Origin of the sequence: Flavobacterium sp. GSP27 (genome assembly GCF_003970395.1) — a bacterium.
Classification (GTDB): domain Bacteria; phylum Bacteroidota; class Bacteroidia; order Flavobacteriales; family Flavobacteriaceae; genus Flavobacterium.
Map to the genome: position 1 here is coordinate 1 of NZ_RYDP01000011.1, position 115,343 is coordinate 115,343.

The following is a 115,343-nucleotide window of genomic DNA, read 5'->3' on the forward strand; positions in this document are numbered from 1 at the left end:
AAAATCCTGTTATAAGCGTTTTTTTATTGTCTAAAAAAGGATGCTAATCAAAATAAGTGAAGTTTTTCAGTGCCCTCCACACTTGTTCGGCTTTTGTCGGGGTGGCAGGATTCGAACCTGCGGCCTCCTGCTCCCAAAGCAGGCGCGATAACCGAGCTACGCTACACCCCGTAAGCGGGTGCAAAGATAGCATTATTTTTTGCTTTAGCAAAACTATTACTGAAATTAAGAACTAAAATTATTTAGTTGGAAAATCAATATAAAAATCTAAATAAAAATATTTTTTCAAAGCAGAATGAATGCACAACTTCCCCTAGCCCACATTGCAACTCAAGTCCCGAACAATCGGGATTGTAGTGCACTGCTGAAATAGCTCCCATAAAATGAAATTCGTTTTCAAAACAGGAATGGTCAAATAGCGACTAATCAAGCATTAACAAATGTTAACAAAATAGATTTTTAGAAACCATAAATAATTGTATTTTTACGGTTCAAAATTTAGAAAAATAAATGGGCAAAATCATCGCGATTGCTAATCAAAAAGGAGGGGTTGGCAAAACTACTACGTCAGTTAATCTTGCTGCTTCATTGGGTGTTTTAGAAAAAAAAGTATTACTTATTGATGCTGATCCTCAGGCTAATGCGTCCTCCGGATTGGGTATTGACGTGGAATCCGTAGAAATAGGTACGTATCAAATTTTAGAACACAGTCACACACCAAAAGAGGCCATCATAAAATGTTCTGCTATAAACGTGGATGTGATTCCATCGCATATTGATCTTGTTGCTATTGAAATTGAATTAGTCGATAAGGAGAATAGAGAATATATGCTTAAACTAGCATTAGAAAGTATCAAAGACGATTACGACTATATTATCATAGATTGTGCGCCATCATTGGGATTACTTACCTTAAATGCGTTGACGGCCGCTGACTCCGTAATTATTCCTATTCAGTGTGAATATTTTGCATTAGAAGGACTAGGGAAATTACTGAATACCATAAAAAGTATCCAAAAAATTCACAATCCGGATTTAGATATCGAAGGATTATTATTGACCATGTTTGACTCCCGTTTGCGTTTGTCAAACCAAGTGGTTGAAGAGGTTCAGAAACATTTTAACGACATGGTTTTTGACACTATTATTCAAAGAAATGTCAAATTGAGTGAAGCACCCAGTTTTGGCGAAAGCATTATAAACTACGATGCAACAAGCAAAGGAGCTACCAATTACCTGCATCTAGCTCAAGAAGTTATAAAGAAAAACAGCAAATAGTTTTATGGCAAAAGCACTAAAAAAACAAGCCCTGGGAAGAGGATTATCTGCGTTATTGAAAGATCCGGAAAACGATATAAAATCCGTAAATGATAAAAATGCCGATAAAGTTGTAGGAAACATTATTGAGCTTGATATTGAAGCTATTGAAATAAATCCGTTCCAGCCCAGAAGCAATTTCAATGAGGAATCATTGCGGGAATTAGCAACTTCTATCAAGGAATTAGGTGTTATTCAACCAATCACTGTTAGAAAACTAGATTTCAATAAATACCAATTGATTTCAGGAGAACGCCGTCTTCGTGCCTCTACCCTTGTGGGATTGACTACTGTTCCTGCGTACATTCGGATTGCAAATGACAACGAATCGCTGGTGATGGCCTTAGTCGAAAATATTCAGCGCCACGATTTAGATCCTATTGAGATTGCCTTATCCTACCAACGTTTGATCGATGAGATTCAACTGACTCAGGAACAAATGAGTGAGCGAGTAGGGAAAAAACGCTCTACTATTGCTAATTATTTGAGGCTTTTGAAACTGGATCCTATAATCCAAACCGGAATTCGAGATGGTTTTATCAGTATGGGTCACGGTCGTGCGATAATCAATATTGAAGACCAGGATATTCAAACTGATATTTATCAAAAAATTGTCAGTCAAAATCTATCGGTTCGTGATACGGAAGCTTTGGTAAAAAACTATCAGGAAAGTTTAAAACCTAAAGTCGCCGGAAAACCAAAAACTGCATCCTTTGAAATTGCAGATACTCAAAAGAGCGTTTTTACAAATTATTTTGGAACTAAAGTCGATGTGAAAGTAGCCGGAAATGGTAAAGGAAAAATCACAATTCCATTTCACTCTGAAGAAGACTTCAAAAGAATCATTAAACTAATAAACGAATAGTGCATAAAATCATTTTCATAAGTCTGCTCCTTTTCACTTTAGGAAATCACACTGTTTTTTCCCAAACGGGAACAGAGGCGGTTTTGGTGGCAAAAGACACTTTGAAATCAAATGACATTGATCCGTTGACCCCAGCAAAAGCTGCTTTTTTTTCTGCAATTTTACCAGGATTAGGCCAGGCTTACAATAAAAAATACTGGAAAATACCGCTGGTTTATGGCGCCATAGGAACCAGTCTTTACTTTTACATCGACAGTAATAAAAAATACCACCAATACAGAGACGCCTATAAAAGTCGCCTAGAAGGCTACACCACTGACGATTTAGCATTCTTAGACAACAATCGATTAATTGCCGGCCAAAAATTTTACCAGCGAAATCGTGATTTGTCCGCTTTGATAACAATTGCCTTTTACGCCCTGAATATTCTTGATGCGAATGTAGATGCAGCTTTATTACAATTTAATGTTGATGAAAACTTATCCGTAAGACCCGTTCTTTATCCAGATAATGTAACATTTAAGACGAATGTAGGACTAACATTTAATTATCAGTTTTAGACACAAAACCGGAAAGCTTAAATACAAAAAAAAGAACCGCTGCTTATGTTATTAGTTACTAAAATAGGAAAGAAATATTTTTTTATCCTCACTACCGTTTTACTGCTGCTCACCTTAGTGAATTATTCAGAAATTAAAGCGTTTGATTCGATCCGAATGAATGATTTCTTTTCTGGTTTTATCGCCGGTCTTTTAATAGGATTACTACTAATAGGAATTGTACACTATTCAAAAAAAAATAAAAAATGAAAATTGCGCTTTTAGGATACGGAAAAATGGGTCAGGTAATTGAACGGATTGCACTGGAAAGAGGGCATGAAATCGTTTTGAAAAAAGAGGAAAAGAACACTTTTGATGGACTTTCAGCAGCTGATGTGGCAATTGATTTCAGTGTTCCAACTGCTGCAGTGAGCAATATTTCCAGTTGTTTCCAGGCCAATGTGCCCGTTATTTCAGGAACCACAGGATGGCTGGAACAGTATGAGGAGATGGTGGCACTTTGTAATCAAAAAAAAGGCGCTTTTATTTCCAGTTCTAACTTTAGTTTAGGAGTAAATATTTTCTTTGAACTCAATGAATATCTGGCTAAAATCATGTCGAAATTTGATACGTACAAAGTAGCGATTGAAGAAATTCATCATACCCAAAAACTGGATGCACCTAGCGGAACTGCTATTTCATTGGCCAACGGAATACTTGCAAATAGTTCTTACACCAACTGGACCTTAGAAAAACCGGAAGCAAATCACTTGAGCCCAAACGAACTGGAAAAACAAATTCCTATAAAAGCCAAAAGAATTGGTACAATACCTGGCACGCATACCGTTAATTACAATTCTGCTGTGGATGCAATCGAAATGAAGCACACCGCGCACAATCGTGAAGGATTTGCGCTTGGGGCAGTCATTGCCGCTGAATGGATTGTAGGAAAGCAAGGCGTTTTCACAATGAAAGATGTATTAGAATTAAAATAAAATTATTCACCTGTTTGAGTACATTTCTAGCGAAACAATCTTAAATCTCAAACTTAAAACAAAAAACTATGTCAGTATATCAATGGTTTGTATTTTTTCTGCTAGTCCAGATTATTCACTTTCTAGGAACTTGGAAACTGTATGAGAGCGCCGGCAGAAAACGTTGGGAAGCCGCTATTCCTGTTTACAATGCAATTGTTTTAATGAAAATAATAGGACGTCCCACTTGGTGGACTGTATTGCTATTTATTCCAATCATCAATCTCATTGTATTTCCGGTAATCTGGGTAGAAACGCTACGCAGTTTTGGAAAACGATCCGGATTAGACACTTTTCTGGGAATAATTACTTTTGGATTATATATATACTACATTAATTATACCCAAAAATTAAATTATAATGCTGACAGAAGCCTTAGTCCTGAAAACAAAACGGCAGACACTATTAGCTCCTTGCTTTTTGCTGTAATTGTAGCCACAGTTGTTCATACCTATTTCATTCAACCGTATACCATCCCTACCTCCTCCTTAGAAAAATCCTTATTAGTCGGTGATTTTCTATTTGTAAGCAAAATGAATTATGGCGCGAGAGTTCCCATGACCACAGTAGCATTCCCAATGGTACACGACTCTATTCCTTTGACAAAAAGTAAATCATACCTCATCTGGCCACAATTGCCGTACATGAGACTGCCCGGCATTCAGAATATTGATCGTACGGATATTGTTGTGTTCAACTGGCCGGTTGATACCGTTTATAGATTTTTTGATACTTCAAAAAGACGTGCCTACAAGCCCGTTGACAAGAAATCGAATTATGTAAAAAGATGCCTGGGAATACCAGGAGACAGCTTGTCCATAAAGGATGGCATGATTTATATTGATGGCAAACTCTTGCAAATGCCCGAAAGAGCTAAACCACAGTTCTCTTATAAAGTAGCTCTGGACGGAAAAACACCTATCGATTTTGAATCAATATTTAAGGATTTAGATGTGACGGATCCTGCTGGATTTATAGATCAAACAAAAAGAGACACCCTTTTTCTGAGTGCCTTGACTGAAGCAGGTGCAGAACGATTAAAAAATACACCAGGTATCACGTCTGTAATCAGACAGATAGCAAAGGATGCGGACAACACAATCTTCCCGCATATCAATAAATGGAATCGTGATAATTTTGGCCCAATTTACATTCCGGAAAAAGGAAAAACGGTTGCGTTAACCACTGAAACGCTGCCTTTCTACAAAGCAATCATTACTGATTATGAAATGAATGAGGATGGTAAAAAAAATGATCTAAAGGTTACAGGAAACGAAATCAGATTGAACGGTGCCGTTGTAAAAACATACACCTTCAAACAAAATTATTACTGGATGATGGGAGACAACCGTCATAACTCTGAAGACAGTCGTTATTGGGGATTTGTACCCGAAAATCACATTGTAGGGAAACCTATATTTATATGGCTCAGTATCGATCCTAACGGCAAAGGATTAGAAAAAGTACGCTGGGACAGGGTTTTCACAACGGTTAGCGGTGAAGGGCAACCGCAGTCGTATTTTAAATTATTCCTGTTAGGACTCGTTATTTTCTTCGTAGGAGAATATTTTTGGAAAAAAAGAAAAGAGGCGAAAAATTAGTCCAAAGTTCAAACGTCCAAAGTCATCAAGTTAGGATCTAATCTAACTTTATGACTTTGGACATTATAACTTTAAAAACTTTAGACAAATATGAATATTCTCATACACCCAACTTACTTCCCCTCGATTAGCAATTTTGCTGCCATGGTACAATCGGAGAGCATCACCTTTGAGATTGCCGATAATTTTCAAAAACAAACCAATCGCAACCGCGCTTATATTTATAGTCCCAATGGGATTCAGCTGTTGAATATTCCCGTGAAGCATTCAAAAGAAAGTCATCAAAAAACTAAAGACATCAAAATTGAAACCGACTTTGACTGGCAAAAACAGCATTTCAAATCATTGGAAGCCGCCTACAGAAGTTCTCCTTTTTTTGAATATTTTGAAGATGACATTCGTCCCATTTTTGAAAAAAAACAACTATTTTTATTGGATTTAAATTTTGAAATTGTAGCCCTTCTATCCAAATGTTTCCGAATAAAACTGGATTACACTACAACCACGGAATACTTTCACGAGGTTAATACCGAGACAACTACCGACTTAAGAGCTTTGGTCAACGGAAAAAAAGATCTTTCGATATTTGAAAACTACACACAGGTATTTGATGACAAACATGGTTTTATCAACAATTTGAGTGTTCTGGATTTGCTGTTTAATGAAGGAAAATACGCGATAGATTATTTGAGAAAACAAGAATTGATTATCAAATAAAGCACTTCTCTACTTGCTACTCATAAGACAATCGTGCCATAATAGGAAAATGATCCGAGTTAATAAATCGAGGAAAGTTTTCAAATTTCTTTACTGACATTTTCTCATCGGCAAAAATATAGTCAATTCTGGCCGGGTAATACCTGAATTTATACGTCTCTCCAAAACCGGTTCCGGCTTCTTCAAAACTGTCTTTCATGTTGCCCTTTATGTTACGGTACACGTAAGAAAACGCACTATTATTCATATCTCCGCAAATAATTGTAGGGTAAATACATTTCATTTTGTGTTCCTTAAAAATCTCTGCTTGCTGTTGCTGTTGTTTGAACGCTTTGCTGATTCTGATAAAAAGCATTTGCGATTTTTGTTGATTAATGACCTCAATATTTTCATCAATTTCATCTACATCGGGAGAAATTTTGATAGATTGTAAATGCATGTTATAGACTCTGATAATGTCCTTTCCTTTTTTTATATCAGCAAAAATCACATTATTACTGGAGTTAGGAAACGTTATTTTCCCTTGATTAAGGATTGGAAATTTTGAAAATATTGCTTGTCCTGTTTTAATTTTATCACCATTCATAAAAATATAACGATGTGGATATACCTTTAAATCAATATTACCCGAAGATGAAAATTCCTGAATACACACTATATCTGGATTCTTATCATTTATAAAGTTTAAAATATCTGAGGGCACATCATCTCTATCGATCCACTTAAAAACATTTAGCAAGCGCACATTGTAGCTCATTATAGTAAAATCTTTTTCTTCTTTAATTACTTCCGGTGCTGAAAACTTATAGAATTTATTTATAAAAGTAATGCCAATCAATAATACTAAACCCGATACAATCAACTGTTTTTTGAATTGTATGGCCCAATACATAAAAAACAAGCCGTTTAATATAAAAAAAAGAGGCATAAAAAGTGTCAAAACTGACAAAAAAGGAAACGATTTAGGGGCTAGAAAAGGCAAAACATAGGCAGTAAAAGTCACAAGGGTAAGGACTATGTTCAAAAAAAACATTCCTTTATTAAACCATGAAAGATTTTTCATTTTTTTCTATATTTTATATTTAAACAAAAATGTTAACCACTTTAAAAAGCTTATTTACCTACTTTAAACAAGAACTCTTTCTCTTCTTTAGTCAAACTATCGTAACCGGACTGGCTGATTTTATCTAAAATCTCATCAATCTGTTGCTGTGCTTTATCTTTTTCAATTATTTTTGAAGCCGTTTTTTCAACAGGTTTACGGTAATTTTTGTGTACTTTTTTGAACGGTGTAGTAGGTTTTTTACGAAACAAATTTGTAAAAAAATCTAAACTACGAGATACAATTGTACTTAAATCCGTTCCATTTTGAAGCAATTTAATAAAAATAAAACCAAAAAGAGCTCCGGAAAGGTGAGAAATATGTCCACCCATATTTTCGGAACGCAGCTGCATCAAATCAATAATAATAATTACAGCGGTTATATGCCATAATTTGACATTTCCAATAATCAAAAGCTGTACGCTCATCAACGGATAATAAGTTGTAACAGCTACTAAAATACCCATGATAGCAGCTGAAGCCCCTACCATTGGTGCATTGATATTTAAAACATAAAACACCAGAATATAACAAATCCCCGCAAAAATGGCACTCAGAAGATACAAGCCCAACAACTGTTTGGAGGTAAAAAACGTCATAAACAATCTGCCTGAAAAATTCAAAACAATCATATTAAAAACAATATGCATGATGCCGCTGTGAAAAAAAGCATACGAAAGCAACGACCATGGTTTCCAGAGCAAATCCAACGGATTAGACGACAAACTCACATATTGAACATGATCAATATGGACACTCAACACGGATAAAAGTGCAAAAAACAACCACGGAAGCACAAACAAAGCGACATTCCAAAAGAGTAGCTGAGTCACTATTCCTCCCATTTTGTATTGTAATTTCAGGTCGTCGATAATATTCATAAGTTAATTGGGATTTAAGAGCTGCTGTTTAGGTTATATACTACTTTAAAAGCTGTTAGACTTTTAATTCCAACGGTTCTTATTGAACTGATTTTTCTTCCAGTACCACGTAATAATAAAACCAAATAAGGCGCCACCAACGTGGGCAAAATGGGCAATTCCGCCACCACCAAAAATTGATTTTCCTGAAATACCCAGGTACAAATCGATTAACACTAAACCCGGAACAAAATACTTTGCTTTTATGGGTACAGGAATAAACATCAAAGACAACTCAGCATTAGGAAACATAAAGGCAAAGGCTACTATCGTTCCATAAATAGCGCCAGAGGCTCCCACTGCAGTACCTACATAGGCACTTGTGAAATTCTGAAAATCAGAAACCGCTAAGATCTCCTGCCATCTGGTATCAATCTTACCTTCGTTCAAAATTTGCAAAATTTCTTGTTTAGAAAAACCATTAGCCATTAGCGTATTCAATCCGTCTTGAAAATAGTAATAATTGACTCCGGTATGCAACAACGCTGCACCTAATCCGCAGGAAACATAGAAAAATAAGAATTTCTTACTTCCCCACATTTGCTCTAAAGCAGATCCAAAAGAATATAACGCAAACATATTGAAAAAAATATGCATAAAACCGCCATGCATAAACATGTGCGTCACCGGTTGCCACAATTGAAAACTTGGGTTTTCCGGAAAATACAATGCTAATATTTTATAGGCGGGCTCTTTTATAATCAGTGTCCCTACAAAAAACAATACATTGATAATAATTAATTGTTTTACGGTTTCAGTAACGTTTCTCATAATGCAAATTTTTTATCTAAATCTTCCACACGCATGGTGATGAAAGTGGGTTTATAGAATGGGGAAACATTTGGGTCTTTACAGGCAAAAAGTCCGTTGACCAAATTTTCCTGTTCTTTTTCTGTCAGGTGTGTTCCTGTTTTCACGGCTAAACTTTTGGCCATCGATTTGGCAATCGTATCGTTCTGGCTGAAACTGCTTTCTGGAATTCCGTCCTGCAAATCACTTAATAATTGTTCTAAAACCAGTGAAACTTCACTCTCCGTTACATTTACCGGTATTCCTGAAATAACAATATGATCGGTGTTATTTTCTTCAAAAACAAATCCGGTATTCATTAATGATAATTGTAATTCCCCGATAAGCTCCATTTCGCTTGACGAATAAAATAGGTTCAAAGGAAATAATAACTGCTGACTTGAGGCTTGATTAACCGTCATATTGACCAAAAACTGCTCATACAAAACACGTTGGTGCGCCCGCTGCTGATCGACAATTACCATTCCGGATTTGATGGAGGAAACAATATATTTTTTATGTATTTGATACGTTTTATGAACAGAATGCTCCACTTCTTCGTCATTAAATAAAGACGAGGTAACTTCTTCATTTTCGAAAGTCAAATGCCCTATTTCATCCGTATCCTGTTTTAAGCCTACGTATAAACTTTCCCAATTAGCGGTTGGTTCTGGTTTTCTATAACTGGAAAATTGCTTACTGGGTTTTTCTTCAGAAAACGGATTGAAGTTGCCATCTACCTGAATCGTCGGTGTAGCACCTTCTAAATCTTTGTAATGATACGGCGTATCTAAATTTGAATCGCGATCAAAATCTAATACTGGAGCCACATTAAACTGGCCCAAACTATGCTTTATTGAAGATCGTAAAATAGCATATAAAGCATGTTCGTCATCAAACTTAATTTCCGTTTTAGTGGGATGAATATTGATATCAATAGTGTTGGGTGGCACTGACAAATATAAAAAATAACTGGGCTGCGCACCGTCTTTCAAGATTCCGTCATAGGCAGCCATAACCGCATGATGCAAATAACCGCTTTTTATAAAACGGTCATTGACAAAGAAAAATTGTTCTCCACGATTTTTTTTGGCAAATTCTGGTTTGCTTACAAATCCTTGAATTGTTACAATTTCAGTTTCTTCCTGAACCGGAACTAATTTTTCATTGGTTTTACCTGAAAAAATATTCACAATTCGTTGTCGTAAAGTTGATGGAGGCAAGTTGAACATTTCACTGCCGTTGTGATAAAATGTAAAATGTATTTTTGGATGAGCCAAAGCCACACGCTGAAACTCATCCACTACATGGCGGTATTCTACGGTGTCCGACTTTAAGAAATTCCGTCGTGCTGGAATATTAAAAAACAAGTTTTTCACGGCAAATGAAGTTCCTTTAGGCAAAACAGCTACCTCTTGAGATACGAATTTACTGCCTTCAACAATAATATGGGTTCCAAGTTCTTCCTGATCTTGTTTGGTTTTCATTTCCACATGGGCAATTGCCGCAATAGATGCTAATGCTTCGCCACGAAACCCTTTGGTATGCAGTGAAAATAAATCTTCGGCATGACGGATTTTGGAGGTAGCATGGCGCTCAAAACACAAACGCGCATCAGTAACACTCATCCCTAAACCATTGTCAATGACTTGAACCAATGCTTTTCCGGCATCTTTAATAATTAGTTTGATATCCGTTGCTCTGGCATCTACCGCGTTTTCGAGCAATTCTTTGACTACCGAAGCGGGTCTTTGAACGACTTCGCCAGCAGCAATTTGATTGGCAACATGATCCGGAAGTAATTGAATTATACTCGACATTAAAAAAATTAGGTTTAAAGTTTATCCCTTTGACTGTACTTCGACTTCGCTCAGTATAGACTTCTCCGGGCGACAATAGTTTATTATAAAACCAAGAAGCACAAATTTAATGAATTTCTACGGGGAATGGTAGCGTATTTAATCATAAATAAAACAAAAAACCTATACTATATATGCAATAGTATAGGTTAAAGAATTATAAATTTTTATTCTTATTCTTTTAATTCCAATGGCAAATTTTCAATTTGCAAAGCACCGGAAGACAATAACTGTTGGTTATCAAACTGATGATTCAAAGAAGCCTGCTGGCGGATATAAGCCATTTTTATAGCAGCAATAGCTGCTTCAGTCCCTTTATTTCCATGAATTCCTCCGCTTCTATCAATTGATTGTTGCATGGTATTATCTGTCAAAACACAAAAGATAACCGGAACATCCGTTTGAACATTCAAATCTTTTATTCCCTGCGTAACGCCTTCACACACAAAATCAAAATGTTTGGTTTGTCCTTGGATGACGCACCCTATAACAATAACAGCATCCACATTTTGAGTTTGCAACATTTTTTTGGCTCCATAGACAAGTTCAAAACTCCCTGGAACATTCCACCGTATGATTTGTCCGGAAGGAACTTCATTTTCTAATAATGTCTTGAATGCCCCATCAAAAAGCCCTTCGGTGATGGTGTCATTCCATTCTGCAACTACAATTCCGAAACGAAATTTTTTCGCGTCTGGAACCATATTTTTGTCATACTCGGATAAATTTTTATTTTCGGTAGCCATCTTATTTAGTTTTCAGTCACAGTCGCAGTATGCAGTTTCTGGAAACTAAAAACTGTGACTATTAACTTTTATATTATTGTGCCAATCCTATTAAAACGTCAACTGAAGCAGCTTCTGGAGCGCCCTCATAATTTTCTTTGATGTCAGTAAAATATTTCAATGCTTCTTCTTTATTTCCTAGAGCCAAAGCTGTTTTTCCGGCCTTCAATAAGAAACGTGGTGTTGTAAAATCATTTTTATTAGATCCTGCCGCTTTTACATAATTCTCTAACGCTTCTTTTGGTTGATTTTTTTGAGAATAAGCATCTCCAATTGCTCCTTTTGCCAACGCACTTAAAACAATATCATCCGATTTAAATTTACCTAAATAATCAATCGCTTCAGTATATTTTCCGGTATTCAAATAGGCAATTCCAGCATAATAATTAGCTAAATTTCCAGCATCAGTTCCAGAATATTCATCTGCAATTTTCAAGAATCCAAATTTACCTTCTGAACCATTCAAAGACAGCTTATATAAGGAGTCACTTGCTACTCCATCAGTTGCTTTTTGAAAATTTTGTTGTGCCACGAACATTTCATTAGCGGCTTCCTCTTGTTGTGGCGCAGCAATAAATCTTTGGTAGGCTAAATATCCAATAGTAAATAGGGTAGCAGCGGCAACTAATCCAATAATAATTTTTTGGTTTTTAGCTACCCAATCCTCCGTTATTGTAGCGGTTTGATCTAATTTAGAAAATACTTCTGCTGTTGTACTGTCCTTATCATCAATTACTACTGCTTCAACGCCGTCTTTTGTTTCTTTTTCTTTTGGTGCTTTATATCCTCTTTTATTGTAAGTAGCCATTTAAATTTAATTTAGTGAGTCGCAAAAATAAAATTTTTATTCAAACCCAAACAAAAAATATGCTTTTATATTTAAAAAAAATATCTTATCAGATTCTTTGTTTCCAAAGACAAAATAATTCTCATAGAAAAAACAGAAAAGACGGTTTTATCGATATTTTTCAATAATTTGCACCCACTTTGAAAAGTCTGTTCAAAAACAGCAAAGTTCTCAATACCAGCAAGCCTTACCCATGTATTTAAAAAAAATTTCACTGTTCAATTATAAGAATTTTTCTGAAGCTAATTTTGATTTTGACTCTAAAATAAATTGCTTTGTAGGTAAAAACGGTATTGGCAAAACAAATGTGCTCGATGCAATCTACCATTTATCGTACGGAAAAAGCTATTTTAATCCATTGGCGGTACAAAACATCAAACATGGAGCCGAATTTTTCGTTATAGATGCTGCATTTGAAAAAAACGAAAGAACGGAACAAATTGTCTGCAGCCTTAAAAAAGGACAGAAAAAAATATTGAAACGCAACGGCAAAGCCTACGACAAATTCTCAGATCATATTGGGTTTATTCCTTTAGTGATTATTTCTCCGGCCGATAGAGATTTGATTGTGGAAGGCAGCGAAACCCGACGGAAATTCATGGACAGTGTGATTTCGCAACTGGACTCCCACTATTTACAGCAACTTATTCAATACCAGAAAGTAATGAGTCAGCGCAATGCTTTGTTGAAATATTTTGCGTTAAATCATGTTTTCGATACTGACACGCTCTCCATATATAATGAACAACTCAATGGTTTTGGAAACTATATTTTCGAAAAAAGAAAAGCATTTATAGAACAATTCATTCCTATATTCAATACCCATCATCAAGCTATAACGGGTTCACAGGAAACCGTGCAACTCGTTTACGAAAGCCATTTATTCGAAAAAAACTTGTTGACCCTTTTACAGGAAAATATCAATAAAGACCGAGCGTTACATTATACGAGTGTAGGAATCCATAAAGACGATTTAGCCTTTGAAATTGACCAACATCCAATAAAGAAATTTGGCTCGCAAGGCCAACAAAAATCGTATTTGATCGCTTTAAAATTAGCGCAATTTGAGTTTTTAAAAAAACAAAGCGGTGTAAAACCAATTCTGTTATTTGATGATATTTTTGATAAATTAGACGAAAGTCGCGTGGCCAAAATAATCGAAATGGTCAACAGCGATACTTTTGGTCAACTTTTCATTTCAGATACCCATCCGGAACGTACGGAAGTTATTCTAAAATTGACCCATCAGAGCTATAAAATTTTCAACTTATAACTTTTATTTAGTACTTTATAAGGCCTGAAAATTGAAAAAACACCTAATTTAGCGTATTCAATTATAAATCAAATTACAATGAAATTCAGTTCAATATTCGTATTAATCATATCTTTTGCTTTTTTATCTTGTAATGGACAAGCATCAAAAGAAAGTCAAACTATCGATGCAAAAGCTTTTAGCGAAAAAATTGCGGCAACACCAAATCCACAAATTCTGGATGTACGAACGCCTGCGGAATTTTCGTCAGATCATATCGATAAAGCCGTAAATGTAGATTGGCTCGGAGACAGCTTTGTTGCAGGCACCGAAAAACTAGACAAAACAAAACCTGTTTTCGTGTACTGCAAAAGCGGCGGAAGAAGTCAAAGTGCCGTTGAAAAACTGGAAGAACTTGGCTTTACAAATGTTTACCAATTACAAGGCGGAATATTAAAATGGGACGCTGCAGGACTGTCTAAACCAAGCAACAAAATCACTGGAATGACTTTGCAGGACTACAATAAATCAGTAGACTCTGATAAAAAAATATTGGTTAGTTTTTATGCAGAATGGTGTGCGCCATGCAAAAAAATGACGCCCTACATCACAAAAATGCAAACTGAACTAGCAGATAGCGTAACCATCATACGATTGGATGCCGACAAAAACAAAACCTTAATGACCGAAATGAAAATCAGTGAACTTCCTACTCTATTATTGTATGAAAAAGCAGCAGTAAAATGGAGAAAATCCGGTTTCATTAGCGAAGAAGAATTAAGAAAACAAATACAATAGTACAAGATGCTTTCAAAAGAAACACTACAATTTCTTGATGATTTAAAAGCCAATAATAATCGGGATTGGTTTCTGGAAAACAAAAAACGCTACGAAAGGTTCAAGAAAGACTACCAACAACTAGTTGGGGATTTACTGGACGCCATGAAACCTTTGGATCCATCGCTGGAAATGCTAGAAGTTAAAAATTGTACGTTCAGAATCAATCGCGACATTCGGTTTTCTAAGGACAAAACGCCTTACAAATCGCATTTGGGAATCTGGCTTTCGTCTGGTGCGAAAGGGCTGAATCGTTCCGGCTATTACATTCATCTGGAAAAAGGCGCGAGTTTTATTGCCGGCGGATTGTACTGCCCGGAATCCCATGACTTAAAAAAAATGCGCAAAGAAATAGCATTTTTTCATGAGGATCTGGAAGCTATTCTTGAGAAGAAAGATTTCAAAAAAGAATTTAACAACTTTGATCGTAATGAAAAAAACACCCTGAAAAACCCGCCACGAGGGTACGAAAAAGAACATCCGGCTATTGAATTATTAAAACTAAAAAGTTTTGAGTCTTCACAGAAAATTGATTTTTCGGCAGCTGCCAAAAAAGATTTTGTTGCCGTAATGAGTCAAAAACTGATTGTGCTAAAACCATTGAACGATTTCATCAATCGAGCCTTAACTTCCGAGTAATTCAAATGATATCGACAAAAAAGAGAAGGATACTTTTTTTGGGGGAATCCTACAGAGCCGATGCCATCACCTGGATGAATGGACTCAAGGAATTTGGTGATTTCGAAATTATAACATGGGAATTAAAAACGCCTAGCGATAGTTTTAAGAACCGAATACTACGGATTTTCGAATTTGAACTTGCTGTTTTAAAAATCAGAAAAATAATCCAACTGCAAAAACCGGATATGGTAATTGCGGAACGAACCACCAGTTATGGTTTTCTTGCTGCATTGTCCGGAGTAAAACCAGTTGCAATCGCACAACAAGGCGGAACAGATTTGTGGCCGGAAAAATCTATTTCACTTCCATTAAAAAAAATAATTCAACATTACGCTTTCAAAAAAGCCGATTTAATTCACGCTTGGGGACCCGTGATGATTTCATCTATGCTGGAGGCTAAAGTTGACATGAGTAAAGTTTTGGTATTACCAAAGGGAATTGATTTGGTGCAATTTGGCAATCAAAAAACTGCCAATCCTGAAAAAATTTGCGCTATCGTCACCCGCTCTTTGATGCCTGAATACTGCCATGCTATTGTTTTAAAAGCGTTTGCTGTTTTAAACCAAAAAGGGATAGATTTCGTCCTTACCATTGTAGGAGACGGAACACAACTTTTTAAATTAAAAGAGTTAGTTAAAAAGTTAAACATTGAAAATAAAGTCAATTTTACCGGAAGAATTCTGAATACGGAATTGCCAAAGCTATTGCAAGAATCAAACATTTACATCAGTATGCCCGTAACGGAAGGCGTTTCGGCATCCTTATTTGAAGCAATGGCAACTAATTGTTATCCAATTGTAAGTGCTATTTCCGGAAATAAAAGCTGGATTAAACACCGCAAAAACGGGCAATTAGTCCCCGTAGATGATTACAATAAACTTGCCGAAGAATTAATTTGGGCATTTGAAAACGATAAATACCGAAACGAAGCTGTTTTTATGAATAGAAAAATTGTTGAAAAAAATGCTGATTATAGTATTAACATGAAGATTATTGCCCATAAATACCACGAATTAATCAACCAAAATCAATCCAATTAATTATGTGTGGAATTAATGGAATCTTGCATTTACAATCTCAGAAAAAAGTAAACGAACGCGTTCTTACTAATATGCGGGATTCTCTGAAACATCGCGGTCCGGATGACAAAGGATTGTTTATAGCAAACAATATTGGTTTTGGACACCGAAGACTTTCAATCTTGGATGTTTCAGTAGCCGGACACCAGCCTTTCCTATCCGAAGACGGAAGATATGTGCTCATTTATAATGGCGAAATTTATAACTACAAAGAATTTTATCCAGAGTTAAAAAGTAATGGATTTGATATCAGAACGACCTCAGACACGGAGGTTTTGATGAAATTATTTCAATTGTACGGTTTAAAAATGCTCCACCGCCTAAATGGTATGTTTGCTTTTGCTGTTTGGGATACATTAGAAAAAAAGCTGACTCTTGTTCGAGACAGAATGGGCGTTAAACCGCTATATTATTCTTTTTATAACGAAACATTTTATTTTGCATCGGAACAAAAAGCGCTTTTCACGGCTGGAGTTCCGCTTAAAATGGCGCAAGACGGACTGGAAGAATATGTTTTTAACCGATTTGTAGCTGGAGAAAACACGCTGTACCTACACGTAAAAAAGGTACTGCCTGGCAATAGCCTAATTATTGAAGAAGGCGGAAAAACCATTATGGAAAACTGGTGGAATCTAAAAAAGGAAATTCAAAACCACCCTGAAATAAAAAATCCGGTCGAATGGTTTCGGGAAACCTTTGATGATTCAGTTAAAATGCGCATGGTAAGTGACGTGCCTGTAGGTGTTTTATTGAGTGGTGGACTGGATTCCTCCTCTGTTTTAGCCTCGTTACACCATCAAAAATATAAAGACATTCAGACGTTCAATATGGGTTTCAAAGAAAAGGAACACAATGAAGCGCATTTAGCAAAAATGATGGCCGAGAAGTTCAATTATGGATTTCACACCATGCAATTAGAAGATGAGAATCTTTATGATCAGTTAATACGTTCCACTTATTTTCAGGATGAACCCATCATGCATTTAAGCGAACCACATATTTTAGCAGTGTCTCAAATGGCAAAACCTGCCGTAAAAGTATTGCTTTCCGGCGAAGGTGCTGATGAGTTAATGGGGGGTTATGTACGCTACAAAGCTTTGAAATATCCGTCTTTGTTAAATTCAATTGCAACCATCAGCAACATCGAATTATTTTCTAAAAAACCGAGGTATGAAAAGCTGCGTCGTTATGCTCAAATTAGTAAAAAATCTGATTTGGTTATTTACAATGGCTCTACTATTTATCCAAATGATATTGCGGAAACTTTTGGTATTAATACCCCTCCTGAAAACGAATACCGAAAACAAATTTACAAAGAAGCGAAATCTTTGTATCCTGACAACTTACGGAGACAAGCCCTTTATTTTGACCAACACACCTATTTATGCTCACTACTGGACAGGAACGATCGCTGTACAATGGGCGCATCCATTGAGTGTAGAGAACCATTTTTAGACCCAAGATTAATTATTGGTCTAGGATCATTGGATGACAAGTGGCTCTTCTCAGGGAAAAAATGGAAATTCATTCTAAAAAAAGCAATGGAAGAACGTTTACCAAATGAAATTCTGAATTTCAGAAAAGTAGGTTTGAGTGCGCCTTGGGGCGATTATATCACAAAGAGTCACGCCTTTAAAGATGAACTAGAGTCTTTTGCAAAAAGTGATCTGTTTCAAATCCCTTATTTTGAACATATTCACATCCAGAAACTGATAATGAATTTACAAAAAGGAGACACCAGAATGACGCCGTACTTAATGCCGTTGTTTATGATGCATATCTGGATGAAAACGTATGCAACTAAATTTTAATCCTTACTTTTGGTGCAGGATTCAACAACACAAAACGCCCTTTCTTTTATGGAAATAGTACCTAATTTCTCTTTAAAAAAATACAACACATTTGGTATTGAAGCCAAAGCAAAACAGTTTGTCGCCATTCATTCTATACAGGATTTGACAACTATTTTACAAGAAAATAAAACGCAGCAAAAATTTATTTTGGGCGGAGGTAGCAACATGCTTTTGACAAAAGACATTGATGCCCTTGTGATTCATATCGATTTGAAAGGCAAAAAAATCCTTGAAGAAAACGAAGACTTTGTGTGGGTCAGAAGTCAGGCGGGCGAAAACTGGCATGAATTTGTGCTTTGGACCATCGATCAAAATTTTGGAGGATTAGAAAACATGTCGCTAATTCCCGGAAATGTAGGGACTACGCCGGTCCAAAACATTGGTGCTTACGGAACTGAAATCAAAGATACTTTTGTTTCCTGTGAAGCAATGACGGTAGCAAATCAGGAAATAAAAATTTTCACAAAGGACGAATGTCATTTTGGTTACCGGGAAAGTGTTTTCAAAAACGAAATAAAAAACCAATACATCATTACATCAGTTGTTTTTAAATTGACTAAAAAGAACCATAAAATCAATACTTCTTACGGCGATATTTCGGCTGAATTAACCAAAAACAACATCAGCAATCCGACTTTAAAGGACGTCAGCAATGCTGTAATTACCATTCGACAAAGCAAATTACCCGATCCGGCAGCATTGGGAAACAGTGGCAGTTTCTTTAAAAATCCGATTCTGTTAAAATCCGATTTCGAAAAAATTTACAAGAAATTTCCTGAAATGAAATATTTTGATATTTCAGAAACTGAAGTAAAAGTTCCTGCTGGATGGCTGATAGAACAGGCCGGTTTCAAAGGAAAACGTTTTGGCGATGCCGGAATCCATAAAAATCAAGCGCTGGTTTTAGTGAATTATGGTCATGCAACCGGACAGGAAATTTTGAATGTTTCTAAAAATATTCAGGACACTATTTTTAAAATTTTTGGCATCCATATTGAGGCCGAAGTAAATGTGATTTAGGTGCTAGGCATTAGTCCAATAAATTTTAAAATCGTTTTACTAATCCCTATTCCTAATTCCCAAAAACCCAATCCTAAAATGTACACTCCAGAAATCTACAAAAACGAAAATCAGGAAGAAATCAAAAAATTTCTGCAAGAGAATAGTTTTGGTATTTTAATCAATCAAACCAATGGGAAATTGTGTGCCACACATATTCCTTTGGAACTGGAAACCAACAAAGAAGGCAAGGAAATTTTATGTGGGCACATTTCTAAAGAAAACCCACAATGGAATGGTTTTATAGACAACGACGAAATTTTAGCTGTATTTTCCGGACCTCACAGTTATATTTCTTCTTCTTGGTACGATCATGAAAATGTTCCAACATGGAACTATATTGCGGTTCATGTGTACGGAAAAATAAAAATTATTGAAGGAGAAGCCATCATTGAATCCTTAAAAAAACTGGTCGATAAGTACGAACAGAATTCTGAAAACCCGATTCGTATAGCAGATTTATCTAAAAAAACCATGATGCAAACTCGCGGTATTGTCGCCTTTGAAATTGAAATAACTGAAATTCAAGCCACAAAAAAATTATCTCAAAACAGAGACGAAAAAAACCATCAAAACATCATTTCTGAGTTAGAAAAAACAAAAGATTTTCAGTCAATAGCAGTTGCAAATGAGATGAAGAAATGCCCACTATAAATTCTTTTAAAAATCATAATTTATAATTTACAATTCATAATTCTATTCATACCTTTGCACTCTGCCGTCCCGAAGCTTCGGGATCGGGGATTTAAACACTCATTAAACTCAGATGCTTATACTAATTCTTTACTTTTTTATTTTTATTATTGCGGTTCAAATTTTATATTATCTAGGTGTTTTTGGAAAATTTGCTTTCGCCAAAATCCAAAAAATAACACCAAAAAGAATCCCCATTTCAGTTATTGTTTGTGCCAAAAACGAAGAAGAAAATGCAGCAAATTTCATCCCTTTACTGGCGGAACAAAACTATCCTGATTTTGAAATTGTCTTGATTGACGATGCCTCAAGTGATGCTACTCTGGCTATTTTTGAAGGTTTTGAAAAACAATATCCAAATATTCGTTTGGTAAAAGTACAAAACAACGAAGCCTTTTGGGGAAACAAAAAATATGCGTTGACATTAGGAATAAAAGCCGCAAAAAAAGAGTATTTACTATTCACTGATGCGGATTGTTATCCCACTTCAAAGGACTGGATAACAGCCATGAGTTCTCAATTTACGATGCAAAAAACTATCGTGTTGGGGTATGGGAAATATGAAAAAATTGCCAATTCTTTCCTGAATAAAATAATTCGTTTTGAAACTTTGTTAACCGCGATTCAATATTTTTCCTGGGCAAAAACAGGACATCCGTACATGGGTGTAGGAAGAAATTTAGCGTATAAAAAAGAAGAGTTTTTCAATGTAAATGGTTTTATTGATCACATGCAAATTCGTTCCGGTGACGATGATTTATTTGTAAACCAGGCGGCAAATGCTAGAAATACCACTATTGCTTTCACGCCGGAAAGCATTACGCTTTCCAGACCAAAAAAAACTTACAAAGACTGGCTGATTCAAAAAAGACGACATGTGGCTACGGCAAATTATTACAAACCTTTTGATAAATTACAATTAGGTCTGTTTTACTGTTCGCAATTGTTATTCATTTTATTGCCCATTGTATTGCTGTCTTTTCAATTCCAATGGATATTAGTGCTTAGTTTAATTGCGCTTCGGTATCTTGTAACATGGATTGTCATCGGATTTTCGGCAGGCAAATTAAAAGAAAAAGATGTTGTATATTGGTATCCAATAATTGAATTGGTATTGCTATTTACTCAAATCAATATTTTTATAACAAATACATTCTCAAAACCAGTCCATTGGAAATAAACGAACAGATAGAAAAAGCAAAACAAGGCGATCAAGTTGCCTTCACTTTTCTGTTGAATCATTACTGGAATGAAGTATATGGTTTTATGCTGAAACGCACCGAAAACGAAACCAATGCCGAAGATATCACCATTGAGACGTTCTCGAAAGCTTTTGATAAAATAGCCACTTACAATGCGGAATTCCAGTTCAACACCTGGCTTATTGCTATTGCAAAAAACGTTCACATCGATTTATTGCGGAAAAAAAAATCGAGTCTTTTTGTAGAAATTACCGATGAACACGACCAGCAAGCCTACAATATTGCCGACACTACTCCATCTGCGGAAGATGAATTGATAACGGAACAAAATCTTTCCCGATTACTGCAATTCATTAAAGAATTGAAACCCCATTATCAAGAGGTGATACAGTTGCGTTATTTTCAGGAAATGAGTTACCAGGAAATTGCTAACAAGATTGATGAGCCGCTAAGTAATGTCAAAATTAAGTTGCTTCGTGCCAAGAAATTATTGGCAGAAATCATTAAAAGTAGAAGGTAAATACCACACAAACCGTAACGCATCAATACTCGGTACAAAATAAAAAGCGATCTAAAAACAACTTTAGACCGCCTTATAAAAACCCGTGTTTATAGCATAATTATCTTATGATTCTTTCCGGATAATCCGTAATAATTCCGTTCACTTTAAGCGCTTGTAAATTATTAATATCGATAGGTTCATTCACAGTCCAAGGATAGATTTTGAAATTATTAGCTTTCATTATCGCTACATTTTCAGTTGTTAAGGTCTTATAATACGGGTTTATTGCTTGTGCGTTAAGTGTTTTTGCTGTTTTAATAATATTCGCAATGGGATCTTTATACGCCAGTAAACCAATCGTTATTTCCTTGCTTAAAGACCGCATGGTCTGCAATTCCTCTACTCGAAAACTAGAAATAAAGAAATCCTTATTACTCCACCCTTTTTTCTTGTATTCTTCAATTATTCTATACGTATCCGTTGCTGTATTTGTGCCTTTCAATTCGATATTAAGTACCACTTTTTTATCTATCGTCTCAATCACCTCTTGCAAGGTTGGGATTTGATGTTTTCCGGCAACCAGTACTTTTCTCAAATCATCAAAACTGTAGTCTTCAATTTTTCCTTTAGCATTGGTAATGCGCTCTAATTCATCATCGTGAAAAACAACCATTTCACCCGTTTTAATTTTGAAAACATCTATTTCTAACATATCCGCTTTTAATTCCATCCCTTTTTTTATGGATGCCAATGTGTTTTCGGTTTCATGCCCCATGGCTCCTCTGTGACCACAGACAACAAATTTATTTGGAGTACAATTTAAAAATAACAAGGCTACTAATGAAGCCATCAATAATTTCATGAATTTCATAATTTCTGTTTAAAATTTAGCAGTAAAAATAGCTCCTATCAAAGTTTCAACTATTAAGAAAGGATTAAGTTAAAAACATTTTACCTAAGCAAATGGTAGCTTTTAGCGATAAATCAGGTAGCAATATCTTAAAGAAAAGGATTCTTTTAACCTTATTTTTAAGTTTTAATTAACACAAAAGTACATAAGTGTTATTGTTAAAATAACAGCTAATTTTCAATTAGTCAATTCCTTTGTCGACATTAAAAAAACAAAAAAAATATTCATGAAAAAACTCCAATTATTTTTATTTACGATTGTGCTGACTATTTTTGTTAGCCATGAAAATTTTGCCCAAACCACGCAGGCCTCGATCTCGGGAAGTATTTCAGGCATAAATGCTGAACCTCTTAAAGATGCGATGGTCCAAATCAAAAATGAATCAACCGGATTCCAAACCAGTTCGTTATCAAATTTTAAAGGGATTTTTACTTTCAAAGAACTCCCGTTAGGCGGTCCTTACACAATCAGCGTTACGGCTATAGGTTATGGCCTGCAACAACGGTCCGGCTACTCTTTAAATCAGGGTGATTTAATAAATATTGAAATACTGATGCGGGACGAAATGCAAAATCTTGAAGTGGTTGAAGTAGTAGGCAGAGGTTTAAAAAACAAAACCGGGAATTTAGGCGCAGCCACCGCGGTAACTGCAACACTTATTAATGCATTACCCGTAAATGGCAGAAACTTTACGAGTTTAATGGATTTATCGCCTTTGAGCAGAGGTGGTAATATTTCCGGACAGCTTGCCTCTTCTACAAATTATACGTTGGATGGTATGAATGCTAAAAACCCAACTTCAGCAGGGGCAACAACAAGCCGAAGCGGTGCTCCCTACTCCATCTCTATTGAAGCCGTGCGAGAATTCAAGGTAGTTACTAATCAATACGATGTGAGCTATGGCCGAAGTGGCGGCGGGACGGTAAGTGCCGTAACTAAATCCGGTACAAATGATCTTACCGGAAGTATGTTTGCCTACAATCGTGCAGACTGGCTCTCTAGTCCGTATGACATTAGAGGAAACAGACGTCAGAATGATTTTTCTACCACACAATACGGTTTCACTCTGGGTGGACCAATCATTAAAGACAAATTGCACTTCTTTGTTGCTTGGGACCATCAACAAGATTTACGTCCTCTAATTATCGCTGATATTCAATCTCCAGAAGATGAATTACGCTTTAATGTCACAAGAGCAACACTTGATAATTTTGTAGCAATAGCAAGAAATAAATATGGAGTTTCCAGTTCCCCACAATATGGTTCTTTTGAGAAAAAACGAAATTCTGATGCGGCCTTTGCTCGTATTGACTGGCAAATAAACAATAATAATTTATTGACTGTTCGCAACAATTTTACGTATGACAATAATAAATTAGGACTACAGGACAATACTGCCATCAATTTATTTGAATCATCAGGTGATGACTTAAGTATTGATAATAGTATTCTGGCTTCTTTACGAACAAAAGTAAATGCAAGAGTTACAAATGAGCTGAAAGTACAACACTTGTATACTTTTCAGGACAGCAGTCCTGGCGACCAACTGCCTTCGTATAATATACCTCGCGCTATTGTAGAAAACGTTGCTTCAACAATTAACGGAGCGGTAAGAACGACTAATATCCAAATTGGCGGACATCGATTTGCACAAGAAAAATTCTCTAATAATGTGTTTCAAATTGTCGATAACTTATACTTTAACACGGATAAAGTTAAATATACTTTTGGATTTGATTTAATGCATACCAATTCAAAATCGTTATATGGCAGCGAGGTAAATGGACGTTTCCATTTCAATAGCATTGCTAATTTTGACAATCAAACGCCCTACCGTTACTACAGAGAAGTACCCTTAGTAAGCGACCCTACAGTAACCTCAAATATACTAAACGCTGGGATATATGGTCAGTTACAAACCAAAATAGCATTGGGACTAGACCTGACTTTAGGATTAAGATTTGATTATGCTAAATATCCAACAGCCACCTTTAATCAATTGGTTTTTGATGAATTGGGCATTCGTACGGACAACAAGCTCCAGTCTGCTATTCTTCAACCCAGAGTGCAATTATCTTGGGATGTAAATGAAAACCACAAGGACTATGTGCGCATAGGAGCCGGAATTTTCGCTTCTGATTTAAACAACTATGCAATTATCAATAATTTATATTTTGACGGAAATCATACGGCTACAGTAGATGTTCGATCGCCTAATGTTCCGATGCCAAATTTCATTGATTATCGAAATAATTATGCGAGCATTCCAACTTTAGATGCGTTCCAATTGCCTACTATCAATTTTACGGGATCAGATGCTAAAGTCCCTCTCGTGTATAAAGCCAATGTTTCGTATTCCCATTTTTTTACTGAGAAATTAAAAGCTGGCATAGCAGGTTATGCAACTTTGGGCCGTAATAACTATGTATATGTTGATAGAAATATGGTTGCAAATCCATTTTTCACTTTGGCTAATGAAGGAAATCGTGGTGTCTACGTTCCTGCCAGTTCAATACCTGCAAATGGAGCCGGAGACTGGACGAAAGGGCGTATCAGTAATACACTAGGACGTGTGTTAGAATTAAACAGCGAAGGTAAAGTCAATCAATTTGCATTGGTGGTGGATGCAACATACCGTTATTTTAAAGACGGTGAAATATCCGCCAGTTATACCTTGAATGATACAAAAGACAATACTTCTTTTAATGGAAATGTAGCCAATACGGCAACTTTAGTTTTACCGGTTGAAGATGATCCAAGAGATTTGAGTAAAATGAGTTATTCTGATAATCACTTCCGCCATAAAGTAGTATTTTACGGAACCTTGCCTGCTTTTTATGGCTTCAGTGTTGGCGTACGTTATTCCGGAATTGGCGGTACGCGATACAGTTTATTATCAGGAGCAAATACAAATGCTGATTTTGTGACAGCATCAAATGATTTAGCCTACATATTTGACATCAATAACTCAACTGTCCCTCAAAACATAAAAACAGGTTTACAAACCGTACTTGACAATCCTAATGCAAGCCAAAGTTTAAAAAACTATATCAACAAATACTCCGGGAAATTAGCCGAAAGAAACGGAGGAATAAATGAATTTTATGGACTAGTTGATATTCGAATTAGTAAAAAAGTTACTTTATACAAAAAACAATTTTTAGAATTTACAGCGGATATCTTTAATGTTGCCAATTTATTACATAAAGAATGGGGAGTCAATAAATCCCTTGGAAGCCAGTCCTTATATGCTTTAGGCACACCGGCATCCGGAACAACAGCAGCAGTTCCCGGGTTTGACAACAGCAGACAGCAATTTAATTACAGGGTTAATAATGCCGGACTTCCTTCGCTTTCCGGAAATCCGTTTCAAATACAAATTGGATTCAAATATGCTTTCTAAATGCAATTTATAAAGTAACAAAACCCAATCACAAAACGCATCCATAGACTTGGATGCGTTTTTAATTATGAATAAATCTATTAAAAACACTATTTATGAGTATTATTATGAGTATAAATTACCATTTAAGTTAAATAAATACATATAAACCTACTATAATAAAAAATAAATGCTAAATTTATAAATTATTATTCTTATTTTACATGTTATAAAATAAAAACATCCTTCACTTATGATTTAACTGCTACTTAACCATTAAATCTATAAATCATGTCAAAATTAAGCCTTTACCAAACCGGTTGGATCAACCTTATTTTTCAAGACAGAAACAAAGAGTATGGCGCGTATCAGTTGCGCCAGGAAAGTGCCAAAACTTCATTAACGGCACTATTTATGGGATTATTGTTTTCGGGTGCAGTTGTTGCTATTGCATTGATTATTGGTTATTTCAATCCTCAAAACAGCCTTGTAATTACCATTCCTGAATTTACAAATACCACAGTCCAATTAACTGATATTGTGCCAAACCAGCTTGTAGAAACACCGAAACAAGTGCTGCCCGAAATAAAAAAACAAATTACGGCAATACCAATTTTAAACGACCAGTTAGTACATCCAGTTATTGTACAGGCGCCACTGGCAAGTCCGAATATTCTAAAAACCACTAATTACACAACTACACCAACTCAAGGTACGGCAACTACAGCTACAAGTACATCTTTATCTTCAGACACCGGAACAGGGCCAATCAGCACTACAGATACCGGAAACACAATCATCAACAATATTTCATTAGACAAACTTCCTGAATTCCCTGGCGGAATTAATAAATTCTATCATTATGTAGGCGCTAATTTTGAAAAACAGGAAATAGGAGGCAGTGGCTCGATTCAGGTATATGTTTCTTTTGTGATAGAAAGAGATGGAAGCATGACTGACATTCAGGTAAAAAGAGATCCTGGCTATGGACTGGGAAAAGAAGCCCTTCGAGTTTTGAAATCCCTAAAAACGAAATGGTCACCGGGAATCATTGACGGAAAAGCTGTACGAACCGCTTATACCCTTCCGATTACGGTACAGATGAATTAAATAAAAAAAAGATTCCATTCATTTTGAAGATTTTTTATACCTGATTTTTTTTACGAGTGTACCTTAATCTAATTGAGCTCTGATGGTAGTGGTATCCCTTGCCGCCATTTCGAGAAACATAGCAAAAAGCATGGATTTACCGAAAATCAGAACGACTACTTCCTAAGAAAAGCGACTGTAGTACTGCCAAAGTATCCGTATCTCTTTATTCAAATAAACAACGAAACGAATCTACAAATAAACTCTATTCCTTATCTTTGTACTTTGAAAATTTAAATATGGAAATAGTTTTAGAAAATACTTTACCAACTGCAAAGCCAAAATGGTTGAAGGTAAAACTCCCAATAGGAAAAAAATACACTGAGCTTCGTGGCTTAGTGGACAAATATAGCTTAAATACAATTTGTGCCTCCGGAAGTTGCCCTAATATGGGTGAATGCTGGGGTGAAGGAACAGCAACTTTTATGATTCTGGGAAACACTTGTACGCGCTCTTGTGGTTTTTGCGGGGTAAAAACAGGAAGACCCGAAACCGTAGATTGGGATGAGCCCGAGAAGGTAGCGCGTTCTATCAAAATCATGAATATCAAACACGCCGTGATTACCAGCGTTGACAGAGATGACTTGAAAGATGGCGGCTCAATCATTTGGATAGAAACCGTAAAAGCCATTCGAAGAATGAACCCCAATATAACACTGGAAACGCTGATTCCTGATTTTCAAGGTATCGAAAGAAATATTGACCGTATCGTAGAAGCCAATCCTGAAGTAGTTTCGCATAACGTAGAAACGGTACGCCGATTAACCCGTGAAGTCCGCATTCAGGCAAAATACGACAGAAGTTTAGCCGTATTATGCTACTTGAAAGAAAAAGGAATTAAGAGAACAAAATCAGGTATTATGCTAGGTCTGGGCGAGCAGGAAGCCGAAGTTTTTCAAACCATGCGGGACTTGCGGGAAGCCAATGTGGATATTGTTACAATAGGTCAGTACTTGCAACCCAGCAAAAAACATTTGCCGGTAAAAGAATTCATAACACCCGATCAATTTGCAGTATACGAGAAATTTGGTTTAGAACTAGGGTTCCGTCATGTAGAAAGCGGACCATTAGTACGTTCCTCATATAAAGCACAAAAACATATTTTATAAATAGTTTATTCGTTTATTTGTTTAATCGGTTAACCAAATAAACGAATAAATGAATAAACGAATCCATTTGAAAACAAGAATTGCCATAAATGGTTTTGGAAGAATCGGCCGAAATTTATTCCGATTACTTTTAAACCATCCCTCAATAGAAGTTGTTGCCATAAATGATATTGCCGACAAGAAAACGATGGCCCATTTAGTGAAATATGATAGTATTCACGGGGTGTTACCCTTTACGGTCAGCGATGATGAAAAAGGAATTCTGGTAGACGGAAATCATTTTTTGTTTTTCCATGAAAAAACCATTTCCAATCTGGACTGGAAAAGTGTAGACATTGATTACGTAATCGAATCCACAGGTAAATACAAGACTTTTGAAGCGCTGAATGCCCATATCTTGGCTGGGGCCAAAAAAGTAATCCTTTCCGCACCATCAGAAGTAGACACTATCAAAACAGTCGTTTTAGGTGTCAATGACTGTATACTTGACGGAACGGAAACCATTATATCAAATGCCAGCTGTACTACCAATAATGCCGCTCCAATGATCAAAGTAATCAATGACCTTTGCGGTATAGAACAAGCCTACATTACTACGATTCACTCGTACACCACAGACCAGAGTCTGCACGACCAACCACATAAAGACTTGCGTCGCGCCAGAGGAGCAAGTCAATCTATTGTACCCACAACAACTGGCGCTGCAAAAGCGTTGACAAAAATATTTCCCGAGTTTGAAGGTAAAATTGGCGGTTGCGGCATCCGGGTACCTGTCCCTGACGGCTCCTTGACTGACATCACATTCAATGTAAAGCGCACAGTAACAATACAGGAAATAAATGCCGCCTTCAAAAATGCTGCACAAACTACTTTAAAAGGTATTTTAGATTATACCGAGGACCCAATTGTTTCAGTTGATGTCATTGGCAATAAAAATTCTTGTATATTCGATGCTCAACTCACTTCGGTTATTGATAAAATGGTAAAAGTAGTTGGATGGTATGATAATGAAATTGGTTATTCATCCAGAATAATTGACCTAATACTATTGACAGAAAATAACCACGAAAAAATTTAATTACAAATGAATTATTTTTTCGTGTTTATTATTGTTTTTTACTCCTCACTGTTTCCTCAATCTACAGAGAAAACGGACAGTATTTTATATTACACTAGTTAAGGAACTCCAGCATTCAAACTAACAATTAAAAGAGGCACTGCTACACCCTCAAAAAGCAATCCTTTATGCGACTCGAAATAAAAACATAGAAGATCAAGCACTTCAGAATTATAATCTGGATAAAATTTATTTTGATTTAAAAGAGTATGATAACAACATAGAAACGTTCTCTAAGAGCGCGACTTTATTTTCAAGTTTTAAACCCCTCTGAATGCCATCAACGGAATTACCCATTTGTTATTGGTAGAAAACCCAAATGAAATTTAATCAACAATGCGCTAAAATTTACACAAAACGGAGCCGTACACGTAATTACCAAACTGCACTCTTTGCAGAATGAAAATGCAACTTTATATTATGAAATTACTGATACCGGAATTGGAATCCCCGAAGATAAACTGGCAAGTGTTTTTGACAATTTTTCCCAAAGTTCCATAGAAGTAAATCGAAAATATGGCGTCACGGGGCTAGGATTAACTATTATAAAAAAATTAATTAAAATACTGGGTGGCCAAATTAAACTAAAAAGTACTGTAGGAGAAGGATCTACATTTTCATTCCTGCCGGACTTTAAAATAAGTGAGCAACCGTTACAAGAGGAAACCAAACCAAAAGCAAACTATGATTCTAAATTATTATATAAAAAAAAACTTTTGGTAGAGGACAATAAAATTAACCAAATGATCACTAAAAAGATGCTGATCAATAAAGGAATCATTTGTGAATTAGTTGACAATAGGGAAGATGCCATTGATTTAGTTCGGAAAAACAAATTTGACTTGGTTCTTATGGACGTTCATTTACCGGGTATCAACGGCACGATCGCTACAGAATTGATTAGAATATTTGATAAAACCACCCTCATCATAGCGTTTACGGCGATCACATTGCATGAAAACCGCAAAATGCTCTTGTCTTTTGGAATGAATGAAGTCATTACAAAACCGTTCGCCCCAGAGGAATTTTACATAACAATCGCTGAATACATCTAGTCATTAATAGTTTAAAATCAATTCTTTAATAAGACTCCTCACTTGCGGTTCAGCTTTTTTTGCTGCTTCCAATACTTCATCGTGTGAAATAGTGCCAATACTTTCTTCATTACCCATATCCGTAATTACAGAAATTCCAAAGGTCTCCAGATCCATGTGACGGGCCACAATTACTTCAGGAACGGTTGACATCCCAACACAATCTGCACCAAGAATCTTGACCATTCTATATTCAGCCAAAGTTTCAAAAGTAGGCCCTTGAAGCCCCAGATAAATTCCTTCATGAACCTCGATATGAAGTTGCTTAGCTAATTCAGTCGCTTTTGCAATCATTTTTCTCGAATACGGCTCACTCATATTTACAAAACGAGGCCCAAAACGTTCGTCATTTTTCCCACGTAAAGGGTGCTCCGGCGTCATATTGATATGATCCGTAAGCATCACAATAGAGCCTACTTTATAAGCCGGATTCACACCGCCTGATGCATTTGAAACCACTAATTTCTCAATCCCTAAAAACTTCATCACTCGCACCGGAAAAGTCACTTCAGTCATCGAATAGCCTTCGTAAAAATGAAACCGTCCCTGCATGGCCACTACTTTCTTACCGCCTATTGTTCCAAAAACCAAGGCCCCTTTATGACCTTGTACCGTCGATACAGGGAAATTTAAAATTTCATTGTAGGGCAGTGTATATTCTACCTTCATTTCATCGGTAAAACTCCCTAATCCTGATCCTAAAATCACACCATATTCTGGCGTAAAATCAATTCTTTGCTTAATGTAACTAACGGTTTCCTGTACTTGTTCCCACATAATCTGTAATTGTTTTATCAAAATTTTCACTCCCGGAAATAAAAGTACTTTTTATAGGCAGATAAAAGAGTTGTCCGCTTGGTAAACTTCCTTTCAATCGCATATAATCTTTTTCGGTAGTGATAATCATGTTGTTTTGAGCTAACTTTTTAATTTCTAAAATGTCTTTATCGGTAAAATTATGATGATCCGGAAAAGACAAACAGACCTCATTAGTATCCTTAAAATAGGCGAAAAATGGTTCCGGTTTTGCAATTCCTGCCACTAGTACCTTAGCAGCATCTTGAATTTCATTCCCCTTTATCTTTAAATTTTCACCATAAATATAACCATCGTATGCTATAAAAGTAAAGTATAATTCTTGATTTTTACCAACTTTTAGCCTCTTTTTAATGTCATCCTGCTCCTCAAATGAAAGGTTATGAGGACATTTAGTCACCATAATCACATTCGCTCTTGCCGCTCCGCTTTGGCTTTCGCGTAAATTCCCGGTTGGCAACATACAATCATCCGAATATAAATCACCATAAGAAGTCAATAAAATATAAAAACCCGCTTTTACTTTTCGATGTTGAAAAGCGTCATCAAGCAAAATCACTTCTGGTTTTATGGATTGCGAAAGCAATTGCTCTATTCCATTTTTTCTGTCGGCATCAACCGCAACTTGAATCGATGGGAATTTTTGATAAAACTGAAAAGGTTCATCTCCCAAGGTTTCTGCATTCGAAGTGGCTTCTGCCAAAATAAAACCTTTAGATTGCCTTTTATAGCCTCTACTTAGTGTAGCAATTTTATATTTATCCGAAAGCAAACGAATCAAATATTCAATTTGGGGCGTTTTTCCGGTTCCTCCAACACTAAGATTCCCAACAGCAATAATGGGCAATTCAAACGAGTATGATTTTAAAACCCCTTTATCGAAAAGAAAGTTTCGAATACACGTTACTAAACCATACAAAACGGCAAAAGGGAATAGTAATTTTCGAAGTAAATTCATTTTACGAAAGTAGAATAAATTATCTTTGATTTAAAAATCTAACACAGATTTCACAAATTTTCGCAAATTAAAAATAACTTTGAATCTGTGTATAAATATATATCTGTGTAAATCAGAGTCAAAAACATGAAAATCAAAGAAATAATAGACGTACTCGAAGAAATGGCGCCACTCGCCTATGCTGAAGATTTTGACAATGTAGGACTATTGGTTGGCGATCAGGAAACGGAGGCTACAGGTATTTTAGTTTGCCATGATGCTTTAGAAAATATAATTGACGAAGCGATTGCAAAAAAATGCAATCTGGTGGTTTGTTTTCATCCCATCTTATTTTCTGGATTGAAAAAAATAACGGGTAAAAACTACGTGGAACGCGCTGTTATCAAAGCCATAAAAAATGACATAGCTATATATGCCGTTCACACTGCGCTAGACAATCATCAAGAAGGTGTAAATAAAATATTTAGTGATGCATTAGGATTAATACATACTAAAATCCTGATTCCAAAGCAAAACTTCATTCGGAAATTAGTAACCTACACGATTCCTAAAAATGCGGAAGAAGTACGAAATACCCTCTTTGACGCAGGAGCGGGAACGATTGGGAATTATGCTAATTGCAGTTTTAATTCGAAAGGAATTGGAACCTATATGGGAAACGAGCACAGCAATCCGCAAGTTGGAGAACGATTTGAATTTGTACAAGGTGACGAAATCAAAATCGAAGTCACTTTCGAAAAACATTTAGAAAAAAAAATCCTGAAAGCCTTATTCAATAGCCACGCCTATGAGGAAGTGGCCTATGAAATTTATGAATTGCAAAACCAACACCAAAATATTGGCTTAGGCATGATAGGCGAATTAAAAAATCCCATGAATGAAAAAGAGTTTCTGCTTTTTGCAAAAGAAAAAATGGAGTGCGGCGGAATTCGGCATTCCGGTTTTACAGGTGCAACAATTAAAAAAGTAGCTGTGCTTGGCGGAGCGGGAAGTTTTGCCATAAAAAATGCAATTCAGGCCGGAGCAGACGCCTATTTGACTGCCGATTTGAAGTACCATCAATTTTATGAGGCCGAAAACAAGTTGCTTTTGGCCGATATAGGACATTTTGAAAGCGAACGTTATACAAAAAATTATATTGTTGAGTATCTTCGGAAAAAAATCCTTAATTTTGCAGTTATTTTATCAGAAGAAAATTCAAATCCAGTTAAGTACTTATAGAATATGGCGAATACGAAAGAATTAAGTGTTGAGGACAAGTTAAGAGCAATTTATGATTTACAACTTATTGACTCTAGAATTGACGAAATCAGAAACGTAAGAGGAGAACTTCCTTTAGAAGTAGACGATTTAGAAGATGAAGTTGCAGGTTTAAGCACCCGTTCAGAAAAACTGAAAGGAGAACTCGAAGTTGTTGAGGATCTAATCAAAGTAAAAAAGAATGCAATTGATGAGCACAAAGAGTCCATCAAAAAATATACTAAGCAACAAGAAACGGTTCGTAACAACCGAGAATTTAATTCGTTGACTAAAGAAATTGAATTTCAAGAATTAGAAATTCAGTTGTCTGAAAAACAAATTAAAGAAATGAAAGCTTCAATCGAACACAAGAAAGAAGTAATTTCTAGTTCTAAAGAAAGATTAGAAGCGAAGTCAAATCACTTAAAGCATAAAAAATCAGAGTTAGACGCCATTATGGCAGAAACAGCTAAAGAAGAAGCGTTCTTAACTGAGAAATCACAAGAATACCAAGCTTTAATAGAAGAACGATTGCTAAAAGCATACACTAGAATCCGAACAAGTGTTCGCAATGGTTTAGCTGTTGTTTCTATCGAAAGAGGAGCCTCTGCAGGATCTTTCTTCACGATACCCCCACAAACACAGGTAGAAATTGCTTCCAGAAAAAAAATCATTACTGATGAACACTCCGGAAGAATATTAGTCGACAGTGTATTGGCTGACGAAGAAAAAGAGAAAATGGAACAATTGTTTTCTAAATTCTAATTATAGTTAAGTCCCGATACCAATCGGGACTTTTTTTTTATGAAAAAAATACTTTATTATCTGTTTACTAAAACTATTGGATTATACGTAAATTTATTAAGCTACGTATTTCTTGACAAGGCAACCCAACTTGCTTATTCTCTTTTTAGCGAACCCCGAGAAGGCAGGCTTACTGCTGCAAAACTTCCTAAAATACTACAAGAAACAGCTGCGGAAACTTTTCAGCATAACGGACACGACATTCAAACCTATACTTGGAAAGGAAATAATACTGTAATACTCCTCGTGCATGGATGGGAAAGCAATGCCTCACGCTGGAAAAAAATGGTACCCTATTTAAAAAAATCCGGTAGTACAATCATAGCAATCGACGCTCCTGCTCATGGCTTATCAAGTGGAAAGGAATTTAATATTCCCCAATATGCTAAATCTATTGATTTTATAGTTCAAAAATTTAAACCGCAATACCTAATTGGCCATTCCTTAGGAGGAAAAACCTGCTTGTATTATCAATCTGTTTATCAAAACAACACTATTGAGAAAATGGTGATTTTAGGATCGCCGAGTGATTTCAAAATCATTCTCGATAATTATATTGCAATGTTGAGTTTAAACTCTAAAATTTCAAAAGGACTTGAAGCACATTATCTACACCATTTTAAACTAAAACTTGAAAAATTCTCAGCCAAGCATTTTGCTACTAAAATAAAAACAAAAGGATTAATCGCTCATGACACTAATGATACAGTTGTTTTATTTGAAGAAGGAAAAAAAATAGCCAGCACCTGGAAAAATTCTATTTTCATTGAAACTAATGGGTTAGGGCATAGCATGCATGACGATGGGTTGTATAAAAAAGTCTCCCGCTTTTTATTTGAAACGGAGTAGAACAAACACCATCAGAATAGTATGATCGTTATGCCATTTCTGCTTTGTCCAAATGACAAAGATTATACAAAACTCCTATAACTATTTCCAAATTCATTACTTTTGTATCATGGAAGAAAATCTAAAACGACTCAATAAATTCATAGGAGAAACCGGGTATTGCTCCCGCCGCGAAGCTGACAAAATCATTGCAGAAGGTCGTGTAACCCTCAATGGAGTCGTACCGGAATTAGGAACCAAAGTTTCTCCCCATGATGAAGTGCGTATTGACGGCAAACTAATCCGTGAGAAAAACGAAAAACCTATTTATCTTGCTTTCTACAAACCGGTAGGAATCGAATGCACTACAAATCTGGAGGTTCGCAATAATATTGTAGATTACATCAATTACCCCAAACGTATATTCCCTATAGGACGATTAGACAAAGCCAGTGAAGGATTGATTTTTATGACCAATGACGGCGATATCGTCAATAAAATACTACGTGCAAGAAACAATCACGAAAAAGAATATACCGTAACGGTCAACAAACTCATCACCGATCGTTTTATTGAAAAAATGGGAAATGGCATACCAATTTTAGACACCGTCACCCGAAAATGTAAGGTAGAAAAAATTAGTTCTACCATTTTTAAAATCGTGTTGACACAAGGTTTAAACCGTCAAATTCGTAGAATGTGTGAATACCTGGGGTATGAAGTTACGGCATTAAAACGCATCCGAATTATCAATATTTCGCTGGACATTCCTGTGGGTCGTTTCCGTGATTTGACTGATGCCGAAATCAAAGAATTAAACGAACTCATCGAACCTTCGATCAAAACCGAAGAAGCCAGTTTACCAAAAACAGAAGTACCAAAAAGAAGAACGGAATTTATCAAAAGAGATGATCCTAGATTTAAAGGACGAGGCGATTATTAAACAAAAAAAATCCCATTCACATCTGAATGGGATTTTGCTTTTACTTACTAGTTACAAATTCATAATACAACGCTTTAGACAAAAAAGAATTGGATTGCATGCGACTAATTTCCTTCTCTCTTGTAAGTTCAATGTATTGACCTTTTAAATTATTTCGTAAAAAATAGGCTCTACGTATTTCATCATTAAAATTTAATCCGGATAAAAACATAGGCTCTACCCCTTTGTTTACTGAAATGTTATAATTTGTAATTAGATTCCCCCAATTCACAAAACTGCATAAAAGAATCGTTCCGTAAAAATACCAAACCATTTGACTGAAAAGATAGGCATTCGTTTTTTGATTTATAATTTTTAAAAAGGTAAAAATTAATCCAATAATTGCCAAAATCAGAAAAGCAAATACACCCACTCTTTTATAGGTAAAACCAAAATTAGAAATATATTCGGAGTTTTTGATGAGCGTACTAATAATTAAAATTCCATTTAGAAGAATCCAAATTTTAGCTAATCGTTTCAAATTATTTGCTTTTACATCAAAATTAAATCCTCCTTTAAAATAAAACAAGACCACACCTACCGCCATAACAATAGAAAAAATGACAGCATTTACTCTTTCGTGAGTAGCTGCGCTTAATGTGGATGTTTGAATTGTTTCAAAAAACTGCTCGTAGTTGTAGGTCGCTATAAACACCAAAAGCATAACATTCAAAAGCACTAAGGTAATCTCGCCACTCTTTCTTTCGAAATCCAAATCAAGAAATGAAAATGAATTTAGATTTTGCATTTTGGCTTCATCATTAAAATCATTGTCCAGTAAATCATTCTTTTTATAACAAACCTCCGGAATCCAATAATTCCATAAAGTGAATGAAATAAAAAAACCTAAAACGGTCAGTACAAATACTTGCCAAGGATCTATATCTAAATAATAATCAGTAAAGAAAGAGGAAAAATGATCGCTTCCAAAAGAATATACAATTAAGAATAACCCAAGAAATAGGACTGGAATAACAAAATAAGCAATCAGTTTTTTAGCAAAACCGTTGTTTATTTTTGGCTTAGGAAGATATTGGCTGAACATAAATATGCGCCCTAACGAAGCGATTCCGTTGATAAACACCAAAGGAAGAGCCTGTAACAATTTAAGTTTTGGCTCCTGAGTTTTGAATTGTAAAAAAATAATCGACAAAGCCATGGCAAAAAATGATGAAAGGTCTCCATACCAGGCAAATGCAAAGCAAGACATAACCGATGTCACTACTAAAAGCAAATGCATCCTGCTGGTGAATTTCTCTTGAAAAAAATAACATATTAAGGCGGTTTGCACCATCCCGAAAATGGCCCAATTGAGACCCAAATCCTCGTTGTAAAAAAGCAGTGTAAAAACCAAACTACTGGTTAAAATAAAATGTAATTTTTTCATAATAAAATTTAAAGTACTTTGTAATTCAAAGTACAAAGTTAAAAAAACGAGTTATTTGGATTTGATTAATTTTTCAAGACTATTCAAGTGCGAAACAAAAGCAACTCTACCCCTATTGGTAACGCGATATGAGGTTTTTGGTTTTTTACCGAAAAATTCTTTTTTTATCTCTATGTATCCTGATTTTTCCAATGCCGAAGAATGACTCGCTAAATTTCCATCTGTGCTATTCAATAACGATTTCATTTCAGTAAAATCAATCCAGTCGTTTACCATCAGAACAGACATAATACCTAATCTGACTCGACTTTCGAAGCTTTTATTTAATGTGTCAATGATTCCCATTTCTATTTATATTTTTTGAACATAACTAATCCGTATAGAACATGCAAAATTCCAAATCCTATTGCCCAAAAAACAAGTCCAAATCCAAGATAAAAAAGGGAAATACATCCTAAAATAATCTCACATATACCCAAGTATCTTATATCCGAAAAAGTATATTTTCCAGCATTAACAAGTGCTAAACCATAAAATAATAAAGTAACAGGAGCAATTAAAGCAAATAATTGATGGTATAAAAGTGCTGTACAAAATACGCCTCCAACTAATAAAGGAATCGCTAGATTTAGTACCATCTTCTTTGTAGTAGTAGTCCAAACCGGCAAATCAAACTTTTTACTTTTTCTCAAAGTAAAAAACATACCGGATCCCAATGCTAAGATCAAAATCACCAAAGCAATGAAAACTAATTCGGTTATTAAATCATAGCTATACATCTTTTGACTACCATCAAAATATTCAATACCATTATTTTTAAACAATTGATACACATAAAATGATCCCGCTAATGCAAATAACCCGGCAAATACTCCTGACAGGCCACTTAATGAAATAAATCTGGAAGAGCGCTCCATCATGGAACGAATATGCGATAAATCTTCTTGATGTTTTTGGCTCATAAATAAAGTACTTTGGAATACAAAGTTAGTTATTATTTTAGATTTTAAAATATAAACCGATTTAATTTTAATACAATTTACAGAATAAATGTTTATTAAATGGAAATGTCTTCTATTTAAAGGAAAAGATTAGTGTCAAAAATTTCGTTTTCTACAAATCTATTTTGAGCCCGCATCCCAACCTCTTTTAATCGAACCAATAGTAGAATCCCAGTCGTAGATTGTTTCGGTAATAAAAAAGGTAGCAAATCCTAAGAAAAATATTTTTATATCTCTATTTGTAATTTTCATTTTTATTGTATTTAATAATTTTTCTCAACATATAAACTATTCTATCAAAGACATAGAAGAAATAAGATTATAAATATTAATGACGTTATTTTTTTATAATTTCCATTCAACATCAACTCTTCAAAATAAAAAAGGAGGTTATCAAAATTAACTTTTAATAATCTCCTTTTGTATAAGTACATTATCTATTTTACTTTTTCAGAGACTGTTCCGCCTTTGGCACTGGAAACGTTTACCGTTGCTCCTGAAGGATTTCCTTTAACGATCCATCTTACTTTTACATTACCCATCCCTTCAATAATAGGTACTGCAATGGTCTCTGGACTGAATTTTTGTTCTGTAAATAAATTCAAATCTTCGTTTTGAACTGTCATACCCGCTACAACGGTACTACCCGCTAAACTGATATAATTAGGACGCTCTATCTTGTTTTTTACATCATGTCGCGAATGGGTTGGAATGATCCTTGTATTCATAATTGTGGCAGTCACTGCAACTAAATCCCCTGAAAGCTTTTCAGTTTCAATACCTACAATTTCTAATTTTGGAGTCTGATACGCATGGTACAATGAAAACGCCATGTTTCTGTGTGCATCTTCCTGAATCATAAACCCCGGATGATTCCGAATGTAATTCTTTTTAGGACCTCCTATTTCAATATCGCCAAACTGCGGATGATTAAACGCCTTCCATTCTACATAGCCATCACCAAACAACAGGTATTTATCAAATTCATTGAATTCATCATTATCCCATCGTCCAGCAGTATTTTTTTGGTTAAATAACTTATAGGAAGTCATCAATTCATTACTAAAAGTAAATATCCCTCGAGTCAAAGACAAAAAATCAATTTCTCCACCATAAACAGTGTACAAGTCTTTGTGAATTACAAAATAATTATAACCGGGAATCATTTTTTCCCCTAACTTTCCAATATTATCGTACACTTCAATATCTTGTGGAGCAAATAACGCATCGTCTTCTGCAGCGCCAGGACCTCTTAAAAACATTCCGCCGTAATTATGGTAGCTTTGTGCTCCGGCAATATTGGGATGATTGATAATAAAGGCTTTTATAGCACGGGTTTCAGGAAGTGTACCTGGATAAAACAATGCCCCATTTTGAACATAATTAGGTTGCCAATTCCATCCCCAATCTCGGTTTGGATCATACGTCCCAATCAAATCCTCATTTACTAAACCATCTTTATCGTTATCTAAACCTTCATACCCTAACATTTCATAGTCTCCTATTTCATCTCCTTTGACCTGATACATGCGAGTAGGATATTTAGGATCTGTTTTCCATCGTCCTATTTTTGATTTTCTACGCATCATCACGATATTCCCGTCGTTATCTAAATCATCAAGCGTATCTTCATTCACCAGACCGTCACCATCATTATCAAAAGGACGCATTCCTGAACGAGAGGTATTAGAGTTGTTCGGTTTGTAAATAAAATTTTCCCGCCCGTCAGGACTGATAGTCATTACAATATAAAACACCTTTTCTTTTAATAAAGTATTTATGAATTTAATAGTTTGAAAACTCTCCGCTAAATACCATGCCGTATACATGGCAACCTCAACACCTTGCATTTCATTTGCGTGAATTCCGCCATCGATATAAAAACCAGGCTTGTTTTCAACTTTATCGGAATCGAAATCAGAGATCGTTAATACCCAAAGATCTCTTCCTTCATAGGATTTCCCTACGGATTCCATTTTAACTAAATTTGGATAGGCTTTCACCAAATCTCTTCCTAGCTGAGTCACCTGTGCATAATCATGGTACTGATCCCAAGTCATTTTTACTTTGGGATTAGCAGGGGAACCAATGGCACGGATGCCATTTAAATCTTGTGGAGCAATACCATTTTTTTGAGCATTAGTAACCCAAAAAATAAAACTGAACAAGCTGAATAGTATGTATTTTTTCATTTTTTTACTTTTTATCGGTGAGGATTCAATATCCTTTTTTATTTTTTTGAAGTCAACTTATTATTTCAAATCAGCAATTACCTCTTTAAATCCTGCAGTGGCACAACCTGTAGTGATCGTCACTTTTCCTGTACCTGAAATCAGCCATGAATATTCCTCTGATTCATCCGCTTGCATACTATTACGGATAAAATATTTCCTGCCAGAAACCATGATTTGATTTTTTTGGAGTAGAATTTCTGTTTTCATTTTAGAAACAAATCGGATTTTATCTCCTATTTCAGTATAAGTAGGCAGCAACCCTTTATTGGCCACTTTTATAGTGACGCGGTATAAGTTCTCCTTTATCTTTTCTACTTCGGGAACATTTGTTTCAATTTTTGGCATGGCTGCCAAAAGTTCTTCCACAAAAAGCACATGTTTATTCGCTGTTTCTTCTAAAAATTTCACAGGTGGATTGTTCAGAGCATAAGGGATAAAACCTCCTACTTCTACTTTTTGATTTGGAAAATCAGGATGTTTAATAACTGACCAGTCAACAAAAACATTTTTTATATTTTGGCTATCAGCCCATTTTAAAAAAGAGACTTCTGAATTCAATTCCTCTTTATCTTTTTCTGCTGGCTTTTCTAATTTAGAATACAGCGAATCTTTTTTAGCCTCTACTTTAGGAACCCACCAGCCTGGTGTTGAAAAACTGAATCTCCCTGCATGGAAATAAGCGGTTTGCGCAAAATTTCCTTTGGTCATCGGCATTTTAGGGCCGCCTTTGATTGTCGCTTTTTGGGTATATAATTTAGAAACCTGCTCTGCTGCTTTACTATCTTTTTCTAACCATCCTTTAATAATTCTAGAACTAGCTAACTTACTATCATACTTTGGAGTCTCAGATAAATTATTGTGCATCCCAAAAGTAAGTACACCATAAATATTCTGATTCAAATATAAAAAATCAAGAAGTGCCCTGGTTTCTGGCTCAGAAGCTACATAAACTCCTGCCCCTTTTTCGAAAGCAGGATAATCAAAAGTAAAATTTTTGTCGATATTGACTCCTTCTGAAAAATCTTCATTAAACATTCCGTCTTTATCGGTATCAATTCCCTCTGAAATTAAAACATACTTGCCAACCTGATTTTTTGTTGGATCTGCTTTTATTAAAACACGGGAATCCTCTGGGCTTTCAATGAAACTTCCTGTTACATCTTCAATCCGAAGTTGCGTAATTAAACCATCTTTATTTAAATCTTCAAAAGGGTCTTCGCCTATTTTACCGTCTCTGTCATCATCTGTTTTGGTATCGTTACCGCGCTTTTCCATTTTTACAGCACCAAAAGCAGCATCTATGGCATCCGGATTTACAGCAGGAACAAAATAAATCGTTTTTTCTTTTAAAATCGCAACTAACTTGTCGTTTTTCAATACGTTATCAATCATTTTTAAGGTGATCTGTGTACCAGCACGGTATTTTCCGTCAAGCCCGGCTGTGATAAGCAAAGCTGGTTTTGGAGTGGTTGATTCGGAAATTGTTACTACCCATATTTCTCTGCCTCCACTACTTTTACCAATTGATTTTACAGTGCAATATTTACTTTTGGCGTCAAGCTCTTTTAGACTTTTAGTAAGGTTTTCATAGCTCAGGTAGTCCTTTTGAGCGTGAGTGATACCAAAACAAAGTACGAATAAAAACAGTAATTTTTTTCTCATTAGATAGTAATTTATTTGAGAAATAAATGTAGTTTATAAATTTGGCCTATCCTAAATTATGCGAAAAATATTTCATAAAGCCATCATTAACAAGGCGCTTTAACTCTAAAAAAGACCATTATTTGGTGTATACAGCTATTATTTAACCCTAAACATAGTATTATACTTTTATTTCAAAATCATTATTTTGGAAAATTAAAACTTTTTGATACACTATTAAAGTAAATCCATAGTCTCAGGAATAGTGAAATTTAAAGTTGAAATCTATTTCTATCAAAACCATCTTTTTCTTTTGAACAAAAACACACCAAAAGCAGATAATAAAACAGATACAGAAATGACAATCCAGATTCCATAACGATTGTCTTCTAAATCATTAGGCACATTCATTCCGTACAAACTGGCAATCAATGTTGGAATCATCAGAATAATCGAAATCGAAGTCATCTGCTTCATAATCGCATTCATGTTATTAGAAATCACAGAAGCGTACGCATCCATAGTTCCCGTTAAGATGTCGCTATAAATATTAGTGGTTTCCTGTGCCTGACGCAATTCAATTTCAACATCCTCCAGTAAATCTAAATCAAAATATTCTTTTTGGGACTTTATATTCTTGATTCGATGCAATAGGATATCATTCCCTTTCAAGGATGTCATAAAGAATACCAAACATTTTTCTATTTGAAGCAACGCTTGTAATTCTTCATTTTTAATTGACTTTTCTAAATTGTCCTCGGCTAATCTTATTTTTTGATTGACTTGCTTTAAATATTTCAAAAACCAAACACTGGAGGAAAGTAATAATTTGAGCACTAAATCGAAGTTGTCTTTAATATTGATGTTCTTGCGTTTGGTATAGGTTACAAAATCAGTAAGCATTTCCGTTTTATGAAAACTGATGGTAATACAAACTTCTCCTTTAAAAACAACTCCAACAGGAATCGTATGAAAAGGCAACTTCACATCATTACTTTTCACAGGAATTCGCATGATAATCAAAGTCCAACCATTTTCAATTTCTATCCTTGGTCTTTCGTCAATATCTTCAATGTCGTTATAAAATGCTTCGGGAATTTGTAATTCGTCGAGTAAATATTTTTTTTCGGCTTTGGTAGGACATTCAATATTTATCCAGCAGTTTGGAGTCCATTCAGCGGTGGCAATTAATCCGTTATTGTTTTTGTAAAAAGCTTTCATTTCAAAAATTCTATAGGTTTATGTACAGCCTCTTGAAAATCGTTCAAGCGCTATATTAGTTCAACATTTCCGAATAATAATCGTCCATTTTAAAGGGTTTTTTAAGTGGTACAAAAGTATTCTTTAAATTCTATTTCTGCTTCAATTATCAGAATTTTATACATTTTTAAACTAAAAAAAGCCTTAAACTGGTGTCTAAGGCTTTCAATCAAAACTATTTTCTCTTTATTTATTTCTTTTCATTTCCCGTGCCAAAAGCGTATTTTTCAATAACATTGCAATGGTCATAGGTCCTACTCCACCCGGAACCGGAGTAATAAACGATGCTTTTTTACTTACATTTTCAAAATCAACATCACCGGTAATCACATATCCTTTTGGATGTGAACTATCTTCCACTCTGGTAATACCCACATCAATAACCACAACACCTTCTTTCACCATATCTGCTTTTAGGTAATTAGGAACTCCTAAAGCCGTAATAATGATATCGGCATTTTTAGTGTATTCTTCTATGTTTTTGGTTCTACTGTGCGTAAGAGTTACAGTTGAATCCCCTGGATAACCTTTGCGACTCATCAAAATACTCATTGGTCGACCCACAATATGGCTTCGCCCAATAACGACAGTATGCTTGCCCGCTGTTTCTACTTTGTAACGTTCTAACAATTCCATTATTCCATAAGGCGTTGCGGGCAAAAACGTTTCCATTTCTAAAGCCATTTTTCCAAAATTGGTTGGATGAAATCCATCCACATCTTTATCAGGATCAATAGCCATCAGGATTTTCTGCTCGTCGATGTGTTTGGGCAAAGGCAATTGAACAATGAAACCGTCTAATTCATCATCTTCATTGAGGTCTTTGATTTTTGCCAATAATTCAACTTCCGAGATGTCTTCCGCTAAAGAAACCAATGTAGATTCGAATCCTATTTGTTGACATGATCTTACTTTGCTGCCAACATAAGTCAAACTTGCGCCGTTTGATCCAACAAGAACCGCTGCTAAATGGGGCACTTTCTGCCCGTCAGCTTTCATTTTCTGCACTTGAATAGCAATCTCGCTTTTTATATCTTCCGCAGTTTTTTTTCCGTCTAGTAATTGCATTTTTATTTAGTTTAATGTATTAAAGCCGAAAGTCTTAAAGTCATTACAACTTTAAGACTTTCGGCTTTTGACTCATTTTATCTCATTCCTGGCATTCCACCTTTCATACCACCCATCATTTTCATAAGGTTTTTACCTCCTGGCCCTTGCATCATTTTCATCATCTTGCTCATTTGTTCGAACTGTTTCATCAATTGATTCACCTGTTCGATTTTGGTACCGGAGCCTTTAGCAATTCGGGCTTTTCTTTTCACGTCAATTAGAGCCGGCTTGCTCCTTTCAACTGGAGTCATCGAGTGAATAATGGCTTCAATATGTTTGAAAGCATCGTCTTCTATTTCCACATCTTTCATGGCTTTTGAAGCACCTGGTATCATTCCAACCAAATCTTTCATATTACCCATTTTCTTTACTTGTTGAATTTGAGAAAGGAAATCATCAAAACCGAATTCATTTTTGGCAATTTTCTTTTGTATTTTTCGTGCTTCTTCTTCATCAAATTGCTCTTGGGCTCTTTCGACCAAAGACACAACATCTCCCATTCCCAAAATTCTTTCGGCCATACGAATTGGATAGAACACATCAATGGCATCCATCTTTTCCCCTGTACCTACGAATTTAATGGGCTTATTAACAACTGATTTGATCGAAATTGCTGCTCCACCACGCGTATCTCCATCCAATTTAGTCAAAATAACTCCATCAAAATTTAATCTTTCGTTGAAGGTTTTTGCTGTATTCACAGCATCTTGTCCGGTCATTGCATCCACTACAAACAAGGTTTCTTGTGGCTCGATGGCTTTATGAACACGTTCTATTTCGTTCATCATTTCCTCATCGACAGCTAAACGACCAGCAGTATCGACAATCACGACATTGAATCCATTTGCTTTTGCATGTTTGATTGCGTTTTGAGCAATTTCAACCGGATTTTTATTTTCTGGCTCAGAATATACCTCCACTCCTATCGAATCTCCAACTACATATAATTGTTGAATTGCCGCTGGACGGTAAATATCACAGGCCACCAAAAGTGGTTTTTTGTTCTTTTTTGTAAGAAGATAATTCGCTAATTTCCCCGAGAAAGTAGTTTTCCCCGAACCTTGCAAACCAGCCATCAAAATAACCGTTGGATTCCCGGAAAGATTGATTCCGGCAACATCACCACCCATTAATTCTGTCAATTCATCTTTTACTAACTTTACTAGTAATTGTCCAGGTTGAAGCGTTGTCAATACATCCTGTCCAATTGCTTTTTCTTTTACTTTGGTGGTAAAATCTTTGGCGATTTTAAAGTTGACATCCGCATCAAGCAAGGCTCTTCGAACTTCTTTCAACGTTTCGGCTACATTTACTTCCGTGATTTTTCCGTGACCTTTAAGTATATGAAAGGCTTTATCTAGTTTATCGCTTAAATTATCGAACATACTTTTTTTTCTCTTTAATTAAGGCGCAAATTTAAGCATTTGATTTTGAAGTTTAAATAGTATTATAAATAAAAAGAGGCTATCTTCTTCAGATAGCCTCTTTTATTATACGATCAATTAACTTTAGATTAATCGTTGTCGTCTAAATCTGTTTCATTTTCTAGTAAATTTTTTATGAAGTCGCCAATATCGTTGTGACTATCTTCATTACCAGTACTAATTTCGATAACTCCGTCTCCATCGGTATCTAATAATAGGCCTTGGTCTGCCAAAGTTGTTAATTTATTCATTAAAGCATCAAGATGTATTTTAATGTTTAAAGACAAATCATTACTGTTGATAGTGAAATCTTTGTTTTGGTCTTCAAAATCCAATTCAAGTTCGGCATCCTCATCGCTCCAGATAATAAATGGTTTCCCATTTATGGTTCCTTTAATCAAATAAGTCTTACCATTCATTTCATCAAGTAAAGTAGATTTTTCGAATTTAAATTCGATTTCCTCATATCTCGCATTCGGAACATTTACAGAAGTAATAAATGGACTTAACGTTAGGTTTGGATCAAGCAAGTCTAATAAAAATGGCCCATTAAGTTTAACGTCATCATATTTAGGATCCATACTGTACATCGCATCTTCCATGTCGGTTTCAAATTCGATATTCCCAATATTAATTTTAAAATCAGTAAAAACTACTGTAGAGGCAGCAGTACGAGAATTTAGAGAAGTCTTAGCTGTTGTAGACACCGCGGAGGCTTTCAAGGTTACATTCCCTCCTGAAGCGGGATCATTTGTACAAGAACTTATTACAAGTGCAAGTAAAGCTAAGATTGAAATTTTTTTCATAATCGTATTTTTAAATTATTAAGTAATTATTAACGCAAAAAATATGCCACTATTACATTCTTTCTGGCACACTAATACCCAATAGTTTAAAGGAAGCCGCTATAGTATCTGCTACTTTTTTAGATAATTGAACTCGGAAAATTTTCTTTTCGAAATCTTCTTCGCCAAGAATAGGAACCGCCTGATAGAATGAGTTGTATTCCCGAACTATATCATAGGTAAAATTTGCAAGCAAAGCCGGACTGTGATGCTGTGCTGCATTTTGTATCACTTCAGGAAACAACGCTAACTGTTTCACCAATTCTTTCTCTTTTTCATGAAGTATTGCAACTTTTGATTTATTCGAAAAATCAAAATTCGCTTTACGAATAATAGATTGAATTCTGGCATACGTATATTGAATAAACGGACCGGTATTTCCGGCAAAATCTACCGATTCTTCGGGATTAAATAGGATTCGCTTTTTAGGATCTACTTTCAAAATATAATATTTCAAAGCACCCAAACCAATAGTTTTATATAGCTCACTTTTCTCTTCCGCAGAATAGGTGTCTAATTTCCCTAAATCTTCTGCTATTTTTTGCGCTGTATCTATCATTTCCTGCATTAAATCATCGGCATCAACAACCGTTCCTTCACGGCTTTTCATCTTTCCAGAAGGCAAATCTACCATTCCGTATGATAAATGAAATTGGTTTTTAGACCAATCAAAACCTAATTTTTTCAAGATAAGAAACAACACTTTAAAGTGATAATCCTGCTCATTTCCTACGGTATAAACCATTCCGCCTACATCTGGATAATCTTTCACACGCTGGATTGCCGTACCAATATCTTGCGTCATATAAACTGCAGTACCGTCAGAACGCAATACAATTTTACGGTCTAAACCTTCGTCCGTTAAATCAATCCACACGGAACCATCCGGATCTTTTTCGAAAACGCCTCTGTCTAAACCAATCTGAACAACATCTTTTCCTAATAAATAGGTATTACTTTCGTAATAATATTTATCGAAATCGACTCCAAGGTTTTTATACGAAATAGCAAAACCGTCATAAACCCATTGGTTCATAGTTTTCCAAAGCGTGATTACCTGTTCATCTCCTGCTTCCCATTTTAGTAACATTTCTTGCGCTTCCAAAATAATTGGTGCTTGTTTCTTTGCTTCTTCTTCTGTTTTACCTGCGCTTATTAATTGCGCTATTTCTTCTTTGTACTTTTTATCAAAAGCAACATAATAATTACCAACTAATTTATCTCCTTTTAATCCTGTTGATTCTGGAGTTTCTCCGTTTCCGAATTTTTGCCAAGCCAACATCGATTTGCAAATATGGATTCCTCTATCATTAATGATTTGGGTTTTGTACACTTTTTTACCAGAAGCTTTAATAATCTCTGCCACCGAATATCCTAAAAGATTGTTGCGTACGTGACCTAAATGCAATGGCTTATTGGTGTTTGGTGAAGAATATTCCACCATTACGGCTTTGTCTTCAGTCCCGACGCTTCGGGATGGAGTAACGAAACCAAAGCGTAAATCGTCTTTTATTTCATTAAAGAAATCCAAATAATAGTCATCAGAAATAACAATATTTAAAAATCCTGAAACAACATTAAATCGACTCACTTCTACCATGTTTTCGACCAAATAAGTTCCTATTTTATTCCCTAGCTCTACAGGATTACTTTTGACTACTTTCAATAATGGGAAAATAACCACAGTGATATCTCCTTCAAATTCTTTGCGTGTAGTTTGAAATTCTACTTTGTCAATAGCAATGCCAAATATGGCTTGAACCGCTTTTTCGATCGAAGGCGTAAGAATTTGTGATAATGTCATTTTATGTGTTTATTTTAAGGTTACAAATATAGTATTTAATTAGAAAAATCATTTAGAAAATCGATATGGAAACTCATAATAGCATTACTAAAGATTCTATTCTTCAGAAAAGAATTTTTAGTAAATTATAGGATTAAAATTACAAATATGTTTAAAAATACTATTGCATCGTATTAATTTACTTTTTATCGGTTTTTTGTATATTTGAAATATGCAATTAATTAATAATATGAAAAAAATTCAACTCCTGTTTTTATTATTATTTAATGCCGTTTGTTTTTCACAATCGGTAACAATCAATACATCTACTTACACGGCGGATCAATTGATTAATGATATCTTAATCAATTCACCTTGTGTATCCGGAACCAATGTCACTTATAAATCCGGTTCGTTTTATGGCTCAACAAATGGTATTGGTTACTTTGAAAACAGCAATGCAAATTTCCCGTTCGCAAATGGTGTCGTTTTGAGTACCGGAGATGTTAATAAAATTATCAGTCCCAATACTACTATTTTAAGTGATGGTAATTCAGCTTGGCTGGGCGATACTGATTTGGAAAGAAATTTACTTTTTCAATCAGGAATAACTATTAATTCTATAAATGCGAGTTACATTGAATTTGATTTTCAACCAAAAACACCTAATTTTAATTTCTCCTTTGTTTTTGCTTCAGAAGAGTACGGAACCTCCCAATGTAACTTCTCTGATGCATTTGCATTTCTTTTAAAAGATGTAACGGCTGGAAGTTCAAATATAAATTTAGCCGTAATTCCAAATACAACTGTTCCGGTTTCTGTGGAGACAATAAGAGATGATGCCTATAATCAGAATTGTCCTTCTGCCAATCCTAACTATTTTGGAGCTTTTAACGGCAGTGGATTTGGTCCTGCAATAAATTTTAATGGACAAACTGTTTCAATGTTAGCTTCAGCGACCGGTTTAGATATTAACCATATTTATCGCATCAAATTAGTTATTGCCGATGGAGGAAATAATACAGGTTATGATTCTGCCATTTTTTTAGAAGCAAATAGCTTTAACATCGGACAAGATGTATTAGGATTTGATTACACTGTGGCGAACAATACTGCTATTTGTCCTGGAAATACTTTACCAACATTATCTGCAATGGGTTTAAGTCCCGGAACCACTTTTGTATGGAAAAAACAAGGAATAGCATTTTTTCCGGCACAAACAGGAGAAACATTAGACCTCAACACAATTACTCCACTGGTTAGTTCCGGAATTCATACCTACAGTGTCACGTATAAAGAACCTGAATGCATCGCGGTTACCGATGAAATCATTATAGAAATTTATCCTAAGATTGGTGTATTAAATACCGTTCCTAACATTTACGCCTGTGATACCGGAGCTTCATCCTCTGATTTTGATTTAAATAAAAACAGCATAATCATTCTAGCCGGCGTTAACCAATCGTCCGGAACAGCTGGTGTTTTAGATGATTTGCCCGCAGACACTATTATTTCCTATCACCTAACTAATGGAGATGCCATTGGGAATACTGGCACAGTACCAATCCTTCAGACGATTGCGAGTATTGAAAGTGGCAAGCAAATTTTTGTCAGAATTCAAAACCCAAATACATTATGCTATGAAATCAGGTCTTTCCAATTGCTTATTGTTCCGCCACCACAAATTGCAAATACCCCGGCAGCTGCAACATTATGCTCCAGAAATTTATCTGAAAGCCCTTTAAAAGCTAATTTCAATTTGACGTCACAAATTGCATCGATCATAGGTTCTCAAAATACCTCGGACAAGATACTTACTTTTCACTCCTCATTAGTAGGAGCTAATAACAATGCAAACATCATAACTCTAAATTCGAGCAACCAATTGTTATCGCCAAGTGCAACGTTGTGGGTGCGTTTACAAAATATTACAAATCCTAATTGTTATGTTGTTACTAGTTTTCAATTATTAGTATCTCCATTACCTAAAGTCGATGTATTAAACGATGTGTTTGTTTGTACGTCTTATACCTTACCTGTATTGCTAAATGCCGGAGCACAATATTGGACTGGAACTAGTGGAACTGGAACACAACTTTTTGCCGGAAACGTGATATCTACAACGACAACTAATTTATATGTTTTCAATCAATCCGGAGTGTGTACCAACCAAGATTCTTTTAATATTACTATTGCAAATTTAAGTACTATCACACCCGCTTCTGAAACCTATTGTACAAAATATAAGCTTCCGCTTTTGCCCTATGGTAAATATTTCACTCAAAGCGGAGGCAGTAGCGCCCCAGGAAACACACAATTAGCTGCTGGATCCACAATAAATACTCCGGGAATAAACAGGATATATGTATGGTTTGAGGATACTACGGTTACCCCGTCTTGTACACAAGAAAACCCTTTTGACATCACAATAATACCCTTTACTGCATTGCCGAATTATGTAAATCAATTTGCATGTACATCCTATATCCTGCCGGCGGATCTCAATGGCGGCGTCTACTATACAGGCAGTAGCAAGAGCGGATCTCTTTTGTCTGCAGGAACAGTAATAAATACAACTACTCAAATCTACGTCTATAAAGAAACAGCTACGTCTCCAAAAAATTGTGCTGATGAAAAAACATTTAAAGTTTTTATTAATCTATTAAGCATAACGCCTCCAACAGATGTAAATTCCTGTTCTGCCTACAAACTGCCTGCATTAACAGTAGGAGAATATCGAACTGCTCCTGCGGGTGGCGGAACAGTTATTCCTGCCGGAACATTCATTAATGCCACTACAACACTTTGGTTTTATGTCACAGGTCAAACGTGTACCGATAATTTAGATTTTACCATTACGGTAAATATTACTCCTTTACCAGTATTAGCAGATACAGATCCGCATTGCGACGTCTATTATTTACCTGCAGTAGCACATTCAGGAAATTATTTCACGGGAACTTTAGGAACCGGTGCGCTTCGGCCAGTGGGCTATCCTGTAACGACAACGCAAATCATGTATTTTTATGACAAAGCTACTTCCGGACCCTGTTATGTGCAAGAAGAATTCTTAATTACCATTAATAAATCGCCTGCAATTGATGCAAAACCGGTTGAAGTTATTCGATGTGGCCAAAATTATATTTTAGATAATTTGATAAACGGAGAATATTACGAATTTGCAGGCGGACCATCGCCCACAAATCCTGTTTTACCTCCCGGTACCATTTTGAAAACCTCAAAAACAATCTATGTTTATGCTCCTGCTACCGTCACTAACAGCTGTGTATCGGAATACAGCATATATGTTTTAGTCACTTTTGTAAATGACATAGCAGATCAATATGCCTGCAATAGTTTTAATTTACCAACCATAGTAGGGATTGGAAGTTATTACACCGCTTCAAATGGTCCCTATGGAACTGGAGTGCAATTACTGCCTCCTTATTCCCCAATAACTACCACAGCAACGCTTTTTGTATATGTAGAAAACAACAATAGAGTTACCTGCATTGATGAAGACCCTTTTATTGTCACCATTTATAACACTCCAATTATAACACCTATTACTCCTGTAACCAGATGTGAATCTTTTGAACTTCCTTCGTATACAGCTCCTGTAACACGATATTTCACTAATCCAGGTGGTCCAGGAAGCAACAACACTGAAAAATTCCCAGGGGATTTCATCACTGTTTCAACCACTATTTATGGCTATGCCCAATCAGGAACATCAGCAACAGTGATTTGTCCTGCCGAAAAACCGATGGTAATTACTATCACCAAAAAACCAAAACCAGTCCTTATCGTTCCTACCATTTGTATCGATATTGATACCGGAATCACTACCGATGCCTTGATTGAAAGTGGATTTACTGCACCACAATATTCCTTTGAATGGAAAAGTGAAGATGGAACTTTAGTAGGTACAGCTGAGAATTTGTCAACAAATGAACCTGGAAACTATACGCTCACTGTTACGAACTTATCCATTTTTGGCTGTACTGCTGACAGCGTCCCTTTTACGGTTATTGAATCTTCAAAACCAGCCTCTGTAACTTATACAACCAGCGGGTGGTTCACGGACAACCAAACCATAACTGTTATTGCCGTCCCATTTGTAGGTGATGGAAGCAATTTCTTATATTCATTAGATGGAGGTTCCCCTCAAGAGCGTAATGTATTCACCAATGTGAGTTCCGGAATTCATGAAATAACGGTCAGCGATTCCAATTGCGGAACTTTCACCATTCCAGTAACAGTGAAACTTATCAACAGTCCTAAATTCTTTACTCCAAACGGAGATGGATTTAACGATACCTGGAACATCACCGGAATACCAAATCAAGAAAATTTAAAATTATATATTTTCGATCGTTATGGAAAACTATTGAAAGAACTATTGCCTAACGGTTCCGGTTGGGATGGAACTTTCAATGGATATGCACTCCCAGCGGATGATTACTGGTTTTCAATTTCCTATACTGAGGACTCTGTTTTAAAAGAATATAAATCCCATTTTTCTTTGAAACGATAAAAACTTCTCTATTATTTTATAAGGTTTTTATTAATATAAAACCTTTTTTTTTGTTATTTAAATAAAAAAAGCAAAATGCTTGTAACAAACTAGCCTTTCCTTAGTCTACTCTAAATCAAAAGAAACTCATTTTAATAGTTTGTTACAAAAAGAAAAACCCGGAGTATGCCAACTCTGGGTTTTTTGATTTATAAAGTTTTACAGGGATTCTAAATTTGCTTTTATGGCTTGGATCTCCAACTGATTTGCTAGTTCCCCTGCATCAATAATTGCGGAAGAATGATAGAAAATAGCTTTTGTTTTTTGTTTTAATGCGGTAATATTAACAGAACGCAAACCGCCGCCCGGCATAATTATAATTCGGTCAGTTGCTTTTCTAACTAAGGCTGCCAAAACATCGATACCGTCAACTACATTTGTTTCTTGTCCAGAGGTCAAAATGGTTTTAAAACCACATCCGATTAGCGATTCAAGTGCTTGAAATTTATTTTCTACTCCATCAAAAGCACGATGAAACGTACAAGGCAATGGGTTTGCCAAAGCAACTAAATCCTTATTTTGTTGTTCACTGATACTACCGTCTTCGTTTAAAATTCCAAAAACAAAACCATCAACCTGAAGTTTTTTGAATGCCAAGATTTCTGATTTCATTTGTGCCACTTCAGAATCAGAATAAACGAAATTCCCACCACGAGGCCGAATCATAACATTCAAGTCGATGGTGATTTTATCGCGAACAATTTTAGTAAGTTCTAAATCTGGCGTTGTTCCGCCCGCTGTTCTATTGACACACAATTCAACCCTGTCAGCACCACTATTTTCAGCAATTATAGCCGATTCTAAATTAAAACAGGCAATTTCCAGTTGTGCTTTTTTCATTTATTTCAAAAAATAATCGGCATCAATTAATCGGTTTCCAGATGTATCATGGACAGCATAGTTGAAACCGCCCTGAATGCAATACGAGCCATATTCTCCTTTTTTATTTAAGGCAATGAAACCAACTTGGATATCTTTTACATTTTTATTTCTTTTACGGGTCAAATTTACGATTCGGACAACCGCTTCCTCACACGCTTTTTGTGGTGATTTTCCTTGGCGCATCAGCTCAACCACTAAGTGGCAACCAGAAATCCGAATCACTTCTTCTCCATGTCCTGTGGCCGTGGCCGCACCAATTTCATTGTCTACATACAATCCAGCGCCAATAATCGGGGAATCACCCAAACGTCCGTGCATTTTAAAAGCCATTCCGCTGGTGGTGCATGCGCCAGAAAGATTACCGTCAGCATCCAATGCAATCATCCCAATGGTATCATGATTTTCAATATTGGCAATGGGTTTGTATTGGCTGGTTTTCAACCACTCTTTCCATTCTTTTTCAGATTCTTCCAACAATAAATTTTCTTTTACAAAACCTTGCGACAACGCAAACTGCAAAGCACCATCACCTACCAACATGACATGCTGTGTTTTTTCCATCACAGCGCGAGCCACCGCAATGGGATGTTTTATAAACTCCAAACATCCTACTGAGCCTATATTGGCGTTTTCATCCATGATACATGCATCAAGTGTGACGCGACCGTCTCGATCTGGTCTTCCGCCATAGCCTACGCTCCGTTCCGTAGGATCGGCTTCTGGAATTTTTACTCCGGCTTCGACAGCATCTAAAGCTCGTCCGTTATTTTTTAAAATTTCCCAAGCGGCTGCATTCGCTTGGATTCCAAAATTCCATGTCGAAAGCACAATAGGTTTACTTCCTTTTTTAGATGAAAAATCATTTTCTTCCTCTGGTTTCCCTTTGAATGAATGTAAAGCCATAGCTGCGGAAGCGAAAGCAGCTGTTTTCAAAAAATTTCTACGATTAGTCATTTTGATTGTATTACTATTGGTTGCATCAATTTTGAACTATAAATATAACGGTTCCTCTTTAAATAAAAAAAACCTGCACAATAATTTGCGCAGGCTTAGACTATTTATCAAAGAACAATTGGAATCGACATACGATTTATTGTACTACTATTTACCATTTAATAATCGCGCTTCCCCAAGTAAATCCACTTCCAAAAGCGGCTAATACAACCGTATCTCCTGATTTTATTTTGCCTTTTTCCCATGCTTCAGTCAAAGCGATTGGTATAGAAGCGGCGGTAGTATTACCGTATTTCTGAATATTATTATAGACCTGATCATCGGTCAAGTTGAATTTCTTTTGGATAAACTGTGAAATTCTCAAATTTGCCTGATGCGGAATCAACATATTAATATCCGAAACCTGCAAATTATTCGCTTGTAATCCTTCATTAATTACTTCGCTAAAACGAACCACTGCATTTTTAAATACAAATTGTCCGTTCATGTACGGGAAATAACTCTCATCATCCGGATCATTATCTGCCAAGATATCTGTTATCCAACGGCCTCCCATTCCGGGCGCTTTTACAATTAATTCTTCGGCGTGCTGCCCTTCGGAATGCAAGTGTGTGGATAAAATTCCTTTGGTCAAATCCTCTTCTCTGCTCAAAACAGCCGCTCCTGCACCATCTCCAAAAATTACTGAAACCCCTCTTCCGCGCGAGGTCATATCCAATCCGGTAGAATGAACTTCTGATCCAATTACCAATACGTTTTTATACATGCCAGTCTTGATATATTGATCTGCCACTGATAAAGCATAAACAAATCCAGAACATTGATTTCTTACATCTAATGCGCCTACGGTTCTTAACCCTAAATCCCGTTGCACTAAAACGCCTGGACCAGGGAAATAATAATCAGGGCTTAATGTGGCAAAAACCACAAAATCGATGTCTTCCTTAGCAACACCAGAACGCTCAATAGCAATTTTGGCAGCTTTCACTCCCATAGAAGTCGTCGTGTCTTCTCCTTTTATAATATGTCTTCGCTCCTGAATTCCAGTTCTTTCCTGAATCCATTCATCATTAGTGTCTATAATTTTGGACAAATCGTCATTAGTCACTACGTTTTCGGGAACATAATAACCCAATCCTGCTATTTTTGAATGATACATATATTATTGTTATTTTATTAAAATACGAGTACAAATTTAAAACATACTTGAAAATATGAGCACACAAATTACTACTTTTTTAGCAATTTACAACTTTTATGCTTTTTTGCGCAATTTCTTGTTATACTTACAAATACAATCTGTTGAAGTGCTTAAAAATAATACTATTGTGACCTCATCCGGATCTGACTCAAACGTTAAAAAAAAGTTTTTGTTTCCAAATGTAACAAGATTGATTTATTTTAGACCAATTATTGATACTGCCAATGCTAATTTAAAATCATTCAAATTATGAAGTTAAAAATTCCATTTTTTTTATTTCTTGGACTAAGCTTAACCACTTTTGCACAAGAAAACTTAACCTATCAAAAACCATCTCAGTCCATATTGGATTTAGCGGATTATGAAAGAGCACCTTCAGTATCGATGGATACTAAAAAAGAATACATGTTGCTTACGTACAGAAATACGTATAAATCACTGGACGATTTAAACCAAGAAGAACTGCGTTTGGGTGGATTGCGGATTAATCCAATTACAAATATTTCCAGTACTGTTACATACGTGAACAACCTGAAATTACGCAAAATAAAAGACAAAAATGAAGTACAGGTTACAGGTTTGCCAACGAATCCTCGTATCAGTACTATCGGTTGGTCTCCAAATGATACAAAAATCTCATTTTCGCACACCACAGCTTCCGGAGTAGAACTTTGGGTTATCGATGTTGCTTCGGCGAAAGCCACCAAATTAACGGAAGCAACAGTGAATGCTAATATTGGAAGTCCGTTCAGCTGGATGAATGACAACGAAACTATTTTGGTAAAAATGTTACCAAAAAACAGAGCAGCTCTTTTGGATGCCAAAAAAGATTTGCCAACCGGTCCGATAATTTCAAACGCCGATGGTGTAAAATCGCAGAACAGAACTTATCCGGATATGTTGAAAAACAAGAATGATGAAATCAATTTTGAGAACATCATGACTTCTGAATTGTACAAAGTAAACCTGAACGGAACAGCAACTTTATTCAAAAATGCAGCTATGTATGCGGGAGAAAGTTTTTCCCCTGACGGCAATTATCTAATGCTGACTACGATTCAAAAACCCTTTTCATACATTATCCCGTTGAGTCGTTTTCCTTCAAAATCAGTAATCTATGACAAAGCTGGAAACGAAGTAAAAGTAGTCAATGAAGTGCCGCTGACGGAGATTATTCCTAAAGGATTTATGGCCGTTCGAAAAGGAAAAAGAAACATGAGCTGGAGAACCGACAAACCCGCAACATTAGCTTATGCTGAAGCTTTAGACGGTGGAGATCCTGCAAACAAAGTGGAATTCAGAGATGAAGTTTTTCTTTGGAACGCACCTTTTAATCTTTCCGCTACTTCATTGGTAAAAACACCACAACGCTACGACCGAATAATTTGGGGAAATGATACCGTGGCTATAATTACAGATGAATGGTATGATACCCGTAATACCAAAACGTATGTAATAAATCCCTCGAATCAAAGTCAGGCTCCAAAAGTAATTTTCGACAGAAATTCACAGGATGTATATTCTGATCCTGGAAATTTTGAAACCAGAAAAAACCAATACAACAGGTATGTTTTGGCTATCGAAAATGACAATGCATATCTTATTGGTAATGGATTTACTAAAAACGGGCAATTCCCGTTTATAAGTGAATTTAATCTGAAAACGTTGCAAGCAAAACGGTTGTATACTTCGACTTACACCGATAAAAAAGAAGACGTTTTGGAGATTGAAGACTTCAAAAAAGGAACGGTTTTAGTCCAAATCCAGTCTAAAAATGAATACCCAAATTATTACCTTAGAAATATTAAACAAAAAAACAAACTAACACCAATTACCGCATTCAAAAATCCTTTTGAAAGTATCAAAAACGTGAGTAAAGAAGTGATTAAATACAAGCGTAAAGATGGTGTTGAATTATCCGGAACGTTATATTTACCTGTTGGTTATGACAAAATCAAAAAAGAGAAAATGCCATTGTTGATTTGGGCTTATCCAGCTGAATATAAAGACAAAAATTCAGCAGGACAAAGCACACAAAACCCGAACGAATTTACATTTCCTAGTTATGGATCGTTCGTATATTGGGTAACCAAAGGCTATGTAGTTCTTGATGACGCAGCTTTCCCCATAATTGGCGAAGGAACAACGGAGCCCAATGATAATTTCATGACGCAATTAGTTGACAATGCTGAAGCGGCCATCAATGCCGTGGATGCTTTAGGATACATCAATAGAAAAAAAGTAGCTGTGGGCGGTCATTCCTATGGTGCTTTTATGACCGCTAATTTACTAACGCATTCTAATCTTTTTGCGTGTGGAATCGCTCGAAGTGGTGCTTACAACAGAACGCTAACACCTTTTGGTTTCCAGACCGAACAACGCAACTACTGGGAAACTCCTGAAGTGTATAACACGATGTCACCATTTATGAATGCGGATAAAATGAAAACTCCCATGCTTTTGGTACACGGTGAAGCAGATAATAATCCGGGCACTTTCACTTTGCAAACCGAACGTTATTTTCAAGCTTTGAAAGGGTTAGGTGCTCCGGCAAGAATGGTAATTCTGCCAAAAGAAGCACACGGTTATGTAGCCAAAGAAAATATTTTGCATTTGCTTTGGGAACAAGACCAGTTTTTAGAAAAGTATTTAAAGAATTAATTCTAAAAAGGGTTCAGTGATCAGTTATTGAGTGATCAGTAAGTTGTACAAAAAAAATTAACATAGCACAAAACCCCAAATTCACTTTGATTTTGGGGTTTTTGTTTATTACTACTTTTATAAAAGTTGAAAACGACTTCTACTTTCGATAGTTATCAGAACTGAAAATCACTGAATACTGAGCACTGTTTACTGAATACTAATCATCAGGATAACATCAAATATACTTCCTGATTTAATGCTAATTCCGAATCATGTTCAAAAAAAATCGCTCTTCTTTCAAAAGCTGCTTTGACTAAATAATGACTTCCTTTAAAATAACATTGTTTTACGACTACTTTCATAATGGCGTTGTCCACCACTTTTAATTGATGCGGATACAATAAAAGCGGCTGATCCGCTTCATCCACAAGTTCAATTAATTGAGACAATTTTAACTCATTTACCTCTCCAAAAAGAGAAGCAATATATTTGTTAGCGGGGTTTTGATACAGTGTTTTTGAGTTTCCTTTTACTACCACTTTTCCGTTTTGAACCACAATAGTTTCATCAGAGAAAGACAATGCATCGGTGCTGTCATGTGTGGCAATAATACAGGTAATCTCTTTGTCTTTTAAATACCTAAATAAATTGCGACGCAACGAATTTTTCCGAAAAGAATCAATTTGACTGAACGGTTCATCGAGCAAAATAATTTCGGGTTCTAATGCTAAAACTCTTGCCAAGGCTACTCGTTGCTGCTGTCCGCCGCTTAGGAACTTCGCTTTTACTTTTGCGAAAGCAGTCATTTCGACCATTTCTAACAGCTCTTGGACTCGAGCTTGCTTTTGTTCCGGATGCATATTTGACAAGAACTTGCCCACATTTTCTTCAACGGTTATGTACGGCATCAAATCGAAATCTTGTGCTAAATATTTAATATAATCTTCTCCCGGTATCAGATTGTATTTGGGACCCAAAATAGGTTTGTCATTATAAGTAATTGTTCCGTTATCCAAATCATATAATCCGTATATGAGTTTTAGCAACGTACTTTTACCGCAACCGCTTTCGCCAATAATAGCGGCGTTTTCCCCTTTTGCAATGGCAAAACTAACCTCTTCTATTACGGGCTTTTCAATGTAAGTAAAGGATATGTTTTTTATCTCGAGCATCATCTGTAATTAAGACTGCAAATTTACAATGTTTTATTGCAATTTGGACACAAAAAAAGGCTGCTTCTTGACGAAACAGCCTTTGTTTTTTGGTATTTTATACTTAATTTTTTCCTTCGGATTCAGCATCTTTAATCATTTTATCGTTTGCAGTAATCGCAAATTCAACACGACGGTTTTGACTTCTGCCATCAACTGTTTCGTTGGAGGCAATTGGATCTGCAATTCCTAAACCAGTCACTTGAAATCTACTGGAAGAAACCCCTTTGCTAGTTAAATAATTTCTAACTGATGCCGCTCTTTCTCCTGAAAGTTTCAAATTGTAATCCGCTGGACCTGTGCTGTCAGTATATCCGTAAATCGTAATATCAGTATCCGGATATTCTGAAAAAACAGGAACTAATTTATCTAAATTTGCTTTAGCACTGGCCGTCAATGAAGATTTATTAGTATCAAAACGCACTGCATTTTCATTCAAAACCAGTTTAATACCTTCTCCTACACGAACGACTTCAGCTCCAGGAAGTACTGCATCTATTTCTCTTGCTTGTTTGTCCATTTTGTTGCCAATAACTCCACCGGCAACTCCACCAACAACTCCACCAAGTACAGCTCCCATTGCTCCATTACCGCCTTTTCCAAGATTGTTTCCAAGAACACCTCCCAGAACGGCTCCGGCAACAGCACCTATTCCAGCTCCTCTTTGGGTTTTATTGGTGTTTTTGATTGCTTCGCAACTGGTAAACATTGAACCTATAATCATTATTGTTGCCATTGCAACTATTGAAATCTTTTTCATATCGCTATTTTTATTAATTAATTAACTTTCTGGAACTGATACACGACATCCGTCATTTTTCCTCCTACATCGATTTTATCGATCAATTGAAAAGAAGTTTCCGTTTGGTTTGCAAGGCGTAAAATATAACCGTCTCTCACTTTTCGCGCTTTTTCACCTGCATCAAGTACTTTCAATACAAATTGCTCTTCATTGTTAACAAACCATGTAATTGGGGAGCTAAATGCAACACAATTTACTTTGGTCAAAGCCATATTCCCTTTGTTATTATTCGAAATAAACTTCCACGTACTTCCAATAAAGCATTCGGAATCGGCAAGTTGAAACGTATTCACTTTAATATATTGTGAACCTGGATAGGTTACTGCGCTAATCACCCAGTCTCCTTTCATCATGACCTGAGCTTTTCTATCGGTGTTCGTACTCGTTACCGATGTTGACTTACATGCAAACATTAAAACCGCTAATGTGCATAATAAAATGATTTTTTTCATCGTTTGAAATTTATGTAATTAATGTTTTAACAAAGATACAAAGCAATAAAAACAAAATAGTTTCAAAATTAAATTATTTTATATCATAATTAACGCCTGCGCCAATTTGTCACTTCAACAATAATTGGTATTCTATTTGAAAGGATTTTATCCATAAAAATAAACTTAAAAATTCAAAATATGACAACAGGTAAAATTAATGTTTCGGTAGAAAACATCTTTCCCTTAATCAAGAAATTCTTATACAGCGATCACGAAATTTTCTTGCGTGAATTGATTTCGAACGGGACAGATGCAACTTTAAAACTGAAGCATTTAACCAGCATTGGCGAGGCCAAAGTAGAATACGGAAACCCAATTATCGAGGTAAAAATCGACAAGGAAGGCAAAAAACTGCACATCATCGATCAAGGTCTGGGAATGACAGCTGATGAAGTGGAAAAATACATCAATCAAGTTGCTTTTTCTGGAGCTGAAGAATTTTTGGATAAATACAAAGATTCTGCTAAAGATTCTGGAATTATTGGCCATTTTGGTCTTGGTTTCTATTCTGCTTTTATGGTTGCTGAAAAAGTGGAAATCATCACTAAATCTTTCAAAGACGAGCCAGCTGCGCACTGGACTTGTGATGGTAGCCCGGAATTTACTCTAGAACCTGCTGACAAAACTACTCGCGGAACAGAAATTATCTTGCATATAGCCGAAGATTCTTTGGAATTTTTAGAAGATTCAAAAATCAATCAGTTACTGAACAAATACAATAAGTTCATGCCTATTCCAATTAAATTTGGAACCAAAACAGAGAAAATAGAGCAAAAAAAGGGTGAAGAAGTTGCTGCAGAAGATAAAGACAAAACTTTTACTGAAGTAGAAGTTGACAACATCATCAACAACCCAAATCCAGCTTGGACGAAACAGCCAACTGAGTTGTCAGATGCTGATTACAAGGATTTCTACAGAGAAGTATATCCAATGCAATTTGAAGAACCGTTATTCCACATTCATTTAAATGTAGATTATCCGTTCAACTTAACCGGTATTTTGTATTTCCCAAAATTAGGTTCGGATTTACAAATTCAGAAAGACAAAATCCAGTTGTACCAAAATCAGGTGTACGTTACGGATAATGTAGAAGGAATTGTACCTGAATTTTTGACTATGTTAAAAGGAGTTATAGACTCACCGGACATTCCGTTGAACGTTTCTCGTTCTGGATTGCAGGCGGATGCCGCGGTGAAGAAAATCTCCAATTACATTACGCGTAAAGTTGCCGATAAATTGAAATCGTTGTTTACTGAAAACCGTGAAGATTTTGAACAAAAATGGAACGATATCAAAATCGTTTTGGAGTACGGAATGCTTTCCGAAGATAAATTCTACGAAAAAGCAGGAGCATTTGTTTTGTATCCAACAGTGGATGGAAAATATTACACCTTAGAAGAATTAAAAGAAAACCTTGCAGCAAATCAAACGGATAAAGACGGGAAATTAGTGGTTTTATATGCTGGAAACAAAGAAGCACAACACTCTTATATCGAAATTGCAAAAGACAAAGGATATGAAGTTTTATTGTTGGATTCTCCAATTATCTCGCATTTAATTCAAAAAATTGAAGGCGACAACAGCAACATGACTTTTGTACGTGTGGATTCGGATCATATTGATAATATAATCAAGAAAGAGGAAACTACTATTTCTAAATTATCGGAGGAAGAGCAAACCAACTTGAAAACTGTTTTAGAAGCTATTGTTCCTAAACAAACGTATTCCGTACAACTGGAAGCTTTAGATAGCAATGCTTCCCCATTTATCATCACGCAACCGGAATTCATGCGTAGAATGAAGGAAATGAGTCAGTCTGGTGGCGGTGGAATGTTTGGAATGGGAAATATGCCGGAAATGTACAATTTAGTGGTGAATACTAATTCTGAGTTGGCAACAAGTATTCTAAACAATAAAGACAAAGACGCTCAGGAAAGTTTGGTCAAACAAGCGCTTGACTTAGCGAAGTTATCACAAAACCTATTAAAAGGAGAAGCATTAACGGCTTTCGTGAAAAGAAGTTTTGAGCTGATCAAATAAGCAGCGAACCCATTTTATCAACTAAAATTATGTGAATCGCTTATTCCGAACGTGCTTCGGAATATCCAACATACTAAAGCTGTCCAATCTTGGGCAGCTTTTTTTTTGGAGCAGAACGATTGTTTTCCAGAATCACTTTTGTCCCGCTATGCGCTGCAATCTTTGCTTTTGGCTACCGCCAAAACAAAGGATTTTCACTTCTATCGGGGCTATTTAGAGCGTTTTTGTTTTCAAAATAACATTCATCAAAACCACTCAAACCAGTTCACTTATTAAATAATCATTTTAACTATTTGTAACGAATTATTTATATATTTGAATTAATAACAAAGTCTGATGTTTATCATACCTATCCACCCAAAATTGGGTGGATAGGTATGGTTTTGTCATACATATAAACGAGTTGAGTGCAATTCTAACCAACATTACGCATAAAAGGATACATATAAACGTAACATGAAAATAAAAAAATTCTGTAGAACTCTGTGTGGAATTGAAACTGTTCAGAGAACTGTTTAACAAATAAATCAAAAAATTATGTCTAAAAAAATGACAAAATTTCAAGTAGAAAAACTTGAACAAAGATTTGAAATGGGTTGGAGTCCTAAAAAAGTTGACTACAAACTTAAAACTCCAGAAGGAACTGCTGCAGGTAGTTTCGATGTATAAATTAACCTTTCCATAAACTCTGAATGGAAGTAAAATATGATTAGAGTATTGAAATTAATACAATAAATAATTTTAAAATGAGCAAAAAGCTAAAAAAGTTCAAAGTGGAAGAATTAGAGCAACGATTTGAAACTGGTCGTTGGATTTCTGAAGTAAAAACTGGAGTAATTTATCAACATGATGATAAATGGCGTTTAGAAGCAAATGTTACTTGGGAAGTATAATTCTTTAAAAAAAACTTGGTTCAATATTTGAGCCAGGTTTTAATATTTAAGAAAAGAATTTAGTTAATTTAAATTTAAAAGTATGAAGAGTAAAATTATAATATTAATATTATCATTATTAAATTTTAATAATGTAAAATCTCAAATAACTTATGATAAAGTATTATGGGATAAAGAGTGTGACTGCCCCGTAGCTTTTGCTTCAATTAATAATTCATTAGAATATGTAATTTCAAATGAAAATGGTTATTTTTCTATGACAACCAAAGACCCAAATGTTGAAATTAATATGTTAGGTTACTACTCAAAAAAAATTAACCTAGATGAACTAAAAGATGAAAGCAAGGTTTTTTTAGACCCCAAAGTATTCGTTTTGGATGAAGTTGTAATTGAACAAAATCAACTTTTTAAAGAAATGTTAGGATCTATATTAAAAGACTATGCTCTTGAACCACATGTAGAAAAATTTTATTTAAGAGCTGTTTTGAAAAAAAACAATAGTATAATTAAACTAATAGATTTGAGTGGTATAATTAAAAAAGAGACTTTATTTAATACTAAAACTAAACCGATGCCAGAAAATAATTACACTATTCATATAGAAAATATGAGAAAAAGTGGTATTATTAATAGCAACTATGATTTTACTGTAATTAATTTTGAAGAATTTTTTAAAAGACATAATTCATTTTATATTAGTCCACAAAATTTTAATTTAAAATATAATAAAAATATTGATAATACTTATACAAAAATAAGTGCTACTCAAAAAAATGCTACAAGTGTAGGTAATACATACGGCTATTTTATAGTAAACAACAATACTAAAAACTTTGAAAAAGCATCTTTAAATATAGACTATATAGATGATTTTACTGTTATAAGTAAAGACCTAAAAAATAGAACGAAAAAATTTAATGTTGAAAGTACATTTAAAAAAAATAAAAATACAGATAAATTTCAAATTAATAATTGCAACATAAATATTGAGGTAGAAGTTTTATTTAAAGATGAAAAAGATATTTTTAATTTAAGTTTTTCATATTTTGCTGAACCAATAAATAATGGAGAAAAAATTAAAAATAATGTTAATCATAAAATAGACATTTTTGACTTAAACATAAAATACAATTCTGAATACTGGAAAAACCATGAAATTTTACCTTTAACAGACGAAATGCAAGAATTTATTAACAAAGTAAATTCTACTGGAAAAAATTCTGATTTTAGGACTAAAACAAACATAAAATAAATGATGAAGGATAAGTTTAAAACTTTATTTATCAATTATGTTGATGGTTTGGCTCTTGATGAAAGACTGAAAAAGTTTATTACAGACGAAGTTTTTATAAATGATAATCCAGAGTTTTATTTGTATTATCCTGCTTTATTTTATGAATATTTTGAAGTTGAGAAAGAAAAGTTTGAAATGCTTTGTATTGCTGGTTTTTTGTATTACCAAGCAACTATTTTTTTAGACAAAGTAATTGATGATAAAAACCTAGATTTACTTTTTCCATCAATGGTTTGTCAAGAAGAGTCAGTTAAAATTTTATCCTCGCTTTATCCTTTAAATTCAAATTTTTGGACGCTTTGGAATCAAAGAAAAATGGATTATCAAAAGGCTATTATGCTTGAAAAACAAATTAATGAAAATCCAAGTTTTGAAAATTATAGCAAATTAGCCATTTTAAAAGCAACTTTTGGCAATTGTGCCATTGATGGAACGTTTTTACTTGATGATAAAAAATCTGAAAATGTTTATAAAATCTTACTTCAAACACATGACTATTTTTCTATTGCTTATCAATTAAATGACGATGTTTTAGACTTTGTAAGTGATTACAAAAACAAGCAATTCAACTGGTGTATTTACAATTTTGAGAGCAAATATTTTGAAGAATATTCTGTAGAGGATTGCAAAAAAATATTTTATATTGAAGGTTTTGCAATAAAAATTTTCAATCAAGGCATTGAAGCATTAGAAAAAGCTTTAAAACTTCTAATGGAACATAAACTTACAACTTCACTTTGGTTTAATCATATTTCGGAAATGAAAATAAAATTTCAAAATTCGATAAGAGAAATTGAAAGTTATTTATTTCAGCTTGAAGTAGATGTTGAAAAAAGTGATGTTTTATTAGAAAACAATAACTTTGATAATGCTATTGAAAACAGCATTTTATACATCAAAAAAAGTTTGATTAACAACCAATGGTGCGACTTTTATAACCAAGGAGGCATTAGTAATATTTGGTCTTCCTCATTTGTGCTTTCAAAAATTGTGAGTGAAAACAACCTAAAAAAACATTTTGAAAATGATATTGAATTAGTGTCAAATTTTATATCATCTTCAAAGTCTAAAAATAATATGTGGGGTTATAATTCCACTTGGATAGATGACGCAGACTCAACAAATTTTGCTTTAATTTCTTTACATTTTCTTAATAATTTAAACAATTTAAATTATGACAACTGGATTAATTACTTTAATTCTAATTATTTTTCAACATATAATGACCCTGATTTTTTAATAAATGCTCTTGCAGACAAAAATATAGAAAATGTAGATGGTTGGTGTGCAAATCATCACTGTGTAAGTGCAGTTAGTTTATATTTTTTAGTAATTTCTGATAAATTTCCTAACATCAAAAACAAACTTTTAGAAAATTTCAAACAATTAAATTTAGAAAACATTAGTGCTTATTGGTGGTCGGATAACATTTATACTTTGTATTATTTGTTTTTGAGTTATCAAAAATTGAACTTAAAAAATGAAATGGAGCAAATTCAAAATTTTATTTCGCTTAAGGTAGAAAATGGTTTTTACAAAGATACTTATGGTATAAATTTATTTTTCACGGCTTTAGCATTAGAAATTTTAACCTTTAATAAATCCTACAAAGAATTAAATTCAAAAATTGCAGATTATTTGATTAACAATCAGTTTGAAGATGGTTCGTGGCAAGAAAGTAACAGTTTGTGTATTCCAAGACCTAATGAGATAAATCCAATTAATGAAAATTATGAAGTACAAACTTTTGGAATTGGTGTTTGTTCACATGAATTTAATAGATTATTTACAACTATTTCAGCATTAAGAAGCCTTTATATATGGAAAAATCAAAACTAATTCCTGTTTGTTCAATTGATTTATCAATTTCAAAGTTTGATCAAGAAAGTTATTACATTCATCAAACAAAATTTGATTATAGATTAAAACTTTCTCAAGAAAGTCACGATTTACTTTTATTAGCAAATGGTACAAACACTTTAGAAAACATAAAGAATTTAGTAAATGATAGTGAAGTTGATATTGATTTTTTAGAAGATTTTTATTTTAAAAATTTAGCCAAATATGGCATAATCGAAAACAAAGATATTGATGTTCAGCCAATTAGCAAACCAAGTTATTTAAAATTGAGTTTTATTGTTTTACCAGCAAAAGTTGTGGATTTAATAACACCTTATTTAAAATTTCTTTTTGTTCCTCAACTAATGTATTCGTTTTTAGGATTAATTCTTATTTTTTTATCAATTATAACTTTTCAATATTACAACACTTTAATTTCTTACGATTTAACGCAAATTAATTGGTTGTACTTTGGTTTACTAGGCTTTATTAGCGTAACATTTCATGAATTTGGTCATGCAAGTTCCGCAAAATATTTTGGAGCAAAACATGGCGGAATTGGTGGCGGATTTTATCTTTTTACACCTGTATATTTTGCAGATGTTTCTGATATTTGGAAATTATCAAGATTCAAACGAATTATTGTAAATCTTTCTGGTATTTATTTTGAATCTATAATGTCTTGTCTTTACATTGTTTTCGGGTTAGTTGCAAATATTGAAATGTTTGTAATCATTGGTATATTTCTTTTTTTTCATTCACTATGGAATTTAAACCCGTTTTTAAGAAATGATGGTTATTGGGTTTTGTCTGATGGTTTAAATTATCCCAACTTATCTAAAAACAGTTTACTTCTTTTAAAAGATTTTATATTGTCTTTTTTAAAAAAAACTACATTTATTTATTCAGTTAAAAACATTTTTTTAATTCTATATGCTTTTGTTAATCAATCATTTGTATTCATTTTTCTTTATTTTTCTATAAAAAATTACGGTCTTGATTTACTCACTTTTCCTTATGATTTTGTAATATATATTAAAAACGTCATCAATAATATAGTTGAATTTAATATAAAAAATATATTTCACTTTTTTATTCCGTTTTTGTTTTATTACATTCTGATAAACTATTTAAAAAGTATAATTTTAAATTTAGTGAAAAGAAGAAAATTAGTGCAAAAATAAGCACTGCACTCAACAGCTTCGTTGCGTGCGCAGCACGAACAATGAAACTCCGGTTGAACGGACCCGATCGCGCCGATATACCACAATAGTGAGCAAACAATACAAATAACACAAAAAATGTCGACAAAGTATAAAGCCACAACAACTGAAGACGCTTATTTTATTACTATAACTACAATGGGTTGGGTAGATATTTTTACACGATTAAATCAAAAACAAATTATTATACAAGCGTTACACTATTGTCAAGATCAAAAGGGCTTAGAAATTTATGGATATTGTATTATGCACAGCCATATTCATCTGCTTTGCAAAGCAACAAATGGTTTTATATTATCCGATGTGATGCGTGATTTTAAAAAATATACATCTAAAAAAATTATTCAGGCTATTATTGAAGAACCGGAAAGCAGGAGAGAATGGATGTTGGATTATTTTAAAAAAGCTTGTCAGCATTTAAAACAAGAACAACAATACAAAGTTTGGCAAAACGGCTATCATGCAGAACATGTTTACAGCAATAAATTTATTAGACAAAAAATGGATTGCATACACAACAATCCTGTAAATGAAAAAATTGTAACGATGCCGGAAGATTATTATTTCAGTTCTGCAAGAAATTATGCTGCATTAGAAAATGAATTAGAGGTGATTTTATTAGATTTATTTTAGTTGCCAATTGAAATGGGCACAGTTTGCAAAACTGCGCTAACGATTGTCTGTAAATAATAGCGATTGGATTTATTAAATTTAATTTAGTTGCCAATTGAAATGGGCACAGTTTGCAAAACTGCGCTAACGATTCTCTGTAAAGAACATTCATGTTATTACCAATAGTTTTTGAAACAATTAATAAGTGCTACTACATTGGTCAAAGCAACTGTCTAAAGGTGACACAGCACAATTGAAAAATAAATGGGCATCCCAAAAGTAATGTTAAAAGGAAACGTTACTGCCAAAGCCATGGGTAAAAATATTCCTGGATTCGCCTTTGGAACGGCTATTTTCATTGCTGCCGGAACCGCAATATAAGAAGCACTGGCCGCTAAGACAGCAAAAATAAAACGATTCCCAACATCATCGGTAACGAATTGACTTAAGAAAGCCACAATACACCCGTTGATCAATGGGAAAACAATAGCAAAAAAGACGCTAAACCAGCCACTTTTGAAAAAATCATTTAATTTTCGTCCACTAACAATTCCCATGTCCAGTAAAAATAAAGCCAAAAACCCTTTGAAAATATCAGTAGTAAACGGCTTAATTCCTAAAGCCTGTTGCTCACTGGCCAAAAACCCAATAACCAAACTACCTAGAATCAAGAGCACGCTTCCATTAGTAAATGAATGTTTGATAATCGTGGTCATCTTCGTTTTTTGAACTTTTTCCTTACTAAATAATCGGATTAAAATCACTCCGATAATGATTGCAGGAGCTTCCATCAGCGCCATAACAGCAACCATGTGGCCGCTAAAATTGTAATTTTGAATTTCTAAAAAAGAGATGGCCGTTACAAAGGTAACTGCACTCACGGATCCATAAGCTGCAGCAATGGCGCCCGAATTCTCAATACTAAACTTTTTCTTTAAAATAAAAAAAGTATATAATGGAATTAATACCGCAATCGATACTCCAAAAACGATCGACCAAAGTATGTCTAGAGTAAAGTGACTGTGAGCTAATTCCTGTCCACCTTTAAAACCAATCGAAAAAAGCAGGTACAGCGATATAAATTTAGAGGTATTCTCCGGAATTTCTAAATCACTTTTGACATAGACGGCTATAATTCCCAACACAAAAAACAACAAGGCAGGATTAGTTAAATTATCCAGTAATAAACTAAGATTCATATTTTAATTATTTTAAAATTATTTTATACATTTTGATTATCTTATCTTTTCAAATCGCAATCTTTTTCCTTTTATATCTGTCTTTACTAGTCCTTTTTCATACACCAAATTTCCATTTACAAAAGTTGAACTGATGCTGCTTTTAAAAACCTGTCCTACAAAAGGAGACCATTTGCATTTATATAAAAGAGAGTCTGGAGTTACTTCCTGTTTTTTATTTAAATCGACTAAAACTAAATCGGCAAAATAGCCCTCCCTTATATAGCCTCGTTCTTTTATTCTGTAAATTTCGGCTACATTATGGCTCATTTTCTCCACTACTTTCTCCAACGGAATTTCACCACGATGAAATAATTCTAACATTGCTAAAAGAGCATGTTGTACTAATGGTCCGCCGGAATGCGCCTGAAAATAATTCCCTGCTTTTTCGGCAACAGTATGAGGAGCATGATCCGTTGCAATAATATCTATTGAATTATTGAGCAAATACTGCAGTAAACCTTTTCTATCTTGCTCTGTTTTTATGGAGGGATTCCATTTGATCTTGGAGCCCAGTCTTTCATAATCGGCATCCGAAAACCAAAGATGATGTACACATGCCTCGGCTGTGATTCGTTTTTCTCTGATCGGTGTATGATTATCAAATAATTTGGCTTCCGCCAAAGTTGAAATATGAAAGAGATGCAAGCGAGTGTGGTATTTTTCAGCAATTTTCAATACTCGTTCAGTTGCTCTTAGGCAAACTTCCTCATCCCGAATAAGAGAATGATAAAAAAAAGGAATTTCAGTTCCGTAAATTAGTTTATAATCCTCCGTATTCTTTTTTATCAGTGAATCATCTTCGCTGTGCAAAGCTACCAAGGTATCGGTTCTTGAAAAAAGTTGCTCCAAAAATTCTGGATAGTTGGCTAAAATTCCCTCGTCATTATTAAAATAAAGCCCATCATCCGTAATCCCACATACATTTTCAGTATTTGTTTTTAAAGCTTCTTCCAAGTTATTTTTTGAAATTCCCATAAAAAACGAATAATTAGCAATTGATTTTTCCGCCGCCATCTTGTATTTTTCTTCTAATAACTCTTGAGTCAGCGTATTGGGAATCGTGTTGGGCATATCCATAAAGGAGGTTATGCCACCAGCCACAGCGGCAACCGACTCTGAAAAAATAGTGCCTTTATGTGTTAGTCCCGGATCTCTAAAATGAACCTGATCATCAATGACTCCCGGAAGCAGATAAAGTCCTGTCGCATCAATTTCGATATATTTTTTTGCAGGATTTAGTCCAATTGATGGTGCTATCTTTTCAATTCTTTCTCCTGAAATCAGAAGATCTAAATTAAGTATTTGTCCTTCATTGACCACTTTTGCATTTCTGATAATAGTATCCATATCTTATTTTTTGGTGGCTCTTTTTAAACGATCGTTTATCGTTTTGCCTAAACCCACATCTGGAAATCGTTCCGCTATAATGCAGTCGAGATGGCACTTATCTAATCTATGCAAGGCAGCATACAATTGCGATGCGGCTTCTGCTAAATTGCCTGTTGTCGATAGAATTTCCTGTTGTACAATTTTTGGATCATCAATCCCTTTTTGGAATACTAAAACTCCAATTTTTTGATCCGGAAACATTTTTAGCTTCTCCGTCACATCAGCTGTCAAAAAAGTCGTCGTCGAAGGCGCATAGTGCTTAGAAAACATACCTGGTGCCGCTGGAGCAATATCATCATGGGTAATCATTTTTACCGGCCCAACAATTGCTTCAATATCCTCTACAGCCAAAGAACCCAAGCGATATAAAATAGGCTCCCCATTTTCAAATCCGATGATTGTTGACTCTATTCCCCTTTGACAAGCTCCACCATCCAAAACCATTGGTAACACCTCTTCAAAATAGTCAGCAACATGTATTGCTGTAGTGGGACTAAGAGAGCCAAACGGATTAGCACTCGGAGCCGCTAGAGGATAGGCTAACTGATTCAGCAGGGCTAAGGCTACTGGGTGATTTGGAACTCTGATCGCTACGGTATCTTTACCACCGGTAACCAAATCCGGAATGGAAATTTGCTTTTTTAAAACCAAAGTTAAAGGTCCCGGCCAGAAAGCTTTTGCTAACAAGTTCGCTTTTTCAGGAATGTCTCTCGCTATTTCAGAAAGGACAGTTGCCGATTTTATATGAACAATTAACGGATTAAAAAACGGACGTTTTTTAATCGAAAATATACGCTCTACCGCCTTTGAGCTGTAAATATTGGCGGCTAAACCATAAACCGTTTCGGTAGGAATTCCTATGGTTTGCTCCTGATTTAAAAGCGCAACAGCTTTTGGAATCGAACTACTGATTACACTCATATCTTATGGATTACAGGAATCGCAGAATCCTGGTTCTTCGGTTATTTTTTGATGGGGATACATTTTTTCGGAACTAAAACAACACTTTTTACAACTATAAATAAAACTCAAGGTAGATCGTGTGGGCGCTGAACACCATGAACAAGGCAAGCCCTGTTTCGCATCTATCACACAATAACCCGGTGCTTTACAGCTTGGGCATTCCGTTTTTATAGTTTCCAATAATTTTTGCGCCGCTACTTTTATCACACCCATACGAGTGGGGTTGTACAGCGCACGCATATCAGTTTCAGCATAAACACTCCCATATTTGTTCACAAGGTGCTGAAAAGTATCTTCCAATTCACTTTTTGTGGTAATCCCTTTAACTAGTGTTGTTAGATCATCAGGCTTGCTTCGCAAAATTATGGCATGGGCAGGAAATTGAATCTTATTTGCAAAATCCAAAAGCATTTCTTTACTAGAAATATTTTCTCCATGAAAATTAGTTTTCAAACTGAGTTCTCTGGCAATGATTTCTAAGTCGTTTTTTTTATCGATAAAAATTAAAAACTCATCATCGGCCTGGGCAAAAAAGATAGAAGGATGTGAACCAAAAGAGCCTTCGCTGGCAATAGCCAAATCGCAGTCAAATTCTTCCATTGCCGCCAAACATTTAGCCCTGACGGTTTCAACTGCCGTATTTTTCCGCTCCACTTCACCTGAAAAAGTGCCGAAAATATCCGAATCATAACTTTCAGGAACAAAACAGTGAACACCTAATCCTTTTTCAAAAATTGGAGCAATCACTTTTTCTTTGTGATGCTTGGTGGCAATGAGTAATTGTCTACCCTCAAACATTCAATTCAGTTTTTACTTTAGGACACAGTACAATTTGAATTACACTGTCAATTTTCAGTTCCAAATCCTTTGACGACGCTTCTTTGATGAGTTCCTTGATGTATTCAGAGGCTTCTAAAAGAGTTTCAAGCCTTATTTTTGAATGCGAACAGTCTTCATCAAATCGAATTTGATTGCTAAATTTTTCTAAATTATGATAATTAATCTTATTGTTGATTAACGAAAACAGTACTTTTCCTGCTTCTGATGGTGCAAACTGACCTTCAACTAGCTTAAATTGATATTCTTTTTCCATAATACTTTATAATGAAATTTTATTTTTTTGTAATGTGTAGATCGTGAAAAATATTCCCAAACCTAGAAACAGTGTGAAAAATAAGTTATTAGGTGCTACGATTGTCAATAGTATTCCACCAATCAACCAAACTATTCCAAAGACCAAACTAATTTTTTTATTTTTATTTTTCATAGGGACTAATTTTTTTTACTACTTAATGGAGCGTGTTAGGAATAACTCACCTTATTAAATTCTTTAAAGGAAACAGCACATTTAGTGAAAGAGTACCAATTAAATAAAGGAGAAGTTAACGCATTTCTTACTGTCCTTGACCCAATGAAAAAGCCATTTTCCCGTCAAATTTATATAAATTTTCAGTTTTGATGCTATCGATATTATGGTCGATGCATTGCTGCAATAATCCAATGATCTCCTCTTTGTTAACTAGTACTCCATCCTCAGCTTTGAAACGGCATCTCCAGTGATCCGTACAAAAGGTTTGTTTAAATCCTTCGGGCCAAACTTTGATTCCTCTATTGGAAATCATATTCAGTTTTAGATTTTCAGTCCCTATATTTTTTAGAATTTCGGCTAGCGAATTAGGATCGGTTCCATTCCAATGCACAAATACATCGTGACCTACCAATTCTTTTTTTGCAGCTGGTCTTCTCTTATATTTCGGGAGATCTAAGGCTTGAACATTTTTATAATCTACAGCAGGAAGCTGTTTTGGTTTTTGCCCTAAATTTAGGATTACTGCGTCGGCAAATTCTGAAGTCCCTACTTTTGCAGTGCTTACGCCTTCTTTGAAGATATCATAGGTATGTATTCCGTCTTCAAGCGTTTTCAGCCATGCATTTTGTACTTTACTAGCCACTTCGTTTTGCCCAATATGATTCAGCATCATTACTGCTCCTTGTAATAATCCCGACGGATTCGCAACATTTTGCCCGGCTCTTCTGGGTGCAGATCCGTGAATTGCTTCAAACATTGCACATTCTTCTCCAATATTTGCTGAGCCTGCCAGCCCCACAGAACCGGCAATTTGTGCAGCGATATCAGAAATCACGTCACCGTATAAATTTAAGGTTACAATAACATCAAAATTCTCTGGTGTATCGCTCATTTTTGCAGCACCAATATCAATAATCCAGTGCTCGTTTTCAATTTCAGGATACTCTTTCGCTAACTCATCAAACACTTCATGGAATAATCCGTCCGTCTGCTTCATGATGTTGTCTTTTGTGAAACAAGTTACCTTCTTTCTTCCATACTGTTTGGCATATTCAAAAGCATAACGGACAATTTTTTCACAGCCGGGACGACTGATGATTTTCAAACACTGCACAACTTCATCCGTTTGCTGATGTTCTATTCCCGCATATAAATCTTCTTCATTTTCACGAACAATGACAATATCCATTTTTGGATGTTTTGTTTCCACAAAAGGGTGCAAACTCATACATGGTCTAACATTAGAATATAATCCTAAGAATTTTCTAGTGGTAACATTCAAACTTTTATAACCACCACCTTGCGGAGTAGTAATTGGAGCTTTGAGAAATATTCTATTGTTTATTATAGAATCCCAAGATGACTTTTCAATTCCGGAGGTATTACCTTTTAAATACACTTTTTCACCAACTTCAATTTCATCAAATTGAAGCTGTGCGCCCGCTGCCTTAATAATTTTCAAAGTAGCATCCATTATTTCAGGTCCTATTCCGTCTCCTTTTGCTATTGTTATTCTTTGCATATCTTTTTGTTTATTTTTTTTTACAAAAGTAAAACTGGCTATCCATATATTTTTATTTATATTTGTAATACAAAGCATAAAAATTATTTATGAATTATACGCTACACCAGCTGCATGTCTTTTTAAAAATTACCCAAAATAAAAGCATCACTAAAGCCGCAATGGAACTGCACCTTACACAACCCGCAGTATCCATTCAATTAAAAAATTTTCAAGATCAATTTGATGTACCGTTAACAGAAGTAATCGGAAGAAAGCTGTTTGTTACTGATTTTGGCAAAGAAATCGCCACGGCTGCAGAAAAAATTCTAAATGAAGTGCATGCAATCAATTATAAAACAATGGCATTCAAGGGACAACTGACAGGACGATTAAAAATTTCTGTCGTATCAACCGGGAAATATGTAATTCCTTATTTTTTATCTGATTTTTTGAAACAAAATCAAGGTGTCGAATTGATTCTGGATGTGACCAATAAAACTAAAGTGTTGAAAAACTTAGAAAGAAATGAAGTAGATTTTTCTCTGGTTTCCGTGTTACCAGAAACCCTGCAAATCGAGAAAGTGGAGCTTATGCCTAATTCCCTTTTCCTTGTTGCTAATAGTGATCAAAAAATGGGAAAAGGAATTCAAGAAAAAAAAATCATAGAAACCTTACCCATCATCTATCGCGAGCAAGGATCAGGAACAAGATATGTGATGGAAAAATTTATAGAACAGAATCAATTAACAGTTTCAAAAAAAATGGTGCTGACCGGAAATGAAGCGGTAAAACAAGCCGTACTGGCTGGACTTGGATGCTCGATCATGCCTTTAATTGGTATAAAAAACGAGCTTAATAATGGAGACCTACAAATTATTCCGGTAAAAGGCTTGCCTATTCAATCCAACTGGAATTTAATTTGGTTAAAAGGCAAAAAATTTTCACCTGTAGCCGATGCCTATTTAAAATTTATTCAAAAAGAAAAAACAAGAATCATCGAACAAACCTTTAACTGGATTACACTTTAAAAATTTAAGTCAGTAAAGGAAAGCTCCTCTTATTCATTGCAATACTAAAATGCATCAAAAGATTAGCAATATTTGCCTTTACAATGATTCGATTAAATTATGATTTTACAAATAGAAACTCTAGCATTACTTTTTAGCACAACTTCGTTGATTTTATTGGTGTATACCAACCGGTTTTTGGCTAATGCTGCAATCATAAGAGGATTAAAAAAAACCTACCACGAAAAGCAAAATGATGTAATTTAATTGGAAATCAAAAACCTGAATTTATGGTTGACTCTGATATTATCTACCAATTTACACCTTATAACTAGGAACTAAACCCTATCTTTGCCCGCTTTTTAAAATTAAAAAAATGATAAAAAATAGTGTCTTAAAAGGAGTTTTCTTAGTTGGTCTCGGCGCAACGAGTTACGGAATGCTGGCTACTTTTGTAAAGATAGCCTACGGTCAAGGCTACACCACACCCGAAGTTACCGTTGCCCAATTTGTATATGGAATCATGGGAATGCTGCTGATCAATATGTTTCAAAAAGCTAAGAAAGGAAAAACCGTTATAAAAGCATCCCAAAAAAACATCACTCAGCTGATGCTTGCCGGAACTTCTTTAGGATTTACGAGTATCTTTTATTATTTGGCAGTAAAATACATTCCTGTTTCTATTGCGATTGTTTTATTGATGCAAACCGTCTGGATGGGTGTTTTATTCGAAATGATTTTAGAAAAAAAAATTCCTTCTACTCAAAAAATAGTTTCCGTATTTATTGTCTTAACCGGAACTATCCTTGCTACCAATGTCTTCGAGAATAGTATCGTTTTAGACTGGCGCGGTATTGCTTTAGGGCTTTTAGCAGCAGCTTCTTTTACTACAACTATGTTTACCGCTAATCGTGTGGCAACTCATATTTCCTCGGCACAACGCAGTTTATTCATGTTGTTGGGAGGTGCTGTCATCGTGACCTTTTTTGCAATCTCAACACAAACTACTCCTTTTAACTTTGAAATTTTCATGAAATGGGGAATCATTTTAGCCCTTTTCGGAACCATAATTCCACCTTTATTGTTGAATGCCGGTTTTCCGCTGACTGGAATCGGACTGGGAAGTATTGTTTCGGCACTGGAACTTCCCGTATCGGTACTTATGGCATATCTCTTATTGAATGAGCAGGTAAACCTGATCCAATGGCTTGGCATTATTTTAATTATTTTAGCAATTATCATAATGAATGTAAACCTGAAGCGAACCTCCTAATTGCAGTTTCAATCCATTTGCACTGATTTTAATAAAATTTTTATAAATTCGTATTAAATAACTTTACTATGAATTTACCTTGGCATTTATATGTGATGGCTTTCGTCTACTTTATCGCAGGATTAAACCATTTCAGGAATCCCAGACTGTACTTGAAAATCATTCCTTCGTACTTTCCAAATCCAAAATTATTAAATTACATCAGTGGTTTAGCAGAAATATTTCTGGGAATTTCGCTTTGTATTCCGTTACTTTCCAACTATGCCGCTTGGGGGGTGATCGCTTTGTTAATTGCTATTTTTCCAACACATTTGTATATGTATTTTGATGAAAAAGCAAGAATGGGTCTGCCAAAATGGGCCTTACTATTGCGAATGCCACTACAATTATTTTTAATTTACTGGGCGTACCAATATACTTAATCTCGTGAAATCACTTTTCGAATCCACATCAGAATCCGTATTTATTGACTTGCCAGATGCGGAGATCATCTACTATCCTCAATTTTTTGACCAAGAACAAGCCGATATTATTTTTGCCGAATTAATGCAAGATATTCCTTGGCAACAAGACGATATTCGTGTATACGGGAAAATTCATCCGCAGCCTCGTTTGACGGCTTTATTTGGAAACGAAGGAAAACCTTACTCGTATTCGAATATAACGATGCAGCCACATCCTTGGAATTTGCTTTTGCAAAAGCTAAAATCTCAAGTCGAAAAAAGTGCTGATACTACTTTTACAACCGTCTTACTCAACCAATATCGCGACGGAAAAGACAGCAACGGTTGGCATGCTGACAACGAAAAAGAATTAGGAATCAATCCCATAATTGCGTCGTTGAGTTTTGGTGCCCAACGAACCTTTCAACTCAAACATAATTTAGATAAAGACCTAAAAAAAACTATCATACTGGAACATGGAAGTTTGTTGCTGATGAAAGGAACGACACAACATTTCTGGAAACACCAGATTCCAAAAACCACAAAACCTATTGGCCCCAGAATAAATGGCACTTTCCGGGTAATCAAATAATTACTTTCATAAAAAATTATTAAATTTGGAATAAATATCTGAATTATGAATGATATCATTACTTATTTTTCTACCATTCCATCGTCACACCGAAGTTTAATTCTTGTGGGCGGAATCACTTTTTTCTGGCTGATCGAAAATGCTTTTCCGCTTTTTAACTTCACCTATAAAAAATGGCATCACGCCGGCATCAATATTTTTATGACCTTCACGACTATTGCTGTCAATTTTTGCCTGGCTTTTATTTTATTAAAAGCGGCTGACTGGACAATTGCTACAAATTTTGGAATTTTACAATGGCTTCCTGAAATGCCGCTATGGCTTTACGCCCTTATTGGATTGCTTTTATTGGATTTAATAGGCGCTTATCTGGTGCATCTAGTGGAACATAAAACCAAGTTCCTGTGGCGTTTTCATTTGATTCATCATACAGACACCTGGATTGACACCACAACCGCCAATAGACACCATCCGGGAGAAAGTGTGATCCGATTTACATTTACCGCTTTGGGTGTTTTAATCATTGGAAGCCCCATGTGGATGGTTTTCCTTTACCAAACATTATCTGTTGTAGCCACGCAATTCAATCATGCTAACATTTCACTTCCTAAAAAAATAGATACTATTATGAGCTATTTTATCGTATCGCCAGACATGCACAAAGTACACCACCATCATGTTTTGCCCTATACCGATAGTAATTATGGCAATATATTTTCAATCTGGGATCGGTTATTTGGCACATTTATGACACTTCCAAAAGAAGAAATTATTTACGGAATTGATACCCATCCCGATCCTGAGGAACACAATGCATTAAAGAATTTATTGAAAATACCGTTTCAAAAACAGCCATTAAAGAAAAAAAATTAAAAAAATTAAAAAAAATCATCTTTTGAGAAAAAGTAATTATAATTTTTCTTAATATTGGATGAAATTAAAAAATTTAATTTAATAATCATTAACACCTATTTGAATTAATTTTCACGTGATGAAAAAGAGTAACCGCAAAGAATTGAACTGGGAGCAAACAGAAAAACTTGTTACAATGGCTTTAGAAGAAAAAAATCCTTTTGAAATCATTAAAAAAGAATTTGGTTTGGCCGAAAAAGAGATCCTAGAGATAATGAAGAAGAAGATGCCGGCAGAAAAATTTGAAATGTGGAAAAAGAAAGCTACCGCAAATAAACCAAAACCAAAACCCATAAAAGTGGATGATTTTGACGAAGACTTAGACGGTAAATATTACATAAAAAACAAACTAGATTAAAATAAAACTCCTGATATTCGGGAGTTTTCTGTTTTAAAACAGCAGTCTCAACTCATACATTTATGGTTTCAGTAACATCAAACGAAAACGAATTTATTTTTGATATTCTAGGAAGTCATACATTTTGGGCTTTCGAAAATAAGATTCGTGTACCGAAAGATAAAATAATCCGAGCGTATCAAAGCAACGATGAATTTACATTTTGGATCGGCTGGAAAATGCCAGGCACCCAATTACCATGGGTTATAACTGCTGGCACTTATATCAAAAAAGGAAAACGCAACTTTTGGGACGTTTGCAATAAAAAAAATGCAATTATTGTTGAACTCAAAGATTCCTATTACAATAAACTAATTATTGAAGTCGAAAATCCGGAAGAAACAATAAACGAATTAAATGCGAAATAAAATGAAAAAATTACTACTCGTACTCCTGATCTCGTGTTCAATACTCTGCCATTCACAAACAGAAACAGCAATTCAATCTTTTAATAAGGATGAAGTTACTATAAATCCATTGTTAAATGGGTCGTTGTACTCTCCTTTAAAACAAAACAAAAAGACGAATCTTGTCATCCTTATTGCAGGTTCAGGCCCTACAGACAGGGACGGCAATCAAAAAGGACTCCCCAATAATTCCCTGAAATATTTATCCGAAGAATTAACTAAAAATGATATTGCCGTTTTTAGCTATGATAAAAGAATCTTTGCTCAAATGAAGAGTGGAACGGTAAATGAAGCTACCCTTACTTTTGATGATTTCATCACTGACGCAACCACCGTTTTGCTGTTTTTTAAAAATCAAAAAAAGTACAACAAAATAATAATTGCCGGACACAGCGAAGGTTCCTTAATAGGAATGATTGCTGCAAATGGCAAAGCGGATGCTTTTATTTCATTAGCTGGAGCCGGAAGAACGATTGATGCTGTTCTGGTGGAACAAATAGCAAAACAAGCCCCTTACATCAAAGAAGAAGTTCAGAAAAACCTAGACATTCTTAAAAACGGAGAAACTTTCGAGTTAAAAAACCCCATGTTAGCTTCCCTTTTTAGAGCAAGCATCCAGCCCTATATGATTTCATGGATAAAATACAATCCGCAAATTGAAATTGCAAAGTTAAAAATACCCGTACTACTGCTAAACGGAACTGCAGATTTACAGGTGTCAGTTGCTGAAGCAGAACTGTTAAAAAAAGCCAAACCGGAAGCAGAGCTAGTTCTGATCGAGAAAATGAATCATATTTTCAAAGAGATAAATGGAGATGATTCTGTAAATATGAAATCCTATTCTAATCCGGACTTACCCATTGCTCCAAAAGTGGTGACAGCAATAACTGGCTTTATAAAATCGTTATAAGGGGTAACAATTCCCTCTTGTAAAAAACCTATACAATAAACAAAAAACAATACAAATGAAAAAAATATTTTTTGCAATAGCATTTGCTACTCTTCTTTGGAGCTGTAAAACTGTTGGCACTTCAGCAAATGTTTCAAAATCAATTACCGATGTAGTACACGTAGCAATCAACTTAAATGACGTTAAAGAAGACAAAGTAATGGTTACGATTACCGCACCAAAAATTAGCACTGATGAAGTCACTTACAGCATTCCTAAAATTGTCCCTGGCACCTACTCTATTGATGATTATGGAAAATACATTGAAGATCTAAAAGCTTTTGACAGTAAGGGCAATATACTTCCGGTTAACAAAACGGATGACAACACCTGGAATATCAAGAATGCCAAAACTGTCACTAAAATAACCTATTGGGTTAACGACACATTTGATACTGAAAAGGGAAGCGGCTTTGGCAAGAATGATATTTTCTCTCCTGCCGGAACAAATATAGATGCAGGAGTCAATTTCATGCTAAACACGCATGGTTTTGTGGGCTATTTTCAAGACAAAAAAGACCTTGCTTATACGGTAAATATAGCCCATCCGGAAACACTTTGGGGAGCAACTTCCATGACAGATCAAGACGCAAGTACTACAAATGATGTATTTACAACAGCTCGTTATGCTCAATTAGTTGAAAATCCAATTATGTATGCTAAACCGGACTACACTACTTTTACTGTAGACGGTATGGAAATATTGATCAGTGTTTTTTCGCCTACCGGAAAAGTAACTGCTGAAAGTATTACTCCAGAGATGAAAACCATGATGACTGCTCAAAAAACATTCTTAGGAAAAATAAACGCTACCAAAAAATATACCGTCTTGTTGTATTTATCAAGCATGAAAGATACTGATGCAAAGGGATTTGGAGCCTTAGAACACCCTACGGCCACTACAGTGGTTTTACCGGAAATGATGCCAAAAGAAGAATTGGTACAATCAATGAAAGATGTAGTTTCGCATGAATTTTTTCATATCGTAACTCCTTTAACCATTCATTCTAAAGAAATTCACTATTTTGATTACAACACGCCTAAAATGTCAGAACATTTATGGCTGTACGAAGGGGTGACGGAATATTTTGCCAATCTTTTTCAGATTAATCAAGGATTAATTACAGAAGAGGAATTTTATACGCGTATGTCTGAAAAAATTGCACATGCAAATGCAATGAATGACACGATGCCTTTCACAACGATGAGCGCAAATGTGTTGACTGAACCTTACAAAGCCCAATACTTGAACGTATATGAAAAAGGAGCTCTTATTGGAATGTGTCTGGATATCATTATCAGAGAAAAAAGCAACGGAGAAAGAGGAATTCTTGATTTGATGCAAAAGTTATCAAATGAATATGGCGCTTCAAAACCGTTTAATGACAAGGACCTTTTTGCAAAAATAACTTCATTTACCTACCCTGAAGTAGGGACTTTTTTAACAACTTATGTTTCCGGACCAACACCAATACCGTATGAAACGTACTTAGCTAAAGTAGGCATCACAAAAGCTATGGCAAAAGTACCTGGTAATGTGTTCTTAAAAGGACAATCCCCGTACATAACCGTGAACCAACAAACAAAGGAAATTATCGTAATTCCAACTATAGAACTAAACGATTTTCATATCAATTTAGAGCTAAAAGGAGGCGACATCATCATCTCTATAAATGAAAAACCTTATTCGTTAGACAATATTTATGAAATGATTGCTGAAAGTCAAAACTGGAAAGAGAACGATACAATCACAATTAAGATAAAACGGGATGGAAAAGAACAAATAATCAAAGGAAAAGTTACACTACCTTACGAAGAAAAAGAAGTTCTTAAAGCCACTGATACGTCCAAAACCGTTTTAAAAGAAGCCTGGTTAAAAGCTTAAATTGATAATTTAATGAGGAACATCTCAATTTAGAAATAAATTGGGATTTTTTTTGATAAATTTGAATGTGTTAGCAAAATCATTCCAACAATTTTCTTTATTTTGCGCCAAAATCTAAACACTAATCAAATCGCCAGGATTCTATCCCGAGATATCAGGACAAATCATAAAAAATGACGATGCCATGTCCTAAAAAACAAATTTTAACTTCACATGAAAAAAACTATTCTAGCATTTATCACTTTAATCCTTTTATCGTCCTGTAATAAGGAGGAACCTGGAGGGAATGTACACATTACCGGAAATATTAAAGGATTAAAAAAAGGAACTTTATACATCCAAAGAGTCGTTGATACAATGCTGGTTGCAATTGACACGATTCATATTGACGGAAGCGCCGTTTTTGAAAGTCACTTAGATCTAAAATCACCTGAAATGCTATACTTGTTTCTAGACAGAGGCGTGAGTAATTCCATGGACAACAACCTGCCTTTCTTTGCTGAGCCGGGAAAAATAACTATTGAAACCAGTTTAGATCGCTACTTATCTGATGCTACAATTACAGGTTCTAAAAACAATGAAATCTTTGAAGAATTTAAAAAAATAAACAGCCGCTTCACCGATGAAAGTCTTATTTTAATAGAAAAAAAATTCAATGCAGTAAAAAGTCAAAACATAAAAACCATTGATAGCATAGGAGCAAAACAGGATTCTAACTTGAAAAGAAAATACTTATTTGCCACAAATTTCGCTCTAAACAATAGAAACTACGAAGTGGCACCTTATATTGCCTTATCCCAGATTTACGACATCAACATAAAATACTTAGATACGATTCAAAAATCAATGTCTCCTAAAGTGGCAAAATCTTTTTATGGAAAGCAATTAACAGAGTATGTAGCAACAATCAAAAAACAGCAATAATCATACAAATTAAGAGAAGTACTATTAGAACCTCCTCGTATTCTATCCTGAGTAGTGTTTTTTCATAATTTATGTTCTAAAAAAAAATGAAACAAAAACCATCTTGTTAAGGCAAGATGGTTTTTTGTTTTATAATTACAGTCCGATTAATATACTGAATAAAAGCAGTTTAAGAACCTAAAAACACACTATAGCGCACTAGAAGTTATTCCAGCAACAATCATTCCTACAAATAGTAAAAGATAAAGAGAGAAAACAACCAGAGTCATAATTCCAATGTATTTATAATGTGACTTTAGGTATTCTAACGAAGTAGTCAAGGCATCTGAATCATTGTTTTGGAATGCTGCTTTGGCATTTGAAGCAAACTTATTCAAGTAATATACTGGAAAAAAATAAAGAATGGCTATCAAAAAGTATACAAAAGCCATTACAAACCCAAAAGAAGATCCCATCATTCCCATAGCAGGATTCACCTTAGCCATAGCAGAGAATAGCGTTCCGGCGAATAAAGCGGCAAAAATAATAAACCCAATTCCGATGTAACCAAGAATGGACAAAAAATAGGCCCACTTTGCGGTTTCTTTCAAAAAGCCCTTAGCAGAGGCGCTAAGTTTCATTTCGAAACTTTCAATCACTGAATGCTCTTCCATATGTATTTGTTTTTTTTGTTAGAACCCAAATTTAACAAAAAAAATTATGAAAAGCATTAAATAGGAATCAATTGTCATGTCCCCAAAAACAAAAAACCATCCCGCTTAAGACGGGATGGTTTTATCAAAGAGCCGGCGGAGGGACTCGAACCCACGACCTGCTGATTACAAATCAGCTGCTCTAGCCAACTGAGCTACGCTGGCGACTCATTACGGGTGCAAATATAGGTCTGAATTTCTGTTTTCCAAAACAAATTCAAACTTTTTTTGCTTTTTTTTTGACTACAATTCGTTGATTTTAGCAATCAATTGATTAGCAGTTTGTTCCAATTCAACATTAATTTGTTTGAAGTGTGCTTTTTTATTTTCTACTTTTTTAACATTTACCTTTGTGATTAAAGTGTCAAAAGCAGCAATCGCTTCGTCAATTAAAGCATTCGTTTCTGTTGTTGGTTTTCCTGTTGTAGAAATTTCGAACAAGTAAACTGCTTCAATAATATCTCCTAAAACGTAGTTGATGTCTTTTTTTAAATTCTTAATGTTTGCCATTTTTATTTTTTTAAAATTTGAATTTTAATTTGCGTCTGCAAAAGTACACATAATCTTTCTATTACCGACTATGAAATGTAAATTTCTAAAATTGAAGCTTTTCCATTGATAATGAATGCATGCATGGCAGCAGGAATCAAAACGGTATCTCCCTTTTTATATTCTAGTTTTGAATTGTCAAATTCTATTTCAAATGCTCCTTCCACACACATATATACGGTAAAGCTTTCTCCAGATTTAGAAACTGAAATAGCTCCATCTAGCGGGATAAAGTTAGTGGTAAAGTAAGGACAATCAACCACTGGATTAGACTCATTGCTATTCTTAGAGTATTCTTTTTTAGTTTCAACTGTGTTGTAATTGATCGCTTCCAACGCCAAATCCACATGCAATTCTCTGGTATTCCCATTCGTGTCTACTCGATCAAAATCATACAATCGATACGTAATATCCGAAGTTTGTTGAATCTCGGCCACCATTAACCCAGCACCAATAGCGTGAACAGTTCCGGTTTCCAGAAAGAAAATATCTCCTGCTTGTACCTTTATATCATCCAGAATAGAGAGCAGGGTTTTATTTTTTAGGTTTTCTAAATAGGCTTCGGGATTCGACTTTTCTTTGAAACCTACAATAATTCGGGCGTCATCATCTGCTTGCAAGATATACCACATTTCTGTTTTACCAAAAGAATTGTGGCGTTTTTTTGCTAAGGCATCATTAGGATGTACTTGAATAGACAAATCTTGACGGGCATCTAAATATTTAAAAAGCAACGGAAATTGCTTTCCAAAGCGATTATAAACCGCTGTTCCTAGGATTTTCTCAGGAAACTCATTAATAATATCTGTCAATGCACTGCCTTTCCAATCTCCGTGAGCCACAATACTGACATCTCCTGCTACAGTCGATAACTCCCAACTTTCGCCAATATGCGTTGAGGCAATGGGTTTATTAAGTATTGTTTTTAATTTTTCACCACCCCAGATTCTTTCTTTCAAAATGGGTTTAAACTGTAAGGGATAAAATGTCATGTAACTATTTTTTTTGAGTCCCAAATGTAAACAAATCAATATTGTTTTCTACCAAAATAGGTTTCCATTTACAGGAGTCCGTTAAACTACCGAAAAAAGTATAAATTAATTCCAATCAGAAAGGTAGCAAATCACATCTTGTAATTGATTATACTAATTTTTTAATGGCTTCAAGTGCTTTAGGAATATGTTTTGTTGCCAGAATACTGTCAAAAATCATTTGTACTACTCCGTTTTTATCCGTTACATAAGTCACTCGTCCCGGAAGCAACCCGAACATTCCAGAGGGAACCCCAAAAAATTTTCTTATTTTTTTATCAGAATCGGACAAGAGAATAAAAGGCAGTTTGAATTGTTTGCTGAATTTTTGATGTGAGGCAACGCTATCGCTGCTAATCCCTATCACTTCTGCACCCAAATCCTTAAAATCTTCGTATTGATCCCTAAAACTACAGGCTTGCGCAGTACATCCAGGCGAATTATCTTTAGGATAAAAATAAATTACAAGCGGTTTTTGGCCTACTACGTTTCCACTGTCAAAATCAGTTCCATTGGTGTCTTTCGCCATGAAATGGGGAATAGTATCTCCTACTTTTAGCTCCATTATTCTCCTTTATAAGTTACAAAATTCCGAGGTGTTTCGTACAAAACCACTTCTAATTTAAACTCTGCCTTGATTCTTTTTCTAATTTTATTCCAAATGACTACTACAATATTTTCAGCTGTTGGATTCAAATCCTGAAACTCCGGAACATCCAAGTTCAGATTTTTATGATCAAACTGATGCTCAACTTCCTCTTTAATAATATCACTCAGAAATTTCACATCCATTACATAACCCGTTTCCGGATCAATTTCCCCAGTCACACTTACTATCAGTTCATAGTTATGCCCGTGGAAATTTGGATTGTTGCACTTGCCAAAAACGGCATCATTTTGTTCAAAAGTCCAATCTTTCCTATGCAATCTGTGAGCCGCATTGAAATGGGCTTTTCGTGAAATAGTCACTTTCATAAAACGTATAAATTAGGGGTTATCTGTGCTCGAGTTCAGAGACAAAGGGCTTTTATGTTCTTCCAAAAAATAATAAAACTCGTCAAAAATTATTTTGAACCAAACGGTGTATAAGGCCGGCTGCAATTCCATATCCATTTTAACATCCTCAATTTTCATCCATTTCCAGTCTTCCACTTCCTCCGGATTGATGACCGGTGCGTCGTTATAATAGCCAATCATCACATGATCGAGTTCATGCTCCGTCAAGCCATTATCAAATGGCGCTTTATAAATAAAATGAAAAAGTTCTTTGAGTTCTGTTTTAAAACCCATTTCCTCAAATAGCCTTCGGTTTCCCGCCTGAATATTTGTTTCTCCCTCGCGTTGATGACTGCAACATGTATTAGTCCACAATAACGGGGAATGGTATTTTTGACCTGCCCGCTGCTGCAGCATGATTTCATTCGTACTGTTTAGTACAAAAACTGAAAAGGCACGATGCAGAACTGCTTTTTCATGCGCTTCAAGCTTAGGCATCAGCCCTATCTGCTCATCATTTTCATTAACTAAGATTACATTTTCTTCTAACATGTGGCTTTATAATTAGGTCAAAAATACAAAAAAAGAACGGGTATCTATACCGTTTTTGAATTTGTGAAAAGTTTAACGAGTGTTGAATACCCTAATATTCTAATTTTATATTCTTTGTATTAGTCTTCTAATTTACAATTTAGCGTGGGTAAGACCCGCAAAACTAAATGGCTGTTTTTTTCGTAAATAATAGAGGAATCAAAAACTTAAATAAAAGAAAATTCAATTGCAAAGTAGCCGACATTTTAAAATAAAAAGCGCTTTACATTTGTACTGTAAATAAAAAAAAGATGAAAACAAAAAACCAATTCGTAAGTGTATTATTTTTAACCTCTTTATTCATGTTCACTGCCTGTGCACAAACAACAAAGAAACAAGATCCTATAAAAAAAACTGTCACAATGAAAAACACAATTGAAAAACCTGAAAACCCATATTACTCCAATACAGATACTGCAAAACTCAAAGTAAGTAATACCGAATGGAAAAAAGTTCTACCCGAAGATGTCTATGAAGTAACTCGTAATGCGGATACGGAAAGACCTTTCACAGGAAAATTCTGGAATACAGATGACAAGGGGACTTATTATTGTGCCGCCTGTGGCAACAAATTATTTCGTTCCGGCGCCAAATTTTCCAGCACTTGCGGCTGGCCAAGCTTTTTCGAACAAGACAATAAAAACAGTGTGGTTTATAAAACCGATAATTCACTGGGAATGGAAAGAACTGAAGCGCTCTGCGGAAGATGTGACGGTCATTTAGGTCATCTTTTTGATGACGGGCCGGAACCAACCAAAAAAAGATACTGCATGAATTCAATCGCACTGGACTTTATACCTGATACCAAATAACATGAAAAAATTATTTTTAGTGTGTATTTTAACGACCAGTAGCTTGTTTGCGCAAGGTCAAACACCAAAGCAATCCAATCTTGAATCCATTACTTTAGCCGGTGGATGTTACTGGTGTGTTGAGGCCGTTTATGAGAACCTCATTGGAGTACAATCGGTAATCTCAGGATATGCAGGCGGCAAAAATACCAATCCTACCTATGAAGATGTGTCAACTGGAAGATCGGGTTATGCGGAAGTGGTAAAAATTACCTATGACAAAAACGTAACGAATCTAGATGAGATTTTCAAAGTCTTTTTTACGGTACATGACCCAACGACACTTAACCGGCAGGGCGCCGATGTAGGAACACAATACCGCTCCGCTATTTTTTATAAAAATGAAACACAAAAAAAATCAGCACAAACGATAATCAACGCAATGAAAAAGGCCAAGATTTATGATAGTCCGGTAGTAACAACACTAGAACCGTTGACTAAATTTTACAAAGCAGAAGATTACCATCAAAATTACTACGCCAACAATAAGAACCAACCCTATTGTCAAATGGTAATTCAACCTAAAATGGAGAAATTCGAAAAGCTTTTTAAAAACCGATTGAAGAAACAAAAATAAAAGAGTAAGAATACCGTCTTGTTTGAAATAACAAGACGGTATTTTTATATCCTACTCAAAAAAAAGACACTTTACACCCCTATTTAAAATTAATGCCAGACGAAATAATTTTGCTATATTTGTTTCTAACTGACCTTCTTTAGAATCGAAACAGCTGTGTTTTTAACTAAAATAAAGGCTGTTTAGCAACCAAATTTTACACTACCAACTAATGAAAAAAATTATTCTTTTTGCTGGCTTATGCTCCTTCTCCTTTTTTGCTACTGCACAAAATTCCGTTCTTAAAGCCACGGTTGCCCAAAAAGCAGCCTCCTTAGAATCTAAAGTCAGTACCTGGCGGAGAGACTTTCACCAAAACCCTGAATTAGGCAATAGAGAATTTAAAACTGCCGAAAAAATAGCAACACATTTGCGTTCTTTGGGCATGGAAGTACAAACTGGTGTGGCCAAAACTGGCGTGGTAGGAATTTTAAAAGGCGGAAAACCCGGTCCGGTTGTAGCACTTAGGGCAGATATGGATGCCTTGCCTGTAACAGAAAGAGTCGCCATTCCTTTTGCCTCAAAAGCAATGGGAGAATACAACGGTCAGGAAGTAGGTGTCATGCATGCTTGCGGACATGATTCGCATATAGCCATGCTGATGGGAACTGCTGAAATTCTGGCCGCTATCAAAAGTGAATTAAAAGGAACGGTTAAATTCATTTTTCAACCTGCTGAGGAAGGCGCTCCCGATGGTGAAGAAGGTGGAGCTGCACTAATGGTAAAAGAAGGCGTTCTGGAAAATCCAAAAGTAGATGTGATTTTTGGCTTACACATCAGCGCAGACACCGAAGTCGGCAAAATCAATTACCGTCCAAAAGGAGCGATGGCTTCCTCAGACTGGTTCAAGATAAAAATAAAAGGAAAACAATCACACGGAGCCAGCCCATGGCAATCCGTAGATCCTATTGTTACGGCGTCCCAAATAATATTGGGATTACAAACTATTGTGAGTCGCAATGTAGATTTAACGGAGTCCGCGGCCGTGGTTAGTGTTGGAAAAATTACATCTGGCGTAAGAAGTAATATTATACCGGAAGAACTTGAAATGGCAGGAACGATTCGGACCCTAGACAAACAAGTTCAGGAAATGATCCATAATAGATTGAAACAAATTACCACCAATATTGCAGAAAGTGCCGGAGCTACTGCCGAGGTGATCATCACTAAACAAACCCTGATTACCTATAACGATCCTATATTGACTGAAAAAATGCTCCCTACATTAGAAACTGTAGCGGGGAAAAACAATGTGGTATTGACTCCTGCAGCAACTGGAGCCGAAGATTTTTCGTACTATCAAGACAAAGTTCCCGGACTTTTCTTTTTCCTGGGTGGAATGCCAAAAGGCAAAAATCCTGCCGAAACAGCCTCACATCATACCCCCGATTTTTATATCGACGAGGGTAGTTTTGTATTAGGAATGAAAGCGATGTCCGACCTAACTATAGATTATATGGAAATGAGTGCTAAAAAATAAATCAGTACCTGAATAGACAATTTTAAAAAGTTTTTAAAACTACAACCGAAAAGAAATTTTCGGTTTTTTTACACCTTTGTATGATTCAAAAAAATAATATTCAAATGATTTATTTAAAGCAACTTAACCTGTTTTTTTTTAACGATTTTTAGTAAATTTATGTCTGCATCTTAAAAGTTGATTCTGTCAAGGAAACACTAAACATATTCAAAAGAAATCTCTAGGAAAATTGCCAACTAAAAAGCTGTAAAATGAAAGCACTTGAAACCTATTTTAAATACCAAAAAGGGCGTAGAACCTCGTCTTATAAAAAACGTCTGACTCCTATACTGTTAAAACTTTCCATGAGTTGCGGGTTGAAATCAAGAAACAGAGAGCTTTATTTGAATTGGTTGCCTTTTGTAACAAAAAAATAAGCCAAACAATTTCATCTTATGAGCCGAATACATGTGAAAAAACCATCTTAAAAGCATTAAAATCATAGTAACTTCAAAAAGAGAATTGTTATTTAATAAAATAGATGCAACTTTACCGTACAAGACTCTTTCACACCTATTGGAGACAAATAAATACTAAATAACGCTAGGAATCATAAACTCCTTCAAGAATACTTAAAACCATATTTATATAACCATTATGAAACTAACCATCATGCTCATATTCGCATTTATCCTACTGAGTTGCGGCGGTAATTCTATCTATAAATCACAAAGTAAAAGTAAGGATTGGGCGATGCTCGACTTTGTAAAAGTAGATAGCCTAAACCCTATTTTAGAACCACAGTTACATCCTGTTTTTCAATCTCCAATAAGCAACAAAAAAGTCCACTGGGAAGAACGAAATGTTCTTAATCCATCCGCTATTGTCAAAGACGGAAAAGTATACCTCATCTACAGAGCGCAAGACAAAGACATGACATCAAGATTAGGCCTAGCTATCAGCGATGATGGACTGCACTTTAAAAAACAACCCACACCAATATTCTATCCGGACAACGACACGATGAAACAATACGAATGGAAAGGAGGTGTTGAAGATCCTAGAATTATAGAAAGCGAGAATGGGACTTACATTATGACTTACACATCCTATGATGGTAAAACTGCGCGTCTTTGTTTAGCCAGTTCAAAAGATTTAAAAACATGGACAAAACACGGTTTAGTATTAAGGGAAGAAAAATACAAAGACTTGTGGTCAAAATCCGGAGCTATAGTTTGCAAATTATACAAAGATAAAATCATAGCTACAAAAATTAAAGGCAAATACTGGATGTATTTTGGGGATACTGATTTGTATATAGCAACCTCTGAAGATCTCATCCATTGGGAAGTAGCCGAAAATAATGAAAACAAAAAAATGATTACTGTTTTACATCCCAGAATGGGGTATTTTGATAGTCGTTTAGTAGAACCCGGTCCTTTTGCATTACTTCAAAAGCAAGGTATCGTGCTGATTTACAACGGAAGTAATGCCGAAAATTATAATGATTCAAGTTTACCTAAATTCACTTATGCAGCAAGCCAGGCGCTATTTGACAAAGAAAAGCCCTATAAATTAATAGACCGAATGGATAGTTATTTCCTTCATCCGGACAAGCCTTATGAAAAAACAGGCGAAGTAAATGAGGTTTGTTTTGTAGAAGGATTAGTTTACTTTAAAAAACAATGGTTCTTGTATTATGGAACGGCTGATTCAAAAATTGCCGTTGCTGTCAAAAACAGATAATACCCATCTTGTTGACATTAATTAATCAACTACTAAACTTCCTAAATAAGCCAAAAATCTGAATATTATATCCCTTTTATTTTGGGGATTAATTCTTTTTTTTTAACTTTTTCAAATTCATTGAAAGTAGAAATAAAGAACGCTATAAAAAACTGGTTAGATTTAGTGGGAAAACTTAAAGTTGGCACGGCTGCAATTCCAAGTATAAGCCACCAATGCCAATTAATAATAATTGATATTGGTGGCAATTAGTGAAGTTTATTTCAAAGCTGGAAAATCTGTAGTAAAACCTAAATTCCTATTCAGATTATTTTTGGTTTAAAATCGCTCCAATCATCAACGCACATTTCTCGCCATCAATAGCGGCAGAAATAATTCCGCCTGCATAACCTGCGCCTTCTCCACAAGGATACAGCCCTTTTATTTGAACATGTTCATAGGTCAAGGGATCTCTGGGAATACGCACCGGGGATGACGTTCTGGATTCTGGCGCATGAAGCACGGCTTCATTAGTCAAATAACCTCGCATTGATTTTCCAAATTCAGTAAATCCTTCCCGTAATATTTGCGTTAAAAAATCGGGGAAAACCTGTCCCATTTCTACCGAAGTAGTTCCGGGAACATACGATGTTTTTGGGATATCCGATGAAACTCGGTTTTGTGTAAAATCAATCATGCGTTGTGCTGGCACTTTTTGGCTTTCGCCAGCTAAATGCCAAGCGCGTTGCTCGATACTTTTTTGGAATTCCATTCCGGCCAAAGCACCAAATTTAGCAAAAGGTTTAAAATCCTCCAGTTGCAATTCAATTACAATTCCCGAATTAGCAGTAGCCTGATCCCTTTTGGATGGGGACCAACCATTAGTAACCACTTCGCCGGGACTCGTGGCGCAAGGAGCAATCACGCCGCCAGGACACATACAAAAGGAATACATTCCCCGGCCTCCTACTTGTTTCACAATAGAATACGGAGCGGGAGGTAAAAACTCCCCACGGTAATCACAACTGTACTGAATGCTGTCAATCAAAGATTGCGGATGTTCTGCCCGCACGCCCAAGGCAAAAGGTTTGGCCTCGATAAAAATCTTTTTTCGGTCTAACAATTCGAAAATATCACGAGCTGAATGTCCCGTAGCCAAAATGAGTTTATTGGCAAGAATGGTGTCGCCGTTTTGAGTAATAACACCCTGAACTTCATTATTTTTTAATAAAATATCGGTCAATCGGGTTTCAAATAAAACCTGTCCACCACATTCGATGATTTTCTCTCGAATGTCCTGAATAATCTGAGGTAATTTATTTGTTCCAATATGCGGATGCGCCTCAATCAGAATATCTTCAGAGGCTCCAAAAGCGACAAACAATTCCAAGACACGCGTTACATCACCTCTTTTTTTAGAACGCGTATACAACTTCCCGTCTGAATAGGTTCCGGCACCGCCTTCGCCAAAACAATAATTGGAATCTTCATTGACTACATGATCGAGATTGATGGCTTTCAAGTCTCTTCGTCTGCCCCTAACGTCTTTTCCACGCTCGATAACTATAGGCCTTAACCCTAACTCGATCAATTGCAAAGCAGCAAAAAGTCCGGCGGGTCCGGCACCAACAACAATTACTTCTTGAGCTGAGGAAACATTTTTATACTCCGGAAGTTGTGTTTTTTGCTCTTGAAAAAGCTCTCCTTTTAAATAAATCACAACTTTAAGATTGATTTTAATGGCTTTTTGGCGGGCATCGATCGACCTCTTTAAAATAGAAACATGCTGAATCTCATTTACAGAAACGGTAATTTGTTTTGATAAATGATTTTTTAGCAACAAATCATTTGCTGCAATTTCCGGGGATACTTGTAATAAGAGTTCTTGAGGCATTTTTTTAGATTATTCGATTTTCAGATTATTTGACTTTTAAAATGTCAAAATAATCCACGTACAAAAGTAGTATTTTGTACTGACTTCTTCTTGTAGAAAACAGAATCCGTTTTCAATTTTTAAAATTGACTAGTTTTCGAATTAGAGGTTGTAACTTTGTATGCTAAAACAGTTACCCAGTTAAACCATTAACCGATTAATCTTAAGGAAAAATGTCCAGAAAAATAAAATTGATATGGGATTTCCGTGGGCCAGCTTCCGCAAAAACTGCCGAACACCATGAAATCCATTTAAAAGAATACATCGCTATTGAAAAATTGCCATTGAATATCACTGGGTTCGAAATCCAAAGCGAAATGCTTGCCATTGCTTTTATGGTGGTCACCGATGAAAACATGATTCAGGTACGAGATGCTTTGAAACCGCATCGTGGAGAATTATTTACAGTCTAAAGTCATAAAGCCGAAGGTCTAAATGTACAAAAAAATCAAAACAACGGTTGTTATCAAAATTTAAGCCTAATCATAGAACCTTACATCACTTTAAATCAAGTTTGTAATCACTAAATATATAGGTATCATTGTTTTCCCCAGACAGCCGTATACTTTTAAATTCAACGACTTCATCATTTTTGACTTCATAATTATAAACATCTATATCGTTAGTACTTTCTGAAGACTCGTAAAATTTACCCTCTTCGGTCCACCATTTCCCTTTTTCGGTAAAAGTCTCGACTTCACAGTCTTCCTTTGATGTAAACATTATTACATAAGTGCCGTCAGTAAATCTTTGTTGAATCCAATGTTTTTCAATTCCTTCTATTTGCCCATCTTTTTCAAAACCTTTCCAAATACCAACCAGCTTCTCGTCTTGCTCTTTTTTATCGATTGTAAAACTCAAAATTAAAACTGAAAATACTGCCAAAGCAACTATTTTAAAAAATGGGTATCTTTTTTTCATAACTATTAATTTGTTGGGATTTCTATTGTTTTCATATAATCATTTAAAAAAGCAAACAGAAAAGCATCAACTTGCTTATCCGTTTTAAACTCGGCTTCTTTTTTCTTAAGTGATTCGTTTTTTCTTCCTAAACCTGGATTCTCTATAAAAAAAGACCCGCTAGAAAGATTGGACTGCATCGATATTTCTTTAAAATCGTTAGCCTTTATTTTATATTCTTCGGTATGTTTAAAGTATTTAAAATAATCTCTTCTAAATTGATAAAACTCTCCCGCAGTCAATTTTTTGGATTTGAGATTGATTCCGTTTTTTATTTCTATAAGATTGTAGTTTTCAAAAAGAGAACTATACCCCATATGGACATATTGCACTATTTTTCCTGAAGGACATATTAATAAACCCGAATAATAATTGCATTCAAAAGTAACATTTGTCCCAAAAACATCTTTATAAATAGAGGTCAGAAAATAATCAGTCTTACCGTTGCTATTTTCTTTATAATCTTCTTTATAAATGTTTTCAACAACAAATTTTCCATCTATAAATTTAAAATAAGCAACATAACCTCTCCAATTGGCACTGGAAAGGTTAGTTATTAATTTTTCTGGAATTGGATGATCTTTAAAATACCCTTCTAAAGGATTTGATTGTATGGCTAAAGTATCTTTTTCGATAATTAAATAATCTGGAACCTGACCGGTTGCAAATGAGCTGACTGATACTAAAAAAGCAAAAAACACTTTTAAAAACTTCATAAAATTATTTTAATTCGCCACTTCGCTAATGAATTTTATTCGCATCAGACGCAATTCACAAAGATCATATTCACCGTCAAATTCCTTGAGCGCTGCTTCAATATTATCCGATTCGGATTCCATGAAATACTCGTGAATTTCTTCTTGTTGTTCATCGTCAAGCATGTCGTCAATCCAATATTTTATGTTCAGCTTGGTACCAGAATACACAATTTGTTCCATTTCTTTTATTAAAACATCCATCTTAATCCCTTTTGCGGAAGCAATATCATCGAGCGATAATTTTCTGTCAATATTCTGAATGATATAGAGTTTATTTACTGAATTGACTCCTGTCGATTTTACGACAAGATCTTCCGGACGCGTAATGTCATTTTCTACAACATAGCGGCTGATTAATTCCAGAAATTCCTTTCCATATTTTTTGGCTTTCCCTTCTCCAACCCCATGAATATTAATCAATTCTTCTTGAGAAACCGGATATTTCAAAGCCATATCTTCTAGTGATGGATCCTGAAAAACCACAAATGGTGGAACGCCAACTTTTTTGGCTACTTTTTTACGTAAATCCCGCAACATACCCATCAGAACTTCATCTGCAACTCCGGTAGATTTTGATGCGGTTACAATAGCCTCATCGACTGACTCATTGTATTGATGATCTTCCGACATCATAAAGGATTTTGGTTTTTTTATAAAATCCAGTCCTTTGCCGGTAATTTTGACAATGCCATAAGTTTCTATATCTTTTGATAAATAGCCAGCTACCAAAACCTGTCGCAGCAAGGCCATCCAATATTTTTCATCGTGTTTTGAACCGCATCCAAAAAAAGACTGCGCATCCGTTCTATGCGCCTTGATCACTGCATTGACACGACCAATCAAGGTAAAAACAACTTCTTTTGATTTGTATAAATGTTTGGTATCACGCACCACTTCCAGCAGTTGTACTACTTCCGCTTTAGCTTCTGTTTTTGTTTTTGGATTTCTAACGTTGTCATCCATATCTGCTCCTTCGCCCGTGACATCGTCAAATTCTTCTCCAAAGTAATGCAACAGAAACTTTCTTCTGGACATCGAAGTTTCGGCGTAAGCCACAACCTCCTGTAATAAAGCAAATCCAATTTCCTGTTCTGCAACGGGTTTCCCGGACATGAATTTTTCTAATTTCTCGACATCTTTATAGGAGTAATATGCCAAGCAATGGCCTTCACCACCATCTCGACCGGCACGTCCTGTTTCCTGATAGTAGCTTTCTAATGATTTAGGAATATCATGGTGAATTACAAAACGCACATCCGGCTTGTCTATTCCCATCCCAAAAGCGATTGTGGCCACTACGACATCGACATCCTCCATAAGGAACATGTCCTGATGTTTGGCACGGGTTTTAGCATCTAATCCCGCATGATATGGCACGGCACTTATCCCGTTGACTTGCAACACCTCGGCAATAGCCTCGACTTTTTTACGGCTCAGGCAATAAATAATACCCGATTTGCCTTTATGCTGTTTGATGAACCGAATAATATCCGATTCAATGTTTTTTGTTTTAGTACGGACTTCATAATACAAATTGGGTCTATTGAAGGATGCCTTAAAAGTGGTAGCATCACACATATCCAAGTTTTTGAGAATGTCTTCCTGTACTTTAGGAGTAGCAGTAGCCGTTAGTCCTATAATAGATAAATCACCCAGTTGTTTTATGATGTGTTTCAGGTTCCGGTATTCTGGTCTAAAATCATGTCCCCACTCTGAGATACAATGAGCCTCATCTATGGCTACGAAAGAAATGGGTACGGTTTTTAGAAAATTGACATATTCTTCCTTTGTCAACGATTCCGGCGCAACGTACAAAAGCTTAGTCAATCCAGAGGTAATATCCTTTTTTACTTGCGCAATTTCAGTTTTGGTCAGGGAGGAATTTAAAACATGAGCAATCCCGTTTTCTGAGGATAAACTTCGAATGGCATCAACTTGATTTTTCATCAAAGCGATTAAAGGCGATACTACTATTGCAGTTCCTTCCTGAATTAAAGCTGGCAGCTGGTAGCAAAGTGATTTCCCCCCACCAGTTGGCATTATCACAAAAGTGTTCTGCTTATTCAACAGACTTTTTATGACTTGTTCTTGCAATCCCTTAAATTGGCTGAAGCCAAAATATTTCTTTAATTCTTTGTGTATTTCAATTTCGTTTGAATTCATTCTTTATTATGTGGTATTTTGTATAAATTTGCATCATCTAAAGGTACAAATTTCTTTTACACACACAAATTTTAATTATTCAGTTTTGATAACTACAGAAAATATATTGGCCAGTGCCAAAAAAACTATTTTATCGGAAAGCCAATCCATTGCAAAACTCGCTGATTTTCTGGATGAAAACTTTATTAGTGCCACACAAAGCATCTATAATACTGCCGGAAGACTAGTAGTAACAGGGATAGGAAAAAGCGCTATTATTGCCCAAAAAATGGTGGCTACTTTTAACTCTACCGGAACTCCGTCGTTGTTTCTTCATGCCTCCGAAGCCATTCATGGTGATTTAGGAATGATACAAAATGACGATGTGATTATTTGTATTTCAAAAAGCGGCAACAGTCCGGAGATAAAAGTACTGGTTCCGTTATTGAAACGTTTTGGCAATACCTTGATTGCCATTACTGGAAATACGTCCTCTTTTCTTGCCAAAGGATCTGATTTTGTATTGAATACTACCGTCACCTCCGAAGCCTGTCCAAACAATCTTGCGCCTACAAACAGCACTACCGCACAACTTGTCATGGGGGATGCACTTGCGGTTTGCCTGATGGAAATGCGCGATTTCAAACCGGAAGATTTTGCAGTCTACCATCCTGGGGGCGCATTAGGAAAAAAATTATTGCTCAAAGTGAAAGATATGTTAGAGCACAGTCTCAAACCGATGGTTACTCCGGATGCTTCAATCAAGAAAGTTATTTTCGAAATTTCAGAAAAGCGTCTTGGCGTCACTGCAGTTGTAGATCAGCATAAGGTAATCGGAATCATTACGGACGGAGATATAAGAAGAATGCTCAATGAACGAGATAATTTCACTGATTTAACCGCAAAAGATATTATGACAAAAAACCCAAAAATGACTTCTTCGGAAGCTATGGTAGTTGAGGCATTCAACATAATGGAAGATTTTTCTATCACCCAATTAGTAGTGGTTGATCATGGCGAATACAAAGGAGTTTTACATATACACGACATTTTAAAAGAAGGAATACTATAATGGCAAAGAAAAACTTAAACGAAATGTCCTTTTTAGATCATCTTGAAGAATTAAGATGGTTATTAGTTCGAAGTACTGTGGCTATATTAATCCTGGCCACTGTTACATTTTTTATCAGTGACTATATTTTTGACGTTATCATCTTTGGACCAACCAATCCAAATTTTATTACCTACCGTGCTTTTTGTGATTTATCACATTATTTGGGTTTTGCTGATAGTATTTGCGTAACCGAAATGGCTTTTATCATTCAAAACACCAATATGGAAGGACAGATCAATGTATTGATCTGGACCTGTATCACCGCCGGTTTTATATTGGGATTTCCTTTTGTATTATGGGAAATCTGGAAATTTATAAGCCCAGCATTGTATGAAACCGAAAAAAAACACGCAAAGCTTTTTGTGATCACCTCCTCCTTGCTCTTTTTCATGGGTGTCCTTTTTGGTTATTTCGTAATTGTCCCCATGTCGATGAACTTTTTTGCTACATTTACCATAAGTGATGTAGTAAAAAATCAGTTTAGCGTTGATTCCTACATTGGGATGGTAAAAACCAGTGTTATCGCTTGCGGATTGTTTTTTGAATTACCAATAATTATCTATTTCCTGACTAAATTAGGCTTGGTAACCCCTGATTTTTTGAGGAAATACTGGAAATATGCCGTAGTCATCATCCTTATAGTAGCGGCAATTGTAACGCCTCCGGATGTGGTGAGTCAAATAATTGTAACCATCCCGATGTTGTTAATCTATGAAGCAAGTATCTTAATATCGAAAATAGTTGTAAAAAATCAAAAAAAAGTAAATGGCTGATATCATAAATGAATTCAACGAGTACCGTTCGAAAATGAACGAAAAATTATTGGCAGACAATAATAAAATTGTAAAGCGAATTTTTAATTTGGATACCAATGCGTATGCTCCAGGCGCTTTGGATGTAAAAACAAAAGAGCTTTTAGGCCTTGTTGCTTCAGCCGTTTTACGCTGCGATGATTGCGTAAAATACCATTTGGAGACGAGCTTCAAAGAAGGTGTCACCAAAGAAGAAATGATGGAGGCGATGGGAATTGCTACACTTGTTGGCGGAACTATTGTTGTGCCTCATTTGCGCAGAGCCTATGAGTTCTGGGAAGCACTGGAGGAAACCGCAACAAAATAATTTGTTAAGAAGTTCTATCGTTTAATTGTTTATTCGTTTATTTGACGATTAAACAATTAAACTATTGATGCGTTAAACGATTAAACCAAAAAAAATGAAATTACGAGCCGAAAATCTAATCAAAACCTACAAAGGACGCAGTGTTGTCAAAGGCATTTCGGTAGAGGTAAATCAAGGCGAAATCGTTGGACTCTTGGGGCCTAACGGTGCCGGAAAGACAACTTCATTTTACATGATTGTGGGATTAGTAAAACCCAATTCCGGAAATATATTCCTAGATGATTTGAACATCACAGATTACCCGATGTATAAAAGGGCACAGCAGGGAATTGGTTATTTAGCTCAAGAAGCTTCCGTTTTTAGAAAATTAAGCATCGAAGACAATATATTAAGTGTTTTGCAATTGACAAAATTATCCAAAGCGGAACAAGAAGCAAAAATGGAAAGTTTAATTGATGAGTTTAGTTTAGAACACATTAGAACCAATCGTGGGGATTTACTTTCCGGCGGTGAACGCCGCAGAACTGAAATAGCCCGTTGTCTGGCTACAGATCCAAAATTCATTTTATTAGATGAACCATTTGCCGGTGTCGATCCTGTTGCCGTTGAAGACATTCAGCGAATTGTAGCACAATTAAAAAATAAAAATATCGGAATTCTTATTACAGATCACAACGTTCAGGAGACCTTAGCCATCACTGATAAAACCTACCTGATGTTTGAAGGTGGCATCCTTAAAGCCGGAATTCCAGAAGAATTAGTTGAGGATGAAATGGTACGTCGTGTGTATCTGGGGCAAAATTTCGAGTTACGAAAAAGAAAGTTGGAGTTTTAAAAGAGTGCTTCGTTTTTAGTGTTCCTATTTGAGAATGGAAAATCAAAAATCAAAAAAATGAAAAATCAAGATAAACCAAGTCAAGAAACATTAGAAAGATGGAGTAAAGACCCCGACAACTGGATCTTGGGCCTGTTTTATTATAACAAAAAAGACAAACGCATTTTGCCCCCTAAAAAAATTGCTTGGATGGGAAACACCATAAACTTTGCTAGTCCAAAATCGGTACTTTTTATGATTGGAGCCTTATCATTTTTTGTATTTGTAGTCCTTTCCATAGTGAAAAATAAATAATTATTCCACAGTAATAAACCGCAACTGCTCCAAATCTCCATTGTAAATATTGACATCTACATTGCCATTTATTCCTGGAACAGAAGCTTTCTCCGTAAATTGCCAAAACAACCAGTCTTTGGCTATTTCCTCCCTGTAAAAATTATAATTGGCTATCCAAAAAAGATAATCGCCGAATTCCTCTTTCAAAAAATCATCGTAATAGCGCTCGCCGGTATAGATAATAGGCCTCACCCCGTAATGGGATTCTACAGCATTTAACCACCTTTTCAAGCCTAATTTAAGATTTTCAATCGACTGGTTTTTAGGTAATTTTTCAATATCCAAAACTGGCGGTAAATCTCCCTTTTGAAGGGTGACGGTTTTGATAAAAAGTTGGGCTTGTTCAATTGAATTTTCGTTAGGACGATAATAATGATAGGCGCCTCTAATCATTTTATTTTCTTTGGCACCCAGCCAGTTCCGCTCAAAATTTCGGTCTTTCCGGTCTTTCCCAACCGTAGCGCGAATAAACACAAAATGTAGTGGATATTTATTTTCTAAAGTATCCACATAAGTCCATCTGATTTTACCTTGGTATTCTGAAACATCTAAACCGATACTTTTTCTTTCGTGTTTTTCTAAAACCTGAAAATTTCGAACATCAGAAATGCGCTTGGCTTCAGTTTCTTCTTGTAGAATTTTATCCGATTTAAAACTAAAATAATACGCTAAACCATCTCTATAATGATATCCAACAGCAGCCATCAGTGCTACTAAAAGAGTACCAATAGAATAGCGTAAAAACTTTCCGGAGAAAACAGTTGCTTTCTTCTTATGTTTACGGACAAGGGTAGTTTTTCTTCGTACGGTTTGTTTTCTCATTCAAAAATTACTTTTTGACTACTTTATTATTCAAAACCGACAGTAAAACATAAAACAGTATCAGTAATGGAATTCCTAAATAGCGAAAGAAAACCAACAATAGAAAAGCACAGATCAAAAAGACAATTTGAAGGGTGTTTTCTTTGAAACTGAACTTCTTGATTTTCAGAGAAAATAACGGAATTTCCGCATTTAGCATAAAGGCGCTCAATACGGTTAGCACTAATAAAAACCATGGGTTGGTCAATAGTTCAACAATAAATATAGAATCGGTATATTTCAAAACCAACGGCAGACTCAGAATAAACAGTGCATTGGCAGGCGTTGGCAAACCAATAAAAGAATCTGTTTGACGGGTATCGATATTAAAATTAGCCAAACGATAACAAGAGCCCAACGCAATTACAAAACCCAAATAAGGGAAAAACTGCAAATAACCTGCTGGTGCTGTTGTTGCATGACTAATCATCATTTGAAACATCACTAAACCCGGGACAACTCCGCTGGTCACCATATCTGCCAAAGAATCCAACTGCAAGCCAAGCGGACTTGACACCCTGAATAATCGGGCAAAAAAACCATCAAAAAAGTCCAAAAATATACCCAGACAAACAAAATAAAAGGCCATTTCAAAATCTTTATTAAAAGCAAATACCAGCGCAATGCACCCACAAAAAAGATTCAGTAACGTAATTAAATTCGGGATATGCTTTTTAATAGTCATCATAATAAAGTTTAAGTACACAAAGATGGCAAATTTAACATAATAAGTGAATGAAAAGTACGTTTTGTAATAGAGATTTAAACCGCTACAGCCAAGTAGCTTTTTAAGGACTCAAAACTCTGAAAGGGGCATTTCTAAATTATGTACAAATAATTCAAACAACAGCTGTAAAAAAGGTATTCTTCCTTTTGTAATTTACTATGATTCTAAAAAAATGAATAAAAACAAACTTTTCAAGTACTATCCGCGTATTAGTTTAATTCTTTACGACCATTGTTACCTATAATTTTTTCAGCTCAAGGAACTAGAAGATCCAATAAATTCAGGACTAATCCACACTAAATTGATCCGCAATACTAAATTCAACAGCAAAATGAAATATCCTCAGTAAAAAATTATATTTTTGATGAAAATTAAACAGACTTTTAGTTCGTAAAAATGATGCCCTTAAAAAAAAGCTTTTTAGTAGCAATCCTCTTGGCAAGTACCCTCACGTATGGCCAAGCGGTTAGAAAATACTCCAATGAATTCATGAATATCGGGGTTGATGCGGCTGCATTGGGCATGTCAAATACTGTCGTGGCTTCAACCAGAGATGTCAATTCAGGATATTGGAATCCCGCTGGCCTGATTCATCTGGAAGACCATCAGGTTTCAGTAATGCATGCTAATTATTTTGCAAATATTGCCCAATACGATTACTTGGCCTACGCCAGCCCAATTGATGATCACAGTGCTTGGGGCATTTCATTAATACGTTTTGGAGTTGATGATATATTAAACACCACTGAATTAATCGATAGTCAGGGTAATATTGACTACAACCGAATCAGTCTTTTCTCTACGGCTGATTATGGATTTACCTTTTCCTATGCCAGAAAACTACCCGTTCCCGGATTTCAATATGGTATAAGCGCTAAAGTGATTCGCCGAATCATCGGGAAATTTGCTAATTCTTGGGGATTTGGTTTTGATGCCGGAATCCAATTCGAAAAAAACAACTGGCAATTTGGGCTAATGCTCCGCGACATTACAACGACGTATAACGTGTGGAATATTGACGAAGACGAATATAAAAAAATTGCTGGTGCCATTCCTGAAGAAAACCAAAAATTACCGGAAAGCACTGAAATTACTGCCCCAAAAGCACAATTGGGTATTACTAAAAGGTTCATCATTCGGTATGATTACAGCATTCAGGGTGCAGCCAATGTGAATATGCGCTTTGCCAGAACCAATGATTTAATTGCAACTAATTTTATAAGTATTGATCCCGCTTTAGGACTGGAATTTGGCTACACTGATTTGGTCTTCGTTCGTGCCGGAGTGGGTAATTTTCAAAATGTACAGCAATTAGACCAGACGAAAAGAGTAGGTTTCCAACCTAATATTGGCTTGGGATTTAAATACAAAGGCATTCAGATTGACTATGCATTGACCGATTTAGGCAATCAAAGTACCGCTTTATACTCAAATATTTTTTCAGTGAAAGTAGATTTGGGAATGTTCAGAAATTAATTTAACAGAACCTTTATAATCAAATAATGCTGTGGATTATGATTCCATTTTTTAAAAGTTCACGATACGTTAGAAAACATGAATTCTGATTTTAACCACCAAACTTTCTGCTTCATTTTTGTTTCTTTGAGTATCTTTGGAAAACAAATACAATCAATGCGGACGCAAATTTATTTTTTAAATACATAAGCGCCCTATTACCCTTTAAAAGCTAACGAATGCAAACCTCTTCTTTCAAAAAAATAATTTTCTTCCTGTTTTTATTTTTAACGGCACCGTGTAGTTTTGGACAAAACATCCAATTATCAAAAAACACGAAGGTCAGTGTACTAACCTGTGGAACAGGCAATGAATCGTATTCTCTTTTTGGCCACACGGCAATTCGCGTTCAGGATACAATAAATGCAATTGATGTGGTATATAATTATGGAGCTTTTGATTTTAACACCCCTAATTTCGTGATGAAATTTATAAAAGGAGACCTACAGTATTTTGCTGTAGCAAATTCCTATCCAAATTTCATCAATCAATATCAGTACGAAAGAAGATCTGTTTATGAGCAGGAGCTGAATATTCCTAAACATTTAAAACAAAAACTGTTTGACAACCTCAATACATCCTTAGCATCAGGAGAAAGTTATTACACCTATAAGTTTATCGATAAAAACTGCACCTCGATGGTTGTTGCCATTATCAACAAAACACTAGACACAACCGCTATTGTAAAAAATGCTGATACTGACCTCACCTACAGAACTATTTTGTGTCCGTATTTTGACGGTCATTTTTATGAGAAACTAGGAACAAGTATCATTTTTGGAAAAAAAGTAGATCAATTAGGCACGCAATTATTTCTTCCCTTTGAATTGCAAAAAAGCCTAAAAAAAGTTTTTTTTCAAAACCGACCGCTGGCACCGGAAAACAAAACCATAATCGAATTCAAAAATGAAGTTCCCTTCTCTTGGTGGAACAATCCGTATACCTATTTTTTACTGCTTGCTCTAATCATTTTTATAAACAAAAAGGGTATCAATTTGTTGTACCTTATTCTAATGGCAACAATAGGACTATTCTTTACGTTTATTGGGTTTTATTCAGATCATCTTGAGCTGGGTTACAACTACAATATTTTGTTGTTTAACCCAACCTTAATAGGGTTATTGTATTTTTATTGGAAAAAGAGCCAAAAAGGGATCTATAATTTGGTTTTATTTAATCTGCTCTCGGTTGTACTCTATTTCTTTTTGATAATCAACAAAGCACATTTAGTAATAGTTTTACCCTTAATGGTAACCAGCGGAATTATTTTAGTGCGACTGGCCATCCAAAATAAAAAAAGAATTCCTACACTTCTGTAATACTCTCATTTACGCATACTTGAATTACTCTAAACAAACGTTAAATAATTTTTAACTGCCAATTTAATGGCTGATTAAAAGGCTTTTATAAGAATAAAAAAAGAATGCTTTTTTTGAGTTATTACATAATATTTTTCTGATTATACTAATTGAATTGATTTTATTTAACAAATAAACCCGCTTAAGGGACTTCAAAAAATACTTTTAGCTACCGAAATCGTATAATTAACATACTGCCTTGTAAGGTATTGTTTAGCATCCATCATTTGTTAAAGGGTAATGATAGCAAAAATTTTCGATAACAGCCTCACTAAATAAAAAACTAAAATATAAACTATTCTACAATAAAACAGCTTCTCTTATTTACTTAGTAAAATTGGAGCTAATTGAGCTAAAAATATCTTATTTCAAAAATAGTGTCCAAATTAGATATAGGCACCACTATTTTGTTATTAAAATACTATTACCTAATTAACTGTAAAAAAAACATCCAGTGTAAGTGGATATTTTTTAAAGGTTGAGTTTGTGCCAAAGTATTTATTTTTTTATAAACTTAACTTGTAGGCTCTTATCTTGACTAATAAACTTGACGATATAGACCCCTGGTTTCAGGTTTCCTACCTTTACATTATTTTCTTCTTCGTAATTAATACTTCGAATTAATCTACCTGAGATGTCATAAATAACAACTTCTAATGGAGAGAAGAAATCTGGTAAATCGAAGGATAAATTTTCTTGCACTGGATTAGGATAGACTCTAATCATACTATTTCTACCGTAATCCTTAGTAGCCAAGGTCAAATCATCCAAACCGCTTGCAATCAATGTATAATCTTGAACACCAGCTAATAAATTCCCTTTGTTAGTAACCTGAATAGTATATTTACCAGCAGCAGCGTTAAGAATTGATACTTTTTCAATATTATCAACATTATTGTCAGAATCTTGAGTTGCCGCGCTATTCATCGAAGTAGGAATCAATTTCCATGGATAGTATACCCTGCCGGACTCATCAATAATCTTAAGATCAAGATTATTCACCAGATTCGTATTTCTATTATCCTCAACTACAGGAGTGACGACGGAACCAAATTTAACTGGATCAGTCCATGCAATAGAAACATTTAAAGCTCTAGGGGATGAAATAGAAATCTGTCTTGTAAAAACTACTTGATCCGTTAAAGTATTTTCTAAAACTAGTGAGGTCTTCCCTTTTGAACTAATTAATTTAGCAGCTTCTTCTCCATTAGCTAAGCCCCACCCGTACTCATAATCTGGGCCTATTGACAAACCTGCTTCATCTGCAGTATGGCAAAGCAAGCCACGAGCTGTTGCAGCTTTCATAAATGAAGCATTCAAATTGTTATAATGCTGCTGCAGTAAAACAATTAAGCCTGTGATTGCTGGAGCTGCCATTGAAGTACCACTTAACGTCTCATAGGTATTATCATTAGGTCCATTACAAGAATATACCCCTACACCTTTTGCACTGATATCTGGTTTAATTCTTCCGTCATCGGCAGGTCCATAATTACTAAACGAACTCATTGTTATGCTTCCTGGGCCTGTATAATTAGAAACCGAATTAACCGCCGCAACTACAATCGCATTTTTAGATACTGCACTTCCTGTAAGCATATCAAAACCACCTTTAGCATTTATTTGTGAATGAGTGCTATTTCTTGAGTTACCCGCAGCTACAACTATTTGATAATACGGAAACACCTCTGAAATTTTATCAAAGTCGGATGAGGTCTGATCATAATAACCAAATCTCGCGTTAGGAAAAGAATTAGAAATACCATACCCGTATGAATGGTTTGATACTAAATACCCTTCGCCTGCGAAACTCGCCATTTCCTCAACATCACTATCCCAATAATACGTTTTTGCTTTCGCTTGATATGCGAACCCTCTCGCTTTAGGCACCACTCCTATTCCCACTATGGTTCCAGTAACGTGGGTAGAATGGGCACTAGGAGATATTGCTCCATCACCAAAAGATATCTTTGAACCAGCCAACTCCTGATGAGTCTCACGGACTTTACCTCCATCCCAAACACCAGCAGTTATTCCGATACCAGTCAAATTAAGACCTAAAACACCATTTGGGTGCAATGAATTTGCACGAATGGTAACAACAGAAGCATCATTTTCTATTGTGTAAAAAAAAGGTAATCCATCATAAATACGCTGAAGTGAATTCGTTTCAGAATCTAACAATCTGTATAGAAGCTTATAACTTTGAATTTTACTTTTTTGCTCCTTTTGGGCTTCTGCTAATTTAAGAACAAAACTATTAATTTTTTCATTGTCATAGGTCTGCATCATTATCTTTCGTTCTTGTACGGTCTGCGCAATAGAAAATTGAAAAATTAGTATATAAAATAAAATTTTTTTCATTTATAAAAAATTAAGAATTAATTTCAATAAACTACTATATAAAAACACTTTAAACAAAAAACCTCCCAAATGGTTAAATAGGGAGGTTTTTTAAAATGTTAATGTTTAATAATTAGTAACCAGGATTTTGCTGTAAATTACTATTCAAATCTATTTGAGATTGCGGAATAGGAAGTTGCCATTTAAAATTACCTGCAGGAATAGTTAATGCAGAAGTTTCTACTTTTGTACCAGCACCGCTAGCATAATCTCCTTCAACAGAATTTCTAACCATTCCCAAACCTAGTCTTTTTAATGTAAAGAAACGGTCCATTTCGAAAGCAAGCTCTAATCTTCGTTCAAGTAAAATAGCATTTAGTAAGGTAGCTCCAGTCTCATTACCTGAAACAAAAGAAGAATATCTCTGAGATCTTACTGCATCAAGAAATGCTAAACCTCCACCATTGATTCTATACTGAGCCTCAGCCATGTTCAAATACACTTCTTCTACACGTAATACTTTTATATCAACTATAGCCGGGTTACCTGTCAAACGACTAAGGTACTTAATAACATGATTATAAGGAATACTATTGAACGGACTAGTAACAATGTATGCTGATTTTCTAATATCAGTCGTTTGAAATAAATCTGAAAAGCTCTTAGGTACAACATATTCAGAACGAATACCACTTGCTACTGTTTGATTGTATACAACTCCAGGCGTAACACCATCAACTTGATCTATCCTAAGTTTAAATAAAACACCAGGGGCTTTTATATCTGTATCCTTCCATAGATTAACAAAATCCGTTCTAGGACAAACTGCATTACCTGCAATAGCAAGATTTCCATATTGAATAACCTTTGAGAAATCTCCTAAATAAAGATACACACGAGATAATAAAGCATAAACAGCAGCCTTTGACGCCTTTCCTGAGGCAACGGTATTAGTTGTGCCAATTTTGTCAGCAGCAATAAGCAAATCATCTACTACTTTCTTGTAAGTATCTTGAACAGTCGGCCTTGTTGGTTTAGAAAAAGGGGCAACAACATCTAGATAATACATACCTAAAGAGGCGTTAGCGTCAGCTGCTTGAGTAGGGATTTTAGAATAAATTCTTACCATATCAAAATTATTTATTGCTCTAATAAAACGAGCTTGCCCTTCGATGTTATCTCTAGCAGCATTTTGAGGTATAATTTCAATATTTTCTATAATCCTAGTAGCAGTTTCTGCGGCTCTGTATGCACTGATATAATAGTTAAAATGAGAACTATTAGGCACTGAAAGCAATCTAAAACCATTAGCATTAGACTGACGCCCTTCTATTTTAAGAATTAGATTATCTGTCATTACTTCAGAGTCAATAACAAACTCAGTACCATAACCACCGTCACCTCCATTTTTAATCATGTAGGAGTACGCTCCAGTTAACATATTCTCAAAATCGGTCGAATTACGTAAAACAATGGACTCACTGATCGCATTGTAAGGTGCGAATGTGATATCTTCATCATCGCAAGAATTTAATGCGAAAGATAAAGCAACAAGATATATTATTTTTTTCATAATTTTTTTAATTATAAATTAATTGATACTCCAAAAAGGAATGTTTGAACAGTAGGATAAGAATACAATGCAAATTGTCCAGGAACTAATAACCCTGTTTGACTCTCAGCACTACCTATTCCTACCTCTGGATCACCATTGAACTTAGTCCATGTAAATAAGTTTTGCATTTGAGTATATATTCTAATATCGTCTACCGGTAAGTTAGAGAATGCTTTCTTCGTAAATTTATATCCAATATTAAGATTTCTAAATCTAATGTAGCTTGCATCTTCTAAGAAACGATCTGACTCAAGGTTAGAGTTGATGCCTGATAATTGTCTTGGTGCAGGCAAAGAGGCAGTAGTGTTAGTTGTAGTCCAATAGTCAAAGGCAGCGACAGCTTGGTTTCTATTTGGCGCATTACCATCTGCAGTCATATTTTGCCACATGTAATTGTAAGTATAATTGCCTTGTTTGAATACAAAATCAGTAGAGATATCAAATCCTTTGTAAGCAAATTGCATACCAAAACCACCTTCGTACTTAGCATATGGAGTTTTTCCAGTAAAAACTCTATCTCCAGCATTGTAAACATCTGTAGTTGTCCCATCTAACTTAGTATACATTGCACGACCGTTAGTAGGATTAACTCCTGCATAAGGCACAAGGAAGAAATCATCAGGTGAACGACCTACTTTATTCCATGTCAATCCTCTTGAAAGCTGATTATTTGGATCTCCAGGACGGTTTAACTCATTAATTTCTCTATCAAAAGCAGCGGCATTGACATAAAAAGACAAAGTAGTATTTTCATTTTTTATTGCAAAAGCTTTTAACTCAATTTCAGCTCCTTTAGAAGTCCAGTCACCTGCATTAATAAGCGCAGAAAACGAAGTACCAACAGTAGTATTATCACTATAAATAAAATCATTTCTTTTATCTTGAAATATCGAACTTGATAAAGTCAACCAATTGTTCAATACTGCAGCCTCGATACCAACTTCGTATTTCTCCGCTTTTTCAAACTTCAAATTATTGTTACCAACTGTGCTTCCTGTCAAGATTGTTCCAATACCTCCTCCATATTGTGAAGTGCTAAAAAGACTTTGAGCAGTATAACTACCAATACCATTAGTTGAATTTAATTCTCCGTATGATGCTCTCAACTTTAAATTATTCAACCATTTTACATCACTCATAAAAGATTCTCTGGTAACATTCCATCCTAAAGAGATTCCCTTAGCGAATGCGTATTTATTGTTTGTTCCTAGAACGGATGAACCATCACGTCTTCCATATAATGACACTAAATACTTGCCATCAAAATCGTAATCGATGTTACCAAAAATAGAAACAGTAGCATTTTCATTTCTTCCAGTAAAAGGAACTCCAACAACTGCTGTTCCTGCAGTTGGCAAATCACCATTTACGTACCCTTTTCTAGTTAAAGAATATGATCTAAAGTTCGATTTAAAATATTCATATAATACAGTTGACTCAAAATTGTGCTTGCCATTGATACTATATTTGTAATTCAAACTGTTCGTTAATTGATACTCTAATCCATCCGATCCATTATCTGTTTTTATACCTCTAGCAGAAGGATCTCCAACAATTAAATCCAAAAATGAAGATGGCTTTACGAAAGACTCCCTTTGATATCTTTCGTAGTTTATATTCATTTGGGTTTTGAAGGTCAAATCTTTAACTATCCCTAACTCAACATATGGACGTCCATATAATCTAAAGAAACGACGTTGTTCAGTATTATTAACAATCGCCTCTTGAATAGGGAAACCTGCAAGTAAACTTGTATTAAAAACTGGTTTACCAAGTACATCATTAACTACGTTACCATTAGCATCTCTTGCAAAAAATGGCTCATAAGGATTGTAATCGTACATTGCTCTAATTGGACTTTGGGCATTGTTACGATCTCTTGAATCATTAAATTTCTCGTATGACCCCCCTATATTGAAGCCAAACTTAACTCTTTCATTCGGTTTGTATTCACTGTTATACCTTCCAGTAATTCTATTGAACCCTTTAAGCTTGTCGATAATTCCACTATCTTCAGTATAACCAATAGACATAAAATTAGTAAATTGATCATTACCCCCTGAGTACGAAAAATTATTATTTTGAACGAATCCCTTTTTCAGTAAGTCATCTTGCCAGTTGTGATCGTAAGAACGCAACAAAGCCAACTGAGCCGCTGTTTTACCAACAGTTGAACCAGCACCAATCAAGGCTTCATAACGAATTTTCTGATCAGCATTCATCATATCAAACGGGTCATCAATTTTTTGAGTAAATCCAAGCGAATTATTAAACTGGAACTTACCTTTTGCATTTTTACCTTTTTTCGTGGTAATAACTACAACTCCATTTCCACCACGTACTCCATAAATTGCAGCAGACGCTCCATCTTTAAGTACAGAAACAGACTCGATATCATTTGAACTTAAAGCAGATGCTTCACTTCCGCTCACGAATGCACCATCCACTACATAAATAGCTTCAGCTGTACCTCCTGTAATACTTACAGCTCCACGAACTGTAACATAAGCAGCCGCTCCCGGTTTACCGTTTTGAGCAGTAACTTGTACCCCTGCTGCCTGTCCTTGTAATGCATTCTGAATAGTTAAAGCAGGAGATTGCTTTGCAATTTCATCTGCAGAAATTGTAGACACTGAGGAAGACAACTTTCTTGAATCTTTTGAAAAGTATCCCAAATTAGTTTGAACAACAACCTCATTCAAACTTACTCCATCTTGTAGGGAAACATTCACTGTATTTGAAGGCCCAACCGTTTTGGAAGCATCTGTCATTCCCACAAAAGAAAACAGCAATACATCTCCTGTTTTCGCTTTGATGGAGTACTTTCCATCCAAATTAGTTTGAACTCCTACTTTGGAACCCCTCACCAAAACATTTACACCTGGCAAAGGTCCTGTGGCATCAGACACTACACCTGTAACAGTTTTCTCTTGTGCGAACACAAATTGCATTGACAAAGCCAACAGCAACGAAAAAATCCATTTGAATTTTGATCTCATATTAAATTTGTTTTTTGAATTAGTTATTTTACAAATTTCTTAATAATTTCTTAAAGAAACAAGCTTTTATAAAATTTAACATATTATATTTTTGACACCATTCCTTTTCAAAAAATAAACATACCAATGAAATTTAGTTATTATGACACTACAAACTGCGGATAATCACTTCAAAAATTATATTTTTGTCAAAATTAATTTAATGTTAAGTCCTTTTTTTTAACGCCATATTTAGAAACTGGAGCGGATTTAATTATCAACAATTATTAGGTCCAAAAACTGAAACTATTCTTTAAATATGAGACTATTTGAATCTTGTATGCCTGAAACAGTTCAAAAGACACAAAAATCAAGGATTTTTTATCAAGACACTCGACATAATAAACTTGACAACCTATTAGAAAAACCAAACAGAAAAGTTGATTTAAAAACTTATTGAAAAGACAAATTGGTCAAACTTTAATATCAGTAACAGATTTTTCATTTTGAGTGAACAAACCAAAACGAGCTTCATCTTGAAAACATAAGTTAACTTAGTTAAAATCACCTACCGTATTTAGTACTATTTCTATATTATATTTTCGTTTGGTATAACTCAATGAATTTTCTTATCAAATAAGCCATGAATTTTTACCTTTATAACGCTGAAATACTAAAAATCATTAAATAAAAAAACCTTCCACAATCAAAATGACTGGGGAAGGTTCTCTCTTGTTAAAATATGAATCTACATTACCAACCTGGATTTTGCTGACCAGCTAAAATTTTATTAGTTGTTGTTACCAATAATGGTATTGGCCATAAGAACCTAAAATCACTTCCTGGGATCGCAGCATTTGTTCTTGGGCCTGTATACGGTGTTCCCAAAGTAAATGAACCAGCAGGAGGATTACCATTAGCTAATTTAGAAGGAATTCCATCAATTGGAAACAAATCATCCCCTTGTAATCTGTGAATATCTGACCATCTTCTTCCTTCACAAATAAATTCTATTCTGCGTTCTTTTAATATTGCACCAACTAAATCTTTTGCTGTTGCAAAACTTGCTGTAGTATAAGTTTGAGTAGATGGAACAGCTAATGATCTATTTCTTACTCTATTCAACTGTGTCAAAGCTGATGTTAAATCCGGCGAAGTTTTTCTAGCATTAGCTTCTGCCATATTCAAAAGTACTTCTGCGAAACGAATTACTGGAGCGGGATCAGTTGAATTTGTAATATCAGTATATTTGTTTGTTAAAACATTACCCGCATTGATCGTTGTCATCACACCATTCTCTCTTCTTTTATCATCATTTAACCACATCGCGTCTCTCCAAATGATTGGACTAATACAAATTAAAGCTCTATTTTTATACATTGACGCAAGTGAACCGTTGACACCAGGGTTTTGACCAGCTGTGGCACCATGTTGAATTGAAAAAATAGTTTCAACATTCGTACCTAACGTAAAAGCACCGGCTGGAGTTGGAGCTAAAGAAAGAGCAGATAATTTCGACCCTTCAACTACAACATTATCCCAATCTCTTTTTTGCAGATACACTCTAGTTTTAAAAGCGATAGCAGCTTCTTTTGTTGCTCTAAATTTATTAGTACCAATGAGGTTGCTCTCAGCAAAATTCAAATCAGCTAAAACTTTAGCATAGCACTCCGCTACTGAATTTCTTCCTTGCGCTTTTTCGCTCTCTACTTCCGCGTCAGTATCAACACCTACCTCTCTGTATGGTAGACCAGGGTGACTAGCACCGACAGTA

104 protein-coding genes and 2 tRNA genes (1 of these 106 running past the window's edge) are annotated in these 115,343 nt (G+C 35.2%); 56 read left to right on the forward strand and 50 right to left on the reverse strand.

The window, feature by feature from the left end:
* Positions 1-96: 96 nt before the first annotated feature.
* A tRNA-Pro gene (locus EKM05_RS10415) sits at positions 97-171 on the reverse strand.
* A gap of 339 nt (positions 172-510) precedes the next feature.
* On the opposite strand from EKM05_RS10415, the gene EKM05_RS10420 reads away from it, so the two are divergent.
* The 6 genes from EKM05_RS10420 (at position 511) to EKM05_RS10445 (ending at position 6,073) form a co-directional block, all read left to right on the forward strand.
* Complete coding sequence (locus EKM05_RS10420; RefSeq protein WP_126453649.1) at positions 511-1,278, forward strand: ParA family protein; 768 nt, start codon at positions 511-513, stop codon at positions 1,276-1,278.
* Positions 1,279-1,282: 4 nt separating this feature from the next.
* Positions 1,283-2,182 (forward strand): ParB/RepB/Spo0J family partition protein, encoded by a 900-nt coding sequence (locus EKM05_RS10425; RefSeq protein WP_126453647.1) that lies wholly within the window; start codon positions 1,283-1,285, stop codon positions 2,180-2,182.
* On the forward strand, positions 2,182-2,742 hold the full coding sequence (locus EKM05_RS10430) for a DUF5683 domain-containing protein (RefSeq protein WP_126461437.1): 561 nt from the start codon (positions 2,182-2,184) through the stop codon (positions 2,740-2,742). The genes EKM05_RS10425 and EKM05_RS10430 overlap by 1 nt, the downstream gene beginning before the upstream one ends.
* A 245-nt stretch (positions 2,743-2,987) precedes the next feature.
* On the forward strand, positions 2,988-3,716 hold the full coding sequence (gene dapB, locus EKM05_RS10435) for a 4-hydroxy-tetrahydrodipicolinate reductase (protein WP_126453644.1): 729 nt from the start codon (positions 2,988-2,990) through the stop codon (positions 3,714-3,716).
* A 68-nt stretch (positions 3,717-3,784) separates the two neighbouring features.
* Positions 3,785-5,356, forward strand: a complete 1,572-nt coding sequence (gene lepB / locus EKM05_RS10440; protein WP_126555037.1) for a signal peptidase I — start codon at positions 3,785-3,787, stop codon at positions 5,354-5,356.
* 90 nt (positions 5,357-5,446) lie between these two features.
* Positions 5,447-6,073, forward strand: coding sequence for a WbqC family protein (locus EKM05_RS10445; RefSeq protein WP_126555039.1), 627 nt, complete (start codon positions 5,447-5,449; stop codon positions 6,071-6,073).
* Between the two features lie 16 nt (positions 6,074-6,089).
* On the opposite strand, the gene EKM05_RS10450 is transcribed toward EKM05_RS10445, so the two are convergent.
* The 6 genes from EKM05_RS10450 to EKM05_RS10475 all read right to left on the reverse strand — a co-directional run bounded on the left by EKM05_RS10450 (position 6,090) and on the right by EKM05_RS10475 (position 12,336).
* A complete protein-coding gene (locus EKM05_RS10450) occupies positions 6,090-7,136 on the reverse strand; it encodes an endonuclease/exonuclease/phosphatase family protein (RefSeq protein ID WP_126461469.1) in 1,047 nt (348 codons plus the stop codon).
* A 50-nt stretch (positions 7,137-7,186) separates the two neighbouring features.
* Complete coding sequence (locus EKM05_RS10455) at positions 7,187-8,056, reverse strand: rhomboid family intramembrane serine protease (protein WP_126555041.1); 870 nt, start codon at positions 8,054-8,056, stop codon at positions 7,187-7,189.
* 63 nt (positions 8,057-8,119) lie between these two features.
* Positions 8,120-8,866: a rhomboid family intramembrane serine protease gene (locus EKM05_RS10460; protein ID WP_126461475.1), complete on the reverse strand. Its 747-nt coding sequence runs from the start codon at positions 8,864-8,866 to the stop codon at positions 8,120-8,122.
* Complete coding sequence (gene mutL / locus EKM05_RS10465) at positions 8,863-10,704, reverse strand: DNA mismatch repair endonuclease MutL (RefSeq protein WP_126461478.1); 1,842 nt, start codon at positions 10,702-10,704, stop codon at positions 8,863-8,865. Before mutL ends, EKM05_RS10460 begins: the two co-directional genes overlap by 4 nt.
* Before the next feature lie 212 nt (positions 10,705-10,916).
* Positions 10,917-11,489 carry a 6,7-dimethyl-8-ribityllumazine synthase gene (ribH, locus tag EKM05_RS10470; protein ID WP_126453629.1) on the reverse strand — a complete coding sequence of 191 codons (573 nt, stop codon included), beginning with the start codon at positions 11,487-11,489 and terminating at the stop codon, positions 10,917-10,919.
* Positions 11,490-11,562: 73 nt separating this feature from the next.
* Positions 11,563-12,336 (reverse strand): tol-pal system YbgF family protein, encoded by a 774-nt coding sequence (locus tag EKM05_RS10475; protein WP_126555043.1) that lies wholly within the window; start codon positions 12,334-12,336, stop codon positions 11,563-11,565.
* A 232-nt stretch (positions 12,337-12,568) separates the two neighbouring features.
* Between EKM05_RS10475 and EKM05_RS10480 the strand changes: the two genes are divergently transcribed.
* From EKM05_RS10480 to EKM05_RS10520, 9 genes are all read left to right on the forward strand, one after another.
* On the forward strand, positions 12,569-13,648 hold the full coding sequence (locus EKM05_RS10480) for a DNA replication/repair protein RecF (RefSeq protein WP_126555045.1): 1,080 nt from the start codon (positions 12,569-12,571) through the stop codon (positions 13,646-13,648).
* Between the two features lie 78 nt (positions 13,649-13,726).
* Positions 13,727-14,425, forward strand: coding sequence for a thioredoxin domain-containing protein (locus EKM05_RS10485; protein ID WP_126461487.1), 699 nt, complete (start codon positions 13,727-13,729; stop codon positions 14,423-14,425).
* Positions 14,426-14,431: 6 nt separating this feature from the next.
* On the forward strand, positions 14,432-15,103 hold the full coding sequence (locus EKM05_RS10490; RefSeq protein WP_126555047.1) for a DUF2461 domain-containing protein: 672 nt from the start codon (positions 14,432-14,434) through the stop codon (positions 15,101-15,103).
* Between the two features lie 5 nt (positions 15,104-15,108).
* On the forward strand, positions 15,109-16,185 hold the full coding sequence (locus EKM05_RS10495; protein WP_126555049.1) for a glycosyltransferase family 4 protein: 1,077 nt from the start codon (positions 15,109-15,111) through the stop codon (positions 16,183-16,185).
* Between the two features lie 2 nt (positions 16,186-16,187).
* On the forward strand, positions 16,188-18,035 hold the full coding sequence (gene asnB / locus EKM05_RS10500) for an asparagine synthase (glutamine-hydrolyzing) (protein ID WP_126555051.1): 1,848 nt from the start codon (positions 16,188-16,190) through the stop codon (positions 18,033-18,035).
* Between the two features lie 48 nt (positions 18,036-18,083).
* Positions 18,084-19,097, forward strand: a complete 1,014-nt coding sequence (gene murB / locus EKM05_RS10505; protein WP_126555053.1) for a UDP-N-acetylmuramate dehydrogenase — start codon at positions 18,084-18,086, stop codon at positions 19,095-19,097.
* Positions 19,098-19,175: 78 nt separating this feature from the next.
* Positions 19,176-19,790 carry an FMN-binding negative transcriptional regulator gene (locus EKM05_RS10510; RefSeq protein ID WP_126461502.1) on the forward strand — a complete coding sequence of 205 codons (615 nt, stop codon included), beginning with the start codon at positions 19,176-19,178 and terminating at the stop codon, positions 19,788-19,790.
* A gap of 112 nt (positions 19,791-19,902) precedes the next feature.
* Positions 19,903-21,009 carry a glycosyltransferase gene (locus EKM05_RS10515; protein WP_126461505.1) on the forward strand — a complete coding sequence of 369 codons (1,107 nt, stop codon included), beginning with the start codon at positions 19,903-19,905 and terminating at the stop codon, positions 21,007-21,009.
* On the forward strand, positions 21,000-21,551 hold the full coding sequence (locus tag EKM05_RS10520; RefSeq protein ID WP_126461508.1) for an RNA polymerase sigma factor: 552 nt from the start codon (positions 21,000-21,002) through the stop codon (positions 21,549-21,551). Before EKM05_RS10515 ends, EKM05_RS10520 begins: the two co-directional genes overlap by 10 nt.
* Before the next feature lie 100 nt (positions 21,552-21,651).
* On the opposite strand, the gene EKM05_RS10525 is transcribed toward EKM05_RS10520, so the two are convergent.
* Positions 21,652-22,404: a glycerophosphodiester phosphodiesterase gene (locus EKM05_RS10525; protein ID WP_233590902.1), complete on the reverse strand. Its 753-nt coding sequence runs from the start codon at positions 22,402-22,404 to the stop codon at positions 21,652-21,654.
* A gap of 265 nt (positions 22,405-22,669) precedes the next feature.
* On the opposite strand from EKM05_RS10525, the gene EKM05_RS10530 reads away from it, so the two are divergent.
* The 5 genes from EKM05_RS10530 (at position 22,670) to EKM05_RS10550 (ending at position 30,255) form a co-directional block, all read left to right on the forward strand.
* The gene (locus EKM05_RS10530) at positions 22,670-25,846 is read left to right on the forward strand and encodes a TonB-dependent receptor (RefSeq protein ID WP_126555055.1); all 3,177 of its coding nucleotides are present in this window, start codon (positions 22,670-22,672) and stop codon (positions 25,844-25,846) included.
* A 270-nt stretch (positions 25,847-26,116) separates the two neighbouring features.
* A complete protein-coding gene (locus EKM05_RS10535; RefSeq protein ID WP_126555057.1) occupies positions 26,117-26,935 on the forward strand; it encodes an energy transducer TonB in 819 nt (272 codons plus the stop codon).
* A 278-nt stretch (positions 26,936-27,213) separates the two neighbouring features.
* On the forward strand, positions 27,214-28,083 hold the full coding sequence (gene lipA / locus EKM05_RS10540; RefSeq protein ID WP_126555059.1) for a lipoyl synthase: 870 nt from the start codon (positions 27,214-27,216) through the stop codon (positions 28,081-28,083).
* Between the two features lie 67 nt (positions 28,084-28,150).
* Positions 28,151-29,161: a type I glyceraldehyde-3-phosphate dehydrogenase gene (gene gap / locus EKM05_RS10545; protein WP_126461511.1), complete on the forward strand. Its 1,011-nt coding sequence runs from the start codon at positions 28,151-28,153 to the stop codon at positions 29,159-29,161.
* 422 nt (positions 29,162-29,583) lie between these two features.
* Positions 29,584-30,255: a response regulator gene (locus EKM05_RS10550; RefSeq protein WP_233579288.1), complete on the forward strand. Its 672-nt coding sequence runs from the start codon at positions 29,584-29,586 to the stop codon at positions 30,253-30,255.
* Positions 30,256-30,258: 3 nt separating this feature from the next.
* On the opposite strand, the gene EKM05_RS10555 is transcribed toward EKM05_RS10550, so the two are convergent.
* Positions 30,259-31,071, reverse strand: a complete 813-nt coding sequence (locus EKM05_RS10555; RefSeq protein WP_126461517.1) for a purine-nucleoside phosphorylase — start codon at positions 31,069-31,071, stop codon at positions 30,259-30,261.
* Positions 31,043-32,068 (reverse strand): tetraacyldisaccharide 4'-kinase, encoded by a 1,026-nt coding sequence (gene lpxK / locus EKM05_RS10560; protein ID WP_126555061.1) that lies wholly within the window; start codon positions 32,066-32,068, stop codon positions 31,043-31,045. The genes EKM05_RS10555 and lpxK overlap by 29 nt, the downstream gene beginning before the upstream one ends.
* Before the next feature lie 126 nt (positions 32,069-32,194).
* On the opposite strand from lpxK, the gene EKM05_RS10565 reads away from it, so the two are divergent.
* The 4 genes from EKM05_RS10565 to rluF all read left to right on the forward strand — a co-directional run bounded on the left by EKM05_RS10565 (position 32,195) and on the right by rluF (position 35,882).
* A complete protein-coding gene (locus EKM05_RS10565) occupies positions 32,195-33,289 on the forward strand; it encodes a Nif3-like dinuclear metal center hexameric protein (RefSeq protein ID WP_126555063.1) in 1,095 nt (364 codons plus the stop codon).
* 3 nt (positions 33,290-33,292) lie between these two features.
* A complete protein-coding gene (locus tag EKM05_RS10570; RefSeq protein WP_126453591.1) occupies positions 33,293-34,072 on the forward strand; it encodes a zinc ribbon domain-containing protein in 780 nt (259 codons plus the stop codon).
* Between the two features lie 39 nt (positions 34,073-34,111).
* Positions 34,112-34,960: an alpha/beta fold hydrolase gene (locus EKM05_RS10575; RefSeq protein WP_126461526.1), complete on the forward strand. Its 849-nt coding sequence runs from the start codon at positions 34,112-34,114 to the stop codon at positions 34,958-34,960.
* Between the two features lie 109 nt (positions 34,961-35,069).
* Complete coding sequence (gene rluF, locus EKM05_RS10580; protein ID WP_126555198.1) at positions 35,070-35,882, forward strand: 23S rRNA pseudouridine(2604) synthase RluF; 813 nt, start codon at positions 35,070-35,072, stop codon at positions 35,880-35,882.
* A gap of 40 nt (positions 35,883-35,922) precedes the next feature.
* On the opposite strand, the gene EKM05_RS10585 is transcribed toward rluF, so the two are convergent.
* The 11 genes from EKM05_RS10585 to argS all read right to left on the reverse strand — a co-directional run bounded on the left by EKM05_RS10585 (position 35,923) and on the right by argS (position 48,627).
* On the reverse strand, positions 35,923-37,308 hold the full coding sequence (locus EKM05_RS10585; RefSeq protein ID WP_126555065.1) for a DUF4173 domain-containing protein: 1,386 nt from the start codon (positions 37,306-37,308) through the stop codon (positions 35,923-35,925).
* A 51-nt stretch (positions 37,309-37,359) separates the two neighbouring features.
* Positions 37,360-37,653 (reverse strand): transcriptional regulator, encoded by a 294-nt coding sequence (locus EKM05_RS10590; protein WP_126555067.1) that lies wholly within the window; start codon positions 37,651-37,653, stop codon positions 37,360-37,362.
* A gap of 2 nt (positions 37,654-37,655) precedes the next feature.
* Entirely contained in the window at positions 37,656-38,270 is a 615-nt protein-coding gene (locus EKM05_RS10595) for a hypothetical protein (RefSeq protein ID WP_126453584.1), read from the reverse strand.
* 159 nt (positions 38,271-38,429) lie between these two features.
* Positions 38,430-38,561 (reverse strand): hypothetical protein, encoded by a 132-nt coding sequence (locus EKM05_RS14775; protein WP_255416280.1) that lies wholly within the window; start codon positions 38,559-38,561, stop codon positions 38,430-38,432.
* A 185-nt stretch (positions 38,562-38,746) separates the two neighbouring features.
* Positions 38,747-40,501, reverse strand: coding sequence for a M14 family metallopeptidase (locus EKM05_RS10600; protein WP_126555069.1), 1,755 nt, complete (start codon positions 40,499-40,501; stop codon positions 38,747-38,749).
* Positions 40,502-40,561: 60 nt separating this feature from the next.
* Positions 40,562-42,205 (reverse strand): M14 family metallopeptidase, encoded by a 1,644-nt coding sequence (locus EKM05_RS10605; RefSeq protein WP_126555071.1) that lies wholly within the window; start codon positions 42,203-42,205, stop codon positions 40,562-40,564.
* A gap of 273 nt (positions 42,206-42,478) precedes the next feature.
* The gene (locus EKM05_RS10610) at positions 42,479-43,405 is read right to left on the reverse strand and encodes a magnesium transporter CorA family protein (protein ID WP_126555073.1); all 927 of its coding nucleotides are present in this window, start codon (positions 43,403-43,405) and stop codon (positions 42,479-42,481) included.
* 225 nt (positions 43,406-43,630) lie between these two features.
* Positions 43,631-44,512, reverse strand: coding sequence for a bifunctional 5,10-methylenetetrahydrofolate dehydrogenase/5,10-methenyltetrahydrofolate cyclohydrolase (locus tag EKM05_RS10615; RefSeq protein WP_126453576.1), 882 nt, complete (start codon positions 44,510-44,512; stop codon positions 43,631-43,633).
* A 77-nt stretch (positions 44,513-44,589) separates the two neighbouring features.
* Entirely contained in the window at positions 44,590-45,939 is a 1,350-nt protein-coding gene (gene ffh / locus EKM05_RS10620) for a signal recognition particle protein (RefSeq protein ID WP_126461544.1), read from the reverse strand.
* Between the two features lie 128 nt (positions 45,940-46,067).
* On the reverse strand, positions 46,068-46,784 hold the full coding sequence (locus tag EKM05_RS10625) for a hypothetical protein (RefSeq protein ID WP_231507371.1): 717 nt from the start codon (positions 46,782-46,784) through the stop codon (positions 46,068-46,070).
* Positions 46,785-46,836: 52 nt separating this feature from the next.
* The gene (gene argS, locus EKM05_RS10630) at positions 46,837-48,627 is read right to left on the reverse strand and encodes an arginine--tRNA ligase (protein WP_126555075.1); all 1,791 of its coding nucleotides are present in this window, start codon (positions 48,625-48,627) and stop codon (positions 46,837-46,839) included.
* Positions 48,628-48,856: 229 nt separating this feature from the next.
* Here argS and EKM05_RS10635 point away from each other — a divergent pair, with 229 nt between their 5' ends.
* Positions 48,857-53,143, forward strand: coding sequence for a T9SS type B sorting domain-containing protein (locus EKM05_RS10635; RefSeq protein WP_158615148.1), 4,287 nt, complete (start codon positions 48,857-48,859; stop codon positions 53,141-53,143).
* A 198-nt stretch (positions 53,144-53,341) separates the two neighbouring features.
* Here EKM05_RS10635 and EKM05_RS10640 read toward each other — a convergent pair whose 3' ends face one another.
* The 3 genes from EKM05_RS10640 to EKM05_RS10650 form a co-directional block, all read right to left on the reverse strand.
* Complete coding sequence (locus tag EKM05_RS10640) at positions 53,342-54,022, reverse strand: copper homeostasis protein CutC (RefSeq protein ID WP_126555079.1); 681 nt, start codon at positions 54,020-54,022, stop codon at positions 53,342-53,344.
* Entirely contained in the window at positions 54,023-55,018 is a 996-nt protein-coding gene (locus tag EKM05_RS10645; RefSeq protein WP_126555081.1) for an isoaspartyl peptidase/L-asparaginase family protein, read from the reverse strand.
* A gap of 151 nt (positions 55,019-55,169) precedes the next feature.
* Positions 55,170-56,177 (reverse strand): 3-oxoacyl-ACP synthase III family protein, encoded by a 1,008-nt coding sequence (locus tag EKM05_RS10650; protein WP_126453562.1) that lies wholly within the window; start codon positions 56,175-56,177, stop codon positions 55,170-55,172.
* 291 nt (positions 56,178-56,468) lie between these two features.
* On the opposite strand from EKM05_RS10650, the gene EKM05_RS10655 reads away from it, so the two are divergent.
* Positions 56,469-58,880 carry a prolyl oligopeptidase family serine peptidase gene (locus EKM05_RS10655; RefSeq protein WP_126555083.1) on the forward strand — a complete coding sequence of 804 codons (2,412 nt, stop codon included), beginning with the start codon at positions 56,469-56,471 and terminating at the stop codon, positions 58,878-58,880.
* 206 nt (positions 58,881-59,086) lie between these two features.
* On the opposite strand, the gene EKM05_RS10660 is transcribed toward EKM05_RS10655, so the two are convergent.
* The 3 genes from EKM05_RS10660 to EKM05_RS10670 form a co-directional block, all read right to left on the reverse strand.
* Complete coding sequence (locus tag EKM05_RS10660) at positions 59,087-60,034, reverse strand: ABC transporter ATP-binding protein (protein WP_126461605.1); 948 nt, start codon at positions 60,032-60,034, stop codon at positions 59,087-59,089.
* Between the two features lie 103 nt (positions 60,035-60,137).
* Positions 60,138-60,833 carry an OmpA family protein gene (locus EKM05_RS10665; RefSeq protein ID WP_126461562.1) on the reverse strand — a complete coding sequence of 232 codons (696 nt, stop codon included), beginning with the start codon at positions 60,831-60,833 and terminating at the stop codon, positions 60,138-60,140.
* Positions 60,834-60,850: 17 nt separating this feature from the next.
* Positions 60,851-61,327, reverse strand: coding sequence for a lipocalin family protein (locus EKM05_RS10670; RefSeq protein ID WP_126555085.1), 477 nt, complete (start codon positions 61,325-61,327; stop codon positions 60,851-60,853).
* A 180-nt stretch (positions 61,328-61,507) separates the two neighbouring features.
* Between EKM05_RS10670 and htpG the strand changes: the two genes are divergently transcribed.
* The 6 genes from htpG to EKM05_RS10695 all read left to right on the forward strand — a co-directional run bounded on the left by htpG (position 61,508) and on the right by EKM05_RS10695 (position 69,291).
* Entirely contained in the window at positions 61,508-63,409 is a 1,902-nt protein-coding gene (htpG, locus tag EKM05_RS10675) for a molecular chaperone HtpG (RefSeq protein ID WP_126555089.1), read from the forward strand.
* 746 nt (positions 63,410-64,155) lie between these two features.
* Positions 64,156-64,302: a hypothetical protein gene (locus tag EKM05_RS14415; protein WP_158615149.1), complete on the forward strand. Its 147-nt coding sequence runs from the start codon at positions 64,156-64,158 to the stop codon at positions 64,300-64,302.
* A gap of 82 nt (positions 64,303-64,384) precedes the next feature.
* Positions 64,385-65,554, forward strand: coding sequence for a hypothetical protein (locus tag EKM05_RS10680; RefSeq protein WP_126555091.1), 1,170 nt, complete (start codon positions 64,385-64,387; stop codon positions 65,552-65,554).
* Positions 65,555-67,435 (forward strand): hypothetical protein, encoded by a 1,881-nt coding sequence (locus EKM05_RS10685; RefSeq protein WP_126555093.1) that lies wholly within the window; start codon positions 65,555-65,557, stop codon positions 67,433-67,435.
* Positions 67,417-68,619 (forward strand): hypothetical protein, encoded by a 1,203-nt coding sequence (locus EKM05_RS10690; RefSeq protein ID WP_126555095.1) that lies wholly within the window; start codon positions 67,417-67,419, stop codon positions 68,617-68,619. The genes EKM05_RS10685 and EKM05_RS10690 overlap by 19 nt, the downstream gene beginning before the upstream one ends.
* A gap of 117 nt (positions 68,620-68,736) precedes the next feature.
* Entirely contained in the window at positions 68,737-69,291 is a 555-nt protein-coding gene (locus EKM05_RS10695; RefSeq protein ID WP_126555098.1) for a transposase, read from the forward strand.
* 212 nt (positions 69,292-69,503) lie between these two features.
* On the opposite strand, the gene EKM05_RS10700 is transcribed toward EKM05_RS10695, so the two are convergent.
* The 6 genes from EKM05_RS10700 to EKM05_RS10725 all read right to left on the reverse strand — a co-directional run bounded on the left by EKM05_RS10700 (position 69,504) and on the right by EKM05_RS10725 (position 75,694).
* Positions 69,504-70,469, reverse strand: coding sequence for a sodium-dependent bicarbonate transport family permease (locus tag EKM05_RS10700; protein WP_126462140.1), 966 nt, complete (start codon positions 70,467-70,469; stop codon positions 69,504-69,506).
* Positions 70,470-70,505: 36 nt separating this feature from the next.
* A complete protein-coding gene (locus tag EKM05_RS10705; RefSeq protein ID WP_126555101.1) occupies positions 70,506-71,858 on the reverse strand; it encodes a dihydroorotase in 1,353 nt (450 codons plus the stop codon).
* Between the two features lie 3 nt (positions 71,859-71,861).
* Positions 71,862-72,821 carry an L-threonylcarbamoyladenylate synthase gene (locus tag EKM05_RS10710; RefSeq protein ID WP_126462134.1) on the reverse strand — a complete coding sequence of 320 codons (960 nt, stop codon included), beginning with the start codon at positions 72,819-72,821 and terminating at the stop codon, positions 71,862-71,864.
* Positions 72,822-72,824: 3 nt separating this feature from the next.
* A complete protein-coding gene (locus EKM05_RS10715) occupies positions 72,825-73,661 on the reverse strand; it encodes a DUF6671 family protein (RefSeq protein WP_126555104.1) in 837 nt (278 codons plus the stop codon).
* The gene (locus EKM05_RS10720) at positions 73,654-73,956 is read right to left on the reverse strand and encodes a hypothetical protein (RefSeq protein ID WP_126462128.1); all 303 of its coding nucleotides are present in this window, start codon (positions 73,954-73,956) and stop codon (positions 73,654-73,656) included. The genes EKM05_RS10715 and EKM05_RS10720 overlap by 8 nt, the downstream gene beginning before the upstream one ends.
* 301 nt (positions 73,957-74,257) lie before the next feature.
* Positions 74,258-75,694 (reverse strand): NADP-dependent isocitrate dehydrogenase, encoded by a 1,437-nt coding sequence (locus EKM05_RS10725; protein WP_126555107.1) that lies wholly within the window; start codon positions 75,692-75,694, stop codon positions 74,258-74,260.
* A gap of 89 nt (positions 75,695-75,783) precedes the next feature.
* Between EKM05_RS10725 and EKM05_RS10730 the strand changes: the two genes are divergently transcribed.
* From EKM05_RS10730 to EKM05_RS10780, 11 genes are all read left to right on the forward strand, one after another.
* Positions 75,784-76,704 carry a LysR family transcriptional regulator gene (locus tag EKM05_RS10730; RefSeq protein WP_126555109.1) on the forward strand — a complete coding sequence of 307 codons (921 nt, stop codon included), beginning with the start codon at positions 75,784-75,786 and terminating at the stop codon, positions 76,702-76,704.
* Between the two features lie 99 nt (positions 76,705-76,803).
* The gene (locus EKM05_RS10735; protein WP_126555112.1) at positions 76,804-76,950 is read left to right on the forward strand and encodes a DUF2721 domain-containing protein; all 147 of its coding nucleotides are present in this window, start codon (positions 76,804-76,806) and stop codon (positions 76,948-76,950) included.
* A 109-nt stretch (positions 76,951-77,059) separates the two neighbouring features.
* The gene (locus EKM05_RS10740) at positions 77,060-77,956 is read left to right on the forward strand and encodes a DMT family transporter (protein WP_126555115.1); all 897 of its coding nucleotides are present in this window, start codon (positions 77,060-77,062) and stop codon (positions 77,954-77,956) included.
* Between the two features lie 68 nt (positions 77,957-78,024).
* Positions 78,025-78,378: a MauE/DoxX family redox-associated membrane protein gene (locus EKM05_RS10745; protein WP_126462116.1), complete on the forward strand. Its 354-nt coding sequence runs from the start codon at positions 78,025-78,027 to the stop codon at positions 78,376-78,378.
* A 4-nt stretch (positions 78,379-78,382) separates the two neighbouring features.
* Positions 78,383-78,991 carry an alpha-ketoglutarate-dependent dioxygenase AlkB gene (locus EKM05_RS10750; protein ID WP_126555119.1) on the forward strand — a complete coding sequence of 203 codons (609 nt, stop codon included), beginning with the start codon at positions 78,383-78,385 and terminating at the stop codon, positions 78,989-78,991.
* Between the two features lie 45 nt (positions 78,992-79,036).
* On the forward strand, positions 79,037-79,864 hold the full coding sequence (locus EKM05_RS10755) for a sterol desaturase family protein (RefSeq protein WP_126555121.1): 828 nt from the start codon (positions 79,037-79,039) through the stop codon (positions 79,862-79,864).
* 118 nt (positions 79,865-79,982) lie between these two features.
* Positions 79,983-80,261: a DUF2805 domain-containing protein gene (locus EKM05_RS10760; RefSeq protein ID WP_126462107.1), complete on the forward strand. Its 279-nt coding sequence runs from the start codon at positions 79,983-79,985 to the stop codon at positions 80,259-80,261.
* Positions 80,262-80,323: 62 nt separating this feature from the next.
* Positions 80,324-80,668 (forward strand): hypothetical protein, encoded by a 345-nt coding sequence (locus EKM05_RS10765; RefSeq protein WP_126462104.1) that lies wholly within the window; start codon positions 80,324-80,326, stop codon positions 80,666-80,668.
* A 1-nt stretch (position 80,669) separates the two neighbouring features.
* Positions 80,670-81,617 (forward strand): alpha/beta hydrolase, encoded by a 948-nt coding sequence (locus tag EKM05_RS10770; protein ID WP_126555124.1) that lies wholly within the window; start codon positions 80,670-80,672, stop codon positions 81,615-81,617.
* A gap of 55 nt (positions 81,618-81,672) precedes the next feature.
* Positions 81,673-83,541, forward strand: coding sequence for a peptidase M61 (locus EKM05_RS10775; protein ID WP_126555127.1), 1,869 nt, complete (start codon positions 81,673-81,675; stop codon positions 83,539-83,541).
* A gap of 213 nt (positions 83,542-83,754) precedes the next feature.
* A complete protein-coding gene (locus tag EKM05_RS10780; protein ID WP_126555130.1) occupies positions 83,755-84,465 on the forward strand; it encodes a DUF4369 domain-containing protein in 711 nt (236 codons plus the stop codon).
* 188 nt (positions 84,466-84,653) lie between these two features.
* Here the strand turns inward: EKM05_RS10780 and EKM05_RS10785 are convergent, their stop codons facing one another.
* From EKM05_RS10785 to idi, 7 genes are all read right to left on the reverse strand, one after another.
* Entirely contained in the window at positions 84,654-85,118 is a 465-nt protein-coding gene (locus EKM05_RS10785) for a hypothetical protein (protein ID WP_126555133.1), read from the reverse strand.
* Positions 85,119-85,248: 130 nt separating this feature from the next.
* Positions 85,249-85,322: transfer RNA gene (locus EKM05_RS10790), tRNA-Thr, on the reverse strand.
* A gap of 78 nt (positions 85,323-85,400) precedes the next feature.
* Positions 85,401-85,667: a hypothetical protein gene (locus EKM05_RS10795; protein ID WP_126453511.1), complete on the reverse strand. Its 267-nt coding sequence runs from the start codon at positions 85,665-85,667 to the stop codon at positions 85,401-85,403.
* 68 nt (positions 85,668-85,735) lie between these two features.
* The gene (locus EKM05_RS10800) at positions 85,736-86,698 is read right to left on the reverse strand and encodes a type I phosphomannose isomerase catalytic subunit (RefSeq protein WP_126555135.1); all 963 of its coding nucleotides are present in this window, start codon (positions 86,696-86,698) and stop codon (positions 85,736-85,738) included.
* A gap of 148 nt (positions 86,699-86,846) precedes the next feature.
* Positions 86,847-87,302, reverse strand: coding sequence for a peroxiredoxin (locus tag EKM05_RS10805; RefSeq protein ID WP_126555138.1), 456 nt, complete (start codon positions 87,300-87,302; stop codon positions 86,847-86,849).
* Positions 87,302-87,712 (reverse strand): 6-carboxytetrahydropterin synthase, encoded by a 411-nt coding sequence (locus EKM05_RS10810; protein WP_126555142.1) that lies wholly within the window; start codon positions 87,710-87,712, stop codon positions 87,302-87,304. The genes EKM05_RS10805 and EKM05_RS10810 overlap by 1 nt, the downstream gene beginning before the upstream one ends.
* 12 nt (positions 87,713-87,724) lie before the next feature.
* A complete protein-coding gene (idi, locus tag EKM05_RS10815; RefSeq protein WP_126462079.1) occupies positions 87,725-88,285 on the reverse strand; it encodes an isopentenyl-diphosphate Delta-isomerase in 561 nt (186 codons plus the stop codon).
* A 290-nt stretch (positions 88,286-88,575) separates the two neighbouring features.
* Here idi and msrB point away from each other — a divergent pair, with 290 nt between their 5' ends.
* From msrB to EKM05_RS10835, 5 genes are all read left to right on the forward strand, one after another.
* On the forward strand, positions 88,576-89,136 hold the full coding sequence (gene msrB, locus EKM05_RS10820; RefSeq protein WP_126555145.1) for a peptide-methionine (R)-S-oxide reductase MsrB: 561 nt from the start codon (positions 88,576-88,578) through the stop codon (positions 89,134-89,136).
* Between the two features lies 1 nt (position 89,137).
* The gene (msrA, locus tag EKM05_RS10825) at positions 89,138-89,752 is read left to right on the forward strand and encodes a peptide-methionine (S)-S-oxide reductase MsrA (protein WP_126555148.1); all 615 of its coding nucleotides are present in this window, start codon (positions 89,138-89,140) and stop codon (positions 89,750-89,752) included.
* A gap of 211 nt (positions 89,753-89,963) precedes the next feature.
* A complete protein-coding gene (locus tag EKM05_RS10830) occupies positions 89,964-91,271 on the forward strand; it encodes an amidohydrolase (RefSeq protein ID WP_126555151.1) in 1,308 nt (435 codons plus the stop codon).
* Positions 91,272-91,522: 251 nt separating this feature from the next.
* Positions 91,523-91,687 (forward strand): hypothetical protein, encoded by a 165-nt coding sequence (locus EKM05_RS14420; RefSeq protein WP_156063255.1) that lies wholly within the window; start codon positions 91,523-91,525, stop codon positions 91,685-91,687.
* Positions 91,688-91,907: 220 nt separating this feature from the next.
* On the forward strand, positions 91,908-92,996 hold the full coding sequence (locus EKM05_RS10835; protein WP_126462068.1) for a glycoside hydrolase family 130 protein: 1,089 nt from the start codon (positions 91,908-91,910) through the stop codon (positions 92,994-92,996).
* A 307-nt stretch (positions 92,997-93,303) separates the two neighbouring features.
* On the opposite strand, the gene EKM05_RS10840 is transcribed toward EKM05_RS10835, so the two are convergent.
* Positions 93,304-94,869, reverse strand: coding sequence for an NAD(P)/FAD-dependent oxidoreductase (locus tag EKM05_RS10840; protein ID WP_126555154.1), 1,566 nt, complete (start codon positions 94,867-94,869; stop codon positions 93,304-93,306).
* A 212-nt stretch (positions 94,870-95,081) separates the two neighbouring features.
* Between EKM05_RS10840 and EKM05_RS10845 the strand changes: the two genes are divergently transcribed.
* Complete coding sequence (locus tag EKM05_RS10845; RefSeq protein ID WP_126462062.1) at positions 95,082-95,321, forward strand: hypothetical protein; 240 nt, start codon at positions 95,082-95,084, stop codon at positions 95,319-95,321.
* An 85-nt stretch (positions 95,322-95,406) separates the two neighbouring features.
* Here the strand turns inward: EKM05_RS10845 and EKM05_RS10850 are convergent, their stop codons facing one another.
* The 3 genes from EKM05_RS10850 to EKM05_RS10860 are packed head-to-tail and all read right to left on the reverse strand — an operon-like array spanning position 95,407 to position 98,789.
* Entirely contained in the window at positions 95,407-95,829 is a 423-nt protein-coding gene (locus tag EKM05_RS10850; protein WP_126555157.1) for a hypothetical protein, read from the reverse strand.
* Between the two features lie 5 nt (positions 95,830-95,834).
* On the reverse strand, positions 95,835-96,584 hold the full coding sequence (locus EKM05_RS10855) for a hypothetical protein (protein WP_126555160.1): 750 nt from the start codon (positions 96,582-96,584) through the stop codon (positions 95,835-95,837).
* Between the two features lie 9 nt (positions 96,585-96,593).
* Positions 96,594-98,789 (reverse strand): ATP-dependent DNA helicase RecQ, encoded by a 2,196-nt coding sequence (locus EKM05_RS10860; protein WP_126555163.1) that lies wholly within the window; start codon positions 98,787-98,789, stop codon positions 96,594-96,596.
* Between the two features lie 85 nt (positions 98,790-98,874).
* Between EKM05_RS10860 and EKM05_RS10865 the strand changes: the two genes are divergently transcribed.
* From EKM05_RS10865 to EKM05_RS10885, 5 genes are all read left to right on the forward strand, one after another.
* Entirely contained in the window at positions 98,875-99,840 is a 966-nt protein-coding gene (locus EKM05_RS10865) for an SIS domain-containing protein (RefSeq protein WP_199740693.1), read from the forward strand.
* On the forward strand, positions 99,840-100,655 hold the full coding sequence (tatC, locus tag EKM05_RS10870) for a twin-arginine translocase subunit TatC (RefSeq protein WP_126555166.1): 816 nt from the start codon (positions 99,840-99,842) through the stop codon (positions 100,653-100,655). The genes EKM05_RS10865 and tatC overlap by 1 nt, the downstream gene beginning before the upstream one ends.
* Positions 100,648-101,001 (forward strand): carboxymuconolactone decarboxylase family protein, encoded by a 354-nt coding sequence (locus EKM05_RS10875; RefSeq protein ID WP_126453460.1) that lies wholly within the window; start codon positions 100,648-100,650, stop codon positions 100,999-101,001. The genes tatC and EKM05_RS10875 overlap by 8 nt, the downstream gene beginning before the upstream one ends.
* A gap of 94 nt (positions 101,002-101,095) precedes the next feature.
* On the forward strand, positions 101,096-101,836 hold the full coding sequence (lptB, locus tag EKM05_RS10880; RefSeq protein WP_126453458.1) for an LPS export ABC transporter ATP-binding protein: 741 nt from the start codon (positions 101,096-101,098) through the stop codon (positions 101,834-101,836).
* A 57-nt stretch (positions 101,837-101,893) separates the two neighbouring features.
* Entirely contained in the window at positions 101,894-102,130 is a 237-nt protein-coding gene (locus tag EKM05_RS10885; protein WP_126555169.1) for a DUF5808 domain-containing protein, read from the forward strand.
* Here EKM05_RS10885 and EKM05_RS10890 read toward each other — a convergent pair whose 3' ends face one another.
* Both EKM05_RS10890 and EKM05_RS10895 read right to left on the reverse strand, forming a co-directional pair.
* The gene (locus EKM05_RS10890) at positions 102,131-102,994 is read right to left on the reverse strand and encodes a glycoside hydrolase family 25 protein (RefSeq protein ID WP_126555172.1); all 864 of its coding nucleotides are present in this window, start codon (positions 102,992-102,994) and stop codon (positions 102,131-102,133) included.
* Positions 102,995-103,001: 7 nt separating this feature from the next.
* The gene (locus tag EKM05_RS10895) at positions 103,002-103,718 is read right to left on the reverse strand and encodes a phosphatidylcholine/phosphatidylserine synthase (RefSeq protein WP_126555203.1); all 717 of its coding nucleotides are present in this window, start codon (positions 103,716-103,718) and stop codon (positions 103,002-103,004) included.
* A 531-nt stretch (positions 103,719-104,249) separates the two neighbouring features.
* Here EKM05_RS10895 and EKM05_RS10900 point away from each other — a divergent pair.
* Positions 104,250-105,236, forward strand: coding sequence for a PorV/PorQ family protein (locus tag EKM05_RS10900; protein ID WP_126555206.1), 987 nt, complete (start codon positions 104,250-104,252; stop codon positions 105,234-105,236).
* Positions 105,237-105,454: 218 nt separating this feature from the next.
* Complete coding sequence (locus EKM05_RS10905) at positions 105,455-106,594, forward strand: DUF4105 domain-containing protein (protein ID WP_126555175.1); 1,140 nt, start codon at positions 105,455-105,457, stop codon at positions 106,592-106,594.
* Between the two features lie 537 nt (positions 106,595-107,131).
* Here EKM05_RS10905 and EKM05_RS10910 read toward each other — a convergent pair.
* From EKM05_RS10910 to EKM05_RS10925, 4 genes are all read right to left on the reverse strand, one after another.
* Positions 107,132-108,997, reverse strand: coding sequence for a S8 family serine peptidase (locus EKM05_RS10910; protein ID WP_126555178.1), 1,866 nt, complete (start codon positions 108,995-108,997; stop codon positions 107,132-107,134).
* A 112-nt stretch (positions 108,998-109,109) separates the two neighbouring features.
* Entirely contained in the window at positions 109,110-110,549 is a 1,440-nt protein-coding gene (locus EKM05_RS10915; RefSeq protein WP_126555181.1) for a RagB/SusD family nutrient uptake outer membrane protein, read from the reverse strand.
* 11 nt (positions 110,550-110,560) lie between these two features.
* Positions 110,561-113,590 carry a SusC/RagA family TonB-linked outer membrane protein gene (locus EKM05_RS10920; RefSeq protein ID WP_126555184.1) on the reverse strand — a complete coding sequence of 1,010 codons (3,030 nt, stop codon included), beginning with the start codon at positions 113,588-113,590 and terminating at the stop codon, positions 110,561-110,563.
* Positions 113,591-114,322: 732 nt separating this feature from the next.
* Positions 114,323-115,343: the 3' portion of a RagB/SusD family nutrient uptake outer membrane protein gene (locus EKM05_RS10925; RefSeq protein WP_126555187.1), read on the reverse strand. It continues 530 nt past the right edge of the window; only the last 1,021 of its 1,551 coding nucleotides appear in the window; its start codon lies off the right edge, out of view; its stop codon occupies positions 114,323-114,325.

Excerpts from the sequence above, each read along its gene's own strand:
- EKM05_RS10420 (WP_126453649.1), top strand. The coding sequence starts at position 511 with ATGGGCAAAATCATCGCGATTGCTAATCAAAAAGGAGGGGTTGGCAAA.
- EKM05_RS10425 (WP_126453647.1), top strand. The coding sequence starts at position 1,283 with ATGGCAAAAGCACTAAAAAAACAAGCCCTGGGAAGAGGATTATCTGCG.
- dapB (WP_126453644.1), top strand. The coding sequence starts at position 2,988 with ATGAAAATTGCGCTTTTAGGATACGGAAAAATGGGTCAGGTAATTGAA.
- lepB (WP_126555037.1), top strand. The coding sequence starts at position 3,785 with ATGTCAGTATATCAATGGTTTGTATTTTTTCTGCTAGTCCAGATTATT.
- EKM05_RS10445 (WP_126555039.1), top strand. The coding sequence starts at position 5,447 with ATGAATATTCTCATACACCCAACTTACTTCCCCTCGATTAGCAATTTT.
- EKM05_RS10450 (WP_126461469.1), bottom strand. The coding sequence starts at position 7,136 with ATGAAAAATCTTTCATGGTTTAATAAAGGAATGTTTTTTTTGAACATA.
- EKM05_RS10455 (WP_126555041.1), bottom strand. The coding sequence starts at position 8,056 with ATGAATATTATCGACGACCTGAAATTACAATACAAAATGGGAGGAATA.
- EKM05_RS10460 (WP_126461475.1), bottom strand. The coding sequence starts at position 8,866 with ATGAGAAACGTTACTGAAACCGTAAAACAATTAATTATTATCAATGTA.
- mutL (WP_126461478.1), bottom strand. The coding sequence starts at position 10,704 with ATGTCGAGTATAATTCAATTACTTCCGGATCATGTTGCCAATCAAATT.
- ribH (WP_126453629.1), bottom strand. The coding sequence starts at position 11,489 with ATGGCTACCGAAAATAAAAATTTATCCGAGTATGACAAAAATATGGTT.
- EKM05_RS10475 (WP_126555043.1), bottom strand. The coding sequence starts at position 12,336 with ATGGCTACTTACAATAAAAGAGGATATAAAGCACCAAAAGAAAAAGAA.
- EKM05_RS10480 (WP_126555045.1), top strand. The coding sequence starts at position 12,569 with ATGTATTTAAAAAAAATTTCACTGTTCAATTATAAGAATTTTTCTGAA.
- EKM05_RS10485 (WP_126461487.1), top strand. The coding sequence starts at position 13,727 with ATGAAATTCAGTTCAATATTCGTATTAATCATATCTTTTGCTTTTTTA.
- EKM05_RS10490 (WP_126555047.1), top strand. The coding sequence starts at position 14,432 with ATGCTTTCAAAAGAAACACTACAATTTCTTGATGATTTAAAAGCCAAT.
- EKM05_RS10495 (WP_126555049.1), top strand. The coding sequence starts at position 15,109 with ATGATATCGACAAAAAAGAGAAGGATACTTTTTTTGGGGGAATCCTAC.
- asnB (WP_126555051.1), top strand. The coding sequence starts at position 16,188 with ATGTGTGGAATTAATGGAATCTTGCATTTACAATCTCAGAAAAAAGTA.
- murB (WP_126555053.1), top strand. The coding sequence starts at position 18,084 with ATGGAAATAGTACCTAATTTCTCTTTAAAAAAATACAACACATTTGGT.
- EKM05_RS10510 (WP_126461502.1), top strand. The coding sequence starts at position 19,176 with ATGTACACTCCAGAAATCTACAAAAACGAAAATCAGGAAGAAATCAAA.
- EKM05_RS10515 (WP_126461505.1), top strand. The coding sequence starts at position 19,903 with ATGCTTATACTAATTCTTTACTTTTTTATTTTTATTATTGCGGTTCAA.
- EKM05_RS10525 (WP_233590902.1), bottom strand. The coding sequence starts at position 22,404 with ATGAAATTCATGAAATTATTGATGGCTTCATTAGTAGCCTTGTTATTT.
- EKM05_RS10530 (WP_126555055.1), top strand. The coding sequence starts at position 22,670 with ATGAAAAAACTCCAATTATTTTTATTTACGATTGTGCTGACTATTTTT.
- EKM05_RS10535 (WP_126555057.1), top strand. The coding sequence starts at position 26,117 with ATGTCAAAATTAAGCCTTTACCAAACCGGTTGGATCAACCTTATTTTT.
- lipA (WP_126555059.1), top strand. The coding sequence starts at position 27,214 with ATGGAAATAGTTTTAGAAAATACTTTACCAACTGCAAAGCCAAAATGG.
- EKM05_RS10555 (WP_126461517.1), bottom strand. The coding sequence starts at position 31,071 with ATGTGGGAACAAGTACAGGAAACCGTTAGTTACATTAAGCAAAGAATT.
- lpxK (WP_126555061.1), bottom strand. The coding sequence starts at position 32,068 with ATGAATTTACTTCGAAAATTACTATTCCCTTTTGCCGTTTTGTATGGT.
- EKM05_RS10565 (WP_126555063.1), top strand. The coding sequence starts at position 32,195 with ATGAAAATCAAAGAAATAATAGACGTACTCGAAGAAATGGCGCCACTC.
- EKM05_RS10570 (WP_126453591.1), top strand. The coding sequence starts at position 33,293 with ATGGCGAATACGAAAGAATTAAGTGTTGAGGACAAGTTAAGAGCAATT.
- EKM05_RS10575 (WP_126461526.1), top strand. The coding sequence starts at position 34,112 with ATGAAAAAAATACTTTATTATCTGTTTACTAAAACTATTGGATTATAC.
- rluF (WP_126555198.1), top strand. The coding sequence starts at position 35,070 with ATGGAAGAAAATCTAAAACGACTCAATAAATTCATAGGAGAAACCGGG.
- EKM05_RS10585 (WP_126555065.1), bottom strand. The coding sequence starts at position 37,308 with ATGAAAAAATTACATTTTATTTTAACCAGTAGTTTGGTTTTTACACTG.
- EKM05_RS10590 (WP_126555067.1), bottom strand. The coding sequence starts at position 37,653 with ATGGGAATCATTGACACATTAAATAAAAGCTTCGAAAGTCGAGTCAGA.
- EKM05_RS10595 (WP_126453584.1), bottom strand. The coding sequence starts at position 38,270 with ATGAGCCAAAAACATCAAGAAGATTTATCGCATATTCGTTCCATGATG.
- EKM05_RS14775 (WP_255416280.1), bottom strand. The coding sequence starts at position 38,561 with ATGAAAATTACAAATAGAGATATAAAAATATTTTTCTTAGGATTTGCT.
- EKM05_RS10600 (WP_126555069.1), bottom strand. The coding sequence starts at position 40,501 with ATGAAAAAATACATACTATTCAGCTTGTTCAGTTTTATTTTTTGGGTT.
- EKM05_RS10605 (WP_126555071.1), bottom strand. The coding sequence starts at position 42,205 with ATGAGAAAAAAATTACTGTTTTTATTCGTACTTTGTTTTGGTATCACT.
- EKM05_RS10610 (WP_126555073.1), bottom strand. The coding sequence starts at position 43,405 with ATGAAAGCTTTTTACAAAAACAATAACGGATTAATTGCCACCGCTGAA.
- EKM05_RS10615 (WP_126453576.1), bottom strand. The coding sequence starts at position 44,512 with ATGCAATTACTAGACGGAAAAAAAACTGCGGAAGATATAAAAAGCGAG.
- ffh (WP_126461544.1), bottom strand. The coding sequence starts at position 45,939 with ATGTTCGATAATTTAAGCGATAAACTAGATAAAGCCTTTCATATACTT.
- EKM05_RS10625 (WP_231507371.1), bottom strand. The coding sequence starts at position 46,784 with ATGAAAAAAATTTCAATCTTAGCTTTACTTGCACTTGTAATAAGTTCT.
- argS (WP_126555075.1), bottom strand. The coding sequence starts at position 48,627 with ATGACATTATCACAAATTCTTACGCCTTCGATCGAAAAAGCGGTTCAA.
- EKM05_RS10635 (WP_158615148.1), top strand. The coding sequence starts at position 48,857 with ATGAAAAAAATTCAACTCCTGTTTTTATTATTATTTAATGCCGTTTGT.
- EKM05_RS10640 (WP_126555079.1), bottom strand. The coding sequence starts at position 54,022 with ATGAAAAAAGCACAACTGGAAATTGCCTGTTTTAATTTAGAATCGGCT.
- EKM05_RS10645 (WP_126555081.1), bottom strand. The coding sequence starts at position 55,018 with ATGACTAATCGTAGAAATTTTTTGAAAACAGCTGCTTTCGCTTCCGCA.
- EKM05_RS10650 (WP_126453562.1), bottom strand. The coding sequence starts at position 56,177 with ATGTATCATTCAAAAATAGCAGGATTGGGTTATTATGTTCCCGAAAAC.
- EKM05_RS10655 (WP_126555083.1), top strand. The coding sequence starts at position 56,469 with ATGAAGTTAAAAATTCCATTTTTTTTATTTCTTGGACTAAGCTTAACC.
- EKM05_RS10660 (WP_126461605.1), bottom strand. The coding sequence starts at position 60,034 with ATGCTCGAGATAAAAAACATATCCTTTACTTACATTGAAAAGCCCGTA.
- EKM05_RS10665 (WP_126461562.1), bottom strand. The coding sequence starts at position 60,833 with ATGAAAAAGATTTCAATAGTTGCAATGGCAACAATAATGATTATAGGT.
- EKM05_RS10670 (WP_126555085.1), bottom strand. The coding sequence starts at position 61,327 with ATGAAAAAAATCATTTTATTATGCACATTAGCGGTTTTAATGTTTGCA.
- htpG (WP_126555089.1), top strand. The coding sequence starts at position 61,508 with ATGACAACAGGTAAAATTAATGTTTCGGTAGAAAACATCTTTCCCTTA.
- EKM05_RS14415 (WP_158615149.1), top strand. The coding sequence starts at position 64,156 with ATGAGCAAAAAGCTAAAAAAGTTCAAAGTGGAAGAATTAGAGCAACGA.
- EKM05_RS10680 (WP_126555091.1), top strand. The coding sequence starts at position 64,385 with ATGAAGAGTAAAATTATAATATTAATATTATCATTATTAAATTTTAAT.
- EKM05_RS10685 (WP_126555093.1), top strand. The coding sequence starts at position 65,555 with ATGATGAAGGATAAGTTTAAAACTTTATTTATCAATTATGTTGATGGT.
- EKM05_RS10690 (WP_126555095.1), top strand. The coding sequence starts at position 67,417 with ATGGAAAAATCAAAACTAATTCCTGTTTGTTCAATTGATTTATCAATT.
- EKM05_RS10695 (WP_126555098.1), top strand. The coding sequence starts at position 68,737 with ATGTCGACAAAGTATAAAGCCACAACAACTGAAGACGCTTATTTTATT.
- EKM05_RS10700 (WP_126462140.1), bottom strand. The coding sequence starts at position 70,469 with ATGAATCTTAGTTTATTACTGGATAATTTAACTAATCCTGCCTTGTTG.
- EKM05_RS10705 (WP_126555101.1), bottom strand. The coding sequence starts at position 71,858 with ATGGATACTATTATCAGAAATGCAAAAGTGGTCAATGAAGGACAAATA.
- EKM05_RS10710 (WP_126462134.1), bottom strand. The coding sequence starts at position 72,821 with ATGAGTGTAATCAGTAGTTCGATTCCAAAAGCTGTTGCGCTTTTAAAT.
- EKM05_RS10715 (WP_126555104.1), bottom strand. The coding sequence starts at position 73,661 with ATGTTTGAGGGTAGACAATTACTCATTGCCACCAAGCATCACAAAGAA.
- EKM05_RS10720 (WP_126462128.1), bottom strand. The coding sequence starts at position 73,956 with ATGGAAAAAGAATATCAATTTAAGCTAGTTGAAGGTCAGTTTGCACCA.
- EKM05_RS10725 (WP_126555107.1), bottom strand. The coding sequence starts at position 75,694 with ATGCAAAGAATAACAATAGCAAAAGGAGACGGAATAGGACCTGAAATA.
- EKM05_RS10730 (WP_126555109.1), top strand. The coding sequence starts at position 75,784 with ATGAATTATACGCTACACCAGCTGCATGTCTTTTTAAAAATTACCCAA.
- EKM05_RS10735 (WP_126555112.1), top strand. The coding sequence starts at position 76,804 with ATGATTTTACAAATAGAAACTCTAGCATTACTTTTTAGCACAACTTCG.
- EKM05_RS10740 (WP_126555115.1), top strand. The coding sequence starts at position 77,060 with ATGATAAAAAATAGTGTCTTAAAAGGAGTTTTCTTAGTTGGTCTCGGC.
- EKM05_RS10745 (WP_126462116.1), top strand. The coding sequence starts at position 78,025 with ATGAATTTACCTTGGCATTTATATGTGATGGCTTTCGTCTACTTTATC.
- EKM05_RS10755 (WP_126555121.1), top strand. The coding sequence starts at position 79,037 with ATGAATGATATCATTACTTATTTTTCTACCATTCCATCGTCACACCGA.
- EKM05_RS10760 (WP_126462107.1), top strand. The coding sequence starts at position 79,983 with ATGAAAAAGAGTAACCGCAAAGAATTGAACTGGGAGCAAACAGAAAAA.
- EKM05_RS10765 (WP_126462104.1), top strand. The coding sequence starts at position 80,324 with ATGGTTTCAGTAACATCAAACGAAAACGAATTTATTTTTGATATTCTA.
- EKM05_RS10770 (WP_126555124.1), top strand. The coding sequence starts at position 80,670 with ATGAAAAAATTACTACTCGTACTCCTGATCTCGTGTTCAATACTCTGC.
- EKM05_RS10775 (WP_126555127.1), top strand. The coding sequence starts at position 81,673 with ATGAAAAAAATATTTTTTGCAATAGCATTTGCTACTCTTCTTTGGAGC.
- EKM05_RS10780 (WP_126555130.1), top strand. The coding sequence starts at position 83,755 with ATGAAAAAAACTATTCTAGCATTTATCACTTTAATCCTTTTATCGTCC.
- EKM05_RS10785 (WP_126555133.1), bottom strand. The coding sequence starts at position 85,118 with ATGGAAGAGCATTCAGTGATTGAAAGTTTCGAAATGAAACTTAGCGCC.
- EKM05_RS10795 (WP_126453511.1), bottom strand. The coding sequence starts at position 85,667 with ATGGCAAACATTAAGAATTTAAAAAAAGACATCAACTACGTTTTAGGA.
- EKM05_RS10800 (WP_126555135.1), bottom strand. The coding sequence starts at position 86,698 with ATGACATTTTATCCCTTACAGTTTAAACCCATTTTGAAAGAAAGAATC.
- EKM05_RS10805 (WP_126555138.1), bottom strand. The coding sequence starts at position 87,302 with ATGGAGCTAAAAGTAGGAGATACTATTCCCCATTTCATGGCGAAAGAC.
- EKM05_RS10810 (WP_126555142.1), bottom strand. The coding sequence starts at position 87,712 with ATGAAAGTGACTATTTCACGAAAAGCCCATTTCAATGCGGCTCACAGA.
- idi (WP_126462079.1), bottom strand. The coding sequence starts at position 88,285 with ATGTTAGAAGAAAATGTAATCTTAGTTAATGAAAATGATGAGCAGATA.
- msrB (WP_126555145.1), top strand. The coding sequence starts at position 88,576 with ATGAAAACAAAAAACCAATTCGTAAGTGTATTATTTTTAACCTCTTTA.
- msrA (WP_126555148.1), top strand. The coding sequence starts at position 89,138 with ATGAAAAAATTATTTTTAGTGTGTATTTTAACGACCAGTAGCTTGTTT.
- EKM05_RS10830 (WP_126555151.1), top strand. The coding sequence starts at position 89,964 with ATGAAAAAAATTATTCTTTTTGCTGGCTTATGCTCCTTCTCCTTTTTT.
- EKM05_RS14420 (WP_156063255.1), top strand. The coding sequence starts at position 91,523 with ATGAAAGCACTTGAAACCTATTTTAAATACCAAAAAGGGCGTAGAACC.
- EKM05_RS10835 (WP_126462068.1), top strand. The coding sequence starts at position 91,908 with ATGAAACTAACCATCATGCTCATATTCGCATTTATCCTACTGAGTTGC.
- EKM05_RS10840 (WP_126555154.1), bottom strand. The coding sequence starts at position 94,869 with ATGCCTCAAGAACTCTTATTACAAGTATCCCCGGAAATTGCAGCAAAT.
- EKM05_RS10845 (WP_126462062.1), top strand. The coding sequence starts at position 95,082 with ATGTCCAGAAAAATAAAATTGATATGGGATTTCCGTGGGCCAGCTTCC.
- EKM05_RS10850 (WP_126555157.1), bottom strand. The coding sequence starts at position 95,829 with ATGAAAAAAAGATACCCATTTTTTAAAATAGTTGCTTTGGCAGTATTT.
- EKM05_RS10855 (WP_126555160.1), bottom strand. The coding sequence starts at position 96,584 with ATGAAGTTTTTAAAAGTGTTTTTTGCTTTTTTAGTATCAGTCAGCTCA.
- EKM05_RS10860 (WP_126555163.1), bottom strand. The coding sequence starts at position 98,789 with ATGAATTCAAACGAAATTGAAATACACAAAGAATTAAAGAAATATTTT.
- tatC (WP_126555166.1), top strand. The coding sequence starts at position 99,840 with ATGGCAAAGAAAAACTTAAACGAAATGTCCTTTTTAGATCATCTTGAA.
- EKM05_RS10875 (WP_126453460.1), top strand. The coding sequence starts at position 100,648 with ATGGCTGATATCATAAATGAATTCAACGAGTACCGTTCGAAAATGAAC.
- lptB (WP_126453458.1), top strand. The coding sequence starts at position 101,096 with ATGAAATTACGAGCCGAAAATCTAATCAAAACCTACAAAGGACGCAGT.
- EKM05_RS10885 (WP_126555169.1), top strand. The coding sequence starts at position 101,894 with ATGAAAAATCAAGATAAACCAAGTCAAGAAACATTAGAAAGATGGAGT.
- EKM05_RS10890 (WP_126555172.1), bottom strand. The coding sequence starts at position 102,994 with ATGAGAAAACAAACCGTACGAAGAAAAACTACCCTTGTCCGTAAACAT.
- EKM05_RS10895 (WP_126555203.1), bottom strand. The coding sequence starts at position 103,718 with ATGACTATTAAAAAGCATATCCCGAATTTAATTACGTTACTGAATCTT.
- EKM05_RS10900 (WP_126555206.1), top strand. The coding sequence starts at position 104,250 with ATGAATATCGGGGTTGATGCGGCTGCATTGGGCATGTCAAATACTGTC.
- EKM05_RS10905 (WP_126555175.1), top strand. The coding sequence starts at position 105,455 with ATGCAAACCTCTTCTTTCAAAAAAATAATTTTCTTCCTGTTTTTATTT.
- EKM05_RS10910 (WP_126555178.1), bottom strand. The coding sequence starts at position 108,997 with ATGAAAAAAATTTTATTTTATATACTAATTTTTCAATTTTCTATTGCG.
- EKM05_RS10915 (WP_126555181.1), bottom strand. The coding sequence starts at position 110,549 with ATGAAAAAAATAATATATCTTGTTGCTTTATCTTTCGCATTAAATTCT.
- EKM05_RS10920 (WP_126555184.1), bottom strand. The coding sequence starts at position 113,590 with ATGAGATCAAAATTCAAATGGATTTTTTCGTTGCTGTTGGCTTTGTCA.